The organism is Pseudarthrobacter sp. RHLT1-30-1 (genome assembly GCF_059383415.1).
The window spans coordinates 115,343-212,242 of record NZ_JBWZCG010000003.1 but is presented as its reverse complement, the minus strand read 5'-3'; the positions used below and the strand labels follow the sequence as shown (position 1 = coordinate 212,242).

97 protein-coding genes and 1 tRNA gene (1 of these 98 running past the window's edge) are annotated in these 96,900 nt (G+C 64.8%); 63 read left to right on the top strand and 35 right to left on the bottom strand.

Annotated features, from left to right (window positions below):
• Nucleotides 1–86: 86 nt before the first annotated feature.
• The 3 genes from AC50YM_RS04605 to AC50YM_RS04595 are packed head-to-tail and all read right to left on the bottom strand — an operon-like array spanning nt 87 to nt 2,085.
• A complete protein-coding gene (locus tag AC50YM_RS04605; RefSeq protein WP_494955787.1) occupies nt 87–341 on the bottom strand; it encodes a PspC domain-containing protein in 255 nt (84 codons plus the stop codon).
• A 3-nt stretch (nt 342–344) separates the two neighbouring features.
• Nucleotides 345–650, bottom strand: a complete 306-nt coding sequence (locus AC50YM_RS04600) for a hypothetical protein (RefSeq protein WP_494955786.1) — start codon at nt 648–650, stop codon at nt 345–347.
• A 1-nt stretch (nt 651) separates the two neighbouring features.
• Nucleotides 652–2,085, bottom strand: coding sequence for a PspC domain-containing protein (locus AC50YM_RS04595; protein WP_494955785.1), 1,434 nt, complete (start codon nt 2,083–2,085; stop codon nt 652–654).
• 433 nt (nt 2,086–2,518) lie between these two features.
• Between AC50YM_RS04595 and AC50YM_RS04590 the strand changes: the two genes are divergently transcribed.
• Both AC50YM_RS04590 and AC50YM_RS04585 read left to right on the top strand, forming a co-directional pair.
• The gene (locus tag AC50YM_RS04590) at nt 2,519–4,117 is read left to right on the top strand and encodes an ATP-binding protein (RefSeq protein ID WP_494955784.1); all 1,599 of its coding nucleotides are present in this window, start codon (nt 2,519–2,521) and stop codon (nt 4,115–4,117) included.
• Nucleotides 4,114–4,788, top strand: coding sequence for a LuxR C-terminal-related transcriptional regulator (locus tag AC50YM_RS04585; protein WP_494955783.1), 675 nt, complete (start codon nt 4,114–4,116; stop codon nt 4,786–4,788). The genes AC50YM_RS04590 and AC50YM_RS04585 overlap by 4 nt, the downstream gene beginning before the upstream one ends.
• Before the next feature lie 284 nt (nt 4,789–5,072).
• Here AC50YM_RS04585 and AC50YM_RS04580 read toward each other — a convergent pair whose 3' ends face one another.
• Entirely contained in the window at nt 5,073–6,290 is a 1,218-nt protein-coding gene (locus AC50YM_RS04580) for a pyridoxal phosphate-dependent aminotransferase (protein ID WP_494955782.1), read from the bottom strand.
• A gap of 310 nt (nt 6,291–6,600) precedes the next feature.
• Between AC50YM_RS04580 and AC50YM_RS04575 the strand changes: the two genes are divergently transcribed.
• The 9 genes from AC50YM_RS04575 to rplL all read left to right on the top strand — a co-directional run bounded on the left by AC50YM_RS04575 (nt 6,601) and on the right by rplL (nt 13,265).
• Nucleotides 6,601–6,673 (top strand) — tRNA-Trp (locus AC50YM_RS04575).
• Between the two features lie 78 nt (nt 6,674–6,751).
• Nucleotides 6,752–7,036 carry a preprotein translocase subunit SecE gene (gene secE / locus AC50YM_RS04570; RefSeq protein ID WP_494955781.1) on the top strand — a complete coding sequence of 95 codons (285 nt, stop codon included), beginning with the start codon at nt 6,752–6,754 and terminating at the stop codon, nt 7,034–7,036.
• 116 nt (nt 7,037–7,152) lie between these two features.
• Entirely contained in the window at nt 7,153–8,058 is a 906-nt protein-coding gene (gene nusG / locus AC50YM_RS04565) for a transcription termination/antitermination protein NusG (protein ID WP_494955780.1), read from the top strand.
• 130 nt (nt 8,059–8,188) lie between these two features.
• Nucleotides 8,189–8,620, top strand: coding sequence for a 50S ribosomal protein L11 (gene rplK, locus AC50YM_RS04560; protein ID WP_024365990.1), 432 nt, complete (start codon nt 8,189–8,191; stop codon nt 8,618–8,620).
• Between the two features lie 140 nt (nt 8,621–8,760).
• Nucleotides 8,761–9,468, top strand: coding sequence for a 50S ribosomal protein L1 (gene rplA / locus AC50YM_RS04555; protein ID WP_494892911.1), 708 nt, complete (start codon nt 8,761–8,763; stop codon nt 9,466–9,468).
• Between the two features lie 87 nt (nt 9,469–9,555).
• On the top strand, nt 9,556–10,671 hold the full coding sequence (locus tag AC50YM_RS04550; protein ID WP_494955779.1) for a GNAT family N-acetyltransferase: 1,116 nt from the start codon (nt 9,556–9,558) through the stop codon (nt 10,669–10,671).
• A gap of 92 nt (nt 10,672–10,763) precedes the next feature.
• A complete protein-coding gene (locus AC50YM_RS04545) occupies nt 10,764–11,873 on the top strand; it encodes a GNAT family N-acetyltransferase (RefSeq protein WP_494955778.1) in 1,110 nt (369 codons plus the stop codon).
• 334 nt (nt 11,874–12,207) lie between these two features.
• Nucleotides 12,208–12,816, top strand: a complete 609-nt coding sequence (gene rplJ / locus AC50YM_RS04540) for a 50S ribosomal protein L10 (protein ID WP_479810493.1) — start codon at nt 12,208–12,210, stop codon at nt 12,814–12,816.
• A 74-nt stretch (nt 12,817–12,890) separates the two neighbouring features.
• On the top strand, nt 12,891–13,265 hold the full coding sequence (gene rplL / locus AC50YM_RS04535) for a 50S ribosomal protein L7/L12 (protein WP_494955777.1): 375 nt from the start codon (nt 12,891–12,893) through the stop codon (nt 13,263–13,265).
• Between the two features lie 230 nt (nt 13,266–13,495).
• Here rplL and AC50YM_RS04530 read toward each other — a convergent pair whose 3' ends face one another.
• Complete coding sequence (locus tag AC50YM_RS04530) at nt 13,496–14,017, bottom strand: aminoacyl-tRNA deacylase (RefSeq protein WP_494955776.1); 522 nt, start codon at nt 14,015–14,017, stop codon at nt 13,496–13,498.
• Nucleotides 14,018–14,020: 3 nt separating this feature from the next.
• Nucleotides 14,021–15,220 (bottom strand): acetyl-CoA C-acetyltransferase, encoded by a 1,200-nt coding sequence (locus tag AC50YM_RS04525; RefSeq protein WP_494955775.1) that lies wholly within the window; start codon nt 15,218–15,220, stop codon nt 14,021–14,023.
• A 489-nt stretch (nt 15,221–15,709) separates the two neighbouring features.
• On the opposite strand from AC50YM_RS04525, the gene rpoB reads away from it, so the two are divergent.
• The 9 genes from rpoB to AC50YM_RS04480 all read left to right on the top strand — a co-directional run bounded on the left by rpoB (nt 15,710) and on the right by AC50YM_RS04480 (nt 33,915).
• Nucleotides 15,710–19,228, top strand: coding sequence for a DNA-directed RNA polymerase subunit beta (rpoB, locus tag AC50YM_RS04520; RefSeq protein ID WP_494955774.1), 3,519 nt, complete (start codon nt 15,710–15,712; stop codon nt 19,226–19,228).
• A gap of 104 nt (nt 19,229–19,332) precedes the next feature.
• The gene (locus tag AC50YM_RS04515; protein ID WP_494955773.1) at nt 19,333–23,232 is read left to right on the top strand and encodes a DNA-directed RNA polymerase subunit beta'; all 3,900 of its coding nucleotides are present in this window, start codon (nt 19,333–19,335) and stop codon (nt 23,230–23,232) included.
• A gap of 464 nt (nt 23,233–23,696) precedes the next feature.
• The gene (rpsL, locus tag AC50YM_RS04510) at nt 23,697–24,071 is read left to right on the top strand and encodes a 30S ribosomal protein S12 (protein WP_011692814.1); all 375 of its coding nucleotides are present in this window, start codon (nt 23,697–23,699) and stop codon (nt 24,069–24,071) included.
• Between the two features lies 1 nt (nt 24,072).
• Complete coding sequence (gene rpsG / locus AC50YM_RS04505) at nt 24,073–24,543, top strand: 30S ribosomal protein S7 (RefSeq protein WP_011692813.1); 471 nt, start codon at nt 24,073–24,075, stop codon at nt 24,541–24,543.
• A 69-nt stretch (nt 24,544–24,612) separates the two neighbouring features.
• Complete coding sequence (gene fusA / locus AC50YM_RS04500; RefSeq protein WP_494955772.1) at nt 24,613–26,727, top strand: elongation factor G; 2,115 nt, start codon at nt 24,613–24,615, stop codon at nt 26,725–26,727.
• Nucleotides 26,728–26,968: 241 nt separating this feature from the next.
• Nucleotides 26,969–28,159: an elongation factor Tu gene (tuf, locus tag AC50YM_RS04495; protein ID WP_310060638.1), complete on the top strand. Its 1,191-nt coding sequence runs from the start codon at nt 26,969–26,971 to the stop codon at nt 28,157–28,159.
• 262 nt (nt 28,160–28,421) lie between these two features.
• Nucleotides 28,422–29,423: a carboxylesterase family protein gene (locus AC50YM_RS04490; RefSeq protein WP_494955771.1), complete on the top strand. Its 1,002-nt coding sequence runs from the start codon at nt 28,422–28,424 to the stop codon at nt 29,421–29,423.
• 57 nt (nt 29,424–29,480) lie between these two features.
• Nucleotides 29,481–33,743, top strand: a complete 4,263-nt coding sequence (locus AC50YM_RS04485) for a hypothetical protein (RefSeq protein WP_494955770.1) — start codon at nt 29,481–29,483, stop codon at nt 33,741–33,743.
• 46 nt (nt 33,744–33,789) lie between these two features.
• On the top strand, nt 33,790–33,915 hold the full coding sequence (locus AC50YM_RS04480) for a hypothetical protein (RefSeq protein WP_494892939.1): 126 nt from the start codon (nt 33,790–33,792) through the stop codon (nt 33,913–33,915).
• A gap of 15 nt (nt 33,916–33,930) precedes the next feature.
• Here AC50YM_RS04480 and AC50YM_RS04475 read toward each other — a convergent pair whose 3' ends face one another.
• Entirely contained in the window at nt 33,931–35,373 is a 1,443-nt protein-coding gene (locus AC50YM_RS04475) for a GH1 family beta-glucosidase (protein WP_494955769.1), read from the bottom strand.
• A 557-nt stretch (nt 35,374–35,930) separates the two neighbouring features.
• On the opposite strand from AC50YM_RS04475, the gene rpsJ reads away from it, so the two are divergent.
• The 23 genes from rpsJ to map all read left to right on the top strand — a co-directional run bounded on the left by rpsJ (nt 35,931) and on the right by map (nt 48,866).
• Entirely contained in the window at nt 35,931–36,239 is a 309-nt protein-coding gene (gene rpsJ, locus AC50YM_RS04470) for a 30S ribosomal protein S10 (RefSeq protein ID WP_024366135.1), read from the top strand.
• 17 nt (nt 36,240–36,256) lie between these two features.
• Complete coding sequence (rplC, locus tag AC50YM_RS04465) at nt 36,257–36,907, top strand: 50S ribosomal protein L3 (protein WP_024366134.1); 651 nt, start codon at nt 36,257–36,259, stop codon at nt 36,905–36,907.
• Nucleotides 36,908–36,911: 4 nt separating this feature from the next.
• On the top strand, nt 36,912–37,535 hold the full coding sequence (rplD, locus tag AC50YM_RS04460) for a 50S ribosomal protein L4 (protein WP_494892944.1): 624 nt from the start codon (nt 36,912–36,914) through the stop codon (nt 37,533–37,535).
• Entirely contained in the window at nt 37,532–37,837 is a 306-nt protein-coding gene (rplW, locus tag AC50YM_RS04455) for a 50S ribosomal protein L23 (protein ID WP_056425233.1), read from the top strand. Before rplD ends, rplW begins: the two co-directional genes overlap by 4 nt.
• 30 nt (nt 37,838–37,867) lie before the next feature.
• A complete protein-coding gene (gene rplB, locus AC50YM_RS04450) occupies nt 37,868–38,707 on the top strand; it encodes a 50S ribosomal protein L2 (protein ID WP_069949299.1) in 840 nt (279 codons plus the stop codon).
• Nucleotides 38,708–38,719: 12 nt separating this feature from the next.
• Entirely contained in the window at nt 38,720–39,001 is a 282-nt protein-coding gene (rpsS, locus tag AC50YM_RS04445; protein ID WP_018773666.1) for a 30S ribosomal protein S19, read from the top strand.
• Nucleotides 39,002–39,039: 38 nt separating this feature from the next.
• Nucleotides 39,040–39,405 (top strand): 50S ribosomal protein L22, encoded by a 366-nt coding sequence (gene rplV, locus AC50YM_RS04440; RefSeq protein ID WP_069949298.1) that lies wholly within the window; start codon nt 39,040–39,042, stop codon nt 39,403–39,405.
• Nucleotides 39,406–40,248 carry a 30S ribosomal protein S3 gene (gene rpsC, locus AC50YM_RS04435; RefSeq protein ID WP_494955768.1) on the top strand — a complete coding sequence of 281 codons (843 nt, stop codon included), beginning with the start codon at nt 39,406–39,408 and terminating at the stop codon, nt 40,246–40,248.
• Complete coding sequence (gene rplP / locus AC50YM_RS04430) at nt 40,249–40,665, top strand: 50S ribosomal protein L16 (RefSeq protein ID WP_494955767.1); 417 nt, start codon at nt 40,249–40,251, stop codon at nt 40,663–40,665.
• Nucleotides 40,666–40,667: 2 nt separating this feature from the next.
• Nucleotides 40,668–40,997, top strand: coding sequence for a 50S ribosomal protein L29 (gene rpmC / locus AC50YM_RS04425; RefSeq protein WP_494955766.1), 330 nt, complete (start codon nt 40,668–40,670; stop codon nt 40,995–40,997).
• Nucleotides 40,994–41,302 (top strand): 30S ribosomal protein S17, encoded by a 309-nt coding sequence (gene rpsQ, locus AC50YM_RS04420; protein ID WP_494955765.1) that lies wholly within the window; start codon nt 40,994–40,996, stop codon nt 41,300–41,302. Before rpmC ends, rpsQ begins: the two co-directional genes overlap by 4 nt.
• Nucleotides 41,303–41,702: 400 nt before the next feature.
• Nucleotides 41,703–42,071, top strand: coding sequence for a 50S ribosomal protein L14 (gene rplN / locus AC50YM_RS04415; RefSeq protein WP_003803789.1), 369 nt, complete (start codon nt 41,703–41,705; stop codon nt 42,069–42,071).
• A gap of 3 nt (nt 42,072–42,074) precedes the next feature.
• Nucleotides 42,075–42,434 carry a 50S ribosomal protein L24 gene (rplX, locus tag AC50YM_RS04410; protein WP_494892954.1) on the top strand — a complete coding sequence of 120 codons (360 nt, stop codon included), beginning with the start codon at nt 42,075–42,077 and terminating at the stop codon, nt 42,432–42,434.
• Nucleotides 42,434–43,015, top strand: coding sequence for a 50S ribosomal protein L5 (gene rplE / locus AC50YM_RS04405; protein ID WP_024366124.1), 582 nt, complete (start codon nt 42,434–42,436; stop codon nt 43,013–43,015). The genes rplX and rplE overlap by 1 nt, the downstream gene beginning before the upstream one ends.
• Before the next feature lie 93 nt (nt 43,016–43,108).
• Nucleotides 43,109–43,507, top strand: a complete 399-nt coding sequence (gene rpsH, locus AC50YM_RS04400; RefSeq protein ID WP_056425243.1) for a 30S ribosomal protein S8 — start codon at nt 43,109–43,111, stop codon at nt 43,505–43,507.
• Between the two features lie 18 nt (nt 43,508–43,525).
• Nucleotides 43,526–44,062, top strand: coding sequence for a 50S ribosomal protein L6 (gene rplF / locus AC50YM_RS04395; protein WP_494892956.1), 537 nt, complete (start codon nt 43,526–43,528; stop codon nt 44,060–44,062).
• 2 nt (nt 44,063–44,064) lie between these two features.
• The gene (gene rplR / locus AC50YM_RS04390; protein WP_226760329.1) at nt 44,065–44,448 is read left to right on the top strand and encodes a 50S ribosomal protein L18; all 384 of its coding nucleotides are present in this window, start codon (nt 44,065–44,067) and stop codon (nt 44,446–44,448) included.
• A 26-nt stretch (nt 44,449–44,474) separates the two neighbouring features.
• Nucleotides 44,475–45,164, top strand: a complete 690-nt coding sequence (gene rpsE, locus AC50YM_RS04385) for a 30S ribosomal protein S5 (RefSeq protein WP_282379797.1) — start codon at nt 44,475–44,477, stop codon at nt 45,162–45,164.
• Between the two features lie 3 nt (nt 45,165–45,167).
• Nucleotides 45,168–45,374: a 50S ribosomal protein L30 gene (gene rpmD / locus AC50YM_RS04380; protein ID WP_494955764.1), complete on the top strand. Its 207-nt coding sequence runs from the start codon at nt 45,168–45,170 to the stop codon at nt 45,372–45,374.
• A complete protein-coding gene (gene rplO / locus AC50YM_RS04375; RefSeq protein WP_494955763.1) occupies nt 45,374–45,868 on the top strand; it encodes a 50S ribosomal protein L15 in 495 nt (164 codons plus the stop codon). The genes rpmD and rplO overlap by 1 nt, the downstream gene beginning before the upstream one ends.
• 183 nt (nt 45,869–46,051) lie before the next feature.
• Nucleotides 46,052–47,362, top strand: a complete 1,311-nt coding sequence (gene secY, locus AC50YM_RS04370; RefSeq protein WP_494955762.1) for a preprotein translocase subunit SecY — start codon at nt 46,052–46,054, stop codon at nt 47,360–47,362.
• Between the two features lie 5 nt (nt 47,363–47,367).
• Nucleotides 47,368–47,937, top strand: coding sequence for an adenylate kinase (locus AC50YM_RS04365; protein WP_494955796.1), 570 nt, complete (start codon nt 47,368–47,370; stop codon nt 47,935–47,937).
• A gap of 101 nt (nt 47,938–48,038) precedes the next feature.
• Nucleotides 48,039–48,866 carry a type I methionyl aminopeptidase gene (gene map, locus AC50YM_RS04360; RefSeq protein WP_494955761.1) on the top strand — a complete coding sequence of 276 codons (828 nt, stop codon included), beginning with the start codon at nt 48,039–48,041 and terminating at the stop codon, nt 48,864–48,866.
• A gap of 90 nt (nt 48,867–48,956) precedes the next feature.
• Here map and AC50YM_RS04355 read toward each other — a convergent pair whose 3' ends face one another.
• From AC50YM_RS04355 to AC50YM_RS04345, 3 genes are all read right to left on the bottom strand, one after another.
• Nucleotides 48,957–50,303: an ABC transporter substrate-binding protein gene (locus tag AC50YM_RS04355; protein WP_494955760.1), complete on the bottom strand. Its 1,347-nt coding sequence runs from the start codon at nt 50,301–50,303 to the stop codon at nt 48,957–48,959.
• Between the two features lie 74 nt (nt 50,304–50,377).
• Entirely contained in the window at nt 50,378–51,232 is an 855-nt protein-coding gene (locus AC50YM_RS04350; protein WP_494955795.1) for a carbohydrate ABC transporter permease, read from the bottom strand.
• 80 nt (nt 51,233–51,312) lie between these two features.
• Nucleotides 51,313–52,266 carry a carbohydrate ABC transporter permease gene (locus AC50YM_RS04345; RefSeq protein WP_494955759.1) on the bottom strand — a complete coding sequence of 318 codons (954 nt, stop codon included), beginning with the start codon at nt 52,264–52,266 and terminating at the stop codon, nt 51,313–51,315.
• Nucleotides 52,267–52,523: 257 nt separating this feature from the next.
• Between AC50YM_RS04345 and AC50YM_RS04340 the strand changes: the two genes are divergently transcribed.
• The 8 genes from AC50YM_RS04340 (at nt 52,524) to AC50YM_RS04305 (ending at nt 57,901) form a co-directional block, all read left to right on the top strand.
• A complete protein-coding gene (locus tag AC50YM_RS04340; protein WP_494955758.1) occupies nt 52,524–53,471 on the top strand; it encodes a P1 family peptidase in 948 nt (315 codons plus the stop codon).
• Nucleotides 53,472–53,648: 177 nt separating this feature from the next.
• On the top strand, nt 53,649–53,870 hold the full coding sequence (gene infA / locus AC50YM_RS04335; RefSeq protein WP_011775571.1) for a translation initiation factor IF-1: 222 nt from the start codon (nt 53,649–53,651) through the stop codon (nt 53,868–53,870).
• 70 nt (nt 53,871–53,940) lie between these two features.
• Entirely contained in the window at nt 53,941–54,054 is a 114-nt protein-coding gene (gene rpmJ, locus AC50YM_RS04330) for a 50S ribosomal protein L36 (RefSeq protein ID WP_009358722.1), read from the top strand.
• A gap of 173 nt (nt 54,055–54,227) precedes the next feature.
• Nucleotides 54,228–54,602: a 30S ribosomal protein S13 gene (gene rpsM / locus AC50YM_RS04325; protein WP_024366110.1), complete on the top strand. Its 375-nt coding sequence runs from the start codon at nt 54,228–54,230 to the stop codon at nt 54,600–54,602.
• Between the two features lie 52 nt (nt 54,603–54,654).
• Nucleotides 54,655–55,056 (top strand): 30S ribosomal protein S11, encoded by a 402-nt coding sequence (gene rpsK, locus AC50YM_RS04320; protein WP_018773682.1) that lies wholly within the window; start codon nt 54,655–54,657, stop codon nt 55,054–55,056.
• 133 nt (nt 55,057–55,189) lie between these two features.
• Nucleotides 55,190–56,200 (top strand): DNA-directed RNA polymerase subunit alpha, encoded by a 1,011-nt coding sequence (locus AC50YM_RS04315; protein WP_018773683.1) that lies wholly within the window; start codon nt 55,190–55,192, stop codon nt 56,198–56,200.
• Nucleotides 56,201–56,276: 76 nt separating this feature from the next.
• Nucleotides 56,277–56,978 (top strand): 50S ribosomal protein L17, sunset domain variant, encoded by a 702-nt coding sequence (rplQ, locus tag AC50YM_RS04310; protein ID WP_494955757.1) that lies wholly within the window; start codon nt 56,277–56,279, stop codon nt 56,976–56,978.
• Between the two features lie 32 nt (nt 56,979–57,010).
• Nucleotides 57,011–57,901: a tRNA pseudouridine synthase A gene (locus AC50YM_RS04305; protein WP_494955756.1), complete on the top strand. Its 891-nt coding sequence runs from the start codon at nt 57,011–57,013 to the stop codon at nt 57,899–57,901.
• Nucleotides 57,902–57,920: 19 nt separating this feature from the next.
• Here the strand turns inward: AC50YM_RS04305 and AC50YM_RS04300 are convergent, their stop codons facing one another.
• Complete coding sequence (locus AC50YM_RS04300) at nt 57,921–58,790, bottom strand: sensor histidine kinase (protein ID WP_494955755.1); 870 nt, start codon at nt 58,788–58,790, stop codon at nt 57,921–57,923.
• Between the two features lie 206 nt (nt 58,791–58,996).
• Here AC50YM_RS04300 and AC50YM_RS04295 point away from each other — a divergent pair, with 206 nt between their 5' ends.
• On the top strand, nt 58,997–59,764 hold the full coding sequence (locus AC50YM_RS04295; protein WP_494955754.1) for a response regulator transcription factor: 768 nt from the start codon (nt 58,997–58,999) through the stop codon (nt 59,762–59,764).
• On the opposite strand, the gene AC50YM_RS04290 is transcribed toward AC50YM_RS04295, so the two are convergent.
• The 19 genes from AC50YM_RS04290 to AC50YM_RS04200 all read right to left on the bottom strand — a co-directional run bounded on the left by AC50YM_RS04290 (nt 59,761) and on the right by AC50YM_RS04200 (nt 75,850).
• Nucleotides 59,761–60,216: an Hpt domain-containing protein gene (locus AC50YM_RS04290; protein ID WP_494955753.1), complete on the bottom strand. Its 456-nt coding sequence runs from the start codon at nt 60,214–60,216 to the stop codon at nt 59,761–59,763. The two genes, AC50YM_RS04295 and AC50YM_RS04290, sit on opposite strands and share 4 nt — an antisense overlap.
• 83 nt (nt 60,217–60,299) lie before the next feature.
• Nucleotides 60,300–61,184, bottom strand: a complete 885-nt coding sequence (locus tag AC50YM_RS04285; protein ID WP_494955752.1) for a type II secretion system F family protein — start codon at nt 61,182–61,184, stop codon at nt 60,300–60,302.
• A gap of 7 nt (nt 61,185–61,191) precedes the next feature.
• Nucleotides 61,192–62,127: a type II secretion system F family protein gene (locus AC50YM_RS04280; RefSeq protein WP_494955751.1), complete on the bottom strand. Its 936-nt coding sequence runs from the start codon at nt 62,125–62,127 to the stop codon at nt 61,192–61,194.
• 7 nt (nt 62,128–62,134) lie between these two features.
• The gene (locus AC50YM_RS04275) at nt 62,135–63,628 is read right to left on the bottom strand and encodes a TadA family conjugal transfer-associated ATPase (protein WP_494892994.1); all 1,494 of its coding nucleotides are present in this window, start codon (nt 63,626–63,628) and stop codon (nt 62,135–62,137) included.
• On the bottom strand, nt 63,625–64,818 hold the full coding sequence (locus tag AC50YM_RS04270; RefSeq protein WP_494955750.1) for a CpaE/TadZ family protein: 1,194 nt from the start codon (nt 64,816–64,818) through the stop codon (nt 63,625–63,627). Before AC50YM_RS04270 ends, AC50YM_RS04275 begins: the two co-directional genes overlap by 4 nt.
• On the bottom strand, nt 64,815–65,582 hold the full coding sequence (gene cpaB / locus AC50YM_RS04265) for a Flp pilus assembly protein CpaB (RefSeq protein WP_494955749.1): 768 nt from the start codon (nt 65,580–65,582) through the stop codon (nt 64,815–64,817). The genes AC50YM_RS04270 and cpaB overlap by 4 nt, the downstream gene beginning before the upstream one ends.
• A 42-nt stretch (nt 65,583–65,624) precedes the next feature.
• Nucleotides 65,625–66,653, bottom strand: a complete 1,029-nt coding sequence (locus tag AC50YM_RS04260) for a pilus assembly protein TadG-related protein (RefSeq protein WP_494955748.1) — start codon at nt 66,651–66,653, stop codon at nt 65,625–65,627.
• The gene (locus AC50YM_RS04255; RefSeq protein WP_494955747.1) at nt 66,641–67,015 is read right to left on the bottom strand and encodes a TadE family protein; all 375 of its coding nucleotides are present in this window, start codon (nt 67,013–67,015) and stop codon (nt 66,641–66,643) included. The genes AC50YM_RS04260 and AC50YM_RS04255 overlap by 13 nt, the downstream gene beginning before the upstream one ends.
• Nucleotides 67,016–67,150: 135 nt before the next feature.
• Nucleotides 67,151–67,363 (bottom strand): Flp family type IVb pilin, encoded by a 213-nt coding sequence (locus AC50YM_RS04250; RefSeq protein WP_494893007.1) that lies wholly within the window; start codon nt 67,361–67,363, stop codon nt 67,151–67,153.
• 296 nt (nt 67,364–67,659) lie between these two features.
• Nucleotides 67,660–68,547 carry a type II secretion system F family protein gene (locus tag AC50YM_RS04245; protein ID WP_494955746.1) on the bottom strand — a complete coding sequence of 296 codons (888 nt, stop codon included), beginning with the start codon at nt 68,545–68,547 and terminating at the stop codon, nt 67,660–67,662.
• An 11-nt stretch (nt 68,548–68,558) separates the two neighbouring features.
• The gene (locus tag AC50YM_RS04240) at nt 68,559–69,506 is read right to left on the bottom strand and encodes a type II secretion system F family protein (protein WP_494955745.1); all 948 of its coding nucleotides are present in this window, start codon (nt 69,504–69,506) and stop codon (nt 68,559–68,561) included.
• Nucleotides 69,503–70,939, bottom strand: a complete 1,437-nt coding sequence (locus tag AC50YM_RS04235; protein WP_494955744.1) for a TadA family conjugal transfer-associated ATPase — start codon at nt 70,937–70,939, stop codon at nt 69,503–69,505. Before AC50YM_RS04235 ends, AC50YM_RS04240 begins: the two co-directional genes overlap by 4 nt.
• Nucleotides 70,936–72,132, bottom strand: coding sequence for a CpaE/TadZ family protein (locus AC50YM_RS04230; protein ID WP_494893015.1), 1,197 nt, complete (start codon nt 72,130–72,132; stop codon nt 70,936–70,938). The genes AC50YM_RS04235 and AC50YM_RS04230 overlap by 4 nt, the downstream gene beginning before the upstream one ends.
• Complete coding sequence (locus AC50YM_RS04225) at nt 72,129–72,707, bottom strand: RcpC/CpaB family pilus assembly protein (protein ID WP_494955743.1); 579 nt, start codon at nt 72,705–72,707, stop codon at nt 72,129–72,131. The genes AC50YM_RS04230 and AC50YM_RS04225 overlap by 4 nt, the downstream gene beginning before the upstream one ends.
• 229 nt (nt 72,708–72,936) lie before the next feature.
• Nucleotides 72,937–73,947: a pilus assembly protein TadG-related protein gene (locus AC50YM_RS04220; protein ID WP_494893019.1), complete on the bottom strand. Its 1,011-nt coding sequence runs from the start codon at nt 73,945–73,947 to the stop codon at nt 72,937–72,939.
• Nucleotides 73,944–74,366, bottom strand: coding sequence for a TadE/TadG family type IV pilus assembly protein (locus AC50YM_RS04215; RefSeq protein ID WP_494955794.1), 423 nt, complete (start codon nt 74,364–74,366; stop codon nt 73,944–73,946). Before AC50YM_RS04215 ends, AC50YM_RS04220 begins: the two co-directional genes overlap by 4 nt.
• The gene (locus tag AC50YM_RS04210) at nt 74,366–74,569 is read right to left on the bottom strand and encodes a Flp family type IVb pilin (protein WP_494955742.1); all 204 of its coding nucleotides are present in this window, start codon (nt 74,567–74,569) and stop codon (nt 74,366–74,368) included. The genes AC50YM_RS04215 and AC50YM_RS04210 overlap by 1 nt, the downstream gene beginning before the upstream one ends.
• A 136-nt stretch (nt 74,570–74,705) precedes the next feature.
• On the bottom strand, nt 74,706–74,915 hold the full coding sequence (locus AC50YM_RS04205; protein ID WP_494893023.1) for a Flp family type IVb pilin: 210 nt from the start codon (nt 74,913–74,915) through the stop codon (nt 74,706–74,708).
• Between the two features lie 269 nt (nt 74,916–75,184).
• Complete coding sequence (locus AC50YM_RS04200; protein WP_494955741.1) at nt 75,185–75,850, bottom strand: prepilin peptidase; 666 nt, start codon at nt 75,848–75,850, stop codon at nt 75,185–75,187.
• 293 nt (nt 75,851–76,143) lie between these two features.
• Between AC50YM_RS04200 and rplM the strand changes: the two genes are divergently transcribed.
• From rplM to glmM, 3 genes are all read left to right on the top strand, one after another.
• Nucleotides 76,144–76,587: a 50S ribosomal protein L13 gene (rplM, locus tag AC50YM_RS04195; protein ID WP_024367145.1), complete on the top strand. Its 444-nt coding sequence runs from the start codon at nt 76,144–76,146 to the stop codon at nt 76,585–76,587.
• A 36-nt stretch (nt 76,588–76,623) separates the two neighbouring features.
• The gene (gene rpsI / locus AC50YM_RS04190) at nt 76,624–77,130 is read left to right on the top strand and encodes a 30S ribosomal protein S9 (protein WP_226760362.1); all 507 of its coding nucleotides are present in this window, start codon (nt 76,624–76,626) and stop codon (nt 77,128–77,130) included.
• Nucleotides 77,131–77,322: 192 nt separating this feature from the next.
• Nucleotides 77,323–78,684 carry a phosphoglucosamine mutase gene (gene glmM / locus AC50YM_RS04185; RefSeq protein WP_494955740.1) on the top strand — a complete coding sequence of 454 codons (1,362 nt, stop codon included), beginning with the start codon at nt 77,323–77,325 and terminating at the stop codon, nt 78,682–78,684.
• A gap of 178 nt (nt 78,685–78,862) precedes the next feature.
• Here glmM and AC50YM_RS04180 read toward each other — a convergent pair whose 3' ends face one another.
• From AC50YM_RS04180 to coaA, 4 genes are all read right to left on the bottom strand, one after another.
• Entirely contained in the window at nt 78,863–79,525 is a 663-nt protein-coding gene (locus AC50YM_RS04180; protein WP_494955739.1) for a methyltransferase family protein, read from the bottom strand.
• 311 nt (nt 79,526–79,836) lie between these two features.
• Nucleotides 79,837–80,241 (bottom strand): large conductance mechanosensitive channel protein MscL, encoded by a 405-nt coding sequence (gene mscL, locus AC50YM_RS04175; RefSeq protein ID WP_494893032.1) that lies wholly within the window; start codon nt 80,239–80,241, stop codon nt 79,837–79,839.
• 97 nt (nt 80,242–80,338) lie between these two features.
• On the bottom strand, nt 80,339–81,268 hold the full coding sequence (locus AC50YM_RS04170) for a M15 family metallopeptidase (RefSeq protein WP_494955738.1): 930 nt from the start codon (nt 81,266–81,268) through the stop codon (nt 80,339–80,341).
• Nucleotides 81,269–81,273: 5 nt separating this feature from the next.
• Nucleotides 81,274–82,239 carry a type I pantothenate kinase gene (coaA, locus tag AC50YM_RS04165; RefSeq protein ID WP_494955737.1) on the bottom strand — a complete coding sequence of 322 codons (966 nt, stop codon included), beginning with the start codon at nt 82,237–82,239 and terminating at the stop codon, nt 81,274–81,276.
• Nucleotides 82,240–82,371: 132 nt separating this feature from the next.
• Between coaA and glmS the strand changes: the two genes are divergently transcribed.
• The 8 genes from glmS (at nt 82,372) to AC50YM_RS04125 (ending at nt 95,071) form a co-directional block, all read left to right on the top strand.
• Complete coding sequence (gene glmS, locus AC50YM_RS04160) at nt 82,372–84,264, top strand: glutamine--fructose-6-phosphate transaminase (isomerizing) (protein WP_494955736.1); 1,893 nt, start codon at nt 82,372–82,374, stop codon at nt 84,262–84,264.
• A 4-nt stretch (nt 84,265–84,268) separates the two neighbouring features.
• A complete protein-coding gene (locus tag AC50YM_RS04155) occupies nt 84,269–84,616 on the top strand; it encodes a holo-ACP synthase (protein WP_494955735.1) in 348 nt (115 codons plus the stop codon).
• Between the two features lie 64 nt (nt 84,617–84,680).
• Nucleotides 84,681–86,207 (top strand): NAD(P)H-hydrate epimerase, encoded by a 1,527-nt coding sequence (locus AC50YM_RS04150; RefSeq protein ID WP_494955734.1) that lies wholly within the window; start codon nt 84,681–84,683, stop codon nt 86,205–86,207.
• Between the two features lie 92 nt (nt 86,208–86,299).
• Nucleotides 86,300–88,537, top strand: a complete 2,238-nt coding sequence (gene glgX / locus AC50YM_RS04145) for a glycogen debranching protein GlgX (protein WP_494955733.1) — start codon at nt 86,300–86,302, stop codon at nt 88,535–88,537.
• Complete coding sequence (gene treY, locus AC50YM_RS04140; RefSeq protein ID WP_494955732.1) at nt 88,534–90,861, top strand: malto-oligosyltrehalose synthase; 2,328 nt, start codon at nt 88,534–88,536, stop codon at nt 90,859–90,861. The genes glgX and treY overlap by 4 nt, the downstream gene beginning before the upstream one ends.
• A 104-nt stretch (nt 90,862–90,965) precedes the next feature.
• A complete protein-coding gene (treZ, locus tag AC50YM_RS04135; RefSeq protein ID WP_494955731.1) occupies nt 90,966–92,729 on the top strand; it encodes a malto-oligosyltrehalose trehalohydrolase in 1,764 nt (587 codons plus the stop codon).
• 14 nt (nt 92,730–92,743) lie between these two features.
• Entirely contained in the window at nt 92,744–93,781 is a 1,038-nt protein-coding gene (mgrA, locus tag AC50YM_RS04130; RefSeq protein ID WP_494955730.1) for an L-glyceraldehyde 3-phosphate reductase, read from the top strand.
• 204 nt (nt 93,782–93,985) lie between these two features.
• Complete coding sequence (locus AC50YM_RS04125; protein ID WP_494955729.1) at nt 93,986–95,071, top strand: inositol-3-phosphate synthase; 1,086 nt, start codon at nt 93,986–93,988, stop codon at nt 95,069–95,071.
• 94 nt (nt 95,072–95,165) lie between these two features.
• Here the strand turns inward: AC50YM_RS04125 and AC50YM_RS04120 are convergent, their stop codons facing one another.
• On the bottom strand, nt 95,166–96,900 hold the 3' portion of the coding sequence (locus AC50YM_RS04120; protein WP_494955728.1) for a formate--tetrahydrofolate ligase. The gene runs 26 nt beyond the window's last position; the window shows 1,735 of its 1,761 coding nt (coding positions 27–1,761); its start codon lies off the right edge, out of view — the gene reads right to left on this strand; its stop codon occupies nt 95,166–95,168.

The window sequence follows — 96,900 nt, the reverse complement described above, 5'->3', positions numbered from 1 at the left end:
TTTGGGTGGTGCTGGGGGGGAAGAAAAGAGGTGTTGACGGTGGGGATTCCCTCTGCCGGGGGGGGGCCCACTTCGGGCTCCGGCGGCTAGGGCTTGATCGAGCGGTTAGCCAGGAAGGACTCGAGGACGATGGCGTTCCGCTGATCCGGGATCAGCAGCCAGGCCGCGAGGTAGATCACGAAGGCGGGACCGGGAAGCAGCGCGAAGAGCAGGAAACCGATCCGGACGAACGCCACGTCCACGTTCAGCTTGGCGGCGATCCCGCCGCAGACACCGCCCAACCAGCGCTGCGGTCCACGTTTCAGGCCAAGGCCCCTGACGGTATTGAAGAACTTTTCCATGGTTCAAGACTTCCCTGTTGTGCGTTCTTTGTCACGTCCCCGGGCCGAGAGCAGCCCGCCGATCACCAGTGCCGCGCCGGCGCCAATCATCAAGCCGATCAGCACATAGGTGCCGTTGAGGACCACCAGCCGGAGCTGGGAGACGATAAGGAGCGCGGCGAGGGCCACCACGATCAGCCCCCAGACGATCGTGCCCACACGTGCGGGGGAGTCCTGCGGCTCGGGGACCGCGGGCGCGTGGGGTGCGGCCGGGTTGCTGCCTTCCAGGTTGCTTTCCGCTCGGCCGGTCGGTGCGTCATAGCTGCTCATGTCAGTTCCCTTCCTTGATAGTGACGTTGCTGAAGGTGCCGTTGATTTCCACGATCAGTGTTTCCCCCGGTTTGTCGGTGTTGTAATTGCTTTGCTGGTTGGTCATACCACCGCGGTTCCGGCTGCCCTCATTAATGTTTCCCATGGTCATGTTGGCGCGGACCTCCACCGGAACGGTGTCCGGGATGACCACCGTGAGGTTGCTTGCCGTGGCGTCGATGGGGACCACGAGCGCGGTGCCCAGCGGCGGGTTGAGCGGGAACCTGGTCAGGTCCACGATCCCGGAGCCGGCCGTGATGTCGAACCCGCCACGGGCCTGCTCGATGCTCACCGGGGACCAGTCGGCGTTCTGCGGGCGGAAGTTGCTGTTGGGCAGCGCGCTGTAGATACCGCCGGTGATCAGGGCGGCAACGGCGAAGAACCCAAGGATGCCGGAGGTGCGGCCCCGGAGGCCTGCGAACAGGATGCCGAGACCCATGACTGCCGCGGCGCTGGCCCAGACAACGGCGTTACTGGCGGTGCCGAGGTCGATCACGTTGGCGACGTCGAGGGCCTTGAGACCGCCACCGACGAGCAGGGCCACTCCGGCCGTGACCGCGACGGCGGGGGCGCCGGGGCCGAAGTTCCTGGGCTTGGCCGGCGGAACAGGTCCGCCGCCGGGGACGGGGTGGTAGCCGCCGCCGGCAGGAGGGATGGGACCGGCCGGCGGAGGTGTGCCCCAGTCCGGCCCGGGCACAGGTGGCTCGCCGTAGCGGGGGAGCGTGCCGGACGTGCCATAGCCGGTGGTGGCGAAGGGCGCCGTCCAGGCCTGCGCCGACGGGGTTTCCGGGTTTGACGGGGTTGACGCTCCGGCCGGGGGCGCCGGGTAAGCGGAGCCCGCCGGGCCGGCAGGCTGGGGATTCGAGGACATTGGGGCGTCTCCGATCCGGGACTTGTTGCGCTGAGTCAGGTAGTAAACGAGCCAAATAACGCCGCCTACCCAGACGACTGTCCAGATGATGGGGCCGAAGCCGTAGCGGTCCCAGCCCCAGACGCCGGTGCCCAGGCTGGGGAAGCCGATGATCGCGGTGATCAGGGCCCCGGTCATCCCGGACGACCAGCGGCCAGCGGCGGCTTCCTGGACGTGGATGCGGCCGTCGGGTTCGGGCAGGAGTGCCCAGGCGATGCCGTAGAGCAGGACCCCGATACCCGCGAAGATGGTCAGGACGACGATGATGCCCCGGACAATCAGGGGGTCGACGCCGAAACGCTGTGCGATGCCGCTGGCGACGCCGCCGACCCAGCGCTCGCGGCCACGCTGGATGCCCTGACCTCGGATCCAGTCGAAGAAATTCTGCGGCTGGCCGGCTGCCGGCGGGCGCGTCGGACCGTAGTAGGCCGGCGGCGTTGGGCCGGTGTGGGGCGCGCCGGAGTAGGGCGGCGGGGGAGGAAGCATTCCGGGGCCGGTGTGGCCAGTGGGTCCGGTTGGGCCAGCCGGGAAGTCCAGCGGCAGAGTGGCGGACTTATCCAGACGGAGAGTGGCAGACGAATCAACAGGGGGCGTCGAGTCAACGGAAGGCGTCGCGTCAACAGGGGCCGTCGCGGCAACAGGGGCCGTCGCGGCGGTATCAACAGGAGTCGTCCCTGCCGGGTCTGTGGGCGCGGATCGGGTGGCGGACCGGCCGGCCGGCTCATCAGCGGACTGCCCGGGGGTGCGGCCTGCGGGGACGGGGCCTTCATCGGGGTTGGGAGTGTGCGGATTCATACTTCGATCCTCCCCTCCGGCGCAGATCCGCTCTACTGGGGAACACCCTGAACTGTCCCTGAGTCGCCCCTGGTTAGGGCCGGGAACGGGTCCGGGGCACCCTGATCCGTGTTTGGATTGACTCATGACAACCGCTGTGTCCCGTCCGCCGCTGGTTCGCGGCAGTGACCGGGTGATTGCCGGCGTCTGCGCCGGCCTCGCACGCCATCTGGGCTGGCCGGTGCGGCTGGTCCGGATTGGCATGGTGGTAGCCGCGCTCGCCGGCGGCGCCGGCGTAGCGTTCTATGCCTGGCTGTGGATTATGGTGCCCACCGCCGACGAAAGCGCCAGGCGCAATGCCGGCCGGCCGACGTCGCCCATCGCCCCGGCGGTCAGCGCACCCTTTGCGGCGCCGGACGCCCCGGCCTATGCCCCCTACGGGCGTTTCCGCACAGTCCCCTACGCAGACCACACCGCCTTCGACCCGTACCCGGAGCACACCGCCTTCGACCCCTACCCGGACCGCGTGCACAGCTACGGCCTCCAGGCCCACGACGGGTCAGCGGCGGCGGCCACGTCCCCTGCCACTGCGGCCGCCACGTCCCCCGCTGCGGCGGCGGGGGTGTATCAGGGAGTGCCCGCGCCAGCCGCGACGGGTCCGGCTGACACGTGGCGGGGCAGGGCCACCTCCATCCGCTACGGCAAGGAGATTCTGCTGGGCGCGGGGCTGCTGCTGGCGGCCGGGATCCTGATCGCCCGCCTGCTGGGGGTTGATGTTCCGCTCGGAACCCTGATTCCGGTTGCGGCCATCCTGGGCGGCGCGGCCATTGCCTGGATGCAACTGGATGAGAGCCGCCGGGCGGGGATCGTGGACAGGACCAAGGCGGACCAAGCCGGCGGCTGGGCCCGGCTGGCGGCCGGGCTGGCGCTCGTGGTGGCCGGGGTCCTGGTCATGGTCTCCGGGTCCGGGTCCTGGGAACAGACCTGGCTGGCCCTGCTGTCCTCGGTGGCGGTGCTCGGCGGTGTGGCACTGGTCCTGCTGCCCTGGGGGCTGAAATTCATTCGGGACCTGGAGACGGAGCGGGCCGGCCGGGTCCGCGCGACCGAACGGGCTGAGATCGCGGCACACCTGCACGACTCCGTGCTGCAGACCTTGGCCCTGATCCAGCGGCGCGCCGGCAACGAGACCGACGTCGTCCGCCTCGCCCGCGCCCAGGAACGCGAGCTGAGGGGCTGGCTGTATCGGGACCCGGGCAAGGAAGCCGGGCAACTGTCCGAGGGTATTCAGGCCGCTGCGGCGGAAGTCGAGGACTCCCTGGGCCACGCCGTCGAGGTGGTCAGCGTGGGCGACTGCGCCATGTCCGAACGCCATGAGGCTCTCGTCCAGGCGGCCCGCGAGGCGATGTTGAACGCGGCCCGGCATGGCGGCGGTCCGGTGTCGGTGTACCTCGAAGTGGCCGACGGCTCCGCGGAGGTGTTCGTCAAGGACCGCGGACCCGGCTTCGACCCGGACACCATCCCCGAAGACCGGCTCGGAGTCCGCGAATCGATCATCGGACGGATGAACCGCAACGGCGGAACGGCCACCATCAACAGCAGCGCGGATGGCACCGAGGTGCGGCTGAGGCTGCCCTCCGGGGCCCCGGAAGCCGGCGCCACCAGCAACAGCGCCAGGAACAACGGTGTCAAAAACAACGGCGCCAAGTACATCGGTGCCAAGAACAACGGAGAGGCACGACTGTGAGCAACACCGAAGCGGGGAGCCCGCAACCGGGGATCCGGGTGGTCATCGTGGATGACCACGCCATCTTCCGGTCCGGCCTGAAGGCCGATCTGGACCCGGACATCGTTGTTGCCGGCGAGGCCGGAACAGTCGAGGAGGCGGTGGCGGTGATCGCGTCCGTGCGTCCCGACGTCGTGCTCCTGGATGTCCATCTGCCGGGCGGTCTCGGCGGCGGCGGCCGCGAAGTGCTGGCAGGTTCGGCGCCGCTGCTGGGCAGCACCCGGTTCCTGGCGCTGAGCGTCTCGGACGCGGCGGAGGATGTCGTTTCGGTGATCCGGGCCGGGGCGCGCGGCTACGTGACCAAAACCATTTCGGGAGCGGGGATCTCCGACGCCGTCCGCCGGGTCGCCGGTGGCGACGCCGTCTTTTCGCCCCGGCTGGCGGGCTTCGTGCTGGATGCGTTCGGAACCGCCCCCGCCGATATCGCCGACGACGAACTGGACCGGTTGTCCGCCCGCGAGCTCGAGGTGATGCGGCTGATCGCCCGCGGCTACAGCTATAAGGAAGTGGCCAAGGAATTGTTCATCTCGATCAAGACGGTGGAAACCCACGTCTCGGCGGTGCTGCGCAAGCTCCAGCTCTCCAGCCGGCACGAACTCACCCGCTGGGCCGCCGAACGCCGCCTCCTCTGACGCTCCGCCCCGTGGCGGCCTAGAACCGGACGCTCCCGCCCGGTGTACCCGGGGGGACATGCCCATTCCTGGGCTCCAACCGTGGGCCAAATGCCATTCTGCCCACGGTTGGTCTCGACGGCTGGACATGTCCCGCGGTGCGTGGTGCAGGGGCTGGACGTGTCCCGCGGTGCGTGGTGCGGGGGCTGGACATGTCCCGCGGTGCGTGGTGCGGGGGCTGGACATGTCCCGCGGTGCGAGGTGGGGGAGCGCCGGTCTATTGCTGCAGGATCCGCGGGTGCGTCCTACTGGGCCTTGCCGAGGAAGTCCTGCAGTCGGGCGACGCCGGTTGCCAGGTCCTCGTCGCCGAGGGCGTAAGAGAGGCGAAGGTAGCCGGAGGGGCCGAACGCCTCGCCCGGGACCACCGCCACTTCGACCTCGTCCAGGATCAGGGCCGCGAGCTCAGCCGAGGTCGCCGGCCGGACGGGCCCGTTCGCGGACGGGAACTCCTTGCCGAGCAGGGCGCGGACGTCCGCGTAAACGTAGAAGGCGCCCTTCGGCGTCGGGCATTCGACACCCTCGATGGCGTTCAGCCCGGCCACGATGGCTTTGCGGCGGCGGTCGAAGGCCAGCTTCATCTCGTCGACGGCGGTCAACGGACCGGACACCGCGGCGAGGGCAGCCATCTGCGGGATGTTGGAGACGTTCGACGTGGCGTGCGACTGCAGGTTGGTGGCGGCCTTGATCACGTCGGCCGGGCCGATCATCCAGCCGACGCGCCAGCCGGTCATGGCGTAGGTTTTCGCAACACCGTTGAGGATGACCACCTTGTCGCCCAGTTCCGGGACGGCGGTCGCGATCGAGGTGAAGGGCACGCCGTCGTACGTCAGGTGCTCATAAATCTCATCGGTGACAACCCACAGGCCCTTCGAAGCGGCCCACTGGCCGATCTCCTTGACCTGTTCCGGGGAGTACACGGCGCCGGTGGGGTTGGAGGGGGAGACGAAGAGCAGGATCTTGCTGCGGTCCGTCAGGGCGCCCTCAAGCTGCTCCACCGTGACCAGGTATTCCTGCTCGGGCCCGGCGAAGACCTCGACCGGCACGCCCCCCGCAAGGCGGATGGCTTCCGGGTAGGTGGTCCAGTACGGCGTGGGGACGATGACCTCATCGCCCGGATCGAGCAGCGTGGCGAAGGTGTTGTACACGGCCTGCTTGCCGCCGTTGGTGACGAGCACCTGGGACGCCTCTGCCTTGTAGCCGGAATCGCGGAGCGTCTTGGCCGCGATCGCCTGTTTCAGCTCCGGCAGCCCGCCGGCAGGGGAGTAGCGGTGGAACTTGGGCTGGACGGCGGCTTCGATGGCTGCCTGCACGATGTAATCGGGGGTCGGGAAGTCCGGTTCGCCTGCGCCGAAGCCGATGACCGGGCGGCCGGCCGCCTTCAACGCCTTCGCCTTGGCATCAACAGCCAACGTGGCGGATTCGGCTATGGCGGAAATTCGCTGTGAAATGCGGGCGGCGGGCATCGCGGGTCCATTCTTTGCTTGCAGCTTCGGTGGCTGCTTGTGGGCTTCGACGGAAACTACTCTATGCTGTTCACCGGATCGACCGGCGTGCCGCCGCGGAATGTGACTGCTGCGGCGTCCAAAAGGTATCGCGGCAGGGTTTAGCTTCTGGCCCTCGGGGCTGGTTTTCGCGACACGACGCCGGTCCGGCCGGGCCGGTTCGACGTAGGCGCAGTTGTTGCGTAGACTGGTTCTCCGGTGTTGAAAACACGATGATGGTCTGCGCCTCAGGGAAATCTGGGGAACCGGGCCGGAACAGGTTTCGATCCATAGGGTAGTGGCGCAATTGGTAGCGCAGCGGTCTCCAAAACCGCAGGTTGCAGGTTCGAGTCCTGTCTGCCCTGCGCAAGCTGTTCCGGTTTCCCTGGAACAAGCGCAGCAACCATGGTTCAGTTCAGAGCCGGGTATCCGACTTTGCGAGGATGAGTGAGGACCAGGTGACCGAAACAGCTGCAAGCAGCTCCAGTGGCCGCCCCGCCAAGAATGCCCCCAAGGCAGGCCTCTTCGCTCGACTTGCACTCTTCGTCCGCCAGGTCATCGGCGAACTGAAGAAAGTCGTTGCACCGACGCGCAAGGAATTGATCAACTACACGCTCGTGGTGCTGGTGTTCGTGATCATCATGATGCTCCTCGTCACCCTGCTGGATCTGGCCTTCGGGACCGGAGTGGGCTGGGTATTCGGCGGCGCGGGCAGCGGAGACAGCTAGATCCGACCGGTCCGCAGACTGCGTGGATTACCACCGGGATACCGGAGGTTCTGCGGGGTGTGCGGAATTGAGTCATTTAAATAGGCATGTTAGGCAATGAGGAAGCAGGAGACCAAGTGTCTGAGCAGGAGCTCGAGGTAACTGAGACTGAGCTGGATAAGAGCCAGGACGCCGCGGTGGAAGCCGGGGAAGAGTCCGAGGCTGTGTCTGCTGCGCCCGAATCTGACGTCGCCGACGAGACCGCTGACACGGCGGAAGCCGGGGAAGCCACCGCTGACGAGTCCGCCGAGGCGGACACCGACGACGACGAAACGGCAGAGGCCGACGAAACCGCAGAGGCCGGCGAAGCAGCCGAGGCCGGCGACGAAGATACTGACGGTGAGTCCGGCGACGCGCTGGCCGCTGCCGCCGCCGCCGCCGAGGTTGATCCGGCCGATGAGTTCAAAGCCAAGCTGCGCCGCCAGGAAGGTGACTGGTACGTCATCCACTCCTACGCCGGTTACGAAAACCGCGTCAAGGCCAACCTCGAAACCCGCATCCAGACCCTGGACATGGAAGATTACATCTTCGAAATCCAGGTCCCGATGGAGGAAGTCGTTGAGATCAAGAACGCTCAGCGCAAGGTCGTCAACCGCGTCCGGATCCCCGGTTACGTCCTGGTCCGCATGGACCTGACGGATGCCTCCTGGGGCGCCGTCCGCCACACCCCCGGCGTCACCGGCTTCGTGGGCAACGCCCACAACCCGGTCCCGCTGCGCCTCGATGAGGTCTTCTCCATGCTCGCCCCGGTCTTCGAAGAAGAGCAGGCCGAGAAGGGCAAGCCGATCAAGCACGCTGCCGCGCAGATCGACATCGACTTCGAGGTCGGCGAGTCGGTCATCGTCAAGGAAGGCCCCTTCGAGACGCTTCCGGCCACGATCTCCGAAATCAAGGTGGACTCCCAGACCCTCGTGGTGCTGGTCTCCATCTTCGAGCGCGAGACCCCGGTCACGCTGTCATTCAACCAGGTCAGCAAGATCTAGTTTTCCCCACAGAATTCGCCCCGAACTGCCCGCTTTAGCAGTCAGGGGCGGCCGGCCGCCTCGCCATGGCGGCCACCAACCTGAGGCACGCTCCTGTGTCCCAGGACGTAATTGAGAGAAGGACCCTACATTGGCTCCCAAGAAGAAGGTCACCGGCCTCATCAAGCTGCAGATCCAGGCAGGTGCCGCTAACCCGGCCCCGCCGATCGGTCCTGCGCTTGGCCAGCACGGTGTCAACATCATGGAATTCTGCAAGGCGTACAACGCTGCGACGGAAGCCCAGCGCGGCAACGTTATTCCTGTTGAAATCACGGTCTACGAGGACCGGTCATTCACGTTCATCACCAAGACCCCGCCGGCTGCAGAGCTCATCAAAAAGGCTGCAGGCGTTGCCAAGGGTTCCCCGACCCCGCACACCGTCAAGGTTGCAAAGCTGACCCAGGCCCAGGTCAACGAGATCGCCACCACCAAGATGGAAGACCTCAACGCCACCAGCCTGGAAGGCGCCGCGAAGATCATCGCCGGCACCGCCCGTTCCATGGGTATCACCGTCGAAGGCTAATAGCCTTCCCCGCCGGGCAACCGGCACCACCTAAACATTGAAATGTCGGAAATCCGGTACGGACCAACCGTTCGGAATCCCGACTGTGGCAGGGCCCAGCGCGGTCCGCAGACCACAACTGCACAAGGAGAATAAGCAGCATGGCAAAGCGCAGCAAAGCATATGAGGCAGCCGCAGCCAAGATCGACGCGGAGAAGTTCTACGCGCCGTTCGAGGCAGTGACGCTGGCCAAGGACACCAACCCGTCCAAGTTCGACGCCACCGTTGAGGTTGCATTCCGCCTGGGTGTAGACCCGCGCAAGGCTGACCAGATGGTCCGCGGCACCGTTATCCTGCCGCACGGCACCGGTAAGGTCTCCCGCGTCCTCGTTTTCGCAACGGGCGACAAGGCTGAGGCAGCAATCGCTGCCGGCGCCGACTTCGTTGGTTCCGATGACCTGATCGAAAAGATCGCAGCCGGCTGGACCGACTTCGACGCCGCCGTCGCCACCCCTGACCTCATGGGCAAGGTTGGCCGCCTCGGTAAGGTTCTGGGTCCGCGTAACCTGATGCCGAACCCGAAGACCGGCACCGTGACCGCTGACGTCGCCAAGGCCGTCAACGACATCAAGGGCGGCAAGATCGACTTCCGCGTCGACAAGCACTCGAACCTGCACTTCATCATCGGCAAGGTGTCCTTCGACGCCCTGAAGCTGGCCGAGAACTACGCCGCCGCTCTGGAAGAGGTCCTGCGCCTCAAGCCGTCCGCTTCCAAGGGACGCTACATCCAGAAGGCCACCGTCGCCACCACCTTTGGCCCGGGCGTCCCGGTTGACCCGAACGTCACCAAGGTCCTGACCGAGGTCTAATCCTCAGCAGTCAGACAGCATGGAAAGACCGTCCCGCTTCCGCGGGGCGGTCTTTTCCGCATTCCCGGGTCCGGTTAGGCTGTCCCCGTGACAGCCGCGACCTACCGCATTGAACGCCTCCTGGTACCGGACGCCCTCGACTCCCCGGACGCCGCCGAGTTCCTGGGCGTCGGGGAATTGTGCGATGCCCTGACGCTCCAGACCTGGGGCAACCTCGACCGGGCAACGCCGCCCGCGGCCCGGCTGCAGTTTTGGCGGGACAACGACTACCGTCAGGTCCGGCTCTTCTTCGTGCGTCAGGACGGGCGGATGGCTGCCCGGTCGTGGGTCCGCTGTGAGGTCCTGGAGAACCTCCGCAGCGCGATGGTCCACGTCGATGTGCTGGAGGAGTACAGCGGCCGGGGGATTGGACAGGCCCTGCTGCGCCATGCGGAAGCGCTGGCGGCCGCGTCGGGCCGCGCCATCCTGCAGAGCTACACGGAGCATCCCGCCGGCTTCGACCCGGAAGACCGGGACACCACCGTGAGGCCGGCCACCGGAACGGGAGCGGTTCCCGCTGGCGCGCGGGGTGTCCGCTTTGCGCTGAAGGCCGGGTACCGGCTGGAGCAGGTCTCGCGCTTCAGCGCCCTGGACGTCCCGGTTCATGCCGCATCGTGGGATGCCCTGGAGCGGCAGGCCGTGGCCAGTGCGGGAGAAGAGTACGAGTTGCTGTCCTGGACCGGCCGCTGCCCCGATGAGCACGCGGAGCAATTCGCGGTCCTGATGTCCCGGATGAGCACGGATGCCCCAACCGGAGCATTGAGCGTCGACGCCGAGCGGTGGGACGTGGCACGGGTCCGGCACATTGAGGACAAATGGAGGCGGGCCGGACTGGTCCCGCTCGTGGCAGCCGCCGGGCACCGGAACAGCGGGGAACTGGCCGCCTACTCCGCGCTGCAGCTCACGGAGGCGAAACCGTGGCTCGCCGACCAGGACGACACCCTCGTAGCCGCCGGCCACCGCGGGCACCGGCTGGGCATGCTCGTGAAGATCGTCAACCTCCGCCGCGTGCTGGCGGAGTACCCGGCAGTGGAACGTGTGATCACCTTCAACGCCGCCGAAAACGACCACATGCTCGCCATCAACGTCGCCCTCGGCTTCCGCCCCGCCGGCTATGACGGTGAATGGCAGCGGGTGGTTACCGGGGCACCGATGGAACGGTAACCCAAACCGGCATATGCTGGCGATGGAAAGTCTGGCGGCTGCCGGGTTTCCGGTACCCGTGGATGGCAGATTGGCTGGGGAAGATGCCCGGGATGGCAAACGACGTACGGATTGAACAGTTGTGGATTCCCGATTCTTTGGACGGGCAGGACGCGGCCGACTTCATCGCCGCCGTCGAAGTGGGCCGCAAAGTTCGGATGCAGACCTGGGGAACCGACGATCTCGCCTACGCGCCCCGCGAAAAGCTGCTGGAATTTTCCGACCCGTACGAACGCCAGGTCATCCTCGTGGCCAAAGTTGGAGGTCAGATCGTTGGGAGCGTCGACATTGCCCTGCCGCTCTCGGACAACCTCGATTTGGCCGAATTTGCCCTCGACATCCTGCCGGAGTTCCAGGGCCAGGGCGTAGGCCGGCAACTGCTGGAAGCCGCGGAGCACTTCGCCCGCGACGAGGGCCGCCACACGATCCTGATTGACACGAACCACCCGAGCGCCTCGCTGGGGGACAGCGACGCGGGCCAGCTGATCCCAGGGACAGGCCTGGGGTTCGTCCCGATGAACAGCCGGGACGTGGAGTTCGCCCGGCAAAGCGGCTACACCCTGCAACACATCGAACAATTCAGCGCCTGCCGGCTGCCGCTCGACACTGTGCTCGTCGAGGAGCTGGAAACCGAGGCCGAGGAGGCCAACGCCGGCCGGTACCGGCTGCACCACTGGACGGACCGGTGCCCGGAGCAGTGGCTCGAAGCCGTCGCCGCGCTGGAAAACAGCGCGGGCGAGGACGGCGTGCCCGGCGTGGACGACGGGGGCATGGTGTTCGACGCCGGCATCCTCCGCGAGGCCGAAGACGTCGCCATTGCGCAGGGACGCCGGACGGTGGTCACCGCCGTCGAGCACCTCGCCAGCGGCGAGCTCGTGGGGCTGACCACCATCAGCGTCCTCGCGCTGCGCCCCGACGTCGTGTTCCAGGACGACACCGTGGTCCTGCGGGAGCACCGCGGCAACAAGCTGGGCCTGCTGATCAAGGTCTCGAACATGGAGCGGCTCTCGGAGCAGTTCCCGGATGCCCGGGTCCTCTACACCTGGAACGCCCCGGAAAACCGGTACCTGCTCACCGTCAACCGGCAGCTGGGCTTCACCACCGCAGGCGTGACGGGCATCTGGCAAAAGGAACTGCCCAACTTCGGCCCCAGCAACAGCTGAACAGCCCCCCGGGCCAGCAGCCAGCAACAGCAGACCGGGCCCGATTTGGAGCGCGCGCCTCCTCTCGCGTAAGCTGGGGGGACCAAAGACCGTCGGTTGTTGGAAATCCACTCTCCCAAGCAAGACTCACTTCTGCAGTCGCGCCGGGAGAGCCAGTGGATCTCCAGACGAAGGACCCTGAACATAGGGCGGCCGGCGCAGGTGAACGAAGCAAAGCTCCGCAGTCATGGACTGCGTCGAGACAAGCCCCGTGCATCTGCGCGGGGCGTTTTTAGTTTTTAGCTCTTTTGAGCGGGGACCGGGAAACACCGGCACTATCCCCGGAAGGAGGGTTATGGCAACGCCTAGCAAGGTTTCAGCAGTAGCTGAGATCACTAACGATTTCAAGGAATCGAACGCCGCTGTCCTGACCGAATACCGCGGGCTCACCGTTGCACAGCTCAAGCAGCTGCGTGTCTCTCTCGGCCAGGACACCAAGTTCTCGGTCGTCAAGAACACCCTGACCGCCATTGCAGCCAAGGAAGCTGGTGTCGAAGCATTCGACGGTCAGCTCGCCGGCCCCACTGCAATCGCGTTCATCAAGGGTGACGCAGTTGCAGCTGCCAAGAGCCTGACGGATTTTGCCAAGACCAACAAGCAGCTGGTTATCAAGACCGGTTACTTCGAGGGCAAGGCACTGAACGCCAGCGAAGTTGCTGCCCTGGCAGCACTCGAGTCCCGCGAGCTGCAGCTCGCCAAGGTTGCAGGCATCCTCAAGGCTCCTGCTGCCGCCGCTGTACGCATCATCGACGCACTGCGCCTCAAGCTTGAAGAAGAGAACGGCGCACCGGCTGAAGCCGAAGCGCCCGCCGCTGAAGAAGCCCCGGCCGATGCAGCAGCTGAAGCTCCGGCTGACGCCGCAGCCGAGGCTCCCGCCGACGCCGCAGCCCCCGAAGAGAACTAACTCTCTAAACCAGACTCCGGTGCGAAGGCACGGCTCCGGCCGCCCGAGCACCACAATAGGAAGGACGCCACACCATGGCGAAGCTCACCAACGAAGAGCTCATTGCAGCTTTCAAGGAACTGACCATCATCGAGCTCTCTGAGTTCGTCAAGCTCTTCGAAGAGACCTTCGAAGTTACGGCTGCTGCTGTTGCAGTTGCTGGCCCCGCTGCCGGCGGCGCCGCTGAAGAAGAAGAGCAGACCGCATTCGACGTCATCCTGGAGCACCCGGGCGACAAGAAGATTGCAGTGATCAAGGAAGTTCGCGCCATCACTTCCCTGGGCCTCAAGGAAGCCAAGGACGTTGTTGACAGCGCTCCGAAGGCCATCCTCGAAGGCGTCACCAAGGAAGCTGCCGAGAAGGCTATTGCTCAGCTCGAAGAAGCCGGCGCACGCGTTACCCTCAAGTAACTCGCCGCTTCAGAACTGGCCGGGAACCTCGCGTTTCCGTTCCGCTCCGGGAAACCCCGTCCACTCCGGTGGGCGGGGTTTCCTGCGTTCCGGGCGGAAGCCTCACAGCAACGCGGGGTCACTTACGGCCCATCCCGCCGGTCGGGATGGGCCGTAAGTGACCCCGCGTTGGTTCTTGTTAACCCGGCTGCGCTAGTTACATAGCTCCGTGGGAGTCAGGCGGGTGCGGGTCAGTTGGGTTCGGAGATGTCCGCGACGACGGCGCCGAGGGCGGCGGTCAGGGCGTCGGCGTCCACGAAGGCGCTGTAGCCGTGTTCCCCGGCGCCGAGCGAAATTCTGCGGCCGGTGATGGTCCGGTCCGCATACACCGGCCAGGCCACCGTGCTGCCGAGCGGGGTGATGGTGCCCCGCTCGTAGCCGGTGGCGTCCAGGGCAGCGTCCGCCGTCGGGAGCGAGAGCTTGTTGACCCCGAGCAGGGCGCGGAGCTTGGGCCAGGAAATCTGCCGGTCGCCGGGGATCAGCGCGAACAGGAAACTGCCGTCCTTGTGCTTGACCACCAGCGACTTCACGATGTCCCCGGGCTGGATGCCGAGGATCTGGGCCGCCTCCGCCAGGCTGCCGGCGGCCCGGCGCTCCACAAGCTGGACACTGAGCCCGCGGGCGGCGGCATCGGCCAGGAACCGCTCCCGCCCGGCGCCGTCACCAGCCGCCACGGATTCAGCGCCGGAGTCCGGCGCTGCGCCGTCTGTCATGGCTCAGTCGCGGTACAGCAGCAGCGCTTCGCCCTGGCCGCCGCCGCCGCACAGGGACACCGCGGCCTTGCCGGACCCGCGCCGCTTCAGCTCGTGCGCCGCATGCAGGGCAAGCCTGGCGCCGGAAGCGCCAATCGGGTGGCCCATGGCGATCGCGCCGCCGTGGATATTGCACTTCTCCAGCGGATAGTCGAGGTCCTTGAGCGACTGCACGGCCACGGAGCCAAAGGCCTCGTTGATCTCGATGAAGTCCAGGTCGGCAGCGGACCAGCCGGCCTTGTGCAGGGCGCTCTTGATCGCGTTGGAGGGCTGGGAGTGCAGCGAGTTGTCCGGACCAGCTACCTGCCCGGGCTTTCCGACGACGGCGAGGTACTCGAGGCCGTTGTCCCGGGCGAATTTCCGCGAGGTCAGCACGAGGGCGGAGGCGCCGTCGGACAGGGGCGAGGAGTTGCCGGCGGTGATGGTGCCGTCGGTGACAAAGGCTGCCCGCAGCCCGGCCAGCGAGGAGGCCGTGGTGTCGGGCCGGATGCCTTCATCAGCGGTCAGGACCAGCGGGTCGCCCTTGCGCTGCTTGACGCTGATCGGGGCAATTTCGCCGTCGAACACCCCGTCCTTGGCGGCACGGGCCGCGCGCTGGTGGGATGCCGCCGCTACCTCGTCCTGGGAAGTGCGGTCAATCCCCAGGGTGAGGTTCCTGGTCTCGGTTGACAGGCCCATCGAATGCCCGTCGAAGGCGTCCGTCAGCCCGTCGTGGGCCGCGACGTCGAGCGCCTGCACGGTTCCGTAGGTCCAGCCCTGCCGGGATCCGGGGAGGATGTGCGGCGCGCGAGACATGGACTCCTGCCCGCCGGCGACGACGACGGTCGCGTCGCCGGCCCGGATCATCCGGGCCGCGTCGATCACCGCTGTCAGACCTGAGAGGCAGACCTTGTTGATGGTCACCGTGGGCACGTTCCAGCCGATGCCGGCGCCGATGGCGCTCTGGCGGGCCGGGTTCTGGCCGGCCCCGGCCTGCAGCACCTGGCCCATGATCACCGAGTCCACCTGCTCGGCTTTTACCCCGCTGGCGGCCAGTGCCGCCCGGATGGCGTGGGCGCCGAGCTCGACGGCGGTGAAGCCGGCGAGCTGCCCGTTGAGGCGCCCCTGGGGTGTGCGGGCGGCGGCGAGGATGACAACATCATTGTCGTCTGCAGAGTTGCTCATGGTTATCTCTTCCGATCTGTGTCGATATACAGCAAGGTTATCGTGACCCCCGTCACGGGGCCATTTGACTGCCGGCGGCGGCTGGCAGCGGCTGGCCTGCGGCCGACGGCGGCCGTCCTGCGGACCGGGGCCGCCCCTCCGACGGCCGCCCGGCGGCGGGCAGCAGGCCACGCAGTGAAGAATGCGGCAGACCCTGCGGGGGACGCCGGGGCCGGTGCTTGCATTCCCGGGCGAAGTGGGGTAGACAAGTAGGTTGCTTTGCCGTATCGTAGATATTTGCGTCTTCCCTGTTTACCTTCAGCCTTCATATAGCGGTGGGCTTAGCCTGGCAGCTGCGCCATCAATGTGCCGTCAACCACGGCACCAGCGTGGGCAGCCCGGGCCCCGGGTCATATAGCGGAACCGGACTGGTAGCACTGCGGAGTCACTCTGCAGGGTACATAGCGGGGGAGATCTGAAAACGCCTGAAGGTCTGTGGAAGGATCCCTCTTGGTCGCCTCGAGCACCTCTAATGTAAACAACGCTGCAACCGCTATCAATGCCGACAGTACCGACGGTGCAACCCGCCGGCTCTCATTCGCAAAGATTCACGAACCGCTTGACGTTCCGAATCTGCTTGCCCTGCAAACCGACAGCTTTGACTGGCTGGTCGGCAACGAACGCTGGCAGGCACGCGTCGCCAAGGCCGTCGAAGAAGGCGACCTCAGCGTCGCCACCTCCTCGGGTCTGTCCGACATCTTTGAAGAGATCTCCCCGATCGAGGATTTCCAGGGCACCATGTCCCTGAGTTTCTCCGAGCCGGAGTTCGCTGATCCGAAGTACACCATGGCCGAGTGCAAGGACCGGGACGCAACATACTCGGCTCCGCTGTACGTCAAGGCCGAATTCATGAACAACAACACGGGCGAAATCAAGCAGCAGACCGTGTTCATGGGTGACTTCCCGCTGATGACCGAGAAGGGCACCTTCGTCGTCAACGGCACCGAGCGTGTCGTCGTCTCGCAGCTGGTCCGCTCCCCGGGCGCCTACTTTGAGCGCACCGCCGACAAGACCAGCGACAAGGACATCTTCACCGCGAAGATCATCCCGTCCCGCGGCGCCTGGTTCGAACTCGAAATCGACAAGCGCGACCAGGTCGGCGTTCGCCTCGACCGCAAGCGCAAGCAGTCCGTCACGGTGCTGCTGAAGGCCCTCGGCTGGACCGAAGGCCAGATCCTCGAAGAGTTCGGCCAGTACGACTCCATGCGCGCAACGCTGGAGAAGGACGCCACCGAAACCCGCGAGGATGCCTTGCTGGACATCTACCGGAAGCTGCGACCGGGCGAGCCGCCCACGGTCGAGGCTGCCCAGTCCCTGCTGGACAACCTGTACTTCAACTCCAAGCGCTACGATCTGGCCAAGGTCGGCCGTTACAAGATCAACCGCAAGCTCGGCATCGACCGCTCCCTTGGTGACAAGGAAGCGTCTGTCCTGCACGTTGAAGACATCGTCGCCATGATCAAGTTCCTTGTTGCCCTGCACGCCGGTGAGAAGACCCTCACGGGCAAGCGCGACGGCCAGGACCACGAGCTGCGCGTTGAGATCGATGACATCGACCACTTCGGCAACCGCCGCATCCGCGCCGTCGGCGAGCTCATCGAGAACCAGGTCCGCACCGGCCTGTCCCGGATGGAGCGCGTCGTCCGCGAGCGGATGACGACCCAGGACGTCGAGGCCATCACGCCGCAGACGCTGATCAACATCCGCCCCGTTGTGGCAGCCATCAAGGAGTTCTTCGGAACCTCCCAGCTGTCCCAGTTCATGGACCAGAACAACCCGCTGTCGGGTCTGACCCACAAGCGCCGCCTGTCGGCCCTTGGCCCGGGTGGTCTGTCCCGTGACCGTGCAGGCATGGAAGTCCGAGACGTTCACCCGTCGCACTACGGACGTATGTGCCCGATCGAAACTCCTGAAGGCCCGAACATTGGCCTGATCGGTTCGCTGGCCTCCTACGGACGGATAAACCCGTTCGGCTTCATCGAGACCCCGTACCGGCTTGTGTCCGAGGGTGTCGTCTCCGACGAGGTCGAGTACCTCACGGCCGACGACGAGGCTGAGGTCCTGATTGCCCAGGCCAACGCCCCGCTCGACGAGAACAAGAAGTTCGCCGAAGAGACCGTCCTCGTCCGTGCCCGTGGTGGTGGAGGCGAGCCCGTGCTGGTCCCCGCCGGCGAGGTCGAGTTCATGGACGTTTCCCCGCGCCAGATGGTGTCGGTGGCTACCGCCCTGATCCCATTCCTCGAGCATGACGATGCAAACCGCGCACTCATGGGTGCCAACATGCAGCGCCAGGCCGTGCCGCTGGTCCGTTCCGAGGCGCCGTTCGTCGGCACCGGCATGGAGCGCGCCGCTGCAGTCGACGCCGGTGACGTCACCATCGCGAAGAAGGCCGGTGTGGTTACCGAGGTCTCCGCTGAGCTGGTCATCATGCTCAACGACGACGGTACGGAAACCAACTACCGGATCAACAAGTTCGCCCGCTCCAACCAGGGCAACTGCTACAACAACCGCGTTCTGGTGAGCGAAGGCCAGCGCCTGGAGGTCGGCGGCATCATCGCTGACGGCCCGGCAACGGACCAGGGCGAACTGGCCCTCGGAAAGAACCTGCTCGTGGCGTTCATGTCATGGGAAGGCCACAACTTCGAGGATGCCATCATCCTGTCCCAGCGGATCGTGGCGGAGGACGTGCTGTCCTCCATCCACATCGAGGAGCACGAGATCGATGCCCGCGACACCAAGCTTGGTGCCGAGGAAATCACCCGTGACATCCCGAACGTGTCCGAGGAAGTCCTGGCCGGCCTGGACGAGCGTGGCATCATCCACATCGGCGCCGAGGTCGAAGCCGGCGACATCCTGGTCGGAAAGGTCACGCCCAAGGGCGAGACCGAGCTGACCCCGGAAGAGCGCCTGCTGCGCGCCATCTTCGGAGAGAAGTCCCGCGAAGTGCGTGACACCTCCCTGAAGGTTCCGCACGGCGAGTCCGGCACCGTGATCGGTGTCCGCGTCTTCGACCGCGACAACGACGATGAGCTGCCCCCGGGCGTCAACCAGCTGGTCCGCGTCTACGTGGCTGCCAAGCGCAAGATCACCGACGGTGACAAGCTCGCCGGCCGTCACGGCAACAAGGGTGTTATCTCCAAGATCCTCCCGATCGAGGACATGCCCTTCCTTGCCGACGGTACCCCCGTTGATATCGTCCTGAACCCGCTGGGTGTTCCGGGCCGTATGAACGTCGGCCAGGTGCTGGAAACACACCTCGGCTGGGTTGCCAAGACCGGCTGGAAGATCGAAGGCGAGCCCGAGTGGGCCAAGCAGCTGCCGAACCTGCCGCGCGAGAGTGGCTCGACCACTGTTGCAACGCCGGTCTTCGACGGCGCCCGTGAAGAGGAAATCACGGGCCTGCTCGACTCCACCAACGTCACCCGCGACGGCGTCCGCCTGATCAACTCCTCAGGCAAGACCCGTCTGTTCGACGGCCGCTCCGGCGAGCCGTTCCCGGATCCGATCTCGGTCGGCTACATGTACATCCTGAAGCTCCACCACCTGGTGGACGACAAGATCCACGCGCGCTCCACCGGCCCGTACTCCATGATCACGCAGCAGCCGCTGGGTGGTAAGGCACAGTTCGGTGGCCAGCGCTTCGGTGAAATGGAAGTGTGGGCGCTCGAAGCTTACGGCGCCGCATACACGCTCCAGGAGCTCCTCACGATCAAGTCCGATGACATTCACGGTCGTGTGAAGGTCTACGAAGCCATCGTCAAGGGCGAGAACATCCCGGAGCCGGGCGTTCCTGAGTCCTTCAAGGTCTTGATCAAGGAAATGCAGTCGCTGTGCCTGAACGTGGAAGTTCTTTCCACGGACGGAACCACAATTGAAATGCGTGACTCTGATGACGCAGTCTTCACGGCTGCGGAAGAACTGGGCATCGATCTGTCTCGTGCAGAGCCCAGTTCCGTAGAAGAGGTCTAGCAGGTGATGTACGACGGCGGGTGACCACCCGCCGTCGTACATCCCTCCCTCTTCCCGTAACCCAAGACTTCAGAATTTAGAGAACAAGAGAGAACAGGGACCATATGTCCAGCGAATCCTCCTTCGGCCTCATGCAGATCGGCCTCGCCACCGCGGATGACATCCGGGGCTGGTCTTACGGCGAGGTTAAGAAGCCGGAAACCATCAACTACCGCACGCTCAAGCCTGAGAAGGACGGCCTCTTCTGCGAGAAGATCTTCGGCCCGTCCCGCGACTGGGAGTGCTACTGCGGTAAGTACAAGCGCGTGCGCTTCAAGGGCATCATCTGCGAGCGGTGTGGCGTTGAAGTCACCCGCGCCAAGGTCCGCCGTGAGCGCATGGGCCACATCGAGCTGGCCGCCCCGGTCACGCACATCTGGTACTTCAAGGGTGTGCCGTCCCGTCTGGGCTACCTCCTTGACCTGGCACCGAAGGACCTCGAAAAGGTCATCTACTTCGCCGCCTACATGATCACGAGCGTCGACGCCGACAGCCGCCACGAAGAACTGCCCAACCTCCAGGTTGAGCACGACATCGAGAAGAAGCAGCTGATCGACAACCGCGACTCGGACATCGCCACGATCGCCCGCGACCTCGAGAACGAGATTGCCCGTCTCGAGGGCGAAGGCGCCAAGGCTGCCGACAAGAAGAAGGCCCGCGACTCCGCTGACCGCCAGATGGCTAACGTCCGCAAGCGCGCGGATGCTGAAATCGAGCGCCTCGAGCAGGTCTGGGACCGCTTCAAGAACCTCAAGGTCGCTGACCTTGAAGGCGACGAAGGCCTGTACCGCGAACTGCGCGACCGTTACGGCATGTACTTCGAAGGCTCCATGGGTGCCGAAGCCATCAAGAAGCGTCTTGAGAACTTCGACATGCAGGCCGAGTCGGACATGCTCCGCGACACCATCGCCAACGGCAAGGGCCAGCGCAAGACCCGTGCCCTGAAGCGGCTCAAGGTGGTCAACGCGTTCCTGACGACCAGCAACAGCCCGCTCGGCATGGTGCTGGACGCCGTCCCGGTGATCCCGCCGGAACTGCGCCCGATGGTCCAGCTGGACGGTGGCCGCTTCGCGACCTCCGACCTCAACGACCTCTACCGCCGCGTGATCAACCGGAACAACCGACTCAAGCGCCTGCTTGATCTCGGTGCCCCGGAGATCATCGTCAACAACGAGAAGCGCATGCTTCAGGAAGCTGTTGACAGCCTCTTCGACAACGGCCGCCGCGGCCGTCCGGTCACCGGACCGGGCAACCGTCCGCTGAAGTCCCTGAGCGACATGCTCAAGGGCAAGCAGGGTCGTTTCCGCCAGAACCTCCTGGGTAAGCGCGTTGACTACTCCGGCCGTTCCGTGATCGTCGTCGGTCCGCAGCTGAAGCTGCACCAGTGTGGCCTGCCGAAGCAGATGGCGCTGGAGCTCTTCAAGCCGTTCGTGATGAAGCGCCTGGTTGACCTCAACCACGCCCAGAACATCAAATCGGCCAAGCGGATGGTTGAGCGCTACCGCCCGCAGGTCTGGGATGTCCTCGAAGAGATCATCACCGAGCACCCCGTGCTGCTGAACCGTGCACCTACCCTGCACCGTCTCGGCATCCAGGCGTTCGAACCGCAGCTGGTGGAAGGCAAGGCCATCCAGCTTCACCCGTTGGTTTGTGGCGCCTTCAACGCTGACTTCGACGGCGACCAGATGGCAGTGCACCTGCCGCTGAGCCCCGAAGCCCAGGCTGAAGCCCGCATCCTGATGCTGTCCTCGAACAACATCCTGAAGCCGTCTGACGGCCGCCCGGTGACGCTGCCTTCGCAGGATATGATCATCGGCCTCTACCACCTGACCACCAAGCGTGTCGGTTCAGCTGGCGAGGGCCGGATCTTCTCCTCCGTCGCGGAAGCCATCATGGCGTTCGACCTGCACGAGCTGCACCTGAACTCCCAGGTCAAGATCCGGCTCGAGGGCTTTATCCCTTACGCCGGCTGGGAAGCTCCGGAAGGCTACGAGCCGGGTCAGACCGTGCTCGTCCAGACCTCCCTGGGCCAGGTCCTCTTCAACGAGACCCTGCCCGCGGACTACCCGTGGGTTGAGAACGTTGCCGACAAGGGCGAACTGTCCACCATCGTCAACGACCTCGCCGAGCGCTACCCGAAGGTCGTCACCGCGGCAACGCTGGACAACCTGAAGGATGCCGGTTTCTACTGGGCCACCCGGTCCGGCGTCACCGTCGCCATCTCCGACATCGAGGTGCCCAAGGACAAGCCGCGGATCCTCGCCGGTTACGAGACCATGGCCGCCAAGATCCAGGGCCAGTACGATAAGGGCCTGATCGACGACGACGAGCGTCGCCAGGAACTGATCGAGATCTGGAACAAGGCAACCAACGAAATCGCCCAGGTGATGCGGGACAACCTGTCCCCGATGAACACCATCAACCGCATGGTGTCCTCCGGCGCACGTGGTAACTGGATGCAGGTCCGCCAGATCGCGGGTATCCGTGGCCTGGTGGCCAACCCTAAGGGTGAGATCATCCCGCGTCCGATCAAGTCCTCGTACCGCGAGGGCCTGTCGGTGCTGGAATACTTCATTGCCACGCACGGTGCCCGAAAGGGTCTGGCTGACACCGCGCTGCGTACCGCCAACTCGGGTTACCTGACCCGTCGCCTGGTGGACGTCTCGCAGGATGTCATCGTCCGCGAAGAGGACTGCGGCACGGAGCGCGGCCTGATGACCGCCATCGCCGTCGCTGACTCCAACGGCGAGCTGGTCCTGGACGAGAACGTCGAGAACAGTGCGTACGCCCGCACCCTGGCCGTGGATGTCGTTGACTCCAAGGGCAAGGTCCTGGCAGCAGGCGGCACCGACTGCGGCGACGTGGTCATTGCCGAACTGTTCGCAGCCGGCATCACCGAGGTCAAGGTCCGCTCTGTACTCACCTGTGAGTCCAGCGTCGGCACCTGCGCCCTGTGCTACGGCCGTTCGCTGGCCACGGGCAAGACCGTCGACATCGGTGAGGCTGTGGGCATCATCGCCGCACAGTCCATCGGCGAGCCGGGCACCCAGCTGACCATGCGTACGTTCCACACCGGTGGTGCTGTTTCCTCCAGCGGTGGCGACGACATCACCCAGGGCCTGCCCCGTATCCAGGAGCTCTTCGAAGCCCGTACTCCGAAGGGTGTCGCACCGATTGCTGAAGCAGCCGGCCGCATCGCCATCGAAGAGTCCGAGCGCCAGATGCGCCTGGTCATCACCCCGGATGACGGATCTGAAGAGATCGCTTACCCGGTGCTGCGCCGTTCACGTCTTCTGATCGAAGACGGCGAGCACGTCAGCGTCGGCCAGAAGCTCATCAACGGACCGGTCGATCCCAAGCAGGTTCTGCGCATCATGGGCCCCCGTGCCGCGCAGAAGTTCCTGGTGGACGAAGTCCAGGGCGTGTACCGCAGCCAGGGCATTGGTATCCACGACAAGCACGTCGAGGTTATTGTCCGCCAGATGCTGCGCCGCGTCACGGTCATCGAGTCCGGCGAATCGGATCTGCTGCCCGGCGAGCTCGCCGAGCGCAGCCGCTTCGAGGAGGCCAACCGCCGCGTTGTGTCCGAGGGCAAGACGCCGGCTTCCGGCCGTCCCGAGCTCATGGGCATCACGAAGGCGTCCCTGGCCACCGAGTCCTGGCTGTCCGCGGCTTCCTTCCAGGAAACCACCCGCGTCCTGACGCAGGCGGCCATGGAAGGCAAGAGCGATCCGCTGCTCGGCCTCAAGGAAAACGTCATCATCGGTAAGCTGATCCCGGCCGGCACGGGTCTCCCGCGCTACACCGAGGTCACCGTGGAGCCCACTGAAGAAGCAAAGGCCAACCTGTTCACCGGCCCCAGCGCCTTCAGTGACTTCTCCTACGATTCCCTGGGCGGCGACGGAGCTCCTGAGTTCCACGCCATCCCGCTGGATGACTACGACCTGGGCAGCGACTTCCGCTAACCCGCCCTAACACCCACGCGGGGTCACCTACGGCCCAATCCGCACCCCGGATTGGGTTCGTAGTGACCCCGCGTTGCTGTTTAAGGGTCGGGGCGTCCGGGGCTTTCCTCCGTCGTCCGGGCGGGCCTTCCCGGTGCTGGATCCCCGCCGATTAAGGGCTGGGACCTGACCGTGTTAGACTTGAGACTAATTGTTATTGTGGCAGTGGATGAGTGCGCCGATTGCAGCTGAAAGGCTGAATCAGGTCGACGTTTCCGGTTTGCAGGGTTCTTGTGCAACGTATGCCACATTTCCGCATGCCTAGGGGAAGTCCGGGACGAAAGTCCGTGGGACCCGGCATGCGGCCCGACTATTAAGGCTTCGTTTCAGCTGCTCTGGAGAGAACTTCAAGGCTCGAGCGGCGGGGCGCAGCGACAAGAGAGCGGCCGCCAACGGCCGCTCCGGATAAAACGGAGAACACGAGAGTGCCTACGATTAACCAGCTGGTCCGAAAGGGCCGCACGCCGAAGGTCAAGAAGACCAAGGCTCCCGCGCTTAACGGCAGCCCCATGCGCCGCGGTGTCTGCACCCGCGTGTACACGACGACCCCGAAGAAGCCGAACTCGGCTCTCCGTAAGGTTGCCCGTGTGCGCCTCAACGGTGGCGTTGAAGTCACCGCGTACATCCCCGGTGTAGGCCACAACCTGCAGGAGCACTCCATTGTGCTCGTCCGTGGCGGCCGCGTGAAGGACCTTCCGGGTGTCCGTTACAAGATCGTCCGTGGCGCCCTCGATACCCAGGGTGTCAAGAACCGTAAGCAGGCTCGTAGCCGCTACGGCGCAAAGATGGAGAAGAAGTAATATGCCTCGCAAGGGTCCGGCCCCCAAGCGGCCGCTAGTCCTAGATCCCGTTTACGGCTCCCCGCTGGTCACCCAGCTCATCAACAAGGTGCTCGTTGACGGCAAGAAGTCCACCGCAGAGCGCATCGTTTACGGTGCCCTCGAAGGTGCTCGTGCCAAGTCCGGCGGCGACCCGGTTGCAGCCCTCAAGAAGGCCATGGAGAACGTCAAGCCTTCCCTCGAGGTCCGCTCCCGCCGTGTCGGTGGCGCCACCTACCAGGTTCCGGTTGAGGTCAAGCCGGGCCGCTCGACTGCCCTCGCCCTGCGCTGGCTGGTCGGCTACTCCAAGGCCCGCCGCGAGAAGACCATGACCGAGCGCCTCCAGAACGAAATTCTGGATGCCTCCAACGGTCTCGGTGCCGCTGTGAAGCGTCGCGAAGACACCCACAAGATGGCCGAGTCCAACAAGGCCTTCGCACACTACCGCTGGTAATACTTCCCGGACGCCGCTGGCTCAACAGAGCCGGCGGCGAACGTGCAGTCCATCCGAAAGGGAGACACCGTGGCACAGGACGTGCTTACCGACCTTAGCAAGGTCCGCAATATCGGCATCATGGCCCACATCGATGCCGGCAAGACCACTACTACCGAGCGCATTCTGTTCTACACAGGTGTGAACCACAAGATCGGCGAAACGCACGACGGCGCTTCGACGACTGACTGGATGGAACAGGAAAAGGAACGCGGCATCACCATCACGTCTGCCGCCGTGACCTGCTTCTGGGAAAACAACCAGATCAACATCATTGACACCCCCGGCCACGTGGACTTCACGGTGGAGGTTGAGCGCTCCCTGCGCGTCCTCGACGGTGCAGTTGCCGTGTTCGATGGCAAGGAAGGCGTGGAGCCGCAGTCTGAGACTGTCTGGCGCCAGGCTGACAAGTACAACGTCCCGCGCATCTGCTTCGTCAACAAGATGGACAAGCTCGGCGCTGACTTCTACTTCACCGTCGACACCATCATCAGCCGCCTCGGTGCCAAGCCGCTCGTGATGCAGCTGCCGATCGGCGCCGAGAACGATTTCGTCGGCGTCGTCGACCTGCTCTACATGCGCGCACTGGTCTGGCCCGGCGACTCCAAGGGTGACGTCACCATGGGTGCCAAGTACGAGATCCAGGAGATCCCGGCTGACCTCAAGGAAAAGGCCGAAGAGTACCGCGCAACGCTCATTGAGACCGTTGCAGAGTCCTCCGAAGAGCTCATGGAGAAGTACCTCGAAGGTGAAGAGATCACCGAAGACGAGCTCAAGGCCGGCATCCGCAAGATGACGATCAACTCCGAGCTCTACCCGGTGTTCTGTGGCTCAGCGTTCAAGAACCGCGGCGTCCAGCCGATGCTTGATGCCGTTGTCGATTACCTGCCGAACCCGCTCGACGTCCCGCCGATGATCGGTCACGATCCCCGCGACGAAGAGAAGGAACTGACGCGCAAGCCTTCCTCCGAGGAGCCGTTCTCGGCTCTGGCGTTCAAGATTGCGACGCACCCGTTCTTCGGTCAGCTCACCTTCATCCGCGTGTACTCCGGTCACGTGGAAGCAGGCTCCCAGGTGGTCAACTCCACCAAGGGCAAGAAGGAGCGCATCGGCAAGCTGTTCCAGATGCACGCCAACAAGGAAATGCCGGTTGACGGCGCTACCGCCGGCCACATCTACGCAGCGATCGGCCTGAAGGACACCACCACCGGTGACACCCTGTGCGACTCCAGCAACCAGATCGTCCTCGAATCCATGAGCTTCCCGGAGCCCGTGATCTCTGTTGCGATCGAGCCGAACACCAAGGGCGACCAGGAGAAGCTGTCCACAGCCATCCAGAAGCTCTCCGCTGAGGACCCGACCTTCCAGGTCTCCCTCAACGAGGACACCGGCCAGACCATCATCGCCGGCATGGGCGAGCTCCACCTGGACATCCTGGTGGACCGCATGCGCCGCGAATTCAAGGTCGAGGCAAATGTCGGCAAGCCGCAGGTTGCGTACCGCGAAACCATCAAGCGTGCTGTAGAGCGTCACGACTACACGCACAAGAAGCAGACCGGTGGTTCCGGCCAGTTCGCAAAGATCCAGATCGCGATCGAGCCGCTGGACACGTCCGATGGCGAGATGTACGAGTTCTCGAACAAGGTCACGGGTGGACGTATTCCGCGCGAATACATCCCCTCGGTGGATGCTGGTATCCAGAGTGCGCTGACCGACGGCGTCCTCGCCGGGTACCCGGTTGTCGGCATCAAGGCCACGCTGATTGACGGCGCGTACCACGATGTTGACTCCTCGGAAATGGCGTTCAAGATCGCCGGCCGGATGGCTTTCAAGGAAGCCGCCCGCAAGGCGGACCCTGTTCTGCTCGAACCGCTGATGGATGTCGAGGTCCGCACCCCTGAGGAATACATGGGTGAAGTAATCGGTGACCTCAACTCCCGCCGTGGCCAGATGCAGTCCATGGAAGATGCCCAGGGTGTCAAGGTCATCCGTGCGCACGTCCCGTTGTCCGGCATGTTCGGCTACATCGGTGACCTGCGCTCGAAGACCCAGGGCCGCGCTGTGTACTCCATGACGTTCCACAGCTACGCCGAGGTCCCGAAGGCATTTGCCGACGAGATCATCCAGAAGAACCGCGGCGAGTAGTCTCCACGGCTCTCGCAGCAACAAACTCGGGTGCGTTTCCGGTTCCGGAAATTCGCCTGGTGCAGATGGCCGGTTCCGGTCCGGCCGGCGGCCATCTGCACCGACAGGCTCGTGGGACTAGTATTAGTTCCTGAATCTGCAATTTCATCAATCCAAAGCCCCCCAAGTAGACTTACTGAAGTTTCGTCGCGACAAGCGCGGTCGAAGGGTAAGTCATTTGAAAACGTTCTAGGAGGAACCTGTGGCAAAGGCAAAGTTCGAGCGGACTAAGCCGCACGTTAACATCGGCACCATTGGTCACGTTGACCACGGTAAGACGACGTTGACGGCCGCGATTTCCAAGGTGCTGTACGACAAGTACCCGACACTCAACGAGCAGCGCGACTTCGCGTCTATTGACTCTGCTCCCGAAGAGCGTCAGCGCGGCATTACCATCAACATCTCCCACGTTGAGTACCAGACCGAGAAGCGCCACTACGCACACGTAGACGCTCCGGGTCACGCTGACTACATCAAGAACATGATCACCGGTGCTGCACAGATGGACGGTGCAATCCTCGTGGTTGCCGCCACTGACGGCCCGATGGCTCAGACCCGCGAGCACGTTCTGCTCGCCCGCCAGGTTGGCGTTCCCTACCTGCTGGTTGCGCTGAACAAGTCGGACATGGTCGATGACGAAGAGCTTCTCGACCTCGTCGAAATGGAAGTTCGCGAGCTGCTTTCGGCTCAGGGCTTCGACGGCGACAACGCACCTGTTGTCCGCGTTTCCGGTCTGAAGGCCCTCGAAGGCGACCCGGTTTGGGTCAAGTCCGTCGAGGACCTCATGGAAGCTGTCGACGAGTCCGTTCCGGACCCCGTACGTGACCGTGACAAGCCGTTCCTGATGCCGATCGAAGATGTCTTCACGATCACCGGCCGTGGCACCGTTGTTACGGGCCGCGCCGAGCGTGGAACCCTCGCCATCAACTCCGAGGTCGAGATCGTCGGCATCCGCCCGATCCAGAAGACCACGGTTACCGGTATCGAGATGTTCCACAAGCAGCTCGACGAAGCATGGGCCGGCGAGAACTGTGGCCTCCTGCTCCGCGGTCTGAAGCGCGACGACGTCGAGCGTGGCCAGGTTGTCGTGAAGCCGGGTTCCATCACCCCGCACACCGACTTCGAGGCTAACGTCTACATCCTCTCCAAGGACGAAGGCGGGCGTCACAACCCGTTCTACTCCAACTACCGCCCGCAGTTCTACTTCCGCACCACGGACGTAACCGGCGTTATCACCCTGCCGGAAGGCACGGAAATGGTTATGCCTGGCGACAACACTGAGATGACCGTTGCGCTCATCCAGCCCATCGCCATGGAAGAGGGCCTCGGCTTCGCTATCCGCGAAGGCGGCCGCACCGTTGGTTCAGGACGCGTTACCAAGATCCTCAAGTAATTACTTGTTGATCTGAGTTAGACCTCTGATCGGGTACGCCGTCTGACGGCCCCGTGAAGCAAAGAACAGCCCCGCTGCACTCGCAGCGGGGCTGTTCTTTTTTGTGCCCGTTCCTGGTCGCCCCGGCCTGCAGGACCAAGTCCCCTTACGAACCACGGACCCCGGCCCCACGATGGGGTGGTGGACGAAATCGTGATGACGGCCCACGGTGAGCTGCGCGGCAGCAGGTCCGCCGGCGTGTCCGTCTTCCTCGGGGTGGCGTATGCCGCTCCGCCCTTCGGCCACGGCTCCGGGGGAGGGGGCCGCCGAGGATTGGGCGGACGTCGGCGCGGCGTTCGCGGCGGTGGACCGGGCCGCGCCGTCCGAGGACTGCCTCACCCTCAACATCTGGACGCCGGATCCCGGCACTGCCGGGCTGCCCGTGATGGTCTGGATCCAGGGCGGCATGTTCGAGCCCAGCTCGACGGCGGCCTACGACGGGAGCCGCTTCGCCCGCGACGGCGTCGTGTGCGTTGTCATCAACTGGCGGCCGGGCGCGGAGGGATTCCTCTACCTCGGGGACGGCATCGCCAACCTTGGACTTCTCGACCAGGTCGCGGCTCTGCACTGGGTGCGGGAGAACATTGCCGGCTTCGGCGGGGACCCCGGCGACGTCACGGTCTTCGGCGAGTCCGCGGGTGCGATGAGCATCGGCATGCTGCTCGCGATGCCGCGCGCCGAGGGGCTGTTCCGGCGCGCGATCCTGCAGAGCGGCGCAGCGCACCAGGTCACCCCGGCCGGGCTCAAGGGCGAGCTGATGGCCGACCCGGACCCGGACCGCTGGGGCCAGGCCGTCGTGGCCAGCGGGATGCCGTGGCAGCCCGTGCTCGACGGCGACGTTCTGCCGGGCCCGCCGATCCAGCGGATCGCCGACGGAGCCGGCAGCCAAGTGGACGTGATCGTTGGAACGAACGCGGATGACTGGCGGCTCTGGCTGGTCGTCGGCGGCGCGATCGCCGGGATCTTCGACACCGCGACGACGGATGCGCCGCTGTTTGGTCCGATGCTGGGGCCCGAACCGCCGCAGGAGCTGGCGCGTGACATGCACGCCGCGTGGGTGGCGTTTGCGCTCACCGGCGACCCGGGCTGGCCTCGGTATGATCAGGGGCGGAGGGCCACGATGCGCTTCGACACGGCTCCCGGGTCCTGGAGGATCCGCGGTCCTGGGAGCGGGGTGTCTGGGCGGGCATCCGCTGACAGCCCCGCGGTGATAGATTTCATCTAGTCATTGGAATTACTGGGGGCTGACGGGTTCGGGCAGCCGGAGACATGAGGGATCTGTATGCCGAGTGCTGTCCAAACCCTGCTGGTGCTGCTTCTGGTGGCCGGTGCCCTGGTGCTGGGCCTGCGCCGGGGGAGGGCGCAGGAACGCCGGCGTGCCAATGAGGCGCTTAGCGGCGCGTTCGCGGCCGGTTTCCGGGCGGGGCACCTTCAGGGCTGGCGGGACGGCGGGTCCGCCCGCGAGCAGCAGGCGTCAACCCTCCCGCCCGCACGGGCGGCGGCCCAACCGGCCGCGCCCCCGGCAACGCCGGCAGCGCCCCACCCGGCCGCGCCCCAACAGCCAGCGCCCCCCGCGCCGCGACAGACGGCGCCGGTTCAACCCACAGCAACGCCCGCCCCGGCAGCGCCCCAGCCGTGGCCCACGCCGGTTCCGCCGGTCTGGCCCCGCCAGTATCAGCCCCAACTGCCAGTCCAGCACGCGCCGCAGGCACAGCCCCTGCCCGCCCAGTGGTCCGCTGCGCCGCCACAGCCCCCGGCCGTTTACCAGGAATCCGCAGCCGAACGTGCCGCCCGCAAAGAGAAGCGCGACCGGCAAAACATCAACATCACCCTCTACGTCGCCAGCCTCCTGCTGGTCGCCGCCGGCGCCCTGTTCGTAGGCACCTCCCTGCCGGAGGCGCTCCGTTTCGCCGGCGTCGCCGCCATCACGGCGCTGTTCTATGCCGGCGGGCTGTTCCTGCATGCGAGGGCCCCGCGGCTTCGGCCCGCCGCCGTCGCGTTCGCCGGGACCGGCCTGGCCCTGGTCCCGGTGACCGGCCTGGCCCTGTACAACTTCACGCTGCACGACGGCCCCGCCGCCTGGCTGGTCACCTCGGTCGTCGGCACCGTCGCCTACGTCGGCGCCGCGGTGCGGATGGAGAGCAGGGTCCTCGCCTACCTGTCCCTGACGTTTGTGGTCTCGACGGCGTGGTCCGGGGTTGCGGTCCTCGGCGGAGCCCTGGTCTGGTACTTCGTGGCCCTGATCGCCGTCGCGATCCTGTTGACGCTGCTGGCCCTGTCCCGTCCGCGCTGGGTGCCGGGAGTGTTCCTCAAACCGCTGATGGACCTGCACCCCTTCGTGGTCCCCTCGGTGGCAGTGGCCGTGACCTTCGTGCCGCTGCTGCTGGGCAAGGGGGAGTACGCGCTGGTCATGTTCCTGTGCGGCGCCTACTTCGCGCTGATGGCAGCCGTTCCGCAGGGCCGCTTCCGGGTCGCGCACTACTACGGCGCGCGCTTGAGCCTCACCGTGGCGGCCACGGCCGCAGCCTGGGACGCGAGCGAGAGCCTGCCGTGGACGGTGCTGACCGCCCTCGTGCTCGCGGCCCTCCAGGCCGTGCTCGTGGGCTCCGGGCTGAATGTCCTTCCTGCCACCCTGCTCGGCTCGGCCGGCCGCAGGCGGGCGGACGCCCTCGCCACCTTCGGGGTGCAGCTGCTCCTGACGCTGTTGTGGAGTGTTTCGACCCTGTTCGATGCGGCCGTTGACCCTGCGGTTGACGTTCCGGTCTGGGTGCCGTTGCTGCTGGCGCTGCTCACCGGCATGGCCCTCGCAGTGGGCCTGGGCGGGCCGGCAGAATGGGCCCCGCCCGCTGCCCTCGCAATGTCCGCGGCCGTTGGTGACAGCGCTGGCCGCTGGACCGCGGCAGGCCTCCTCCTGCTGGCGGCGCTGTTCTGGGCCGTCCGCTCCCTGCCCGCGGCGGAGCCGCTGCGGCGGCACTTCGTTCTCGCTGCCCGCATCGCGGCGACCCTGACCGTTCCCGCAGCCGTCGCTGCCGTAACGGCCGACGACCCTGACCCACTCGCCGTGCTCTCCGCCTTCCTGCTGGCCCTCGTGGCGCAGCAGCTCGTCACGGCATTCCTCGTCGGGGCGGGGGCGCCCTCGCTGGCGCCCAACGCCAGCCTGGCTGCCTTCACCCTCGCGGCGCTCCCCGCCCTCGCCGGGATGGCCCTCGTGGACGACACCCCGGGGAGGGCGCTCACCGGCACCGCGATCGTGCTGCAGCTCCTCGTCGCCCTGGGCATCGGCTGGGCCCTGTCCGGGCAGGCGGCGGAAGGTTCCCCCTGGCGGCCCGGCGTCCGAGAGCTGCTGCCCCTGGGCATGGCGGCAGCGCTGGCCGGGATGGCGTTCGCCGTCGTCTCGCTCCGGGCGGGCAACATCAGCCTGGCCTTGACGCTGCTGTATCTGGTGTTGACTGCGCTGCGGCGCGTGGAACGGCAGCAGCGGTGGAGCTACTGGTGGATGGCCCGGGGGACCGGCACCGTCCTGGTCCTGACGGGCTACCAGCAGCTCCGGCGGGACACCGGCCCGCTGCTGTTCGGCGGCGAGGAAATCGCGGGGCCGTCGCTGGCAGTGCTGGCGTTGGCGCTGCAGCTGGCCTTCCCGCTGCGGGCGGAGGCCAGAGGACGGGCTCCCGGCGGTGTGCTCACCGACGCGGCCGCCGTCCTCGGGCTGCAGGCCGTCGCCCTGTCCCTGCTCAGGACCGCCAGCTTCCCCAACGAAGGCCCCTCGGCGCAGCTGACCGCTGCGGTCGTCCTGAGCGCCCTCAGCGCGGCGGCGGCGGGCTACGTCCTGCGCGCCCGCCCCGCATCGATGGCGTTTGCCCCGGCCGCGCTGGCGGTGCTGCTGCTGTTCCGGGCGGGCACGGCGGTCGACGTCGAGCTGGTGCTGGGCATCTTTGCCGCGTACAGCGCCGTGATGGTGGTCGCCGCGACTGCGCGCACCGCCAAGGGCGCCTACTTCGCTGCGGCCCGGGTGCTGACCCTGGCTCTGGCGCTCGTTCTCAGCTACGACGCAACGGTCTCCGTCACCGCGGTCTCGGTGACTTTCGGGCTGGTCCTCGCGGCACAGCACGTGATCCGCTGGTTGATGCGGCACCGCCTGGTGGAGGTCCCGTTCCAGCAGGCCGCGGTGTGGATTACGCTCGCCGCCCAGACGGTGCTTCCGCTCGGCTACCTGGCTGCGGACCCGGACGACGGCGGCCGCTGGGTCATCGTGCTGCACCTGGCGCTGCTGCTGGTCTCCGCAGCGCTGGCCAGCCGGATCTTCGCGGCCCGCGGGGCGGCCTACCTGACGGTCTACGCCGCCGTCTTCGCCACGGTGGCTTTGGGGCCGCTGGCGCAGTTCGACAGCGGCTTCTCCGCCGGTGGCTTCCTGGACCGGCCCCTGCTGAGCCGGGACGGCGTCGTGGTGGTGCTGCTCGTGCTCTCGCTGGCCGGCACCGCCGCCGGTCTGCTGTTCCGGCGGACCGTGCGGGCCGACGTCGAACGCTGGCTCTGGCTGGCCGCCTCCGGCGCCTTTGTTGGGACCGCCCTGCTGCTGGCACCGCCGGCGGCTGACTGGCTGGCCGGGGCAGCGGTCCTGGTGCTCGCGGTGGGTCTCCTTGCGGCGTCGCACCTTGAACGCTGGCCCGTGCTCTACGTGCCGGCTGTTGCGGCCGTGCTGGCCGGGGCCACACTGGAAGCCGCCGAACTGCTGGACAACGTGCCGGGCGCCTGGGGCAGCTTCCTGCCGTGGCTGGCCGGCTGCGCTCCGGCTGCGGCGGCGCTCTATGCCGTCCGGTGGCTGCGCCGCGGCCCGCTTGGCGCCGATCCGCTGCGGCGCTGGTCACTCGCTGCTGCCGCGGTCCTGGGTCTTGGCCTCGCGGCGGTTTTCGGGCTGCGCTGGGACGCGACATCCTGGGCCGGCGCCGCGCTCGTGGCCGTCACCGCCGCAGTGTGCTGCGCCGAGGTGCCGGCGGCAGCCCGCAGGGTGGCGGCGGAATTGGGGCTGCTCGCAACGACGGCGGCCGTGCAGCGTGCGGTGCTCTTCACCGGACTCGGCTCCGGCTCCGCCTGGCCTGATTGGTTCTGGGCGCTGCAGTGGTACGTGGTTCTCGCCGCGGTGCTGGGCGCGCTGCGCCTGGCGTCAGGGAACCGCACGGCGGTCCGGGTGCTGTGGTCCGGATCCGCCGGGCTGCTGACGCTGTCCGGCCTGGGGATTATCTTCGGCGGCGATCCGGGGAAGCAACTCTGGGTCCTGGCGCTGATGGCCATGCTGCTGATGGCCGGGCTGGCCGTGGGCGAACGGCTGTTTGTCTGGTGGGGCGCGGCGGGGGTGGCGTTGTGCATCCTGTGGGCGATGCGCCAGTACACCTTCGCGCTGCTGGCCCTCATTGCCGCGGCCCTGATAGCGATCGCGGTCTGGAGGCTGAGCCGCAGCAAGCCTGCTGCTCCCGGGCAGGCGCCCCTTCCCGAGCAGGCGCCCCAGCCCGGGCAGCCGCCGCAGCGTGAGCCGGCGGACCGTGGCTGACCGGGCGGGCCGCTGATATCGTTGCTCCCAACGAAGGGAGCTCACAATGGGCTGGTTGATTTTCCTGTTGGTGGCCGTCGCCGTTGTCGCCGCTGTCTTTTGGGCCAGGAAGCACTTCCGCCACGAGATTGAGCGGGCCAAGCGGATTAACCGGGCGAACCGGCAGGAGTAGCTGGCAGCCGCGGGTTCACCCGCTGGTGGTCAGGCGTTTTCGTGCCCGGCTGAGCGCCTGGTACCAGTAATACGAATCCTTGGGCGTGCGCGCCTGGGTGTCGAAATCCACGTGGACCAGGCCGAAGCGCTGCGAGTAGCCGGCTGCCCACTCGAAGTTGTCCATCAGGGTCCAGACGTAGTAGCCCAGCAGTTCCACGTCCTCGGCGATGCCGCCGGGAGCCGTGGCGTCCAGGGCATGGCCCAGGTGGGATGCGATGTAGTTGATCCGCTCCGTATCCGCGATGGGACCGGACACGTGGTCGGGCTCAGGGAAGCTCGCGCCGCTTTCGGTGATGTACAGCGGCGGAAGCGCTCCGGCGTACCTGTCCTTCAGTTCGCGGAGCAGCGGCCCCAGGTGGTCCGGGGCCACGGGCCAGCCGAAACCTGTGGTCGCGTATTCCGGGAACGCCGCCATATGGAACGGCATCCTCAGCATCGCCTCCGCCGTCCCGACGGGGCTTTCGCCCGGGCCAGCTCCGGTCGCGACCTTCACCGGGTAGTAGTAGTTCAGCCCGTAGAAGTCGATCGGCTGGTGGATGTTCCGCAGGTCGGCGTCGGAGATCTTCCCCATCGAACGGAACCAGGGCTTTGCGATCAGGGGCACCTTCGGATACCGGCCCAGCAGGATCGGGTCGGCGTAGACCCGGTTCAGGACGAGGTCAAAGATGTTGGCCAGGAACCGGTCCGTGATCGAGCGCGACGCCGGCCGGACCGGGGAATGCAGGTTGGTGACGCCCACGGCGCCGGTCACCCCGGCAGCACGCAGCGCCTGCACGGCGAGGCCGTGCCCGAGGAGTTGGTGGTGCACCGAGGGCAGCGCATCGAAAAGCAGGTCGTGGCCCGGGGCATGGACGCCCAGCGCATAACCGTTGAGCGTCACTGACACCGGTTCGTTCAGTGTCACCCACTGGGCCACGCGGTCGCCGAAGCGCTCACCGGCCGCCGCACTGTAGGCCGCGAACCGCTCCGCCGTCGACCGGTTCATCCAGCCGCCGCGGTGTTCCAGCGGCAGCGGGGTGTCCCAGTGGTACAGGGTTGCCATCGGGGAGATGCCGGCCTCGAGCAGCTGGTCGATCAGCCGGTCGTAGAAGTCCAGGCCGGCAGCGTTGAATGGCCCGGTGCCGTCGGGCTGGACCCGCGGCCAGGAGATGGAGAAGCGGTAGGAGTCGATGCCGAGGGTGCGCATCAGTTCGATGTCCTCGGGCGTGCGGTTGTAGTGGTCGCAGGCGACCGCGGGGGAGTGGCCGTCCAGGATGCTGCCGGGTTTCTCGACGAAGGCGTCCCAGCCGGAGGGGCCACGGCCGCCGGCGGCTAGGGATCCCTCAATCTGGAAGGCGGCGGAGGCCACTCCCAGCTGGAATCCGGGGCCCAGGCGCGCCGCGAGGGCCTGAACTGCCACAGGATCCTGCTCAGTCATGCCCCTATCATCCCCACGCTGCCCGCCGAAGGCAATGATCGGCCCCGGGGGATCGGCCGGCGGTCGGTGCGCTGCACCGGGAGTGCCGTCTGTGCGCTGCACCAACCAACAGTGCCGTCGGTGCGCGGCAGCGGGAGAGTAGTCGGTGCGCAGCACGGGAAAACCGCAGCTGTGCTGCCCGGCGTATCCGGCCGCCGCCGTCGAGCCCCCCGCTATGCCCCTGATTCGCTTCTGCCCGTTAATTCCGGCATACTAGATGAGTTGTTCAAGCGCTCCTTCGCGTCCCGATCCGGATAATGCCGGGTGTCAGGGTCCAGGTAGGAGACCAAACATAACCCACTCCCCATGGAACTGCGGGCTTGCACGCGTGAATAGCGCGACACGCCCGACCGCGGGGGTCGGTTACGCCGGCAGGTTGAGGAACCCGGATTTATCCGGATTCAGCTTGTGCGGCGGGTGGTAGTTACGACTTCAATTGCTTCGGCAGCCACATGCAACACGCAAGTTAACAGAGCAGCCCTCACGGGAGCAGCACTAACGAAAGAGAGTCAGGCGACATGGCGGGACAAAAAATCCGCATCCGGCTGAAGTCATACGACCACGAGGTCATTGACTCTTCAGCACGGAAGATCGTTGAGACGGTCACGCGCGCAGGCGCCACGGTAGTTGGCCCTGTGCCGCTGCCGACGGAGAAGAACATCTACTGCGTCATCCGCTCTCCGCACAAGTACAAGGACAGCCGCGAGCACTTTGAAATGCGCACGCACAAGCGTCTTATCGACATCATCGATCCCACGCCGAAGGCTGTTGATTCGCTTATGCGTCTCGACCTGCCGGCCGACGTGAACATCGAAATCAAGCTGTAGGGAGGTGCTGAGAGACTATGACCGCAACCCGTAACGTAAAGGGCCTGCTGGGCACGAAGCTCGGCATGACCCAGGTCTGGGACGAGAACAACAAGCTCATCCCCGTCACTGTGGTCCAGGCAGACTCAAACGTCATCACGCAGCTGCGCAATGCAGACACTGATGGCTATGTCGCCGTTCAGATCGGCTACGGCCAGATCGATCCCCGCAAGGTCACCAAGCCGCTGGCTGGTCACTTTGAAAAGGCAGGCGTCACGCCTCGCCGCCACGTCGTAGAACTGCGCACTGCAGATGCTGACTCTTACGAGCTGGGCCAGGAGCTCTCTGTTGAGCTCTTCGAAGCCGGCCAGAAGATCGACGTCGTTGGCACCACCAAGGGTAAGGGCTTCGCCGGTGTTATGAAGCGTCACGGCTTCCACGGCGTTGGAGCTTCCCACGGTGCCCACAAGAACCACCGTAAGCCCGGTTCAATCGGTGGCGCATCCACCCCGAGCCGCGTCTTCAAGGGCATGAAAATGGCCGGCCGCATGGGCGCCGTTCGTCACACCACGCTGAACCTCACGGTCCACGCGGTTGACGTCGAGAAGTCGCTGCTCCTGATCAAGGGCGCCGTCCCCGGCGCCCGCGGCCAGGTCGTACTCGTACGCACCGCCGTGAAGGGAGCCTAGTTCAATGACTAGCACTGTCAAGGTTGACCTGCCTGCAGAGATCTTCGACGTACAGACCAACGTGCCGCTGCTGCACCAGGTCGTCGTCGCCCAGCTCGCTGCTGCTCGCCAGGGTACCCACAAGACCAAGACCCGCGCCGAAGTTTCCGGTGCAGGCCGCAAGCCGTTCAAGCAGAAGGGCACCGGCCGCGCCCGTCAGGGTTCAATCCGTGCTCCTCACATGACCGGTGGTGGCGTAGTCCACGGCCCCACGCCGCGTGACTACAGCCAGCGCACCCCCAAGAAGATGATTGCTGCTGCCCTGCGCGGCGCTCTCTCTGACCGCGCCCGTAACGGCCGCATCCACGTCGTTGCTGAACTGGTTCCCGGCACCAAGCCGTCCTCCAGCGCAGCACTGGCTACCCTGCGGGGTGTCTCCGAGCGCAAGAACCTGCTCGTTGTCATCGAGCGCGCCAACGACGTTGCTGCACTCTCCGTGCGCAACCTCACTGATGTTCACGTTCTGTACGCAGACCAGCTGAACACCTACGACGTTCTCGTCTCCGATGACGTTGTCTTCACCAAGGCTGCCTACGAAGCATTCGTTGCTTCCAAGGCAGTGGCAAAGAACCAGGAGGATGCCAAGTGAGTGCAGCCACCCTCAAGGACCCGCGCGACGTCGTGCTTGCACCCGTCGTCTCGGAAAAGAGCTACGGCCTGATCGATGAGGGCAAGTACACCTTCCTGGTGGACCCCCGCTCGAACAAGACCGAGATCAAGCTGGCCGTGGAGAAAATCTTCTCCGTCAAGGTCGACTCGATCAACACCATCAACCGTGCCGGTAAGCGCAAGCGGACCAAATTCGGATGGGGTACCCGCAAGAACACCAAGCGTGCAATTGTGAGCCTCAAAGAAGGCACGATCGACATCTTCGGCGGTCCGCTCTCGTAGCGGAGACCACTTTAACGAGGAATATAAATTATGGGAATCCGTAAATATAAGCCGACTACCCCGGGCCGTCGCGGCTCGAGCGTAGCTGACTTCACTGAAATCACGCGGTCGACGCCGGAAAAGTCGTTGGTACGTCCCCTCCCGAAAAAGGGTGGCCGTAACAACACCGGTAAGATCACGACCCGTCACAAGGGTGGTGGCCACAAGCGCCAGTACCGTCTGATCGACTTCCGTCGCCACGACAAAGACGGCGTCAACGCCCGCGTTGCCGAAATCGAGTACGATCCGAACCGCACGGCTCGCATCGCCCTCCTTCACTACATTGATGGCACCAAGCGTTACATCATTGCCCCGAACAAGCTGTCCCAGGGTGACACCGTAGAGGCAGGTGCCGACGCTGATATCAAGCCCGGCAACAACCTCCCGCTGCGCAACATCCCGGTCGGTACCGTAATCCACGCAGTCGAACTGCGTCCGGGTGGCGGCGCCAAGATGGGCCGCTCCGCCGGCGCATCGATCCAGCTCGTGGCAAAGGAAGGCCGTTTCGCCCAGCTGCGTCTGCCTTCCGGTGAAATCCGCAACGTTGACGTGCGCTGCCGCGCAACCGTCGGCGAGGTCGGCAACGCCGAGCAGTCGAACATCAACTGGGGTAAGGCCGGCCGTATGCGGTGGAAGGGCGTTCGCCCGACCGTCCGTGGTGTCGCCATGAACCCGGTCGATCACCCCCACGGTGGTGGCGAGGGTAAGACGTCCGGTGGACGTCACCCCGTCAACCCGAACGGTAAGCGCGAAGGCCGCACCCGCCGTCCCAACAAAGAGAGCGACAAGCTTATTGTTCGTCGCCGTCGTACTGGCAAGAACAAGCGATAGGAGCCTGGACACATGCCACGCAGCCTGAAAAAAGGTCCTTTCGTTGACCAGCACCTCTTTGTAAAGGTAGCCAGGGAAAACGAAAAGGGCACCAAGAACGTCATCAAGACCTGGTCCCGCCGCTCGATGATCGTCCCCGACATGCTCGGCCACACGATCGCCGTACACGACGGACGCAAGCACATCCCCGTGTTTGTCACTGAGTCGATGGTCGGGCACAAGCTCGGCGAATTCGCTCCCACGCGGACATTCCGCGGCCATGTCAAGGACGACCGTAAGGGCAAGCGCCGCTAGGCGCCTGCACTTACGTCAAAGACGAGAGAAGGAAAGCAATGGAAGCCAAGGCAATTGCGCGTCACATCCGCGTAACGCCTATGAAGGCCCGGCGCGTCGTCAACCTTGTTCGTGGTAAGCAAGCGAATGAGGCTCTGGCAATTCTGAAGTTTGCCCCGCAGGCAGCTTCAGAGCCGGTATTCAAGGTAGTTCAGTCGGCAATCTCCAACGCCCGGGTCCTCGCGGACCGCGACGGCGTGGCGTTTGACGAAGGTGACCTCATCATCAGCGAAATGTATGTTGATGAAGGCCCGACCATGAAGCGGTTTCAGCCGCGAGCCCAGGGTCGTGCATTTCAGATCAAGAAGCGCACGAGCCACATCACCGTGGTAGTTGCTACCCCGGAGAAAGAGGAGGCTCGCTAAGTGGGACAGAAAGTTAACCCGCACGGGTTCCGACTCGGCATCACCACCGATCACGTATCGCACTGGTTTGCTGACAGCACCAAGCCCGGCCAGCGGTACAAGGACTTCGTTCGCGAAGACATCCGCATCCGCCAGCTCATGTCCACGGGCATGGAGCGCGCCGGTATCGCCAAGGTTGAAATCGAGCGCACCCGCGACCGTGTCCGTGTGGATATCCACACGGCACGTCCGGGCATCGTTATCGGCCGCCGCGGTGCAGAAGCAGACCGCATCCGCGGCGAGCTCGAAAAGCTCACGGGCAAGCAGGTCCAGCTGAACATCCTCGAGGTCAAGAACCCCGAGATGGAAGCACAGCTTGTTGCCCAGGGCGTTGCTGAGCAGCTGACTTCCCGCGTGGCTTTCCGCCGTGCGATGAAGAAGGCCATGCAGTCCGCACAGCGCGCCGGTGCCAAGGGCATCCGGATCGCTTGCTCGGGTCGACTGGGCGGCGCAGAAATGTCCCGCTCGGAGTTCTACCGCGAAGGCCGTGTGCCCCTGCACACCCTCCGCGCGAACATCGACTACGGCTTCTACGAGGCCAAGACCACCTTCGGCCGCATCGGCGTGAAGGTCTGGATCTACAAGGGTGACGTCACCGCCAAGGAACTGGCTCAGCAGGCAGCTGCTGCTCCGTCCCGCGGCCGTGGTCCCAGCGATCGCCCGGGCCGCCCGGGTGGCGCTGACCGTGGTGACCGCCGTCGTCGTAACGACCGCCCGGCCGAGGCTGCACCCGCTGCTGCCGAAGCTCCGGCTGTTGAAGCAGCTACCGCAGCCGCACCGGCAGTAGAAGGAGGACAGGCTTAAATGCTTATCCCACGTCGAGTCAAGCACCGTAAGCAGCACCACCCGGGTCGTACCGGGGCTGCAACGGGCGGCACGAAGGTCTCCTTCGGTGAATGGGGTATCCAGGCGCTGAGCCCGGCCTACGTCACGAACCGTCAGATCGAGTCTGCCCGTATCGCGATGACCCGCCACATCAAGCGTGGCGGAAAGGTCTGGATCAACATCTACCCGGACCGTCCGCTGACGAAGAAGCCTGCCGAAACCCGCATGGGTTCCGGTAAGGGTTCTCCGGAATGGTGGGTCTCAAACGTCAAGCCGGGCCGGGTTCTCTTCGAGATCTCCGGTGTCGATGAAGAAACTGCCCGCGAGGCACTTCGCTTGGCGATCCACAAGCTCCCGTTGAAGGCACGCATTCTGCGTCGCGAAGGTGGTGAATAGAAATGTCAGTAGGATCCAAGGAACTTGGAACCGCACAGCTGGACGGTTTCGACAACGAGCGACTCGTTGAGGAACTCCGCAAGGCCAAGGAAGAGCTGTTCAACTTGCGTTTCCAGTCCGCCACCGGTCAGCTGGAGAACCACGGTCGGCTGCGCGCGGTAAAGAAGGACATCGCCCGCATCTACACCGTTCTCCGTGAGCGCGAGCTGGGCATTCGTGCCGAGGTTGCCGCACCGGTTGTGGAAGCCAAGGAAGAAAAGAAGTCCAAGAAGGCTGCAACCAAGAAGGCTGACAAGGCTGAAACGGTTGAGACCGAGGAGGATGCCAAGTGAGTGAAAAGGACGAGAACGTGACGGAAACTGTTTCCGGCGCAGCTACGGCTGCCGAGCGCGGTGACCGTAAGACGAAGCGCGGCTACGTGGTCTCGGACAAGATGGAAAAGACCATCGTTGTCCAGGTCGAGGACCGTGTGAAGCACGCCCTCTATGGCAAGGTCCTTCGCCGCAACACGAAGATCAAGGCTCACGACGAAGAGAACAGCGCCGGCATCGGCGACCTCGTTCTCCTCGCCGAGACCCGCCCGCTCTCCGCTACCAAGCGGTGGCGTCTGGTGGAGATCATCGAGAAGGCCAAGTAACACCTGCAGCCTGGCTGTCGAGAAACCCCCGTTCCCTTCTGGGAGCGGGGGTTTCTCCGTTGCGGCGGCCGGCGGGCCGAAAGCCTGCCGTGCGTGACGCCGTCGTCTGTGGTATGGGCTGATTCTGACTGCGGGCGTAAACGTGCTAAGATTTTGAGTTTGTATGGCGCTATCTGTGCGCTGTCATCATCCTCGTAAACAAGCGTGCCACGGCATAGTGCCCCCTTGCGCCCCGATTCGTCGGAATCCGCCTGGGAAGCAAATGTTTTTGGCACGGGAGTTTAGGCCTGGTCTGGCAAAATCCAGGCAGGTCAAGAGACACCCCGATCAACCGTTCCGCAAGGCTCATTCCGTAGGAAGATTTTCGGTCTGAGAACCAGCGCGACGCAAGGAGTAAATAGTGATTCAGCAGGAGTCGCGACTCAAGGTCGCCGACAACACGGGTGCTAAGGAAATCCTTACCATTCGCGTTCTCGGTGGATCTGGCCGTCGCTACGCAGGCATTGGCGACGTAATCGTCGCTACCGTCAAGGACGCAATTCCGGGCGGCAACGTAAAGAAGGGCGACGTCGTCAAGGCTGTCATCGTCCGTACCAAGAAGGAACGCCGCCGTGCGGATGGTTCCTATATCAAGTTTGACGAGAACGCAGCTGTGATCCTGAAGAACGACGGTGACCCCCGCGGTACCCGTATCTTCGGACCGGTTGGTCGTGAACTTCGCGATAAGAAGTTCATGAAGATCGTTTCTCTGGCTCCGGAGGTGCTTTAGTCCATGGCTAAGATCAAAAAGGGTGACCTGGTTCAGGTCATCACTGGCGCCAAGGCTGAGCGCGGCGGCGACAAGGGCAAGCAGGGCAAGGTTCTGCGCGTTTTCCCCGACTCCAACCGCGTGCTGGTTGAGGGCATCAACCGCGTAACCAAGCACACCAAGGTCGGTCAGTCGCAGCGCGGCACCAAGACCGGTGGCATCGAAGTCGTCGAGGCTACGATCCACATCTCCAACGTGGCTCTGGTTGACCCGTCCACCAAGAAGCCCACCCGCGTCGGTTTCCGCACCGAGACCGTTGAGCGCGATGGCGTGAAGCGCGAAGTGCGTGTCCGCGTGGCCAAGAGCTCAGGGAAGGACATCTAATGACTGAGACTCTCGAGACTCCGGCAAGCAAGATCGTTCCTCGTCTGAAGACCAAGTACGCGGATTCCATCAAGAGCACGCTCGTTGAGGAATTCAAGTACGAGAACGTCAACCAGGTTCCCCGTCTGGTCAAGGTCGTTGTGAACATGGGTGTTGGAGATGCCGCCAAGGACTCCAAGCTGATCGACGGCGCTGTCCGCGATCTGACCCTGATCACCGGCCAGAAGCCGCAGGTAACCAAAGCCCGCAAGTCGATCGCACAGTTCAAGCTGCGCGAAGGCATGCCGATCGGTGCACACGCAACTCTGCGTGGGGACCGCATGTGGGAATTCCTGGACCGTCTGGTCACGCTGGCTCTGCCGCGTATCCGTGACTTCCGGGGCCTCAGCGGCAAGCAGTTCGACGGCAACGGCAACTACACCTTCGGTCTGACCGAGCAGGTTATGTTCCACGAGATCGACCAGGATTCCATCGACCGCGTTCGCGGCATGGACATCACCGTCGTGACCACTGCCAAGACCGACGACGAAGGCCGCGCGCTGCTCAAGGCGCTTGGCTTCCCGTTCAAGACCGAAGATTAATCTAGCTACGTAAAAGGTCCGTCCGCGCAGGGTCCGAATTCATTCGGGGCACTGCACGGTGGAAACCGTTATGAGGAAGGGCAAGAGCCCACCATGACAATGACAGATCCCGTCGCAGACATGCTTACGCGTCTGCGCAACGCAAACTCGGCATACCACGATTCCGTGTCCATGCCGTACAGCAAGCTCAAGGCACGCGTTGCCGACATCCTGAAGGCCGAAGGTTACATCGCCTCCTGGAAAGAAGAAGACGCTGAGGTTGGCAAGAAGCTGACCCTCGAGCTCAAGTTCGGTCCGAACCGCGAGCGTTCAATCGCTGGCGTTCGTCGTATTTCCAAGCCGGGACTGCGCGTTTACGCAAAGTCCACCAACCTGCCGCACGTGCTCGGTGGCCTGGGTGTCGCAATCCTGTCCACCTCTTCCGGCCTCTTGACTGACAAGCAGGCCGGCAAGAAGGGCGTGGGCGGCGAAGTCCTCGCTTACGTCTGGTAACGGGAAAGGAAGAGAATAATGTCACGTATTGGACGTCTCCCCATCACCGTTCCTGCCGGCGTTGAGGTCAAGGTTGACGGCTCTGTCGTCAATGTCAAGGGATCCAAAGGCGAGCTGAGCCACACTGTGCCCAGCCCGATCGAGGTTTCCCTGGAAGATGGCACCCTGACTGTCGCCCGCCCGAACGACGAGCGCGCCTCACGTTCGCTGCACGGCCTGACCCGCACCCTGATCGCCAACATGATCCAGGGTGTCACCGCAGGCTACGAGAAGAAGCTTGAGATTGTCGGTACCGGTTACCGCGTTCAGGCAAAGGGTTCTGACCTGGAGTTCGCTCTGGGCTACAGCCACCCGGTTAACATCACGGCACCGAACGGCATCACCTTTGCAGTAGAGACCCCGACCAAGCTCTCTGTTTCAGGCATCTCCAAGCAGCAGGTCGGCGAGGTTGCTGCCAACATTCGCAAGCTGCGGAAGCCGGACCCCTACAAGGGCAAGGGCATCCGCTACGCAGGCGAAGTCATCCGCCGCAAGGTCGGAAAGGCTGGTAAGTAACCATGGCGATCGCAATTAACAAGAAGCGTACGAACAAGAGCAAGTCTGCCCAGCGCAGCCGTCGCCAGCTTCGTATCCGCAAGCGCATCTCCGGAACGGCTGTACGTCCTCGTCTGGTCGTCAACCGTTCCGCACGCCACGTATTCGTCCAGGTTGTCGATGACACCCAGGGCCTGACCGTAGCGAGCGCCTCCACTTTGGAAGCCGACCTTCGTGCATTCGAAGGTGACAAGACTGCCAAGGCCAAGCGCGTTGGCGAGCTCGTCGCCGAGCGCGCCAAGGCTGCCGGTATCGAAGCTGTTGTCTTCGACCGCGGTGGCAACAAGTACCACGGCCGGATCGCCGCCGTCGCTGACGGCGCACGTGAAGGTGGGCTGTCACTGTGACCGAAAATAACGAAAAGGACATTCAGGTGACTGAAGCTGTAGCTGCTCCGGCAACTGAGACCGCTGCGCCTGCTACCACCGACGGCGCCCGTGGTGGCGCTGCTCGTCGTGGTGAGCGTGGCGACCGCGGCCAGGGCCAGGGCCGTGGAGACCGTGGTGGCCGTGGTGGCCGCGACGGTGGCCGCGAAGCCGAAAAGAGCCAGTTCGTAGAGCGCGTCGTAACCATCAACCGCGTTTCCAAGGTCGTCAAGGGTGGTCGTCGCTTTAGCTTCACCGCCCTCGTCGTCGTCGGTGACGGCAACGGTATGGTCGGCGTCGGCTACGGCAAGGCCAAGGAAGTTCCCGCCGCCATCGCGAAGGGCGTCGAAGAAGCCAAGAAGTCCTTCTTCCGCGTTCCCCGCATCGGCAGCACCATCCCGCACCGCGTCCAGGGTGAGGCCGCCGCAGGCGTCGTCATGCTGCGTCCGGCTTCCGCGGGTACCGGTGTTATCGCCGGCGGTCCGGTCCGTGCAGTACTGGAGTGCGTGGGCATCCACGACATCCTCTCCAAGTCGCTCGGATCTTCCAACGCCATCAACATCGTTCACGCGACCGTTGACGCGCTGAAGCGCCTCGAAGAGCCGGCAGCAGTGGCAGCACGCCGCGGCCTCCCGCTCGACGAGATCGCTCCGCCGGCAATGGTTAAGGCGCTCCTGAACCAGAAGGCAGGTGTCTGAGTCATGGCTAAGAACGTGCTTGTCTCCGACGCACAGTTGGAGATCACTCAGATCAAGTCGTCTATTGGCGGCAAGCAGAACCAGCGCGACACCCTGCGGTCCCTCGGCCTGAAGCGGATCGGACACACCGTTGTCCGCACCGCCGACTCCGTGACCGTCGGGATGCTCAACACGGTTCCGCACCTGGTAAAGGTAGAGGAGGCGAAGTAATGGCAGAGAAGAACACCGCCGAGAAGGCACAGGGCGCGGCTGCTGAGAGGCAGAACGCACTGAAGGTGCACCACCTGCGTCCCGCCCCGGGTGCCAAAACCGCCAAGACCCGAGTTGGTCGTGGTGAAGGTTCCAAGGGTAAGACCGCAGGTCGCGGTACCAAGGGTACGAAGGCCCGCTACCAGATCAAGGCTGGCTTTGCCGGCGGCCAGCTGCCGCTGCACATGCGCCTGCCGAAGCTGCGCGGCTTCAAGAACCCGTTCCGGGTTGAGTACCAGGTTGTAAACCTGGACAAGCTCAACGAGCTGTTCCCGGAAGGTGGCGCAGTCACCGTGGAGAACCTGGTCGAAAAGGGTGCCGTTCGCAAGAACCAGCCCGTCAAGGTGCTTGGCACCGGCGACATCACCGTCAAGGTTGACGTCACCGTGCACGCATTCTCGACCAGCGCCGCAGAAAAGATTGCTGCAGCAGGCGGAAGCACCACCGCCCTCTAACGAGGCGGCGGGGCAGATGCCCGTTGTGGAAACTCCCGGTACCGGGGCTCACGCCCTGGTGCCGGGAGTTTTTTTAATTTTCCGGCCCTGCGATTGTTCGCAGGGCGCGTCCACCCGTTAGACTCGGTTGTTGGGTTTATTTGACCTATCTCACACGACTTTACTTAATACTCAGGAGGACGCTTGCTTAGCGCATTTGGCCGGGCCTTTCGCACGCCTGATCTGCGACGCAAGTTGTTGTTCACGCTGGGAATCATCACAATCTTCCGCTTGGGTGCCTTCATCCCCTCGCCTGGTGTGAACTACCAGAATGTCCAGCAATGCTTGCAGAACGGTCAGACCGCGGGCGGCATATACCAGCTCGTGAACCTGTTCAGCGGCGGTGCATTGCTGCAGGTGTCCGTCTTCGCCCTGGGCATCATGCCGTATATCACGGCGAGCATCATCGTCCAGTTGCTCCGGGTGGTCATTCCCCGTTTCCAGGAGCTCTATGAGGAAGGCGCCGCTGGCCAGTCGAAGCTGACCCAGTACACGCGCTACCTCACGATCGCCCTGGGCCTGCTCAACGCCACGACGCTGGTCTCGCTGGCCCGTTCCGGCCAGTTGCTGCCGAACTGCCAGCTGCCGATCATCCCGGACGACAGCATCGTCACCACGATCCTGATCATCATCACGCTGACGGCCGGTACCGGCCTGATCATGTGGATGGGTGAGCTCGTCACCGAAAAGGGTGTCGGCAACGGCATGTCGCTGCTGATCTTCACGTCCATCGTCTCAAGCTTCCCCGGCTCGCTGGGCGCCATCTGGACCTCGCAGGGTCCGGGTACGTTCTTTATGGTCCTGGTGATCGGTCTGCTGACCGTGGCCGCGGTGGTCTTCGTGGAGCAGTCCCAGCGCCGCATCCCGGTGCAGTACGCCAAGCGGATGATCGGCCGCCGCACCGTGGGCGGCACCAGCACGTACATCCCCATCAAGGTGAACATGGCCGGCGTCGTGCCCGTCATCTTCGCGTCCTCGATGCTGTACCTGCCGGGCCTGATCTCGCAGTTCAACCAGCCCAAGCCGGGCGAGCCGCTTGCGCCCTGGGTTGAGTGGATCAACAACAACCTGACCCGCGGTGACCACCCGATCTACATGGCGCTCTACTTCGCCATGATTGTGTTCTTCACTTACTTCTATGTTGCGATCACTTTCAACCCTGAAGAAGTTTCTGACAACATGAAGAAGTACGGCGGCTTCATCCCGGGTATCCGTGCCGGCAAGCCGACCGCAGACTACCTGCAGTATGTGCTTTCCAGGATCACCCTCCCCGGTGCCATGTACCTGGGCTTTGTGGCACTTATCCCGCTGGTCGCCCTGGTCCTGATCAATGCCAACCAGAACTTCCCGTTCGGTGGCACCTCGATCCTGATCATGGTCGGCGTCGGTTTGGAGACCGTCAAGCAAATTGATGCGCAGCTACAGCAGCGTCACTACGAAGGGCTTTTGCGATGACGAGAATGTTGATTATCGGACCTCCCGGATCCGGCAAGGGAACGCAGGCGGAGCGCATTTCAGAGCGCCTCGGCGTCATTGCGATTTCCACTGGGGACATCTTCCGCGCCAACGTCAAGGGCGAGACCCCGCTTGGCATTGAAGCCAAGAAGTACATGGACGCGGGCGACTTCGTCCCGGACAGCGTGACCAACAAGATGGTCCGCGACCGCCTCAGCGAGGACGACGTCGAGAACGGCTTCCTCCTGGACGGCTACCCGCGCACCACCGCGCAGGTGGACTACCTCGACGGGATCCTGGCCGACGGCGACCAGAAGCTCGACGTCGTCCTGCAGCTCACGGCCGACGACGAGGAACTCGTCACGCGCCTGCTGGGCCGGGCCCAGGAAACCGGACGCACGGACGACAACGAAGCCGTCATCCGGCACCGCCTGGACCTGTACCACGGCCAGACGGAGGCTGTTGTCGCCAAGTACGCCGACCGCGGCATCCTGACCCGCGTCGACGGCATCGGCGGCATCGACGAGGTCACCGACCGCGTCATGCAGGCGATCAAAGAGGCCCAGTCGGCCTGATCGGCTACAGACTTTGAGGCCCCTCCCGGGACATCGGGAGGGGCCTCAGGCATTTGGCCGTCCCTCCCGGGCGGCGCAGCCCCAATGAAAGGAAGTTGCGGATGGCATTCGGCCAGCCACGCATCGAATACAAGACCAACCCCCAGATGCGCGCCATGCAGGCGGCCGGGATCGTGCTCAGCCGCGCCCTCGACGCCGCCGTTGCCGCGGCCGCCCCGGGGAAAACCACCAAGGACCTCGACGCCGTGTTCGCCGCGGTCCTCCAGGACGCCGGCGCCACGTCCAACTTCCTCGGCTACCACGGCTTCCCCGCCACGATCTGCACCTCGGTGAACGAGGAAGTGGTGCACGGCATCCCCGGCGGCCGCGTCCTGCAGGACGGGGACATCCTCTCGATTGACGGCGGCGCGATCCTGGACGGCTGGCACTCCGACTCCGCCCGCACCGTGATCGTGGGCACCGTCGACCCCGAGGACCAGCGGCTCTCCGACGTCACCGAGGCCGCGATGTGGCACGGGATCGCCGCCGTGGCGACGGGCAAGTTCGTCGGCGACATCGGCAACGCCGTGGACGACTACGTCTCCTCCGTGCCCGGCAAGGCCCTGGGCATCCTCGAGGACTACGTGGGCCACGGGATCGGCTCTGAGATGCACATGGCCCCGGACGTGCCGAACTACCGCACCAACCACCGCGGGCCCAAGCTCCGCCCGGGGCTGTGCCTGGCCATCGAACCGATGCTGGTGCGCGGAAGCATTGAAACCGCCGTGCTCGACGACGACTGGACGGTCGTGACGACCGACGGCAAGCGGGCCTCCCAGTGGGAGCACTCCGTCGCGGTCCACGAGAAGGGCATCTGGGTCCTCTCCGCGCCCGACGGCGGAGCCGCGAAACTGGCCCCGCTCGGCGTCGTGCCCGTCCCGATTCCCTGACCGGGCACTCACCGAACGACGAAGCCCCAGCGAAGCCGGAATACCAGCATCGCTAGGGCTTCGTCGTGTGGGCGAACGGCCTGCGCCGGGTCAGCTCTTGAGCTTCGGCTTCACGTCCTTGGTGTAGATGCCCTCCAGCGTGGCCTTGAGCGCCGTCATGGTGGCCTTGACGTCGCCCTGCTGGGTGAGGATGGCCGCGGCGGCCTTGGCCATCTCCTGGTCCGCGCCCGGCAGGAACACCCGGGCGTTGTCCTGGACACGGGTCACGGCGAGCTGGTCCATGGCGGTCTTGATCTGCGGGGTGGCCGCGAGCACGGCGGTCATGTCAGCCGAGGTGCGGGTGGGCATGTAGCCGGTCGCCGCAGAGAACTGCGCGGTGTTTTCGGGTTCCGTCATGAACTTCAGGAACGTGGCGGCCGCGAGCTGGACCTCCTTGCTGACGCCACTCGGGATGCCGAGGCCGGCGCCGCCGGTGGGGCAGACGGGGCTCTCGTTCTTGGGCCCGCCCGGCAGGTAGCCAACGCCCACGTTGAACGTCGCGGACTTCAGCACGCCCAGCAGCGAACCCGTGGAGGAGATCGTGGAGGAGGTGATGCCGGCGGCGAAGTCGTCGGCCGCTTCCTTGGACGAGACCCCGGCCCACTTGTCCTTGAAGATGGAGTCCTGCGCCCACTGCAGTGCCGCGACCGACTCGGCGGAGTCGCAGTTGATGGTCCACTCGTTGGACCAGCTGCCGCCCCAGCCCCACAGGTTGTTCTGCAGCGTCCAGCCCGCGTAACCGGCCAGCGCCGGGTAGATGTACGCGTACTGGGCGCCGGAACTGGCCTTCAGCTTGGGCGCCCACTCGGCAAACTCCTGCCACGTCTTCGGGGCGCGGTCCGGCAGCCCCGCGGCCTTGAAGTGGTCCTTGTTGTAGTAGAAGAGCGGGGTGGAGCGGCCGTAGGGGAGCGCCCACTGCTTCTTCTCGTACTGGTAGTCGGCGATCAGGGACTTCTGGAAGTCATCGACCTTGATGTCCAGCTGCTTGATCAGGCTGTCGAGCGCGATGATGTTGCCGTTGGAGTAGTACCGGAACCACCAGACGTCGGAGAGGACCACGACGCCGGGAAGGCCGGACTTCGCGGCCTGGGAGGTCTGGAACTTCTGCGCGATTTCCTCGTAGTTCGCTCCGGCGGTGACCAGGTTGACCTTGATGTCCGGGAACTTGGCCTGGAACTTCTCGATGATGGCCTTCTCCACGTCCTGGGACTTGCCCGGGTGGTTGGACCAGAAATCGAACGATGCTGCGGGCTTGACGCCGCTGAAATCGATGTCCGCGGCACTGGTGGCGGGAGTGCTGCCCCCGGTGGACGGGCCCCCGCAGGCAGCCAGTGCGGCGGCACCGGCTCCGGCACCTGCCAGTCCCAGGAAATTCCGGCGGTCAAGATTAAATGCCATGGTGGATCCTCTCGATGATGCTGACTCGTTGATTGGTGATGATTGTGTGACTGGGGGAGATAGCGGCGGCGGCGTCACCCGGTGACGCTGCCCTGGGTCAGGCCTGCCACGATGTAGCGCTGCAGGGCGGCGAAGACCAGCAGGATGGGCAGGATCACGAGCACGGCGCCGGCCATCAGAATGCCCCAGCCGGAGCCGTTGCCCTCGGAGTTCTGCAGCAGTGTCAGGCCTACCGGCAGGGTCATCGTCTCGGGGCGGTCCGTGATGATGAGCGGCCAGATGTAGTCATTCCATTCGCTCACGACGACGACGAGCGCGACCGTCGCGATCGACGGCCCGGAGACCGGCGCCACGATCTGCCAGAGACGGCGCCAGTGACCGGCGCCGTCGATCTCGGCCGATTCCAGGATGGAAGCGGGGAGCGTCATGAAGTGCTGGCGCAGCAGGAAGGTGCCGAACGCCGTGCCAAGGCCGGGCAGGATGATGCCCCACAGGGTGTTCTTTCCGCCCATTCCCGCGATCAGGATGTAGTTGGGCAGGATGGACACTTGCGGCGGGACCATCAGGGCCACGAGGATCAGCACAAAGATCACGTTTTTGTAGGGGAACCGGACAAACACCAGGGCGTAGGCGGTCAGGATGGCCAGCAGGACCTTGATGGTGGCGCCCACCCCGGTGACGATCAGGCTGTTCACGAAGAACCGGGCGAACGGCACCGTTGTCATGGCGATGTTGTAGTTCTCAAAGTTCAGGCTTTTGGGCAGGATCTTCAAATCCATCGTGATGATCTCGCCGGGCAGCTTGAACGAGCTCAGCACCATCCACAGCAGGGGCAGGAACACCACGAGCGTGGCCAGGATCAGCGGAACATAGCCGCCCACCACGGTCTGGATCAGGTTTGCGCGGGAGAACGGCCGGTGCCGCTGCAGCGGAATTTCGGGGCGGGCGTCCGGGCCGGAAGCAGGGCCGGCGTTATCGGCCGGGTCGGGGCTGACGGGCGACAGTGTGCTCACGAGTAGTGCACCTTCCGTTCGACGAACCGCAGCTGCAGCACGGTGATGATGAGCAGGATGCCGAACAGGATCACGGAGATTGCCGCCGAGTAGCCGGCCCGGTTGAACGCACCGAAGGCCTGCAGATAGGCCTCGTAGATCAGCGTGCTCGTGCCGTTGCCCAGCGGGGTCATGATCCGGATCAGGTCGAACGCCTGCAGCGAGCTGAGCATCGTGGTGATGAGCAGGAAGAAGGTGGTGGGGGAGAGTAGCGGCATGGACATGTTCAGGAAGCGCCGGAAGCCGTTGGCGCCATCCAGCGACGCGGCTTCCATGACGTCCTGCGGGAGCGACTGCAGCCCGGCAAGGTAGACGACGGCGCAGTAGCCCAGATTCTTCCAGATGTAGACGATCATGACCATGACGAGCGAGAGCTGTGGATCGTTGATCCACTGCGGGCTCTGCTGGCCGATGCCTCGCAGCAGCCAGGACAGCACCCCGTAGCCCGGATCGAAAATAAACAGCCAAACGAGCCCGACGCCGACGCCGCTGAGCACGTAGGGGGCGAAGACTGCTGACCGCGCGAACGTTGTGCCGCGGATCCTGGAGTTCAACGCGAGGGCCACCAGCAGTCCCAGCAGCATGGAACCGCCGACCGTGACGAGCGTGAAAACGGCGGTGGTGCCCAGGACCTTGGTGGCATCCGAACTGGTGAAGAAGGTGACGTAGTTGTCGAAGCCCACCACCGTGGCCGAGGCTGAGCCCAGGGTCCAGTCCAGGGTGGAGTAGTAAATGTTGTTGAAGAGCGGGAGGTACGTGAACACCGCTATCAGGATCAGGTTGGGCAGGGCCAGCGCCAGGAAGACAAAGAAGTCCCGCCGGGTTCTGGCGGACCAGCGGGCGCGCGGGGCCGTGGCAGGTTTGGCCTCAACTGAGTCGCGGGGCGGCCGATCGGTCAATTGTCGGGTCATTCAGGTCTCTTACGGGTCTGTGCCTGCCGTGGCAGGCGGGTGAGCGGGGATACCTTGCTATCACTTCACCACATGGTTTGTGGGCAATACCCCGCACAAGACCCCGGGAGATCTTTGTTGTCCAAGGCTTCGTTGCCCGTTAACGCTGTGTGGGAGCAGTCTCCCATATGCGTTGTCCGGAATACAGACATCTTCGGGCGGTTCGTCAAAACGATGGAGTGGAGGGGGTGCCGGCCGCCGGAGCGCACAATGGGACCATGACTGCGATTACTGACGTGCCGGGACTGAGGGTCGGCCATGCCGGCAGGACGGGCGAGGGGTGGCTGAGCGGCGTGACGGTGGTGCTGCCTCCGGCCGGGACGGTAGGCTCCGTCGATGTCCGTGGCGGCGGCCCCGGAACGCACGAGACTGATGCCCTCGACCCGACGACGCTTTCCCGGACCGTCGACGCCGTCGTGCTCACCGGGGGCAGCGCGTTTGGCCTCGCCGCAGCCCTCGGCGCGCAGCTCTGGTGTGAGGAGAAGGGCCGCGGCTTCGCCGTTCCCGGGGGAGTGGTCCCGATCGTGCCGGCCGCGGCGATCTTTGACCTCGGCCGCGGCGGGGACTTCACCGCCCGGCCGGACGCGGCCATGGGCTACGCGGCCACCGCCGACGCCGCCGCCCGCCCCATCTCGCACGACGTCGAACGCGGCAACGTCGGAGCCGGAACCGGAGCAGCCATCGGCCGCGGCAAATACAAAGGCGGAGTAGGCACAGCCTCCATCACCCTGGACAACGGCGTGGTAGTAGGAGCGTTAGCTGTAGTCAACGCGCTCGGCTTGCCGTACACGGGTTTCGACGAGCACGAGCGGCAGCCGCAGAGGGTTTCGGATCCACCGCCCCCCGCGCTCAACACAACCCTCGTCGTCGTCGCCACCAACGCCGTCCTGGACAAGGCCGAATGCAAGCGCACCGCCTCTGCCGCCCACGCCGGGCTGGCCCGCGCGCTGAACCCGAGCCACACCCTGGCCGACGGGGACACGGTGTTCTGCCTCGCCACGGGCGCGCTGGCCCTGGACCGCAGCAGCGAGACGGCCCGGCAGGTAAGTCTGATTACCCTGCAGAGTGCGGCAGCCGACGTCGTGCGGCAGGCCATCCTCGACGGGATCGCCTCAGCGCAGTCTGTGAGCACGCCGGCGGGCGAATTTGGTGCATACGGAGGCTGAGTACGCTACGCTTGCTGGATTTAACATTCGGGCCGCAATGGCGTAGTGTTGTCTGTTGGTTGTCTGCCCTGTTGTGCCCATTTGTGGCCGGGAGGCATCAGCCAATCAATCAAAAAACGTTCGCGGTGATTTTCGGTGCAAACCGGAGGCTGCGGCAAACAACAGTTAGCGGAGGGTATGGCCAAGAAGGACGGGGTCATTGAGATCGAGGGCGTTGTGACTGAGGCGCTGCCTAACGCGATGTTTCGCGTTGAGCTCACCAACAAGCACGTCGTTCTGGCACACATCTCAGGAAAGATGCGCCAGCACTACATCAGGATTCTCCCTGAGGACCGGGTAGTGGTGGAGCTGAGCCCGTACGACCTGACACGTGGTCGTATCGTCTACCGCTACAAGTAAACACTGGCCGGCCGGGGCAACAGCTCAAGGGCCGGTTCAGCTGACCAACTGCAACACGCAAAGGAACGCCATGAAGGTCAAGCCGAGCGTTAAGCAGATCTGCGAAAAGTGCAAAGTGATCCGCCGTAATGGCCGGGTCATGGTGATCTGCGAGAACCCGCGCCACAAGCAGCGCCAGGGCTAATTTCCCTCACGGGAAATCCTGGGCTGCAAGCCCACGCAAGTAAATAAAGGCAGCACAAGCTGATTTGGGACATATGAGCCCGTACAGCTAACCCCCGGTCGGAGGCTGGGGCCGCACAAAACGTGCGGGTGTACTGCCTACGACCTCCGGTTTATACAAGGAGCACTGCCTCTATGGCTCGTCTCGCTGGCGTAGACATTCCCCGCGAAAAGCGGTTGGAAATTGCGCTTACTTACATCTACGGCGTGGGCAAGACCCGTGCACACGAAACCCTGGCTGCCACCGGCATCAGCGCGGACGTTCGGGTCAAGGACCTGTCCGACGCCGAGCTCGTCCAGCTGCGTGATTACATTGAAGGCAACTACAAGGTTGAGGGTGACCTTCGCCGCGAAGTAGCAGCAGATATCCGCCGCAAGGTTGAAATCGGCAGCTACGAAGGTATTCGCCACCGTAAGGGCCTGCCAGTGCGCGGACAGCGTACGAAGACGAACGCGCGTACCCGCAAGGGCCCGAAGCGCACCGTCGCAGGCAAGAAGAAGACCAGATAGTCCCTGCGGGACTAACCAGGTCTTCCCCCAATAACTTTCTGTAGGAGAAAAAATGCCCCCGAAGACTCGTGGCGCGGTTCGCAAGCCGCGTAAGAAGGACAAGAAGAATATCGCGCTTGGCCAGGCGCACATCAAGAGCACCTTTAACAACACCATCGTTTCCATCACGGATCCGAATGGCGCTGTCATCTCCTGGGCTTCATCCGGTGAGGTTGGCTTCAAGGGCTCACGTAAGTCCACCCCGTTCGCAGCCCAGATGGCCGCCGAAGCCGCCGCAAAGCGTGCGCAGGAGCACGGCATGCGCAAGGTTGACGTATTCGTCAAGGGCCCGGGTTCGGGACGCGAAACGGCTATCCGTTCGCTGCAGGCTGCTGGCCTTGAGGTTGGATCCATCCAGGATGTAACCCCCAGCGCCCACAATGGCTGCCGTCCGCCGAAGCGCCGCCGCGTCTAAGGCTTTCCAGCGCACCGGAGCTTGCCCGGACCCTCACCGGTCCGGGCAAGCCCAGTCGCGTTAAGTCTTCAGACCGATTTTTCCACCACCTGTGTTGCGTCATATAGCGGATGCTCGCCGAAAGGAAACCTAAGTGCTCATTGCACAGCGCCCCACCCTCTCCGAAGAGGTCGTCTCCGAAAACCGCTCACGGTTCATCATTGAACCGCTGGAGCCCGGTTTCGGTTACACGCTCGGAAACTCACTCCGCCGTACCCTGCTCTCCTCCATCCCCGGTGCCTCTGTCACGAGCATCCGGATCGATGGCGTGCTGCACGAGTTCACCACGGTTCCGGGTGTCAAGGAAGATGTCACCGAGATCATCCTGAACATCAAGAACCTGTCGGTCTCCTCCGAGCACGACGAGCCGGTTGTTGCTTACCTGCGCAAGCAGGGCCCGGGAGTCGTCACCGCCGCGGACATCGCTCCGCCGGCCGGCGTCGAATTCCACAACCCGGATCTGCACATTGCCACGCTGAACTCGAAGGGCAAGTTCGAACTCGAACTGACCATCGAGCGCGGCCGCGGCTACGTTTCGGCAGCTCAGAACAAGTCCGGTGACTCCGAGATCGGCCGCATTCCGGTCGACTCGATCTACTCACCGGTCCTGAAGGTTACCTTCCGCGTGGAAGCTACCCGTGTTGAGCAGCGCACTGACTTCGACAAGCTCATTGTCGACGTCGAGACCAAGCAGGCCATCGCCCCGCGCGATGCCGTCGCTTCGGCAGGTACCACCCTGGTGGAACTGTTCGGTCTGGCCCGCGAGCTGAACACCGCAGCTGAAGGTATCGAGATTGGCCCGTCGCCGACGGATGCTGCCCTGGCAGCGGACATGGCACTGCCGATCGAGGATCTGGACCTCACCGTCCGTTCCTACAACTGCCTCAAGCGTGAGGGCATCCACACCGTGGGTGAACTCGTGGCCCGCTCCGAGGCCGACCTCATGGACATCCGTAACTTCGGTGCGAAGTCCATCGATGAGGTCAAGGCAAAGCTGGTTGAACTGGGCCTGTCCCTCAAGGACTCGCCTCCCGGATTTGACCTCGCAGCACGCGCCGCAGCAATTGAAGAGGACGACGCCGCTTTCAGCGACGACGAACTCTAACAAACAGATCTTGGCCCGCGGGCTGATGCACCACGGTGTGCACAGCCCAACGGCTTCCATATGAGGAGAAACTATTATGCCTACCCCCGCTAAGGGTCCGCGCCTCGGAGGCGGAGCAGCTCACGAGCGTCTTATGCTCGCGAACCTGTCCGCCGCACTGTTCGAGCACAAGCGGATCACCACCACGGTGACCAAGGCCAAGCGACTGAAGCCGTACGCCGAGCGCCTGGTGACTTTCGCCAAGCGTGGCGACCTGGCTTCCCGCCGCCGTGTACTCGGCTTGATCAGCGACAAGGGCATCGTCCACGAGCTGTTCACCGACATTGCACAGGCAGTGGAGAACCGCAACGGCGGCTACACCCGCATCACCAAGATCGGCAACCGCAAGGGCGACAACGCTCCCATGGCTGTCATCGAACTGGTTCTCGAGCCGGTTTCCGCCAAGCAGGCAGTCGTAGCCGAGGCTACCTCCGCTGCAAAGCGCGACGCTGAGAAGGCTGCTCCGGCCGCCGAGGAAGCTCCCGTCGAGGCCGAGGTTGTTGAGACCGAAGCTGCTGAGGCCAAGTACGCCGGCTCCAAGCCTGCTGTTGCTGGCGAGGATGCTCCTGAGGGCTTCGCTGTCAAGGGCAACGAGGACTCCATGAAGTTCCACGTTCCGGGCTCCCGCTGGTACGACAACACGGTTGCTGAAGTCTGGTTCGACTCCGCAGAATCGGCAGCTGCTGCTGGCTTCGCCCCTGCCGGCGGCGACGCTGCGCAGGCCGGCGCAGCCGAGTAGTCTGCCCTTCTTTCCGAAGTAGACTTGACGTTATGAACGACCAGAAACCCGTTGCCCCTTTTCGAGGGGGCAACGGGTTTTTGCGTGTCCGGCTCGATCTGGCGTACGACGGCGGACCCTTCAGCGGGTGGGCCGTCCAGCCCGGACGGCGTACCGTCCAGGGCACCCTTGAGGAGGCCCTCGCCTTGCTCATCCGCCGGCCCATTCGGGTGACCGTCGCCGGGCGGACCGATGCCGGCGTGCACGCCCGCGGCCAGGTGGTCCACGTCGACTTCAGCGAGGCGGAGTGGCTGGGCCTCAACCGCGGTGTGGAGCTGGATCCTGCCGTTGCGCTGCTGCGGCGGCTCCGCGGCGCCCTGAGCCGTGGTCTCGGGGACCTGACCGGGGCCATCGAGGTCCACAGGGTCACCCCCGCCCCCGTGGGCTTCGACGCGCGGTTCTCCGCGCTCTGGCGACGGTACAGCTACCGGATCGCGGACGGACCAGCCCGCTGGGACCCGCTCGGCCGCAATGCCACGCTGTGGCACCAGGAACGGCTCGACGTCGGACTGCTCAACGAGGGCGCCTCACAGCTACTGGGACTCCAGGATTTCCGCTCCTACTGCAAGCCGCGGGAAGGCGCCACGACCATCCGGGAACTGCAGCGCTTCGAGTTTTCCCGCGGCGCCGACGGCGTCATCGTCGCCACGGTCCAGGCTGATGCGTTCTGCCACAACATGGTGCGCTCCCTGGTGGGTTCGGCGCTGTTCGTGGGGGCCGGCATCGAGGAGCCCGGGTGGCTGTATCGGCGGCTGCTCGACCGCCAGCGCGATGCGAAGTCGGTGCTCTCGGCCCCGCACCCGCTGGTGCTGGAGGAAGTGGCCTACCCCTCGGCGAGCGGGCTGCTGGCCCGGGCGGAGCTGACGCGGGCAATGCGGCAGTAGCGGAGCCGTTGCCCGAAAACTAGGGCGCCGGAGGGACCGCCCCGGCCGGCAGTTCCACGGTGAAGGTGCTCCCGCGACCCGGACTTGTGCTGACGGAGATAGTGCCGCCGTGCCGTTCGACGATCGCCTTTGTGATGGACAGGCCCAGTCCGGCGCCCGGAATCGGGCCGGCGCTGACCGCGGCGCTGCGGAAGTAACGGGAGAAAGCACGTTCGGCGTCGACGGCCGTCATGCCTATGCCGCTATCCTCCACGTGCAGCAGAACCCGGGTCCCCGCGGTGCCGGCGGAGACGTGGACGGCGCCGCCGTCGGGCGTGTACTTGATGGCGTTGGAGACCAGGTTGTCCAGGACCTGGCTGATCCGCAGCGGATCCACTTCAGCCCAGAGCGGGGCCGGAAGGTCCATGGAGAGCGAGACCCGGGCTGCCTCGGCGTAACCCCGGGCCGAGGCGAGACTGGCCTCGACCAGGCTGGCCAGATCAGTCCGGCGCGGGTGGACATGCAGCGTTGAGTCGGCCGACACCAGGAGGTCCGAGACCATCGCCGACAATCGTTCGGCGTTCCGCTGCGCGACTTCAAGCCAGGTCCTGGCGGAGGGGGACAGCTCGGCTGCCTCGAGGCGGAGCAGATCCAGGTTGCCGATGATGGAAGTCAACGGAGTGCGGAACTCGTGCGAGACGGTGGCGACGAGATGGTCCTTCTCCGTCAGGGCATCGACCAACGCGGTTATCTCCTGGTTAAGCCGGTGTTCGCGCTCGTGGCTGTCGGAAAGGAGGGCGTGGAGTTGGGTTTCCCTGTGCCCGGCCAACCGGGATAGCGCCGGCGGCAGAGCACGGGCGAGTCCCGCAAAGCTGCCTTCCGGGTTTCCTACCCGTTGCTGTTTACTCAATGACGCCGAATCCTTTCCTCGCTACCCCAATTTAACTGTATTCGTCACGTTACCTTGACACAGAATGAACATTTATGGCCACTGCTGTGCCTAAATGCCAATTCGCGCTACTGCGTGGGTATTCTGGCAATACTGGCGCGCTCTGTGTGCGCCGCAGTACCGACGCGGCCGCCATGGGGGTGAATGCCGCTGTGCAAAGGGGAGCCATGACTGACCTGGGAGTCGCAGTCGTTATAGAGGACGATGACGACGTTCGCCACCTGGTCGAAGCCGTGCTGAGCCAGGCGGGATTTGACGTCCACGGCGCGACCAGCGGGCGCGAGGGGGTTGAAGTTGTGCGGAGCCAGAACGCCAGCGTCGTGACCCTGGACATTGGCCTCCACGATATTGACGGATTTGAAGTACTGCGCCGCATCCGGCAGTTCAGTGATGCCTATGTGGTCATGCTGACAGCCAGAGTGGACGAGTTGGACATGCTCACTGCCCTGCACACCGGGGCCGACGATTTCCTGACCAAACCGTTCCGGCCGCGTGAACTCCGTGCCCGGGTGGCTGCGATGATGCGCAGGCCGCGGCTGGATGCCCTTCTAGCGCTCCGGGAGCCAGGGGTGGCGACTGCGAAAAGTACTGTGCTGGCCCAGGACTCGTCGTTTATGCACAACGGCCTAATGTTGAACCCGCATACCCGGTCGGTCACCCTTGCCGGCAAACCCACCAGCCTGACCCGTAGTGAATTCGATCTTCTGCACGCCTTGCTCAAGGGGGCCGGCGCTGTCCGGACTAAGGTGGAACTCGTGCGTGTAGTGCGGGGTGAGTATTACGGCGCGGACGCGTACATCAGTGAATCCGACCAGCGTGCCGTCGAGGTGCATATCGGTAACCTGCGGCGCAAGCTGGGAGAGGATTCCGTGCAGCCGCGTTGGCTTCAGACGGTCCGCGGCGTGGGCTACCGGCTCGCGCCTGCCCTGGACTAACTGTCGCGGAGGCTGAGCTGCAGTTCGTCCACCGTTTCATTTCCACTTTCGGCGACTTCGCGCAGGAGCGACCGCGCGAGGACGGCGCGGCCGGCGCGGATGGCATCTTCAAGTTCGGTGGCGAGCTCGGCCAGGCGGATGCCGCCAACCATCGCCGAGGATGTCTTCAAACTCAGTACCGCGTCCAGAGCCGCGGCCTCGTCGCCGCTCGCGAGGGATGTTGCCAAGGATTGGTAGCGCTTGTCCCACATGTTGGTATAGTCCCTCGCGAATCCCTCGGCCACGGCAGTGCTGTCCAGCTGTGATCCGAGTTCCTGCAGTGCGGCAGGATCCACGAGCGGGGGAGCGGCGTCTGGAGCCGCTGGCCTGGCCAGACCCGCGCGACCGGGAGAAGTGTCAGCGGACAGGCCGCTGATCGTGCCGCCACCGTTTGGTGCTCCGAGTAAGGACATGGGTCCACGGTACTGCCTGCCCCGGTTGATGCTTCAGATTCTGGCAATTTCCTGTGGCAAATTTGTGCTTTCCTTTGTTGCCGCTATTGCCCGCTGAAGGTATCTATCGCGTTGATGACGGCGGGGCCAAGGATGGCAATGAAGAGCACCGGGAAGATAAAAAAGAGCAGGGGAAACAGGATCATGACCGGAAGCTTCATGGCTTTTTCTTCGGCCCGTTGCCGCCGCTTGACACGCATTACCTTGGCCTGGATCCGTAGCACCCTACTGATGGCGATGCCGTAGGTATCTGCCTGGACGACGGCCTGGACAAAGCTGCGCAGTTCAGGGATGCTGGTCCGCTCCGCGAGTGCCAGGTAGGACTCACGGCGGCTCCGGCCCACTTGCATGTCCTGCAGCGTCCGGACGAGCTCCTCGGCGAGCGGCCCCTTGCCGTTCTCTCCGGCGCGGGCCATGGCTCCTTCGAAGCCCAGGCCCGCTTCCACAGAGATAAGCATCTGGTCGAGGGTGTTGGCCAGTTCCATCTGCATGGCCTTCTGCCGCTCCTGGCCCTTGCTGTGGAGCATCAGATCAGGGATGAAGTAGCCCAGCACGACCACAAAGAGGCCCACCGCCTTAATAATGGGCGTTGAACCCGTCGCGCTGATGTACCAGCCCAGCAGCGCACCGGCAAGGCCGAGCAAGGGCTTGGCGGCCAGCACCCGTCCAAGGGGAAGGGAGGTGGGGCGACCCGCCAGGGACAGCAGCGTGTCGAGTTTGCGGACATAGCCGGCCGGCGTGAGACGGTATCCGATCCATTCCAGCACCGAGGTCCGTGGTGCCTCGGTGACCACCGCGGTTTCCGTGCCCGCTGCTAGGAGCTCGCGGATGGCCCGGTGTGACTTCCGGTCGACGGAGAGTGCTGTCCAGACGAGATATCCGAGCGGCAGGGAGACCAGGAGCAGGGCGAGTAGTACCGAGGGGTTCATCGACACCTCAGAACTTCAGATCGATGATCTTGCGCATCCACAGACCGCCGATGGTCATCATGATGAGGGACGCGCCGATCATGATCCAACCCAGCAGGTGAGTGAACATGGAGTTCATATAGCCGGGGTTGGCCACCATGAGCATCGCAACGATGCCGAACGGCATGGCCATCAGGATATATGCGGAGAACTTTCCCTCGGCCGCCAGGGACTTGATGTGGCCCTTGATTTCGCTGCGCTCGCGGATAGTTTCGCCCACCTGGTCCAAGACTTCGGCGAGGTTCCCACCCACTTCCCGGTTGATTTGGATCGCCTGGGCTATCCAGACAAAGTCATCACTCCGCATCCGCTCGGCTGTATCGGTGAGGGACGACTGGAGGTCGCGGCCGAGGCTCGTTTCGGTGATCACCCGTCGCATCTCCTCCGCGGTCGGGCTGAGCGATTCGGATGCTGCTGCGTCAATGGCCCGCAGGATGCTGTGGCCTGCCCTGAGGCCGCCGGAGAGAAGTTGAAGGGTGTCGCCGAGTTGCTGGTCAAACATGACGCGGCGCTTGCCGGTGAGGAAGCCGATCACGAGATGACCCGCCAAAGGTGCCAGCAGGACGAACAGGATTGCCAGCAACGGGCCCGCGACAATGAAGCCTGCCAGTGCGCCGACGAAGGCACCGGCCAGCACCAACACAAAGAAGTCGGACTGGCCCAGCCGCAGGCCCGCGTTTTCGAGTGCCTCCCTGCTGAACAACCGCACCTTTCGCTGCGAGAAGTACCCGTCGACCAGGTGGACCGCCGAGCCGGCGAACCGGGTCAATTGCGAGTCTGCTTGGTTCTGGGCGGGCTGACGCCGGTCCAGCGGCACACCCGCCCTTCGCGGGGCGAGCAAAACGAAACCCAGCAGGAAAAGGGCGACCGAGAACAGGCCAACGCCGAGGGGCAGGATTGTCAAGGTCGGCTCACTGCCTTCCGGCTGGCGCCAGGGGAGCGGCGAATACTGCGGGTGAGACATGGATGCCGAAATCTTCGAATCGGTCGATGAACCGGGGCCGGATGCCGGTGGGGACCGGTTTGCCGAGGAACCGGCCGTGGGCATCGACACCGGCGGAATAGTCGAAGACAAAGGCGTCCTGCAGTGTGACGATGTCCCCTTCCATGCCCTGCACCTCCGTGACATGGGTGATGCGGCGGCTGCCGTCGCGCAGACGGGAGATCTGGATGATCAGGTTGACGGCGGAGGCGATCTGCTCCCGGATGGCGCGGAGCGGCAGGTCCATTCCCGCCATCAGGACCAGGGTCTCCAGGCGGGCGACGGCGTCCCGGGGCGAGTTGGAGTGCACCGTGGACAGCGACCCGTCATGTCCGGTATTCATGGCCTGGAGCATGTCCAGCGACTCCCCGCCACGAACCTCACCGACCACGATCCGGTCCGGGCGCATACGGAGGGAGTTCCGCAGCAGCTCACGGATGGTGACCTCGCCTTTGCCTTCGGTATTGGGCGGCCGGCTTTCCAAGCGGACGACGTGGCGCTGTTGGATTTGGAGCTCGACGGCGTCCTCGATCGTCACGATGCGCTCGTCATGGGGCAGGAACGATGACAGAACGTTGAGCAGTGTGGTCTTGCCGGTGCCGGTGCCGCCGGAGACGATGATGTTGAGCTTCGCCTTGACACAGGCATCAAGGAGCTCCGCCATCTCTGGTGTCAGGGTGCCGAACTCGATGAGGTTTTGGACCGTGAGCGGAACTTTGCTGAATTTTCGGATCGTCAACGAGGAGCCGCCCACCGCGAGCGGCGGAATGACGGCGTTAACGCGGGAACCGTCCTCCAAGCGTGCATCCACAAGCGGAGATGATTCGTCAATGCGGCGTCCCACCTTGGAGACGATGCGCTCGATCACTTTGCGCAGGTGGTCTTCGGAACTGAACCTCGATTCTGTGAGCGTCAGTTTGCCGTGGCGCTCAACGTAAATCTGGTCCATGCCGTTGACCATGATCTCCGTTACGGCGGAATCATCCAGGAGCCGCTGCAACGGTCCGTAGCCCAGCACGTCGTCTGCCACGTCCTGGACCAGCCGGAGGCGTTCCTCGCCGGACAACGGGACCTGTTCAGCGTCGATGATGCGGGTGAGTTCTTCCCGGGCGGAGGAACGCAATTCGTCTTCCGTGAGGGCGGAATCGTTGAAGCGACCGCCCATACGCTCGAACAGGGCCGTGGCCGCGCGTTGCTTGAGGGCAGCGAAGACATCCACCGGCTGCGGGCCAACAGAGCGGTGCGGGTCGGTTTGGTCTTCGAACGTGGGGGCTGCGATCGGGGCGCGCGGCCGTTCCATCGGGGCGGGAGCCTTGAGCAGATTGGGAGGCGCGGCGTGGGCGGTTCGGCCGGGCACCGGAGTGAGCCTGGCCGGGGCAACGGACCCGCCCTCGGCGGCGGCGAGACGTTCAGAAAGCTTCACTGGACCACCACTCTTCGGTGGAGTTTCTTTTTTGCCCTGGCACGCCATGCAGGATCGAACCGTTCAACCAGCTGCCGCAGCCCTTTGACGGCCGGGTCTTTGCGGCTCTCCTGGAGTACCGGGATGCCCCGGTTCGTGGAAAATGCGACGGCCTTGGAGCGCGGAATACTGACGTCTACTGGCGCGCCGATGGTGGCTTCGACATCCTGAACGCTGAGTCCAGATGCGGAATCGGCCAGATTCAGTACAACATGACGTGTATCAGGTTGGAGGTCCAAACGCCGGAGGATTTCGAGGCCGGACCTCAGCCCGCGGATGCTGGGAACATCCATGGCGGTCACCCAGACAATGTCCGTGCACTGCTCCATGGCAGCCAAGCCCACCTCCGGTAACCCGGGGGCAGTGTCCACGATGACGTACTGGAACTGCTCGGCGAGCTGACCGAGGAGGCGCGTCACCTGCTCGGGCGTGATGTTGTCCGCTTCTTCGGGGCTCCTCGGCGCGCAGAGAGCGTAGATATTGCCGGGGTGCACGGTCAGGAACGCTTTAAGGACCAGTGAATCGTGGCTCGCCGCGGCGGAGACCGCATCGGTCACAGTGTGCTCCGGGTGGAGGTACAAGCCCGAGGCGACGTCCCCGAACTGGAGGTCCAGATCCACGATCACAACGCCCATGGGGGCAACCTGACCCAGCCCGATGGCGATGTTGGTGGCAATGGTTGTTTTACCTACTCCGCCTTTGGGCGAGAAGACGCCGATCACCAGACCCTTCGGGGCGTCCGGCTGTTGGACCGCTGCCGACCGGTTCTTGCTGGCAAAGGACTGGCAGGCCCGTTCCAGCATGACCCGGATCTGGGCAGCGTCGGCGTTCGGGCTGAGGATATCCCGGATGCCGGCGCGCATGGCCAGCAGCAGGAAATCGGGGTCCGGTTCGCCCACCAGGATGATGCTGAGCTCAGACAGTTGGACGTCAAAGATCGTGGCCAACCGCAGGGCGTCGTCAACGGGCACATCCGGTCCAAGAATGAGGACTTCGGGACGCTGTTGGTCAAGCTTCGCGAACAACTCCCCGGGATCTGAAGGGTTCACGAAGGGGAAGGTCTGCAGGCCTCCCGGCAGGCTTCCGGCCAGAGCCAGACGCACGCGGGAATCGAAGTCGGCATTGGGCGTGATCAGGACAAAACGGCTCATTTGTACACTTCCGGTTTCGTCATGATTCCAGGGCGGCCGCTGTCCTTGGCCGTGAGCGGCTCCTTGCTCAGCCAGAGGGTGCCGAATTCCAAGCCGTAGACGATTTTGGTGGCGTCCACGTCGGTCACGGCGACCGTCAACAGCAACGATCCGGTGGGCAGCGACGTATCCTCGACCGGGGCCGCTGAGCCGCTGGCAGTGGGCTCGGGCGACGGGGCCGCGCTGGCGGCACGCTGCACTGACGTCACCAGGACCTTGTGGAGTGTCAGCTGCGTCGTCTCCTTGTCCGGCTTCGCCTCGATGCCCCCACCTTTCAACGAGATGAAGATGCCGATGTGGTCCCCGGCTACGAGCCGTCCACCAACTACGCGCTGGGGATCCAGCTGGAACGAGACCTCCTGAAGCCCCTCCGGCACCTGCACGGATCCAGCGGACTGCGCGGTTTCGGGTGCGGTCAGCCGTTCCGCGACGAGTTGCTCACCCGGAAGCAGTTCGACAGCGGTGACTTTGCCGGCGAAGGTGTCGAGACTGCGCAGCGCGGACTTTGCCACCGCGGTGCCCGGAAGCGACTGGGCGGTCAAGAAGGGCAGCAGGCTTTCCACGGCAGTACCGGCCGGTACAGGCTTCGTCACTACCAGGACTTTCAAAGGCTCAAGGGCCTGGACGGCCCTCGCGTCCGCACCGCTGGCGTAGGACACCACCAGAACGGCGCCGATCACGGCCAGGACCACGGCGGCGATCCCGGCTAATAGGCGTGACTTCAAAACTGCTCCTGGACTGGTGGTGGAAAGTATAGCGACGGGGGGTTACTGCGTGAGTTTGACGACGCCGGCCCCAAAGTCCTCCGGTGTCCCGTAGGTGTAGGCCTTATCTAGGGAGACGTAATGGACGAAGCTGCCGATGATGCCGGTGCAGCTGCCGTCGCAGGCCAATGCCGGGAGGGACGGCGGCTTGTTGCGGAATGTGCGGGGGAAGGTATTGCCATTGAAACTCCAGCCTGTGACCTGGAAGGCCGCAAAAGAGATGAGTTTGTAGCTAGTGCTGGTGCCGGTACCGGTCACCTGATTGAAAATCGGGAGCAGGACCGTCACGTCCTTGCCTGCTGTGATGTCCGTGGCCCACGCCCGCAACTGGTCATCGCAAATGTTGGGATAGCTGTTCCCGGGTTCGCCAGCCGCCCAATTCGCGGCGTTGACATTTCCCGCACAGGTACCCGAGGCGCGCAGCAGCCAGCCGAATCCGCCCGGAACTACGGCCCCGGACGGCCCGTAATTGCAGCTCGTCTCGCCCTTGCTTCCGTGGCTCACCAAAAGCTGCAGACCGGCGTCTACGTGGCCCTTGACCTGGCAGATGGAGAAGGCGATCGGGAACGTCGTCGGGCCCGCTACCGGGCGGCCCCACTGCACGGTGGCGGCGGCGGTTACGGTAGCGTCGTTGATCCCCAAGGCTCTGGCGAAGAAGAGCGAAACGTTGTTAGAAACCTGCCCGGCTTCCTGCGCTCCGGCCGTCACTTTAACGGTACCGGCGGCCTTATCCACGACGAAGGACGCTATGTTACTGGCGCCGTCTCCGGCGTTCTTGTTTGCCAGTTCCCGTGCCAGCGGCGAAGTGGCATCGCAGTCGGAATCGTTGATGTTGCGGGCGCATTCCTGGGCGATGGCGAGGGCGGCAGCATCGGCCCCGTTGCGGAGCTGGGTCCGTTCGGCGTAGAGCATCCCGACGTCGACGGCGAGGGCGCTGAAGCCCAACAGCGCCACCATCAAGATGGCGACCAGGATGCTGATGGCCCCGCGCTCGCGATCCCTCGGCGGAGCGACTTTAGCTATCCGCCGCATAGCATCACCCCCTTGCCTTCCATCGGGAACGGCCCCGCGATACGTGTCACGGTGGAGAGGGTGTAAGAGATCGTAATGGTCACCTGCGCGCCGGTGGTGCAGGTTGTCGGGCTAATGGTGATGTTGGAATCTGTCAGTGCGGGTTGCATCCCGACGGCCGCATTCCTGGCCGCCGTGCGGGCAGCTGTGGCGTTGTTGCCGATTGCCATGACGCGAACGCCCTCGCGGGCGGCGCTTGATAGCGTGATCTGCGCGTTGTAGGCACGGCCAAATTCCATAATGCCAAGCAGCAGCATGATCAGGACGGGCGCCAGGAGTGCGAACTCCACTGCGACAGCGCCGCGCTCCGTGCCCTCGCGCATGCGTGGCGACCTTTCAACGGATGGATATTGTGGCCGGTTTGCACTGTGGCCGGAGGCCACTACGAACGAGGGTGCGGTGAAGGAATGATTACCCTTCACCGCACCTGTCGATATGTCCTGAGATGAGGCCAGGGACTACGGCGCGGCAGCAGGCGGTACGAGCCCGGCCGTGACGGTTTCGAAGAGGTCTGTCAGCTGGGTACCAAGGGCCGTGACGGCGATGATGATGGCTACGGCGATGAGGGCAACCATAATGCCGTATTCCACGGCAGTTGCACCCTTCTCGTCACGAAGGCGGTTCTTGGCGGTGAACCCAAGGGTCTGAAGGGTTGCGATAAGAGAAAGCACGTGAGCTCCTGAGCGAGTTGGGAAACTGGCCAGACACCAGCTATGCCTGAAAGTTAGCAATGCGATTCGCCCGAAGTTACGCTGCTTGCCGTATCCTGTGCCAAGGCTTCCCAACCTGCACTTATCCTGTGTGTTTTCTGTAAGTAACCTGCGCTTGAGCTAGGCGCAGTGACCGGACGCAAAAGGACCCCCTCGGTTCTGGGGTCCGAGGGGGTCCGGTCTTTTGGAGGACCCCCTCGGCTCTGGGTCCGAGGGGGTCCGGTCATTGGGCGCTGGTGTAGCCGCTTTGATTGGTCTTACATGTTGGAGAAGGCCGCGATGATGTTGATGACGGCCGGCCCGAGGATGACGATGAAGAGCACCGGCAGAATGCACAGCATGAGGGGAAACAGCACCTTGATGGGAAGCTTCATTGCCTTCTCTTCAGCCCGCTGACGTCTCTTGATTCTCATCTGCTTGGCCTGCGTCCGGAGGACGCTTGCTATCGCGATGCCATACACATCCGCTTGGACAACGGCCCGCACGAAGCTCCGCAGGTCTGGGGCTCCGGTGCGGTCAGCCATGGCGAGGTAGGCTTCCCGGCGGCTCCTGCCGACTTGCATATCCTGTAGCGTCCGGAGGAGTTCCGCGGCGAGCGGGCCGCTTCCGTTCTGGCCGGCGCGCGCCATTGCTGATTCAAAGCCAAGTCCGGCCTCCACCGAAATCAGCATTTGGTCCAGGGTGCTGGGCAACTCCAGTTCGATGGCTTCCTGGCGCTTAGCCCCCCGGCTATGGAGAAGCAGGTCCGGAACGAAGTACGCGAGTACGGTCACGAACAACGCCAACAGAATGGTGGTACCCGTGGGGGTTTTGACAACATACAAAACCCCAAAGAGGCCGGCCACCAGGGCGAGTGACGGCTTGATCACCAGCAGCCGCTCCAGCGGCATGCCGGCCGGCCTTCCCGCCTTGGCGAGCAACTTATCCAGCCAGGCCGGATACCCTTTTGGGGCCAGACGCTGACCCAGTTGCGCGAGCTTCGGTGCATTGAGGCCGCCCGAAGTGTCCGCTGACGCTCCCTTGCTTCGTCCAAGATTGTTGCGGACAGCTGCCAGGCCTGTTCGGTCGACTGAGATTACTGCCCAAACCATAACCGAACAGGGAACAACGATGATTGCCACTATGAACCAGGCCATTACGCTCATGGTTGTTCCCCCTAGAACTTAATCTTGACGACACGGCTGAGCCAGAAGGACCCGAGAGCCAGAAGTACAACGGCAAACCCGAGCATGACCCAGCCCAGCACGTTGGTGTATAGAACGCCGAGGTAGCCCGGATTTGAGAAACTCAGGAACAAAAAGATCCCGACGGGCAACGCGATGAGGATATAGGCTGACAACTTGCCCTCGGCACTAAGGGATTTCACTTGACCCTTGATCTGCATCCGTTCGCGGATGGTCTCTCCCACATGGTCCAGTACCTCAGCCAAGTCGCCGCCGACTTCGCGGTGGATTTCGATGGCCTGCGCGGTCCAGTCGAAATCCTCGCTCCGCATTCGTCGCGCTGAGTCGGCCATGGATTCCTTCAGGTCTCGTCCCAGCCTGGTCTCGTTCACTAGACGCGCGAATTCCTCCGAAGTCGGCGCGTCTGACTCCTGCGAGACCGCGTCCACGGCTCGAAGCAGACTGTGACCTGCCCGCAGCCCGCCGGAAAGCATCTGCAGGGTGTCGCCAAGCTGCGATTCGAACTTCGCTCGCCGGTTGCTGGCCATAATGTTCAGGAACAGCATGCCGCCGATGGGCGTCAATAGCACGAATAGCAGAGCCAGTCCCGGCCCGGCCAGCACAAATCCGATGATGCCCGACGTGATGGCGATACATCCGAGCAGGAGAATGTAGTCTGCTTGGCGAATGCGCAGCCCCGCTTCCTCCAACGAGTTGGCGGAGCCGAAGCTGGCGTTCTTGCTGACCTTTTGGTCGACAAAGGAAGATGCAGATGCCGCAACCCGGGTGAGGACCGACGGTTGCTCGGCAACCCCAGGCCTTCTGCGCGAAACATCGATGTCGGATTCACGCCCACGAAGTGTCACAACGAGGAGGAACACCAATGCGGCAAAGCAAAGGAGGACACCAAGAAGCAACAAAAGAGGGCTGTCGGCGGTCACCGGTAACCACCGCCAATCGGCGAATTCCCGAAGACGGCCGGCGAAAGTGCGATTCCCAGTTCCGCGAAGTGATCAACGAAGCGTGGTCTGACCCCGGTGGGAATCGGTCGTCCGACGAAGCGGCCGTTCGCGTCCATCCCCGCGCTGTAGTCGAAAGTGAAGGCGTCCTGAAGCGTGACGACGTCCCCTTCCATCCCTTGGACTTCCGTGACGTGGGTGACTCGTCTGGTTCCGTCCCGCAGGCGCGAAATGTGCACAATCAGGTTGACTGCCGAGGCGATCTGCTCGCGAATGGCGCGGAGTGGAAGATCCATACCAGCCATGAGGACCAAGGTCTCGAGTCTCGCGATGGCGTCGCGCGGGGTGTTTGCGTGCACGGTTGAGATCGAACCGTCGTGGCCGGTGTTCATGGCCTGCAGCATGTCCAGCGTCTCGCCGCCGCGGACTTCGCCAATGACGATCCTGTCCGGGCGCATGCGCAGTGAGTTCCGGACGAGATCGCGGATGCTTATCTCGCCCTTGCCTTCGATGTTCCTCGGCCTGCTTTCGAGCCTGACAACATGTTCCTGCTGCAGCTGAAGCTCGACGGCGTCCTCGATGGTGACGATACGCTCATCAGCGGGAATGAACGAGGACAAGACATTGAGCAAGGTCGTCTTGCCTGTCCCGGTGCCGCCGGAGACGATGATGTTGAGCCGGGCGTGCACGCAGGCATTCAGCAGTTCGGCGATCTCCGGGGAGATGGTGCCAAAGCCGATGAGATCGTTGACTGTCAGCGGCACCCGGCCGAATTTTCGGATGGTCAGCGATGATCCGCTAACGGCCAGCGGAGGGATGATGGCGTTGACACGCGAACCGTCGGACAAACGAGCGTCAACGAGCGGAGAAGATTCGTCGATTCTTCTGCCGACCTTGGTGACAATCCGCTCGATAATCCGGCGCAAGTGTTCCTCGGACGTGAAGCGGGAGCCGGTCAGAAAGAGTTTGCCGGCGCGTTCCACATAGATTTTCTCCGGTCCGTTGACCATTACTTCCGTCACTGCGTCATCGGCAAGGAATTTCTGCAGGGGGCCGAGGCCGATGACATCATCGAGGATTTCCTGAACCAGGCGTTGCCGTTCGCCGGAGGACAACGGAATCTCATCCTCTTCGATGATGGTGCGCAGTTCGCCTTTGGCGTAGTCGTGCAACTCAGCCTCGTCCAGTGAGGAATCCGTGATCCGGCTGCCCATGCGCTCATAGAGCGCAGCGCCGGCGCGTTCCTTGACCGCCGACAAGGCGTCGTTGGCTTCAGCGCTGTGATCTTTGGTGGTTGGTTCATGCCAGGCGGACTCGTTCGGAGCCGTCGCTGCCCACGGGATCTCAGTTCGAGAGGATGCTGGAGTCTTGCCGTCCTGGCCGCGGACGGCTTCAAAGCGATCTGCGAGTGTCATTGGACTACCGCCCTTCGGTGAAGTTTCTTGTGAGGCCGTTGCTCCCAGTTCGGGTCAAACCGCTCGACGAGCTGACGCAGTCCCTTTGCCACGGCATCCCTGGACGCCTCCTGTAGCAGCGGGACGCCCTTGTTGGTGGAATACGGCACGGCATGTGACCGAGGGAGCACCACATCCACCGGGCATCCAATGGTTGCCTCGACATCCTTTAGGGTCAGTCCGCTTCGGCGATCACCAAAGTTAAGAACCACATGCCGGTTCGGGGGTAGCAGGCCTAGCTCCGTAAGGAGTCCGAATCCTGTCCGGAGGCCCTTAATGCTCGGTATGTCCATACCGCAGACCCACAGGCCGTCTGTGGCTTGCTCGAGAGTCGCGAGAACATGCTCCCCGAGCCCTGGTGCGGTGTCCACCACAACGTATTTGAATTCGCTCGCTAGCTGGACTAGTAACCTAGAGACCTGCTCTCCGGTTATCTGATCGGCCTCTATCGGATTGAGGGGTGCGCACAGTGCGTAGATACCTGATGGATGCAGCGTGAGGTATGACTTGAGAACCAAGCTGTCGCCCGCGGCCGCCCCTTTTACGGCGTCCGCGATCGTCTTCTCCGGCTCAAGCATGAGCCCGGAGGCTACGTCGCCAAATTGCAGGTCCAGATCGACCACCACGACGCCCATAGGAGCTATTTTTGCGAGTCCAACCGCGACGTTTGTGGTCACGGTCGTTTTTCCCACGCCACCCTTTGGCGACATGACGGCGATGATTCTTCCGTTTCCGGCCAACGGTTCAACGCTGTTCCCGAGGCCACGCCTGCGTCCGGCAGCCGCGAGGCTGGCGCGTTCCAGCATGATGTGTATGGCGTCTACGTCGGCGCCGGGTTCCAGGAGGTCCCTGATTCCTGCCCGCATCGCGGGCAGTGCAACACTGGGATCGCTATCGGTCACCAGCACCACGCTGATCTCGGGGTACTGGAGGTCGAAGAGACTGGCGAGCCTAAGGGAGTCATCCACCGGGAGGCCCGGTCCCAGCAGAATCACTTCGACGAGATCGCCCGAGAGCATCCGCAGGACGTCGTCCGGCCCAGGCGGCAGGAAGTTGGCTACGATTCCGTGAAATGTTCCGCGAAGGCGGGAAGCCGCCTGCCTGGCCCGGGCTTCGAAATCCGGGTCTGCTGTGATGGCTACGAACCTGCTCATCGGTACAACTCCGGCTTCTTGACGATCAGCGGGGCGCCTTCAGTAGCGGACGAGGGTTCTTTCGTCAGCCACAGGCTTCCGAAGTTGGCCCCGAACGCGATTTTCGCGGCATCGGCATCGTTCCGGGCGAAAGTTACGATCAACTGTCCGGTGGGCAATTCCGTGTTGGCTTGCTCCTCAGCAGTGGCCCCACCGGGGGCCGTTGCGGCAGTCTTCGCCAGCGAACGCTGCACGCTCGTCACCAGTACTTTGTGAAAGATCTGCTGCCCGGACTCGACATCCGGGGCGTCCTTCACGGCTCCCTTGTCAAAGAGGACGACAACGCCCACGGTGTCGCCTGCTGCGATACGCCCGCCGACCACCCGCTGGGCCTCCAGCTGAACCGAAATCTCCTGCATTCCGTCCGGAACCGGTACAGAGCCTGGCGCGGACAGGCTCTCAAGATCGGCCAGCCGGGCCCCGAGGAGCGCTTCGCCGGGCAGCAGATCGACTGCGGCGACCTTCCCGTTGAGGCCCTCCAGGCTCTTTAGGGCGCCGTTGGGCACCGAGGCCGAAGGGAGCGAAGTCAGCTTCACTGCGCTCCTAACCGCTTCGAGATCAGCGCCCTTGGCAACCTGTTGTTGAACCACGAGTACGTCGACCGGCTGCAGGTCCTTTTGGGCCCTCGCCTCCGATGCTGAAACGTATGAGACCAATAAGACCGTGCCAACTATTGCCAGCACAAATGCGACGATGCCTCCCAGTAGGCGTGTTTTCAATTTGCAGTCCCCTTAATGAGTGGATTAATTCGTATTCGTAAGTGGATCAATTCGTGAGTTCGACGACAAAAACGTTGCCCGTTGGAGTGGGCGAGCTACCAGTGAAAAGCCCTGGATCAGCCGAGTACCCGACAAACGTCCCGTAGAGCCCGTTTTCGCCGGGGCCGAAAACACCCGTCGGTCCGGCAACATTTCCCGGAAAATTCCAACCCAGGACTTTGAATCCGGCCCATTTCAGGATCTTGTATTTGACGTTGTTGCCCGTGCACGGATTCAAGACGTCCTTACACGTGTATTCATAGACGGGCAGCGCTACTGTCTGCCCCAGCAGGGGGGAACTGAACAAAGAATCGCAGCCGGTCGGAATTGAAGCGCCCGTACTGGTTCGGCTCCACTCACCAATTGTGGCCGTGACGTTGCACCCGACATTGTTGTCGGGGTTTAACCACGCAAAGCCTCCGGGGATTATCTGATTCGATGGGTTCCTGCCGTTGCAATCTATGGCTCCATGACCTCCGCCCTGGGTCAGGATTTTGTGCGGGAGACCATCCTCCTTGAATTCGCAGGCTGCGAACACAAGTGGCAGAATTGAACGCCCCTTGGTCGGATAGAACCACCGTGCCTGGGCCGCCGCGCGGATCTCCACGGAGTTGATGCCCAGCACCCGGGCCAGATAAAGAGAGAAGTGCTCCCCGCCCGCGCCGGCCGGTGTCTCGGTTGTGACGTCCACGGTGCCGGTGGTCCCCGTTGTCGTGACAATCGCCGAAACAACGTTGCTCGAACCGTCCAAAGCATTGCCGTTGGCGAACGGCGCAGCCTGAACTTTTTGATCTGCAGCGCAGGGCGCTGTAGAAGAGACTTTTTCGCAGGCCTGAGCGATTGCGAGCGCCGCGGAGTCCGCGCCGTTCTGTAGCTGTGTCTTCTCCGAGTACATTGCGCCCACGTCGACGGCAAGAGCTCCGAAGCCCAGAAGGGCAACCATGAGAATGGCGGCGAGCGGCGCAATCACGCCTAGCTCGTTTTCGTTGTCGACGACGTCTGCCGGCGTTCTGGTCATCCCCCGCATCGCATTACCCCTTTTGCTGAAATGCTCATGAAGTCCGGTAGAAAGGGAAGCAGCGTTGGAAGTCCGGTCAAGTAGGCCGTGTTGGCCTGGATCAAGACGACGGCGTCCCGGTTCGGCCCACAGGCACTGATGGTGATCTCGCCAGGCTGCAAATCGGCAATGGGCGCCGCGTTTATTGCCTTTTGTTGGGCGGCACCCAGGGCGTCTGCATCCTTGTAATGGATCGCCATATATCGGGCGGCTTCGCGGGCGCCCTCTGCCATGGAAACCTGGATGCTGAAGGCGCGCCCGAATTCCACGACTCCCAGAATTAGTGCCAGGAAGATGGGGAGAATCAGGGCGAACTCAACAGCGACAGCACCCAACTCCTTGGGCTTCTTGGATCCGTGCGGCTTGACCCGGGGTTTCATCACAGGCCGGCCGTCGCGGCCTGGAAGCCGGGAATAAGCTGTTGCCCGAGCAAGCCGACCGCAAGCACGATGACGGTGGCAATGAAGCCGACCATAAGTGCGTACTCGACTGCGGTAGCACCACTTTGACGCGAACGCACCGAACAGCAAACGTCCATCACTCGTGATGTAATAACTCTCGCTTTGGATTTGAGACCGTTCACGACCCCTCCTGAACCTTGAGACCTGGAAACCTGCGCATGCGCAGACGAATGAAGCCCAGGGGCGAGTGCGTTGGCAGTGGACTTGTCGCCCGAACTGCCGCCGCCCCGCCCCCGGGCGTTCGATGCGAGTGTCGCCTTAGCCTGCTGCGGGACGGGTGAGGCCGGCCGTGACCTGCGTGAAGAGCGTGTTCAGCTGGCCACCCAGGAGGGTAACTGTGCCGATGATGGCGACGGCGATGAGGGCGACCATGAGGCCGTATTCAACGGCGGTGGCGCCCTTTTCGGATTCCATCTTGTTCTTGACGCCGGCGACAAAAGCGAGCATTGAAACCATGAGACCAGTCATTTTAGAGTTCCTTTTCCAGAGTTTTGAGTGAGTAACGGAATTCCAGCTAATCTCTTGCTGCTAACCCTCGGAGTTCCGTTGGGACAACAATTGCATGGCGATTAAGGGCGCAGCAATGAATCGGAATACCCGAGTTTTTGGCGCGGAAAAGGGGGTGCTACGTGTGACTACCCTGGGGTGTACTCAGTTTTTTGATAACTAGTGGGGCGCACTACTCGTATTGATGCGCTTGCTTACCAATGGGAGCAGAGATGCCGCAGTTACTGGAGTTACGGAAGAAGCAGGATGATAGCCAGTCCGGCCGCCAACATCGAGGGGCCGTAGGCAACCTCTTTTGGCTTGTTTTCGCGGTTTTTCAGGACCAGGAAGACTGAGGCCAGGCCGCCCGCAACGAAGGCAAGCGCCCCTCCGTAAAACACCTGCGACCAACCTAGGTAGCCTAAGTACAGTCCAAGTGGTGCGGCGAGCTTCACGTCGCCCATTCCGAGGCCGTTTCTACTGGTCAGGGCAAGAATTAAGTAAGAAGCGAACAATATTGCGGACCCTGCGAGTCCGCGAATCAGGTCACCCGGGGTTCCTTGGGCGAGAGCGGCGACCGCCAGTAGCGCCAGGCCGGCCCCAAGCAAGGGCCCAACGAGCCGATTCGGCAGCAAATGGTGCACAATATCGATCCGGGCCAGCGGAACGGCGAAAATGCCCAGCAATATATAGGCGGGAAGTTCTACTGTAAAACCGAAGCGCCAGGCCAGCAGGGTCGACAGGACAAGGGTGACCGCCGCCGTCGTGATCCTCAGCCTGGTGGTGGCATTGCCGGCCAGCTGGGGGAGCACGCGCCGAACCAGGGCATCCGCCACAAGTCCCAGGCACGCGCCGGCGCAGCCCACGCCGGCAATGAACAGCGGCGATACGGAGCCTTCGGCGGCGATGTCGAGCACGGTTCCTCCAGGTATGCGACGGGCCGGGGGCGGGCAGAATGCATCCGGACACCCCATTTTGACCCAGTGACACGTCATCCGCTATTATTGGTAGTCGTTGTGCGTGTCCTTCTCGATGATGCGTGCCCGCTTGGAATCCGGTTGCAGGATAACTACCCAGCGTGCACATTCGAGACTTCAGGATGACTGGTTACATAGAGCCCTCACCTCTGTTCCGGTAGCGCATAGATAGTAGGTGCACCTTCGAGTGACGCCTAAAACAAGAACGCCAGAACAAGAACGAGGCAAACACCGTGCGTACGTACACCCCGAAGCCCGGCGATATCAACCGCCAGTGGCACGTCATTGACGCCACAGACGTTGTCCTTGGTCGTCTCGCGAGCCAGACCGCAATCCTGCTGCGCGGCAAGCACAAGGCCACCTTTGCGTCCCACATGGACATGGGCGACTTCGTCATCATCATCAACGCTGAAAAGGTTGCCCTCACCGGCGCCAAGCTGGAGCAGAAGCGCGCATACCGCCACTCCGGTTACCCGGGCGGCCTGACCTCCGTCACCTACGCGGAGCTGCTGGAATCCAACCCGGTCCGCGCCGTGGAGAAGGCCATCAAGGGCATGCTCCCGAAGAACTCCCTCGCTGCACAGCAGCTGGGCAAGCTGAAGGTTTACAAGGGTGCCGAGCACCCCCACGCCGCCCAGCAGCCCAAGACATACGAAATCACCCAGGTCGCCCAGTAGTCCTGGCCACCAACAAACTTTTAATCAAGGAGAATCGTGGCTCAGAACGAAGAGACCACCGAGGCCGTTGTGGCTGAGGAAAACCTGACCAGCTACACCTCGGAAAGCGGTCCTGCGGAAGCAGAAGCGCCCAAGAAGGAACGCCCGGCCCTCACGGTTGCCGGCGCAGCAGTTGGCCGTCGCAAGGAAGCCGTCGCACGCGTTCGCATCGTGCCCGGCACCGGCAAGTGGACCATCAACGGCCGCGAGCTGGCGAACTACTTCCCGAACAAGCTGCACCAGCAGGACGTCAACGAGCCCTTCAAGATCCTCGATCTTGATGGCGCCTACGACGTTATCGCCCGCATCCACGGTGGTGGCATCTCCGGCCAGGCCGGCGCCCTGCGCCTCGGCATCGCCCGTTCACTGAACGAAATCGACACCGAGAACAACCGCGCCACCCTGAAGAAGGCCGGTTACCTGCGTCGTGACGCCCGCGTCATCGAGCGCAAGAAGGCCGGTCTCAAGAAGGCCCGTAAGGCTCAGCAGTACTCCAAGCGCTAAACCCGCTTCCAAGCGCACCTGGCGCTTGCAACGAAAGCCCGTTCCGCCTTTATGGCGGGGCGGGCTTTCGCCGTTTAACCAGCCAGTATCCAGCCAATGACCAGCGGAAATGCTGGTCACGGGGTGGCGCCGCGAACCGGGGGAGCGGTCCCGGGACCGGCGGCGGCGCCCTCATCGTCTAAACTTGACCTGATGTCTAGATTATTTGGAACAGATGGTGTCCGGGGTTTGGCTAACGGCCTGCTCACAGCCGAACTGGCGTTGCAGCTGGCCCAGGCCGCCGCCGTCGTGCTCGGCCATGACCGCAATACCGACGGAACACGGCCGCGCGCCGTGGTGGCCCGGGACCCCCGCGCAAGCGGTGAGTTCATCGCTGCGGCCGTGATCGCCGGGCTGTCGAGTTCCGGGATCGACGTTTATGATGCCGGCGTACTGCCCACCCCGGCGGCGGCCTACCTGGTGGCCGACCTGGACGCGGACTTCGGCGTGATGATCTCGGCCTCGCACAACCCCGCCCCGGATAACGGCATCAAGTTCTTTGCCACCGGCGGCCAGAAGCTCCCCGACTCGGTCGAAAACGCCATCGAGGAGCAGCTCGGCAAAGAGCCGCGCCGCCCGGTCGGTGCTGACGTCGGCCGGATCCAGCGCTTCTCCGACGCCGAGGACCGCTACATAGTCCACCTGCTCGGCACCCTCCCGCACCGCCTGGATGGAATCAAGGTGGTGCTGGACTGCGCCCACGGCGCGGCCAGCGGGTGTTCCCCGCAGGTTTTCAAGGACGCGGGTGCCGAAGTGATCGTCATCGGTGCCGAACCGGATGGCCTCAATATCAACGATGGCGTCGGCTCCACCCACCTGGGTCCGCTGAAGCAGGCCGTCCTGGCGTACGGCGCCGATCTGGGGATTGCCCACGACGGCGACGCCGACCGCTGCCTGGCCGTGGACCACGAGGGAGGCGAGGTCGACGGCGACGAGATCATGGCGATCCTCGCCGTGGCGCTGAAGGCCTCAGGCAAGCTCAAGGACGACGTCCTGGTGGCAACCGTGATGAGCAACCTCGGACTCAAGATTGCCCTCCGCGAGGCCGGCATCGGCCTGCGTGAAACCGGCGTCGGGGACCGCTACGTCCTCGAAGAAATGCGCGAAGGCGGCTTCAACCTCGGCGGCGAGCAGTCCGGCCACGTGATTTTCGCCGATTACGCCACCACGGGTGACGGCGTCCTCACCGGACTGCAGATTGCCGCCCAGGTGGCACTCACGGGCCGGTCCCTCAAGGATCTGGCCACGGTGATGACCAAACTCCCGCAGGTCCTGATCAACGTCAAGGGCGTGGACCGCACCCGGGTCAAGGGCGATGCTGCCCTGGAGGCCGCCGTGGCCCTCGCCGAGGCCGAGCTCGGCGACACCGGCCGGGTGCTACTGCGCCCCTCCGGCACCGAACCGGTTGTGCGCGTCATGGTTGAGGCGGCCTCCCCAGAGACCGCCCAGGCCGTCGCGGAACGCCTGGCGCAGGTGGTCCGGACCGAGCTGGCCCTGGAGCTCGTCGCGGACTGACGGCGCTCAACGCACAATCAGCAACTCGACAGCAGTGCGAGACGGGGGGTGCTGATTGTGGGCGCTCACGGGGAAGCTGGCCATAGGGAGAGCTCCTTGTATGGGAACGCTCGGGGATGGGACGGCGACGGTTGTGCGCAAGTGCGGGTGCCGGTACATGCAGCCGGTGGCGGCAGGGTTAGAACAGGCCGGGAACAAATCTCTTAGTTCGTAGCTTGTAAGCTGCATATTCGGGCAAGTTATCCTCCAGTAGCAACTCCTCCTGGACTGCTCGGTATGCCTGGATTGCGCCCAGTGCCAAGAGAATTGCTGTGTTCAACACCGTCGGATCGAAGCATACTGCGCCGGTCAGAGTCGCCATCTCTCCGACGTAGAGTGGGTTACGGATGAGCCGGTAAGGACCGTGCTGCACCAGAGTTCTCACCTGGGCCTCCACGCCGAAACTCTTACCCAGCGTGAACAGGGAGTAGACAGTGAACGACATCCCCACAACCATCAGCCCCACCGCAAAAAAAGCTAATCCCTCGGAAACTTCTGAACCACCACCAAACGCAAAGAGGAAAGGCAGGAAAGTCCCCACGTAGGCGGCGACGGTGGGCGCAATCCGACCGCTCCGGGCACTTGCAGGGTTCCTCGTGAGAAGGAAGAAGACCAACAGGACGTAAAAGAGGGTCAACAGCACCTGGTAGCCCACGTACAACGCAGCGACGAGGGTGGAAGACGATGCGCGATTCCCACCCGAAAATAATGCAAATATCGCCGACAACAACAAAAGTGCCATGACCGGGACCAGAATCACCCGTTCAACGTCAATTGACCTCAACTGCGCGCGAAGTTTCATCGAAAAGTAGCCTTCCAGAGAGTTGCAGACCATCCAGGGAAATCCGCCGTCGTTATTCCGCGGCTTCCCCGGTTGGCGTGGCGGTGCATTGAGCCTAATAGGTCTCCTGGACTTATTAGGGCGAGACGCGCCTTAACGCCGAGCGGAGCCGGATGTTGTAGTGCACATAAGTGCTGTAACCGAGTCGTCGTCGCCGATCACGCGACGGCAGCATATGAATTGCGATTACACCTTAACCACCGAATGGCCCGCCTCGAGAGGCGGGCCATTCGGTGGTTAATCGGTATGGTGAAGCTCGGTTCGTCCTGGGACTACAGCTGGCGCTGCTGCAAGGAGTCGCGGATTTCGGTAAGGAGCGCGATCTGCGGATCCTCGGCTGCCTCTTCCTTGACGCTCGGGTCGATGCCGAGGCGGCGGTTGCGCCGTTCGATCATGTGGTTCATGGGGACGACGACGACGAAGTAGATCGAGGCCGCGACGAGGAGGAAGTTGACGATGGCCGTCAGCAACACTCCGAACTTGATGTCGTTTCCGTTCAGGGTGACGAGCGCGAAGCTGTCGAAGTTGGGCGAACCAACCACCCCTGCGATGAACGGCATGAGCACGCTCTGGACTAGGGCCGTTACCACGGCGCCAAAAGCGGCGCCGATGACGACTGCGACGGCAAGGTCTACGACGTTGCCCTTGAGAATGAAGTTTTTGAATCCTGTCAGCATGATCCCAACGTTAGACAGGCAGTGTGAACACGCCGTGTCGCCGAGGTACGTTTTCTGTTCCGTGTCGGTCCGGCGGGAGCTACTCAGACAAAAAGCCCTACACGTAGGCCGGTGCCGCTTCGAGGCCGAAGTACTCCTCGAGGGTCGCAACGCCCCGGGTGTTCATCGCGGTCGCCGTTTCCACCCCGACGTAGCGCAGGTGCCATGGCTCGTAGTAGTAGCCGGTGACCGGGTGGAGCATCCACGGGTAGCGCACCACAAAGCCGAACCGGTGGGCGTTGTTCCTGGCCCAGACTGCTGCCGGCTGATCGGCGAAGCAGGGCTGGAAGCTGCAGGCCCCGCTGCCGTCGCCCAGGTCGAAGGACCAGCCGGTCTGGTGCTCGGAGTAGCCGGGCCGGGCCGAGGCGGTGTCCGCTTCTGCCTGCCCGCGCGAGGACACATAGCTGTTGTAGGTTGCCGTCTGCGTCGCATAGGACCGGTAGCCGCTCGCCAGCGTCATGATGACGCCGGCCCCGGCCGCGGCGGTGAACATTTGCTCCGCCGCGGCCGCCGTCGTGCTGTTGAGCAGTGCGGCTTCGCCGGAGGTGGCGAGGCGCACGCGTGGCTGGACCAGGTCGGCCGGCCGATACGTGGCGGGGGAGAGCGGCCGGTGTTTGTTTACGATGACCCACGGGCTCGCCGGATCGGTGACCGAGTGCCGGGGCGCGGCGGGCGAGGGCGCCGGGGCCGGCGGAGTGGTCCCCGGTGCCGGTGCGGCGGGACTGTCCGGCAGGGGCTCAGCGGACGACGTGGCGCCGGCTGTTGCCGACCGCGTCGTGATGCCTCCCGCCGTCGTCGTTGTCGCTGAGACAGACGCCGACGACGGCGGCGTGGCAGCTTCGGGGGTGCAGGCGGTCAGCGCCGCGAGGCCGGTTCCCGCCAGCAGCAGGCGGCTGAAGGCCCGCCGGCCCGGCATGCCCGGATCGGACTTCGGACCGGGACCGGATTCCGGCGCGGCCGGCGTCTTCGCAGAAACGTTGTAGCACACCTGTGCTAGACCTTGCGGAGCAGCATGCGGCGGATGGAATGGTCGGCGTCCTTTGTGAGGACCAGTTGCGCGCGGCCGCGGGTGGGGAGCACGTTCTCCTCGAGGTTTGGTTCGTTGATGCGCTTCCAGATCTCGCGGGCGGTCTCCTCGGCCTCAGTATCCGAGAGTGTGGCGTAGCGGTGGAAGTAGGACTCCGGCTGCGCGAACGCGGTGGTCCGCAGCTTGCGGAAGCGGTCCACGTACCACTCCTCGATGTAGGACGTTTTGGCGTCGACATAGATGGAAAAGTCGAAGAAGTCACTCACGGCCAGGCCCTGCCGGCCGTCATGCCGCGGCCGGGCCGGCGCCAGGACGTTCAGGCCCTCGACGATCAGCACGTCGGGCCGGCGCACCACCACTTCCTTGCCGGGGACGATGTCATAGGTGACGTGGGAGTACCAGGGCGCCCGGACCTCCTCGGCGCCGCCCTTGACCTCGCTGACGAAGCGGAGCAGGGCGCGCCGGTCGTAGGATTCCGGGAAGCCCTTGCGCTCGAGCAGTTGCCGCCGCTTGAGTTCCGCCAGCGGGTACAGGAATCCGTCCGTGGTGATGAGCTCAACATTCGGGGTGCCGGGCCAGCGGCGGAGCATCTCGCGGAGCACGCGGGCGATGGTCGACTTCCCCACGGCCACCGATCCGGCGACGCCGATGACAAACGGGGTGCGCTGGGTCTGCTCGCCCAGGAAGGTGGTGGTTGCCGCGTGGAGCTGGCCGGCCGCCTCGACATACAGGTGCAGCAGCCGGGACAGCGGCAGGTAGACCTCGCGGACTTCCCTCATATCCAGCGGATCGCCGAGGCCGCGGAGCCGGATCACGTCCTCCTGGTTGAGCGGCTGCTCCATTTGGGCAGCGAGCCGGGACCAGGTCTGCCGGTCCAGCTCCACGAACGGGGAGCCGCCGTCGCCGTTCGCTTCATTGCGTTGCAAAGTCACCCTAGAGATTCTGCCCTCCGCTGGGCCGAGAGCGAAATGGGGACTCCGGGACTGCCGTGTCCGGGCGGGGAACGGCGTCTTGCGGCCGTTCATCCTACGTCTGCCGTCCGGGAAACCGTTAGGCTTGAGTCCATGTGTGGAATCGTTGGATATGTGGGCCACTCCGCTGGCCGGGTAAATACTGGACATAATGCCTTGGACGTGGTCCTTGAGGGACTGCGGCGCCTGGAATACCGGGGCTACGACTCTGCAGGCATCGCCGTCGTGGCTGACGGCAAGATTTCGTCCCGCAAGAAGTCGGGCAAACTCAGCAACCTGATCGGTGAACTGGAGGCCAATCCGCTGCCGGATTCGCTGACCGGCATCGGCCACACGCGCTGGGCGACGCACGGCGGCCCGACCGACCAGAACGCGCACCCGCACCTGGCCGATGAGGACAGGCTCGCCGTGATCCACAACGGCATCATCGAAAACTTCGCCGAACTGAAGCTGGAACTCGTCCGCAAGGGCGTCTCCTTCAAGTCCGAGACCGACACCGAAGTGGCTGCCGCGCTGCTGGGCGACATCTACCGGAACCAGATCCACGGCGGCTCGTCCAAGGGCGACCTCACCAAGGCCATGCAGCTTGCCTGCCAGCGCCTCGAAGGCGCGTTCACCCTGCTCGCGATCCACGCCGACCAGCCCGACTTCGTGGTGGCGGCCCGCCGCAACTCCCCGCTCGTCGTGGGCCTCGGCGACGGCGAGAACTTCCTCGGCTCCGACGTCTCCGGCTTCATCGACTACACGCGCCGCGCCGTCGAGCTCGGCCAGGACCAGATCGTCACCATCACCGCCGACGACGTGGAAATCACCGACTTCTACGGCGCCCCGGCCGAAGGCAAGGAATACCACGTCGACTGGGACCCGGCCTCGGCGGAAAAGGGCGGCTTCCCGTCCTTCATGGAAAAAGAAATCCACGACCAGCCGGACGCCGTCCTGCAGACCCTGCTGGGCCGCTCGGACATCAACGGCAAACTGACCCTCGATGAGCTCCGGATCGACCCGGAACTGCTCAAGCACGTCGACAAGATCATCGTCCTTGCCTGCGGCACCTCCGCCTACGCCGGACAGGTTGCCAAGTACGCGATCGAGCACTGGTGCCGGATCGCCACCGAGGTGGAGCTCTCCCACGAATTCCGCTACCGCGACCCGATCGTCGACAAGAACACACTGATCGTCTCGATCTCCCAGTCCGGCGAGACCATGGACACCCTGATGGCTGTCCGCTACGCCAAGGAACAGGGCGCCAAGACGGTCTCGATCTGCAACACCAACGGGTCCACCATCCCGCGCGAATCCGACGCCGTGCTCTACACCCACGCCGGCCCTGAAATCGCCGTCGCCTCCACCAAGGCCTTCCTGGCGCAGATCACCGCCGCCTACCTCCTGGGCCTCTACCTGGCCCAGCTGCGCGGCAACAAGTTCCAGGGCGAGATCAAGGACATCCTCGCGGACCTGAACAAGATCCCCGCGAAGATCCAACGGATCCTCGACAACGAGGCGCAGATCAAGGAACTCGGCACGTCCATGGCCGACGCCAAGTCGGTGCTGTTCTTGGGCCGCCACGTCGGGTTCCCGGTGGCGATGGAGGGCGCGCTCAAGCTCAAGGAGCTCGCCTACATCCATGCCGAGGGCTTCGCCGCCGGCGAACTCAAGCACGGCCCGATTGCGCTGATCGAGGAGGGCCAGCCTGTCATCGTGGTGGTTCCCTCACCGCGCGGCCGGGACTCGCTGCACGCCAAGGTTGTCTCCAACATCCAGGAAGTCCGGGCCCGCGGCGCCAAGACGATCGTGATCGCGGAAGAAGGCGACGAGGCCGTCAAGGCCTACGCCGAGCACGTCTTCTACATCCCGGAGACCCCGACGCTGCTGGCGCCGCTGCTGAGCACGGTCCCGTTGCAGATCTTTGCCCTGGCCCTGGCATCCGCCAAGGGTTACGACGTCGACCAGCCTCGCAACCTGGCCAAGAGCGTCACCGTAGAATAACGCCATGATTGTTGGCATTGGCGTAGACGTCGTAGACATTGAACGGTTCGGCCGGCAGTTGGAGCGCACCCCCGGGCTGCGCGACCGGCTGTTCGTCCCCGCGGAACGCGACCTGAACACGCGGTCCCTCGCTGCCCGGTTCGCCGCCAAGGAGGCCGTGGCCAAGGTCCTCGGCGCCCCGGCGGGCATGAACTGGCAGGACTGCTGGATCGGGCTGGACCAGAACGGGCCGACCGTCCAGATCAAGGGCACCGTGCTGGCCGTCGCCGAATCGAAGGGCGTCAAGCGCTGGCACCTCTCGATCAGCCACGACGGCGGCATCGCCACGGCGACCGTCATCGCCGAAGGCTGAGCAATACGGGCCCGGCCACAGCCGGACTTTCCCGCAGCGACTGCACCGCGAATGGACTAGAACCATGATCAGCGCCTACACCGGAACCCAGATACGAGAGACTGAAAAGCTGTTTCTCCACGCAAGCTCGGGTGACGGTGTGGGCGCTGTTCTGATGCAGCGCGCCGCCTACGGACTGGCCCACGCGGTGGTCCGCGAATTGCGCGGCAGCGGGCAGCGGATCTACGGCGCCAGCGTCACCGTGCTCGCCGGCAAGGGCAACAACGGCGGCGACGGGCTCTTCGCGGCCGCCATGCTCGCCCGCCGCGGCCTGCGGACGACGGCGATCCTCACCGCCGGCGACGCCCACCCGGAGGGACTTGCGGCCTTTGAAAAGGCCGGCGGCCGGGTGATCCGCCTGTCCATCGGGAATGTTGGCGACGCGGCGGCGGCCGCCGCGTCGTCCGGCGTCGTGCTTGACGCGGTCCTCGGCACCGGCGCGCAGGGCGGGCTCCGGGGCCCGGCCGCAGAGCTGATCGAGGCGCTGGAGCGCTCCCGTCCCGGGCTCGTGGTGGCCTGCGACATTCCCAGCGGCGTGGACGCCGACACCGGAGAAGCCCATGCCCCCGTGCTCCGCGCGGACCTGACTGTGACCTTCGGGGCGGCCAAGGCCGGACTGCTGGCCGATCCCGGCGCGGACTTCGCCGGCCGCGTGCAGGTGGTTCCCATCGGCATCGAAGCCGGATTCCCGTGGCCGGCGCTGCGACGCCTTGAGGCCGAGGATCTTTCCGCACTGCTGCCCCGGCCGGCGCGGCGGGCGCACAAGTACTCCAGGGGAGTGCTGGGGGTGGTCGCAGGCTCCGGTGCTTACCCCGGCGCCGCCGTACTGGCCTGCAAAGGCGCCCTGGCAGCCGGCGTCGGCATGGTGCGTTACCTCGGGCCGCCGGAGGTCGCAGACCTCGTCCGCCAGGCGTGCCCCGAGGTTGTGTGCAGCACCGGAACCGTGGCCGATGCGCATGTCCAGGCCTGGCTCGTGGGCTCCGGGCTGGATGACTCCGATGAGCAGCAGTTGCAGCGCGCCCGCGACGCCGCAGACTCGGGCCTGCCGACGATTGCCGACGCCGGGGCGCTGCCGGCCCTGCCTGATGTGCTGGCCCCGCAAGTCATCCTGACCCCCCACGCCGGCGAGCTGGCGTCATTGCTGCGGCGCCTCGGGGTTGACCTGGACCGCTCCGCGGTCGAGGCTTCCACCCTGGGCGCCGTGCGGCGGGCTGCGGGTCTGACCGAAGCCACGGTGCTGCTCAAGGGAGCGACTACCCTCGTCGCCTCCCCCTACCAGGACTTCTACAGCCAGGCCGAGGGCACACCCTGGATCGCCACGGCCGGCAGCGGCGACGTCCTGGCAGGCGTTATCGGTGCCCTCCTCGCCCAACTGGGGGCCGACGTCGGCCACTTCGGCGATCGTGGCATCGACCCCGACGCGCGATGGGGGGCGATCGCAGCGATGGCCGCCAGCGTCCACGGCCGCGCCGGGAGCCTCGCCTCCGACGGCGCTCCGGTGACCGCGAGCGGCATCGCAGCGGCCGTCCCGGAGGTGCTGCGGACGATGTAACGCAGAACCTACGAAACCGTCCCGATCAGGATGATCACCCTACTTACAAGTAGTCTGTCTAGAGATTGTCCGCTTATGCACGAGGAGTACACATGGAAGTCTGGCCCGGAACGGCATACCCGCTGGGAGCCACCTTTGACGGCACCGGCACGAACTTTGCCCTGTTCAGCGAACGTGCCGAGCGGGTGGAGCTCTGCATCCTTGCCGATGACCTGAGCGAGACGCGGATTGAGCTGACCGAGGTGGACGGCTACGTCTGGCACTGCTACCTGCCGCAGATCCAGCCGGGGCAGAAGTACGGTTACCGGGTCCACGGCCCGTACGCACCCGAGCAGGGGGACCGCTTCAACCCGAACAAGCTGCTCCTTGATCCGTACGTCAAGGCCGTCCAGGGCCAGATCGACTGGGATCCGGCGCTCTTCACCTACGAGTTCGGCGACCCCGACTCCCGCAACGATGCAGACTCGGCTCCGCACACCATGCACGGCGTGGTAATCAACCCGTTCTTCGAATGGGACGGCGACCGCCTGCTGCGCATCCCGTACCACGAATCGGTCATCTACGAGGCCCACGTCAAGGGCCTGACCGAGCTGCACCCGGAGATCCCCGAAGAGCAGCGCGGCACCTACGCCGGCGTGTCCCACCCGGCGGTGATTGACCACCTGAAGAAGCTCGGCGTCACCGCGATCGAGCTCATGCCGGTCCACCAGTTCGTCAACGACGGCACCCTCGAAGAGAAGGGCCTCAACAACTACTGGGGCTACAACACCATCGGTTTCTTCGCCCCGCAAAACACCTACAGCTCTTCCGGCGACGTCGGGCACCAGGTCCAGGAATTCAAGGCAATGGTCCGCGACCTGCACAAGGCCGGCATCGAGGTGATCCTGGACGTGGTCTATAACCACACCGCGGAAGGCAACCACCTCGGCCCCACACTGTCCTTCAAGGGCATCGACAACCAGGCCTATTACCGCCTCGTGGACGACGACCAGAAGCACTACATGGACTACACCGGCACCGGCAACTCGCTCAACGTCCGGCACCCGCACTCACTCCAGCTGCTGATGGACTCCCTTCGCTACTGGGTCCTGGAAATGCACGTTGACGGCTTCCGCTTCGACCTCGCCTCCACGCTGGCCCGTGAGTTCTACGACGTCGACAAGCTGTCCACCTTCTTCGAGCTCATCCAGCAGGATCCAGTGGTCTCCCAGGTCAAGCTGATCGCCGAGCCCTGGGACATCGGTCCGGGCGGCTACCAGGTGGGCAACTTTCCGCCGCAGTGGACCGAATGGAACGGCAAGTACCGCGACACGGTCCGCGACTTCTGGCGCGGCGAGCCCTCCACGCTGGGCGAATTCGCCTCCCGCCTGACCGGCTCGGCGGACCTGTACGAAAGCTCGGCGCGCCGCCCGGTGGCCTCGATCAACTTCGTCACCGCCCACGACGGCTTCACCATGCGCGACCTCGTCTCCTACAACGAGAAGCACAACGATGCCAACGGCGAAGGCAACAACGACGGCGAATCACACAACCGGTCCTGGAACTGCGGCGAGGAAGGCGACACCGACAACGAACGCGTGCTGACCCTCCGGGCCCGGCAGCAGCGCAACTTCATCGCGACCCTGCTGCTCTCGCAGGGCGTCCCGATGCTGCTGCACGGCGACGAGCTCGGCCGCACCCAGCAGGGCAACAACAACACCTACTGCCAGGACTCCGAGCTGAGCTGGATCCACTGGGAAGCCATGGACCAGCCGCTGGTGGAGTTCACCGCCGTGGTCAACAAGATCCGCCACGACCACCCGACGTTCCGGCGCAGCCGCTTCTTCGACGGCCGCCCGGTGCGCCGTGGCGAGGGCGAGAAGCTGCCGGACATCGTCTGGCTGACACCGGAGGGCACCGAAATGCTCCCGGAGGACTGGGACAGCGGCTTCGGCCGCACCATCGGCGTGTTCTACAACGGCCACGGCATCCAGGAGCAGGACTCCCGCGGCCGCCGGATCACCGACGACAGCTTCCTGCTCGGATTCAACGCCCACGACGACGACGTGGACTTCACGCTGCCGGCCGAGGAGTACTCGCCGTTCTGGGACGTCCTGGTGGATACTTCGGACCAGGCCAACACGGGCGAGCCGCTCAAAGCCCAGTCGGTGCTGAAACTGGCCGCCAAGTCCATGGTGGTGCTCCGCGCCCACTCCGGCCCCGAGGTTGAGGTGGACTACTCCGCGGCCGCGTCACTGGCCTCAATGGCCGAGCACGAGGAGGCCCTCGAGGAGATGGCGGAATCTCAGGCCGAAGCAGCCGAAACCGTGGCGAAGGCCGCCGCCAAATGAGGTCCCCGGTCTCGACCTACCGGCTGCAGGTCCGGCCCGGCTTCACCCTCCAGGATGCTGCCGAGACCGTGCCCTACCTGAAGTCGCTCGGGGTGGACTGGATCTACCTCTCGCCGATCCTGACCGCGGAGAAGGGCTCGGACCACGGCTACGACGTCACCGACCCCTCCGTGATCGACCCGGACCGCGGCGGGCCCGAGGGCCTGGCCGCGGCGTCGCAGGCGGCGCGGGACGCCGGCCTGGGTGTGCTCGTGGACATCGTGCCCAACCATGTCGGCGTCGCAACCCCGGTCCAGAACCCGTGGTGGTGGTCGCTGCTCAAGGAAGGCCAGCAGTCCCGCTACGCCGCGGCGTTCGACGTCGACTGGGACTTCGGCGGCGGCCGGATCCGGATCCCCGTGCTGGGCTCCGACTCCGAGGTCGACGCGCTGGAAATCAAGGACGGGGAGCTGCGGTACTACGACCACCGTTTCCCGCTCGCCGCGGGCAGCTACGCCGAGGGGGACGACCCCCGGGCGGTCCATGACCGGCAGCACTACGAGCTGATCGGCTGGCGCCGGGCCGACGACGAGCTGAACTACCGCAGGTTCTTCGCGGTCAACAGCCTCGCCGGCATCCGGGTCGAGCTGCCGGAGGTCTTCGATGAGGCCCACGCCGAGATCGTCCGCTGGTTCCGCGAGGGCCTGGTCGACGGACTCCGGATCGACCACCCGGACGGCCTGGCCGACCCGGAAGGCTACCTGCGCCGGCTCCGCGAGGTCACCGGCGGCAGCTACCTGCTGATCGAGAAGATCCTCGAGCCGGGGGAGGTGCTCCCGGCCAGTTTCGACTGCGACGGAACCACCGGCTACGACGCCCTCGCGGACGTGGACCGGCTCTTCGTCGACCCCGCCGGGCAGGAGGCGCTGGACGCCCTCGACGCCGAACTGCGCGGCGGCCAGCCCGCGGACTACGAGGAAATGATCCGGGGCACCAAGCGCCGGATCACGGACGGCATCCTGCACTCCGAGATGCTCCGGCTGGCGCGGCTGGTGCCGCCCGGTGCCGGCCTCACGGTCGAAGCGGCCGCCGACGCGCTCGCCGAAATCATCGCCGCCTTCCCGGTCTACCGCAGCTACCTTCCGGTGGGCGCGGACGTCCTGCGGGAGGCGTGCGACCTCGCCGTCCGGCGCCGTCCCGAGCTGGCCAACGCCGTCGGGCTGCTGCTGCCGCTGCTGCTGGACGCCAGCCCCGAGGCCGGCGCCGAACTGGGGCGCCGCTTCCAGCAGACCTCCGGCATGGTCATGGCCAAGGGCGTGGAGGACACCGCGTTCTTCCGTTACACCCGGCTGGGCACGCTCACGGAGGTCGGAGCCGATCCCACCGAATTCTCCGTCGCACCGGAGGAATTCCATTCCCGGATGACCCGCCGGCAGGCCGAGCTCCCGCTGTCCATGACCACGCTGAGCACGCACGACACCAAACGCAGCGAAGACACCCGCGCCAGGATCTCCGTCCTCGCGGAGCTGCCGGCCGAATGGACGGCCGCCCTGGCCCGGCTGCAGGACCTGGCGCCGCTGCCCGACGGGCCGCTGGCGAGCCTGTTGTGGCAGGCCGTAGCCGGTGCCTGGCCCGCGGACCGTGAACGCCTGCAGTACTTCGCGATGAAGGCAGCCCGCGAGGCCGGCAACTCGACCGACTGGCTGGACCCGGACGAGGCGTTCGAGAAGCAGCTCACCGCCGCCGTCGACGCGGTCTTTGACAACCCGGCGGTCCAGGCCGAACTGCAATCCCTGGTGGAGCTGCTGGCGCCTTATGGTGCGGTCAACTCGCTCGGAGCCAAGCTGGTGCAGCTGACCATGCCCGGCGTCCCGGACGTCTACCAGGGCACCGAGTTCTGGGACCGGTCCCTGACGGACCCGGACAACCGCCGGCCGGTCGACTACGCTGCGCGGCGCGCGGCGCTGGCAGCACTCGACGCCGGCGACCGCCCGGCGTCGTACACCGAGGACAGCGCGAAACTCCTGGTCACCTCGCGGGCACTGCGCCTGCGCCGGGACCGCCCGGAGCTGTTCACCGGCTACCGTCCGGTCGTTGCGACCGGACCGGCCGCCGGGCACCTGATCGGTTTTGACCGCGGCAGCTCCGCGGCCGCCGGGGCGCTCACGCTGGCTACCCGGCTGCCCCGGGGACTGGAGCGGCAGGGCGGCTGGCGGGACACCGCCGTCGAACTGGCGGTGGAGATGGCGGACGAGCTGACCGGGAACACCTTCGGCGCCGGCTCCGTCCCGCTGGCCGACATCCTGGCCAGCTACCCGGTGGCACTGCTGGTGCCCACCGCCTAAGCGCCGCTGGCCCGCACAACCTCCCGCGTCTACTGACCGCACCGACTGAGAAACCCGACTGACAAGCCCGACTGAGAAGCACCTCCGGGGAACGGAAACACGCCATGACTTTGCCTGCACAGGGAACCGACCGCTTCAACGTCTGGGCGCCGGACGCACAGAGCATCACGCTGCTCGCCGGCGCCCGGGAGTACCCGATGGACCGGATCACCGGCGGCGACGGCGGCTGGTGGACCGCGCCGGATGCTCCGGCGTCCGGGGACGTGGACTACGGCTACCTGCTCGACGGGGACACCACACCGCTGCCGGACCCCCGGTCGCGGCGGCAGCCCGAGGGCGTCCACGCCCTGTCGCGGACCTTCGACGCCGGCAGCCACGCGTGGGCGGACGGGCAGTGGCAGGGCCGCGGGCTGCAGGGCGCCGTGATCTACGAGCTGCACCTGGGCACCTTCACCCCCGAGGGAACCCTGGATGCGGCGGCCGGGAAGCTCGATTACCTGGCGGAACTCGGCGTCGACTTCGTGGAACTGCTGCCGGTGAACGGTTTCAACGGCACCCACAACTGGGGCTACGACGGTGTGCTCTGGTACGCCGTGCACGAAGGCTACGGCGGACCCGCCGCGTACCAGCGCTTCGTCGACGCCGCCCACGCCGCCGGGCTGGGCGTCATCCAGGACGTGGTCTACAACCACCTCGGCCCCAGCGGGAACTACCTCGGGCGCTTCGGGCCGTATCTGAAGTCCGGGGAGGGCAACACCTGGGGCGACTCGGTCAACCTGGACGGCCCCGGCTCCGACGTCGTGCGCCGCTACATCCTCGAGAACGCCGCCATGTGGCTGCGGGACTACCACGTGGACGGGCTGCGGCTCGATGCCGTGCACGCGTTCAAGGACGAGCGGGCCGTCCACCTGCTCGAGGAGTTCGGGGCGCTCGCGTACGAGGTCGCCGCCGAAACCGGCCGCCCCGCCACGATGATCGCAGAGTCCGACCTCAACGACCCGCGGCTGCTCTACCCCCGGGACGTCAACGGCTACGGCCTGGCCGGGCAGTGGAGCGATGACTTCCACCACGCCGTCCACGTCAACGTCAGCGGCGAGACGACCGGCTACTACGAGGACTTCGGCTCCATCGGCGCGCTGGCGAAGGTCCTGGTGGACGGTTTCTTCCACGACGGCAGCTACTCCAGCTTCCGCGGCCGGCACCACGGCCGGCCCATCAACACGTCCCTGGTAGACCCGGCGGCCCTGGTGGTCTGCAGCCAGAATCACGACCAGATCGGCAACCGGGCCACCGGCGACCGGTTGTCCCAGACCCTGGGCTACGGGCAGCTGGCGCTTGCCGCCGTCGCGGTCCTGACCTCGCCGTTCACGCCGATGCTCTTTATGGGCGAGGAATACGGGGCCAGCACGCCGTGGCAGTTCTTCACCTCGCACCCGGAACCGGAACTTGGGAAGGCCACCGCTGAGGGCCGGATCCGGGAGTTCGAGCGGATGGGCTGGGACCCCGCCGTCGTGCCCGACCCGCAGGACCCGGAGTCCTTCAACCGCTCCAAGCTCGACTGGGCCGAAGCCGCCGGGGGTGACCACGCCCGGCTGCTGGCGTTGTACCGGGAGCTGATTGCGCTGCGCCGCTCGACGCCGGAGCTCGCCGGGCTCGGCTTCGAGGACACCGCCGTGGCCTTCAGCGAAACCGACCGCTGGCTCCGGCTGCGCCGCGGCAGCGTGGAGGTGGCGATGAACTTCTCCGCCGAACCGCGCCGGATCGCCGTTTCCGGCGCCGCCGTCGCGCTGTCCACCGACGACGGCGTCACCCTCGACGGCGGCCAGCTCGAGCTGCCCGGCCACAGCGCCGCCATCATCGCTAAATAGACAGGACCGTACCCATGACTTATGTTCCAGCAGAGACCCGGTATGACACCATGCCGTACCGCCGCGTGGGCCGCAGCGGCCTGAGGCTCCCGGCCATTTCGCTTGGCCTGTGGCACAACTTCGGCGACGACAAGCCGTTCGAAACCCAGCGGGCCATCCTGCGCCGGGCCTTCGACCTCGGCGTCAACCACTTCGACCTGGCGAACAACTACGGGCCGCGGGCCGGTGCCGCGGAAACCAACTTCGGCCGCCACCTGCGGGACGACTTCGCGCCCTACCGGGACGAGCTCATCATCTCCACCAAAGCCGGCTACAACATGTGGCCGGGCCCGTTCGGCGAATGGGGATCCCGCAAATACCTGCTCGCCAGCCTGGACCAGTCGCTGAACCGGATGGGCCTGGATTACGTGGACATCTTCTATAGCCACCGCCCCGACCCGGAGACGCCGATGGAGGAGACCATGGGCGCGCTGGACTCCGCCGTCCGGTCCGGCAAGGCCCTGTACGCCGGCATCTCCTCCTACACCCCGGAGCAGACCCTTGAGGCGGCCCGGATCCTGAAGGAGCTCGGCACCCCGCTGCTGATCCACCAGCCGAGTTACTCCATGCTGAACCGCTGGACCGAAAACGGCAGCCCCAACCTGTACGAGGTGCTCGATACGGTGGGGGCCGGCTCGATCGCCTTCTCACCGCTGGCGCAGGGCATGCTGACCGACCGCTACCTGAACGGGATCCCGGCCGGGTCCCGCGCCGCGCAGGAAAAGTCGCTCGCCGAAAACAGCATCACCGAGGATAAGCTGGACCGGGTGCGCGGCCTGCACCGGATCGCCGAAGGACGCGGACAGACCCTCGCGCAGATGGCCATCGCCTGGATCCTGCGGGAGCAGGGCCGGGGCTCCTCCGTGACCTCCGCCCTCGTCGGTGCGTCCAGCGTGCGGCAGCTCGAGGACAGCCTGTCGGCGATCAACAACCTGGACTTCAGCGCGGCGGAACTGACGGCGATCGACGAGTTCGCCGTCGAATCCGGCATCAATCTGTGGGCGCAGAAGTAACCGGGCGGCCGGCAGGTAAGCGCAGCCCGCGGGTAAGCGCAGCCCGCGAGTAACAAAGACGGCGCCGGCCGGCGGGAACAAGCAGCCCACCGCCGCGGTTGACTAGAATACTAAGGGCGCCGTACGGCGCCATGCCCGTCAGCCGCCGCCGCGCAGCAGTGCGCAGCCGCGCCGGTCATCAGAAGTTTGTATTAGAGGAGTTCCGTGTCTTCACATCCGATTCGTGTTGCAATCGTCGGCGTAGGTAACTGTGCCACTTCGCTGGTCCAGGGCGTCGAGTACTACCGGGATGCCGACCCCAAGGCCACGATTCCGGGGCTGATGCATGTGGAGTTCGGCCAGTACCACGTCAACGACGTCCAGTTCGTCGCCGCGTTCGACGTCGACGGCAAGAAGGTGGGTTTGGACCTGGCCGACGCCATCCTGGCCAGCGAAAACAACACCATCAAGATCGCCGACGTCCCGCCGACCGGGGTCACCGTCCAGCGCGGCCCGACCCTGGACGGGCTCGGCAAGTACTACCTCGAGACCATCGAGCAGTCCACGGAGGAGCCGGTCGACGTCGTCCAGGCCCTCAAGGACGCCAAGGTCGACGTGATGGTCTGCTACCTGCCGGTCGGGTCACAGGAAGCCGCCGAGTTCTACGCCCAGTGCGCGATCGACGCCGGGGTTGGCTTCGTCAACGCCCTGCCGGTCTTCCTCGCCGGGACCAAGGCCTGGGCGGACAAGTTCACCGCCGCCGGTGTCCCGATTGTGGGCGATGACATCAAGAGCCAGATCGGCGCGACCATCACGCACCGCGTCATGGCCAAGCTGTTCGAGGACCGCGGCGTCACCCTGGACCGCACCTACCAGCTGAACGTCGGCGGCAACATGGACTTCAAGAACATGCTGGAACGCGACCGCCTCGAGTCCAAGAAGATCTCCAAGACCCAGGCCGTCACCTCCAACGTCGAAGCCGAGATCGCGCCGCGCGACGTGCACATCGGCCCGTCGGACTACGTCCAGTGGCTCGATGACCGCAAATGGGCCTTCGTGCGCCTCGAGGGCCGCAACTTCGGCGACGCCCCCGTGTCGCTCGAGTACAAGCTGGAGGTCTGGGACTCGCCCAACTCCGCCGGCGTGATCATTGACGCCATCCGCGCCGCCAAGATCGGCCTGGACCGCGGCATCGGCGGCCCGCTGCTCTCCGCATCGAGCTACTTCATGAAGTCCCCGCCGGAGCAGTTCAACGACGACCTCGCCCGCGACAAGGTCGAGGCCTTCATCCGCGGCGACCTGGAGCGCTAACCCGCTCACCACCCCGCACCCCCCACCAACGCGGGGTCACTTACGGCCCATCATCCCCGTCGGGATGGGCTGTAGGTGACCCCGCGTTGCTGTTTTAGAAGAGGCCGACGGGGTTGCCTTCGGCGTCGACGTCCATCCGCATCGCCGCGGGTACCTTGGGCAGTCCCGGCATCGTCATGACCGCCCCGGTGAGGGCCACGATGAAGCCCGCGCCGGTTTTGGGAATGAGGTCGCGGACGTGCACGGTGAAACCCTTCGGGGCGCCGAGCCTGCTCGCATCGTCAGTAAAGGAATACTGCGTCTTCGCCATGCAGACCGGGAACCCGGACCAGCCGTTCTTCTCGATCTCCGCGAGCCGCTTGAGCGCCGGGACGGAGAAATCCACCCCGTCGGCGCCGTAGATCTCCTGCACAATCGTCCGGATCTTGTCCTCCACCGACATCTCCAGCGGGTACAGGTGCCGGAAGGTGTGCGGCGCGTCAATGGCCGCGGCGACCTTGGCGGCGAGTTCGTCGCCGCCGTCGCCGCCCCCGCCGCGGCCCCAGACATCGGCCACGGCCGCCTGGATCCCCGCCGCCGCGCACCACTCCAGCAGCCAGTCCAGCTCCTCGCGGGTATCGGTGGCGAACCTGTTGATCGCCACCACCGGGGTGATGCCGAATTTCTCCACGTTCCGGACGTGGCGCTGGAGATTGACGACGCCGGCGGCCAGCGCGTCGAGGTTGGGCTCCTTGAGCTGGTCCTTGGCGACGCCGCCGTGCATTTTCAGGGCCCGGATCGTCGCGACCACGACGACGGCGGACGGCGCGACGTCGGCGACGCGGGACTTGATGTCCATGTACTTTTCCGCGCCCAGGTCGGCGCCGAAGCCGGCCTCGGTGACGACGATGTCGGCCAGGCTGCGGGCGGTCTGGGTGGCGATCAGGGAATTGCAGCCGTGGGCGATGTTGGCGAACGGTCCGCCGTGGACCAGGGCCGGGGTGCCGGCGATGGTCTGCACCAGGTTCGGTTTGAGGGCATCCTTGAGCAGCATGGTCAGGGCGCCCTGGACCCCCAGCTGGGCCACCGTGACCGGCTCCCGGTCATAGGTGTAGCCGAAGGTGATCCGTCCGAGCCGTTCGCGCAAATCGTTCAGGTCGGTGGCGAGGCAGAACACCGCCATGATTTCCGAGGCCACCGTGATGTCGAAGCCGTCCTGCCGGGGAATGCCCTGCGTCGGGCCGCCGAGGCCGATCACGACCTCCCGCAGGGACCGGTCATTCATGTCCAGCACGCGCTTGAAGGTCATCCGGCGCGGGTCGATGTTCAGTTCGTTGCCCTGGTAGATGTGGTTGTCCACGAGGGCCATCAGGGCGTTGTTCGCCGAGGTGACGGCGTGGAAGTCGCCGGTGAAGTGCAGGTTGATCTCGTCCATCGGCACCACCTGGGAGTAGCCGCCGCCGGCGGCGCCACCCTTCATGCCCAGGATCGGGCCGAGCGAGGGTTCGCGCAACGCGATCATCACGCGGTGGCCGGCCCGGGCCAGGGAATCGGCCAGCCCCACCGTGGTGGTGGACTTGCCTTCACCGGCGGGGGTGGGCGACATCGCGGAGACCAGCACCACCTTGCCGGGGGCGCGGACCGCTCCGCCGGCCCGCGGGGCGGCAAGCTTGGCCGGATCGATCTTGGCCTTGTACCGGCCGTAGAGGTCGATCGCTTCGGCGTTGATCCCGGCCGCCGCGGCGATCTCCTCGATCGGCCGCATCGTGGCCCGCTGCGCGATCTCCAGATCACTCAGTGCGGCGGCTCCGGCGGGACCTGCCGCTCCGGCTCCGGTCACTACCGTGGCG

Bases quoted from the DNA above. Each gene is read 5' to 3' on its own strand.
- AC50YM_RS04605 (WP_494955787.1), bottom strand. From the start codon at position 341: ATGGAAAAGTTCTTCAATACCGTCAGGGGCCTTGGCCTGAAACGTGGA.
- rpsM (WP_024366110.1), top strand. From the start codon at position 54,228: ATGGCTCGTCTCGCTGGCGTAGACATTCCCCGCGAAAAGCGGTTGGAA.
- rpmC (WP_494955766.1), top strand. From the start codon at position 40,668: ATGTCAGTAGGATCCAAGGAACTTGGAACCGCACAGCTGGACGGTTTC.
- AC50YM_RS04180 (WP_494955739.1), bottom strand. From the start codon at position 79,525: ATGAAACTTCGCGCGCAGTTGAGGTCAATTGACGTTGAACGGGTGATT.
- rplJ (WP_479810493.1), top strand. From the start codon at position 12,208: ATGGCAACGCCTAGCAAGGTTTCAGCAGTAGCTGAGATCACTAACGAT.
- AC50YM_RS04490 (WP_494955771.1), top strand. From the start codon at position 28,422: ATGCCGCTCCGCCCTTCGGCCACGGCTCCGGGGGAGGGGGCCGCCGAG.
- AC50YM_RS04515 (WP_494955773.1), top strand. From the start codon at position 19,333: ATGTCCAGCGAATCCTCCTTCGGCCTCATGCAGATCGGCCTCGCCACC.
- AC50YM_RS04525 (WP_494955775.1), bottom strand. From the start codon at position 15,220: ATGAGCAACTCTGCAGACGACAATGATGTTGTCATCCTCGCCGCCGCC.
- rpsS (WP_018773666.1), top strand. From the start codon at position 38,720: ATGCCACGCAGCCTGAAAAAAGGTCCTTTCGTTGACCAGCACCTCTTT.
- treY (WP_494955732.1), top strand. From the start codon at position 88,534: ATGAGGTCCCCGGTCTCGACCTACCGGCTGCAGGTCCGGCCCGGCTTC.
- rplF (WP_494892956.1), top strand. From the start codon at position 43,526: ATGTCACGTATTGGACGTCTCCCCATCACCGTTCCTGCCGGCGTTGAG.
- AC50YM_RS04530 (WP_494955776.1), bottom strand. From the start codon at position 14,017: ATGACAGACGGCGCAGCGCCGGACTCCGGCGCTGAATCCGTGGCGGCT.
- AC50YM_RS04345 (WP_494955759.1), bottom strand. From the start codon at position 52,266: ATGACCCGACAATTGACCGATCGGCCGCCCCGCGACTCAGTTGAGGCC.
- AC50YM_RS04285 (WP_494955752.1), bottom strand. From the start codon at position 61,184: ATGAACCCCTCGGTACTACTCGCCCTGCTCCTGGTCTCCCTGCCGCTC.
- AC50YM_RS04485 (WP_494955770.1), top strand. From the start codon at position 29,481: ATGCCGAGTGCTGTCCAAACCCTGCTGGTGCTGCTTCTGGTGGCCGGT.
- AC50YM_RS04480 (WP_494892939.1), top strand. From the start codon at position 33,790: ATGGGCTGGTTGATTTTCCTGTTGGTGGCCGTCGCCGTTGTCGCCGCT.
- rplX (WP_494892954.1), top strand. From the start codon at position 42,075: ATGGCTAAGATCAAAAAGGGTGACCTGGTTCAGGTCATCACTGGCGCC.
- rpsJ (WP_024366135.1), top strand. From the start codon at position 35,931: ATGGCGGGACAAAAAATCCGCATCCGGCTGAAGTCATACGACCACGAG.
- AC50YM_RS04220 (WP_494893019.1), bottom strand. From the start codon at position 73,947: ATGACCAGAACGCCGGCAGACGTCGTCGACAACGAAAACGAGCTAGGC.
- AC50YM_RS04255 (WP_494955747.1), bottom strand. From the start codon at position 67,015: ATGCGCGAGGGCACGGAGCGCGGCGCTGTCGCAGTGGAGTTCGCACTC.
- AC50YM_RS04245 (WP_494955746.1), bottom strand. From the start codon at position 68,547: ATGAGCGTAATGGCCTGGTTCATAGTGGCAATCATCGTTGTTCCCTGT.
- mgrA (WP_494955730.1), top strand. From the start codon at position 92,744: ATGACTTATGTTCCAGCAGAGACCCGGTATGACACCATGCCGTACCGC.
- rplR (WP_226760329.1), top strand. From the start codon at position 44,065: ATGGCGATCGCAATTAACAAGAAGCGTACGAACAAGAGCAAGTCTGCC.
- glmS (WP_494955736.1), top strand. From the start codon at position 82,372: ATGTGTGGAATCGTTGGATATGTGGGCCACTCCGCTGGCCGGGTAAAT.
- rplC (WP_024366134.1), top strand. From the start codon at position 36,257: ATGACCGCAACCCGTAACGTAAAGGGCCTGCTGGGCACGAAGCTCGGC.
- rpmD (WP_494955764.1), top strand. From the start codon at position 45,168: ATGGCTAAGAACGTGCTTGTCTCCGACGCACAGTTGGAGATCACTCAG.
- secE (WP_494955781.1), top strand. From the start codon at position 6,752: ATGAGTGAGGACCAGGTGACCGAAACAGCTGCAAGCAGCTCCAGTGGC.
- AC50YM_RS04580 (WP_494955782.1), bottom strand. From the start codon at position 6,290: ATGCCCGCCGCCCGCATTTCACAGCGAATTTCCGCCATAGCCGAATCC.
- AC50YM_RS04205 (WP_494893023.1), bottom strand. From the start codon at position 74,915: ATGACTGGTCTCATGGTTTCAATGCTCGCTTTTGTCGCCGGCGTCAAG.
- rplP (WP_494955767.1), top strand. From the start codon at position 40,249: ATGCTTATCCCACGTCGAGTCAAGCACCGTAAGCAGCACCACCCGGGT.
- AC50YM_RS04230 (WP_494893015.1), bottom strand. From the start codon at position 72,132: ATGAGCAGGTTCGTAGCCATCACAGCAGACCCGGATTTCGAAGCCCGG.
- AC50YM_RS04155 (WP_494955735.1), top strand. From the start codon at position 84,269: ATGATTGTTGGCATTGGCGTAGACGTCGTAGACATTGAACGGTTCGGC.
- AC50YM_RS04305 (WP_494955756.1), top strand. From the start codon at position 57,011: ATGAACGACCAGAAACCCGTTGCCCCTTTTCGAGGGGGCAACGGGTTT.
- rplQ (WP_494955757.1), top strand. From the start codon at position 56,277: ATGCCTACCCCCGCTAAGGGTCCGCGCCTCGGAGGCGGAGCAGCTCAC.
- mscL (WP_494893032.1), bottom strand. From the start codon at position 80,241: ATGCTGACAGGATTCAAAAACTTCATTCTCAAGGGCAACGTCGTAGAC.
- treZ (WP_494955731.1), top strand. From the start codon at position 90,966: ATGACTTTGCCTGCACAGGGAACCGACCGCTTCAACGTCTGGGCGCCG.
- AC50YM_RS04215 (WP_494955794.1), bottom strand. From the start codon at position 74,366: ATGAAACCCCGGGTCAAGCCGCACGGATCCAAGAAGCCCAAGGAGTTG.
- AC50YM_RS04595 (WP_494955785.1), bottom strand. From the start codon at position 2,085: ATGCTTCCTCCCCCGCCGCCCTACTCCGGCGCGCCCCACACCGGCCCA.
- glmM (WP_494955740.1), top strand. From the start codon at position 77,323: ATGTCTAGATTATTTGGAACAGATGGTGTCCGGGGTTTGGCTAACGGC.
- rplD (WP_494892944.1), top strand. From the start codon at position 36,912: ATGACTAGCACTGTCAAGGTTGACCTGCCTGCAGAGATCTTCGACGTA.
- rpsG (WP_011692813.1), top strand. From the start codon at position 24,073: ATGCCTCGCAAGGGTCCGGCCCCCAAGCGGCCGCTAGTCCTAGATCCC.
- AC50YM_RS04340 (WP_494955758.1), top strand. From the start codon at position 52,524: ATGACTGCGATTACTGACGTGCCGGGACTGAGGGTCGGCCATGCCGGC.
- rplB (WP_069949299.1), top strand. From the start codon at position 37,868: ATGGGAATCCGTAAATATAAGCCGACTACCCCGGGCCGTCGCGGCTCG.
- AC50YM_RS04545 (WP_494955778.1), top strand. From the start codon at position 10,764: ATGGCAAACGACGTACGGATTGAACAGTTGTGGATTCCCGATTCTTTG.
- AC50YM_RS04150 (WP_494955734.1), top strand. From the start codon at position 84,681: ATGATCAGCGCCTACACCGGAACCCAGATACGAGAGACTGAAAAGCTG.
- rplE (WP_024366124.1), top strand. From the start codon at position 42,434: ATGACTGAGACTCTCGAGACTCCGGCAAGCAAGATCGTTCCTCGTCTG.
- AC50YM_RS04270 (WP_494955750.1), bottom strand. From the start codon at position 64,818: ATGAGCCGTTTTGTCCTGATCACGCCCAATGCCGACTTCGATTCCCGC.
- rplV (WP_069949298.1), top strand. From the start codon at position 39,040: ATGGAAGCCAAGGCAATTGCGCGTCACATCCGCGTAACGCCTATGAAG.
- AC50YM_RS04475 (WP_494955769.1), bottom strand. From the start codon at position 35,373: ATGACTGAGCAGGATCCTGTGGCAGTTCAGGCCCTCGCGGCGCGCCTG.
- glgX (WP_494955733.1), top strand. From the start codon at position 86,300: ATGGAAGTCTGGCCCGGAACGGCATACCCGCTGGGAGCCACCTTTGAC.
- map (WP_494955761.1), top strand. From the start codon at position 48,039: ATGGCATTCGGCCAGCCACGCATCGAATACAAGACCAACCCCCAGATG.
- rplO (WP_494955763.1), top strand. From the start codon at position 45,374: ATGGCAGAGAAGAACACCGCCGAGAAGGCACAGGGCGCGGCTGCTGAG.
- AC50YM_RS04260 (WP_494955748.1), bottom strand. From the start codon at position 66,653: ATGCGGCGGATAGCTAAAGTCGCTCCGCCGAGGGATCGCGAGCGCGGG.
- AC50YM_RS04600 (WP_494955786.1), bottom strand. From the start codon at position 650: ATGAGCAGCTATGACGCACCGACCGGCCGAGCGGAAAGCAACCTGGAA.
- AC50YM_RS04290 (WP_494955753.1), bottom strand. From the start codon at position 60,216: ATGTCCTTACTCGGAGCACCAAACGGTGGCGGCACGATCAGCGGCCTG.
- infA (WP_011775571.1), top strand. From the start codon at position 53,649: ATGGCCAAGAAGGACGGGGTCATTGAGATCGAGGGCGTTGTGACTGAG.
- rplL (WP_494955777.1), top strand. From the start codon at position 12,891: ATGGCGAAGCTCACCAACGAAGAGCTCATTGCAGCTTTCAAGGAACTG.
- AC50YM_RS04235 (WP_494955744.1), bottom strand. From the start codon at position 70,939: ATGACACTCGCAGATCGCTTTGAAGCCGTCCGCGGCCAGGACGGCAAG.
- AC50YM_RS04365 (WP_494955796.1), top strand. From the start codon at position 47,368: ATGTTGATTATCGGACCTCCCGGATCCGGCAAGGGAACGCAGGCGGAG.
- AC50YM_RS04295 (WP_494955754.1), top strand. From the start codon at position 58,997: ATGACTGACCTGGGAGTCGCAGTCGTTATAGAGGACGATGACGACGTT.
- AC50YM_RS04355 (WP_494955760.1), bottom strand. From the start codon at position 50,303: ATGGCATTTAATCTTGACCGCCGGAATTTCCTGGGACTGGCAGGTGCC.
- rpmJ (WP_009358722.1), top strand. From the start codon at position 53,941: ATGAAGGTCAAGCCGAGCGTTAAGCAGATCTGCGAAAAGTGCAAAGTG.
- rpsK (WP_018773682.1), top strand. From the start codon at position 54,655: ATGCCCCCGAAGACTCGTGGCGCGGTTCGCAAGCCGCGTAAGAAGGAC.
- rplA (WP_494892911.1), top strand. From the start codon at position 8,761: ATGGCAAAGCGCAGCAAAGCATATGAGGCAGCCGCAGCCAAGATCGAC.
- AC50YM_RS04590 (WP_494955784.1), top strand. From the start codon at position 2,519: ATGACAACCGCTGTGTCCCGTCCGCCGCTGGTTCGCGGCAGTGACCGG.
- rpsH (WP_056425243.1), top strand. From the start codon at position 43,109: ATGACAATGACAGATCCCGTCGCAGACATGCTTACGCGTCTGCGCAAC.